Genomic DNA, 114,310 nt, shown 5'->3' on the forward strand with positions numbered 1-114,310 from the left:
AACTCGTAGTCGCGCAACAGGACCGAGAAGATGGCCTTGATCTGCATCTGCGCGAACGCCGCACCGACGCAGCGATGCTTGCCCGCGCCGAACGGGATCCAGGTCCACCGATTGATCAGATCCTCCTGGCGCGGCTTCTCGTACCGGTCCGGGTCGAAGGCGTCCGGGTCCGGGAAGTCCTCGGGGATCCGATTGGAGATCGCCGGGGAGGCGGCCACCATCTGGCCCTGGTGGATCGGGTAACCGGCCACCTCGAACTCGTCCTGGGCCACCCGCATCAGGATGATCAGCGGCGGATGCAGGCGCAGCGTTTCCTTGAGTGCGTTGTCCAGATTCGGGATCTGGCGCAGCGCATGGAAACTCACCTCCTGGCCGTCGGCATACAGCTCGTCGAGCTCCTGCTGCACCTTGGCGTAGAAGTCGGGGTGACGCAGCAACTCGATCATCGTCCAGGACGAGGTGCCCGAGCTGGTGTGGTGGCCGGCGAACATCAGCGAGATGAACATGCCGGTGACCTCGTTGGCGGTGAAGCGGGGGTTGCCGTCCTCATCCTTGATCGACACCAGCACGTCGAGCAGGTCGCGATCCTCCTTGCCCTTGGGCGGGTTGGCGATTCGCCCGTTCATGATCTCCTGCACCAACTCGACGAGTTTGACGCGCGACTCGTCGCGAATCCGGAAGCTCTCGATGTCCAGGTAGGGATCGACGTAGCAGAGCGGGTCGGTGCCGCGCTCCAGTTGGTGGTAGTAGTGGGCGAAGCGACTGTCGAGCTGTTCCCGGAACTTCAGCCCGATCAGGCAGGCCGTCGAGGTGTAGATCGTCAGCTCGGAGAAGAAGTCCAGCAACTCGATCTCGCCCTGGGGTCCCCAGTCGGCGATCATCTTCTTGACCTCGGCCTCGATGGTCGCGGCGTGGCCCTTCATCTGCTCGCCGCGCAGCGCGGTGTTGTGCAGCATCTCGGCGCGGCGTTCCGGGTCGGCATCGAACACCACGCCCTCGCCGAAGATCGGCGTCATGAACGGATAGGCCTCGGCCTGGTTGAGTTCGCTGTCGCTGGAACGGAAGAAGAACTCGTTGGCCTCGGCGCCGGACAGCAGCACCACCTGCTTACCGGCGAGCTGGAACCAGCCGGCGTCGCCGCATTCGTCGCGGACGCGCTGCATCAGCGCGATCGGGTCGGTGCGGAACTCCTCGAGGTGGCCGTGTTCCTCGTCGCCACCGGAAACCCGCTGGACCTCTTTGAGTGTCGTCACTTCTTCGATTCCCCTGTCGTTTCGTTCCCGCCCGGCATGCCGTCCTCGCCGAGTGCGAGCTTCTGACGGTCCTTGATCTCGGCCAGCGGCGCCTCGGGTTGGATCTCCAGGTTGGCGATGAATCCGCCGCGCGGGGTCTCGGCGACGAAGGTGATCGCCCGGGCCAGGTCTTGGGCACGCAGGAAGTAGTCGTGCCGGGCCTGCCCCCACTTGGCCCAATCCTCCAGCGCGGGACCGATTTTCTCGGCCGACAGGCTCCAGCCCATCGACGTGCGGGTGGGTCCCGGATGCACGATGGCGGCGCGCACCCCGGTGCCCTCCAGTTCCATCTGCAGGTTGGTCACCATCGCGACCAGGGCGGCCTTGGCGGCACCGTAGGCGCCCATGTGCGGACGCTGGCGCAGCGCGACGTCGGAGCCGACGAAGATCACGTCACCGCGGCGACGCTGCACCATGCCGGGCAGCACCTCGGTGACCAACCGGTTGGCGCCGATCAGATGGATCTGGATCTGCTCCTCGAACTCGGTGGTGCTCATCTCGTGCACCCGGCCGAAGTTGGTGTCCCCGGCACCGGCGACGAGCAGTTCGATGTCGCCGAGCGCCTCGGTCGCGCCGTGCACGAACGACTTGACCGAGTCGGCGTCGGTGACGTCCAGCGCGAGCGCGATGGCCTCGCCGCCATTGGCTTTGATCTCGGCGACGAGTTCCTGGCATTTCTCGACCCGGCGGGCACCGAGCGCGACGGGAAAGCCGCGGGCCGCGAGTTCGGTCGCGGTCGCGGCACCGATCCCGGAGGACGCGCCCGCGACAATGGCGGGCCGGCGGTCAGGATGAGGGTCAAAACGGGCCATTTAGCGTTTCTCCACTGTGATCGGAAGGTGGGCGAATCCGCGGACGTTGCTGGAGTGGACGCGGACGGCGTTGGCCTCGTCGACCTCGTAGCCGCGGATTCGTTTGAACAGCTCGGTCAGGGCCACCCGGGCCTCCATGCGGGCCAGGTGCGCGCCCAGGCAGAAATGCGCCCCGCTGCCGAAACTCAGTAATTTCGAACCGATCTCGCGGCCGATCACGAAATCGTCGGGGTTCTCGAAGACCCGCTCGTCGCGGTGCGCCGACCCGGGCAGCAGCAACACGATGTCGCCGTCGGGGATCGTGGTGTCGTAGATCGTGAACTCGCCGGCGACGGTGCGGGCCAGGATCTGGCTCGAGGTGTCGTAGCGCAGCGTCTCCTCGACCCACAGCGGGACCCGATCCAGATCGTCATACACCGCGGTCAGTTGATCGGGATTGCGATGCCCCCAAAAGGCGGCGTTGGCAAGTAGTTTGGTGGTCGTCTCGTTGCCGGCGATCACCATCAGGAACATGAAGCCCAGCACCTCGTCATCGGTGAGCTTGTCGCCGTCGATCTCGGCGGCCAGCAGGGCCGAGGTCAGGTCTTCGGTCGGGTTCTTGCGCCGCTGCGCGACCATCTCCTGGTAGTAGACGATCAGGTTGAGCGAGGCGTCGATGGCCGCCGGCGGGACATCGGTGACGCCGTCATCGCGGTGCATCACCGCGTCGGCCCAGGCGCGCACTTGATCGCGGTCCGGTTGCGGGACCCCCATCAACTCGGAGATGACGTCCATCGGCAGCTTGCCGGCGAATTCGGCGACGTAGTCGACCGAGCCCGACTCGGCCCGCTCCATCATGGTGTCCAGATGCCCGACGGCCAACTCGGTGACACGGGGCTCGAGCTCACGAATCCGCCTGGGTGTGAAGCCCTTCGACACCAGGGTGCGCAGCCGCAGATGGGCCGGGTCGTCCATCGCCAGGAACGACATGGTTTTGGACGCATGCGGTCCGCGGGAGGCGGGGTCCAGCGACACACCGAAGGCGTTGGACAACTCGACGCTGTTGCGGAAGCCCTGCACGACGTCCTGATGCCGCGACAACGCCCAGAATCCGAGTTCGGTGTTGCGGTACAGCGGGGCGTCGTCGCGCAACCGCTGGTAGTACGGGTACGGATCCTCGTGGAAGTCGTAGTCGTACGGGTCGAGAATTGGCTTGTCGATCTGGACGGTCATCGATCTCCTTGGACTGGGAGGATCAGTCGGACGACGTAGGTCAACTGGTCGGCGGTCTGTTGGTACGTGAACGCTCCGCTGCCGGCCTGGACGAGCGCCCCGAAGAACGTCATCTGCAGTGCGGAGACCGTGCGCGGGTCCGCGCCCGGCCCGATGGCCGAGGTGATGCGGCGATGGATCTCGGCGCCGATCCGGTCGCGCACGCTCAGCACGGCGGGGTCGCCGCCGGACATCAGCGCCGTCGTGCAGGCCGCGGCGACCACGGGGTCGTCGGCGACCACCAGGGCCAGGGCGCGCAGGGCGTTGTCGACCCGGGTGAACTGAGTGTCGTTGACGTTGGTGAAGTACGGCACCTGCTTGACCAGGTCGAGGTAGACCTCGGCAACCAGGTGGTTCTTCGACGAGAAGTAGGTGTAGGCGGTGGCCGGTGCCACCTTGGCGCGCTTGGCGACGCCGCGCACGGTCAGGTCGGCGTAGGACGTCTCCCGCAGCATCTCCCGGCCGGCCTCGAGCACCTTGCGGAAGGTCTCTTCTTGCCGCCGGTTGCGGGTGTTCTCCCCGGGCTGCGGGGAGGCGTCTAACACGGACTCGCTGGACACATGTCCAAGTTAGTCCACCGCCCCGTCCCAGGCAAGACTGGATTGTGTTTGACCGGATTAACTGCGCGGCAGCGTGCCTTCGGTGGCCCCGCGAACTGGGGTCTTGCTAGTTGTCGCGCGCTGGGGCTATCTTCGGACGAGCAATCATCGGACACTTGTCCAGATGCGGGTTCGCCCGCAACACCGACCGTGGAGGTGCAATGGCGCTACTCGCCGACCGCAACAGCCAGCTGCTCATCGACGGGAAGCTGGCCGCCGGGAGCGCCGGGACCTTCACCACCCTCAACCCCGCCACCGAGGAGGTGCTGGGGAGCGCGGCCGACGCCGACGCGGCCGACATGGGCAGCGCCATCGAGGCCGCCCGGCGGGCCTTCGACGACACCGACTGGTCGCGCGACACCGCCCTGCGGGTGCGGTGCCTGCGCCAACTGCGGCAAGCCATGCAGGGCCACATAGAAGAATTGCGGGAACTGACCATCGCCGAGGTCGGTGCGCCCAAGATGTTGACCTCCGGCGGGCAGCTGGAAGGGCCGGTCGACGACCTGAGCTTCTGCGCCGATACCGCCGAATCCTATCCGTGGCACACCGACCTGGGTTACGCGACACCGCAGGGCATCCCGACCAACCGCACCATCGCCCGCGAGGCGGTCGGCGTGGTCGGCGCGATCACCCCGTGGAACTTCCCGCATCAGATCAACCTGGCCAAGATCGGGCCGGCGCTGGCCGCGGGCAACACCTTGGTGCTCAAGCCCGCGCCCGACACGCCGTGGGCGGCGGCCGTGCTGGGCGAACTGATCGTCGAGCACACCGACTTTCCGGCCGGGGTGGTCAACATCGTGACCTCCAGCGATCACAGCGTCGGCGCGCTGCTGTCCAAAGACCCTCGGGTGGACATGGTTTCGTTCACCGGGTCGACGGCCACCGGTCGCGCGGTGATGACCGACGCCGCGGCCACCATCAAGAAGGTCTTTCTCGAACTCGGCGGCAAGTCGGCGTTCCTGGTGCTCGACGATGCCGATCTGGCCGGAGCCTGCTCGATGGCCGCCTTCACCGCGGCGATGCACGCCGGTCAGGGCTGCGCCATCACCACCCGGCTGGTGGTTCCGCGGGCGAGCTACGACGACGCCGTCGAGGCCGCGGCGGCGACCATGGCCGGTCTCAAGCCCGGCGATCCGACGAGCAAGCGCACGATCTGCGGGCCGGTGATCTCGGCGCGGCAGCGGGACCGGGTGCAGTCCTACCTCGACCTGGCGATCGAAGAGGGCGGCCGGTTCGCCTGCGGCGGCGGCCGTCCGGCCGATCAGCCCAGGGGATTCTTCATCGAGCCGACCGTCATCGCGGGCCTGGACAACACCGCGCGGGTGGCCCGCGAGGAGATCTTCGGCCCGGTGCTGACGGTGATCGCCCACGACGGCGACGACGACGCGGTGCGCATCGCCAACGACTCCCCGTACGGGCTGTCCGGCACGGTGTTCTCCGGGGACCCGGAGCGCGCCGCCGGGGTGGCCGCCCGGCTGCGGGTGGGCACGGTCAACATCAACGGCGGGGTCTGGTACGCCGCCGACGCACCGTTCGGCGGATACAAGCAGTCCGGTATCGGCCGCGAGATGGGCCGGGCGGGCTTCGAGGAGTACACCGAGATCAAGGTGATCGCCACCCTGGCCTGATCCGCCGGCCAGAAGCGTTACACGACATAGACATTCGAGGAGCAGCTGTGAGCAGATTTGAGAACAAGGTCGGGATTGTCACCGGTGCCGGCGGCGGCATCGGCGCCGCCTACGCGGAGGCGCTGGCGCGGGAGGGCGCCGCGGTGGTGGTCGCCGACATCAATGTCGAGGGCGCCGAAAAGGTGGCCGCGGGCATCCGGGGCGAGGGCGGCACCGCGCTGGCGCTGCCCGTCGACGTCTCCGACCCGGTATCGGCCAAGGAGATGGCCGACCGCACGCTGGCCGAGTTCGGCGGCATCGACTACCTGGTAAACAACGCGGCGATCTTCGGTGGCATGAAGCTGGACTTCCTGGTCACGGTCGACCCCGAGTACTACAAGAAGTTCATGAGCGTCAACCTCGACGGGGCGCTGTGGTGCACGCGCGCGGTCTACAAGAAGATGGCCAAGCGCGGTGGTGGGGCGATTGTCAACCAGTCCTCGACCGCGGCGTGGCTGTACTCCAACTTCTACGGCCTGGCCAAGACCGGCATCAACGGCCTGACCCAGCAACTGTCGCGGGAGTTGGGCGGGCAGAACATCCGGATCAACGCCATTGCTCCGGGGCCGATCGACACCGAGGCCAACCGGACCACCACGCCGCAGGAGATCGTCGCCGACATCGTCAAGGGACTTCCGCTGTCGCGCATGGGAACTCCCGACGACCTGGTCGGCATGTGCCTGTTCCTGCTGTCGGACGAGGCGTCGTGGATCACCGGCCAGATCTTCAACGTCGACGGTGGGCAGATCATCCGATGACCGAGCCGAAGCTGGGGTACATCGGACTGGGCAACATGGGTGCGCCGATCGCCCGGCGGTTGGTGGACTGGCCCGGCGGCCTCGTGGTGTTCGATCTGCGCGCCGAGGCCATGGCACCGTTCGCCGAGGCGGGCGCGACGCCGGCCGACAGCGTGGCCGCGGTGGCCGACGCCGACATCATCAGCGTGACCGTCCTCAACGACGAGCAGGTCCGGGATGTGGTGAACGAACTCGCGGCCCGGGCCAAACCCGGCACCGTGATCGCCATTCACTCGACGATCAGCGACACCACCGCCGTCGAACTCGCCGCCGCGCACGCCGACCACGGCATTCATGTCATCGATGCACCCGTCAGCGGGGGCGCCGGAGCCGCGGAAAAGGGCGAGATGGCGACCATGGTCGGGGCCGACCGCGCGGTGTACGACAAGGTGAAGCCGGCTTTCAAGAAGTGGGCCTCGATGGTGATCCATGCCGGTGCGCCCGGCGCCGGCACCCGAATGAAGCTGGCGCGCAACATGCTGACGTTCACCGGCTATGCCGCGGCGTGCGAGGCCATGCGCCTTGCCGAGCAGGCCGGCCTGGACATCAACGCGCTGGGCCGGGTCGTCCGCCACACCGACGCGCTGACCGGCGGGCCGGGCGCCATCATGGTGCGCGAGGACATGTCGGATCTCCCGCCCGACCACTGGCTGTATGAGGCGTTCACCCACACCCGCGGGCTGGGGGAGAAGGATCTGAGTCTGGCGCTGGGGCTGGGCGCGGGCCTGGACGTCGAGCTGCCGCTCGCCGAGGTGGCGCTGAAGAATCTGGCCGCCGGCCTCGGCGTGCCGCATGCTGGGGCCAGCACAGAAGGAGTGAGTGACACATGAGTGCCGACGAATTGCGCCGCAAGGGCCTGGCGAAGATGAACGAGGTCTACGGCTGGGAGATGCCCGACATCAAGGGCGACCCCTACTTCGACCTGACCGTCGACCATCTGTTCGGCTCGGTGTGGACCCGGCCCGGCCTGTCGATGCGCGACAAACGGATCATGACGTTGACCGCGGTTACCGCGGCCGGACGCCAGGATTTGGCCGAGATCCAGGTCAATGCCGCGCTGCTGAACGAAGAACTCGACGAGGTCGCGCTCAAGGAAGCGGCGGTGTTCCTCACCCAGTACCTGGGCTTCCCGCTGGGCTCGGCGCTCAACGGCACGGTCGACAAGGTCATCGCCAAGCGCAAGAAGGCGGCCGCCAAGGGCGAGGGCGAGGACAAGCGGGCCAACGTCAACGCCGCGCTGAAGATGCACTCCGGCACGTCGCTGGACGATGTCGCCGACCAGGGCTGACCGAGCGTCTGCGCCCGCCGCGCCCAGCGCCCGATAAGGTGATGCGCTGTGCGCGTCCTCGTGATCGGTTCCGGTGCCCGTGAACATGCGCTGCTGCTCGCGCTCAAGCGTGATCCGCAGGTCACCGGCCTGGCGGTGGCTCCCGGCAACGCCGGCACCGCGCTGATCGCCGATCAGCACAACGTCGATGTCGGCTCGGCGGACGCCGTCGTGGCCCTGGCCCGTTCCATCGCCGCCGACCTGGTGGTCATCGGCCCCGAGGTGCCCCTGGTGCTCGGTGTCGCCGACGCCGTCCGGGCCGCCGGCATCGCGTGCTTCGGCCCCGGCAAGGACGCCGCCCGGATCGAGGGCTCCAAGGCCTTCGCCAAGGACGTCATGACCGCGGCGGGCGTACCCACGGCGATCAGCGAGATGGTCGACAATCCGGCCCATCTGGACGCCGCGTTGAACCGGTTCGGCCCGGCCGCCGGCCAGCAGGCCTGGGTGGTCAAGGACGACGGCCTGGCCGCCGGTAAGGGCGTGGTGGTCACCGCGGATCGGGACGCCGCACGCGCGCATGCGGCGAGCCTGCTCGACGATGGCCATCCCGTGCTGCTCGAGTCGTTCCTCGACGGCCCGGAGGTCTCGCTGTTCTGCGTGGTCGACGGTGAAACCGTGGTGCCGCTGCTGCCGGCGCAGGACTTCAAGCGCGTCGGCGACGGCGACACCGGACCGAACACCGGCGGCATGGGCGCCTATGCGCCGCTGCCCTGGCTGCCCGACGCGATCACCGATCAGATCGTCAACGACATCGTTAAACCCGTTGCGGCCGAGATGGTCCGGCGCGGCAGTTCCTTCTCGGGCCTGCTGTATGCGGGCCTGGCCATCACGTCGGCCGGGCCGTCGGTGGTGGAGTTCAACTGCCGCTTCGGGGACCCGGAGACCCAGTCGGTGCTGAGCCTGCTGGAATCCCCGCTGGGCCAGCTGCTCCATGCGGCGGCAACCGGATCGCTCGACGAGGTCGAACCGTTGCGGTGGCAGCCCGGAGCGGCCGTCACCGTCGTCATCGCGGCCGAGCACTACCCGGGACGCCCCCGGGTGGGCGACGTCATCACCGGCTCGGAGGCCGCGGGGGTGCTGCACGCCGGCACCGCGCGCCGCGACGACGGCGCCGTCGTGTCCTCCGGTGGGCGGGTGCTCGCGGTCGTCGGCACCGGTCTGGACCTGGCCGCGGCCCGCGCCGCGGCCTACACCACCGCTGGCGCGGTTCGATTGCCCGGCAGTCACTTTCGCTCGGATATCGCGCTACGCGCCGAGCGGGGCGAGATTTCCGTCTGAGCGGACTCGCCCCACCCGGAACGGCGTTCCACCCGCCTCTCGATAGCGGATGCGGTATGACTTACAGTTGGGACATCGATTGATGTGATCGGCGCCACTCGGGTCTAGGAGTCAACGTGGCTGCAAAGACTGCGGCGCGGTTCGCCGGCAAGCACGCGATTGTCACGGGAGCCGGTTCGGGGATCGGCGCCGCGCTGTGTCGGGCCCTGGTCGCCCGCGGAGCGCAGGTGCTGTGCACCGACGTGGACGGCGGGGCCGCCGAACGCACCGCCGCCGCACTGGGTGGGCCGGCCCGCTCGCGTCAGGTGGACGTCACCGACGCCGAAGCGGTGCAGGCCGCGGTCGCCGACGTCGTCGCGCGGGCGGGCCGTCTGGATCTGATGTTCAACAACGCCGGGATCACCTGGGCCGCCGACACCGAACTGCTCACGCTCGACCACTGGAACTCGATCATCGACGTCAACATCCGGGGCGTGGTGCACGGGGTCGCGGCGGCCTATCCGCAGATGGTGCAGCAGGGCGGCGGCTTCATCGTCAACACCGCCTCGATGGCCGGTCTGGCCGCGGCCGGTCAGATCACCAGCTACGTGATGACCAAGCACGCGGTGGTCGGGCTGTCGCTGGCACTGCGTTCCGAGGCCGCCGCACATCGGGTCGGGGTGCTGGCGATCTGCCCGGCCGCGGTGGAGACGCCGATCCTGGACAAGGGGCTGATCACCGGGATCAACGGCCGAGAGTTCTACCGAATGGGCCAGCGCAGCAAGGATTTCTACGATCCGGACCGATTGGCCCGCGACACGCTTCGGGCGGTCGAACGCAACCGCGCGGTGCTGGTCGCACCCCGCACTGCGTACGCGGGGTGGCTGTTGGCCCGCTTCGCGCCCGGACTCATGCAACGCATGTCGATTCGATTCGTCGCCCGGCAGCGGGCGACCCAAGACGCACAACGTAGTTCCGCGAACACAGAAGGGTGATCTCGATGACCGTGCCCATGGCGATACCGCGCTACCCCGACGATGTGACGGCGCAATGGTTGGCGGGTGTGCTGGGCGCCGACGACGGGACCCAGGTCGGTGACGTCAAAGTCAGCGCCATCGGGACCGGACAGACCGGCGCCACCTATCGGGTCGAGGTGGACTATGCGGCCAACCCGACCACCTTGCCCGAGACCTTCGTGATCAAGCTGCCCGCCACCGACGACGCCGTCCGGGACCGGGTGGTACTCGGTTACCGCAGCGAGTGTGCGTTCTACGCGTCCGTGGCCGACCGCGTGACCGTCCCGATCCCGCAGTGCTTCCACTGCGACATCTCCGAGGACGCGGCCGATTACGCGCTGCTGCTGACCGATCAGGCCCCCGCCGTGCAGGGTGATCAGATCGCCGGGTGCTCCACCGAGCAGGCCGTGCTGGCGGCCACCGCCATCGCGGGCCTGCACGGGCCGACCTGGACGCAGCAGGAGTGGCTGACCTTTCCCGGGCTGGCCATGACCATGCTCGACGACGCGTCCAAGAAGGGTCTCGGCGACGTCGCGGTGATGAGCGCCGACATCACGGTCGAGAAGTTGGGCGCCAAGCTCAGCGACGCCGACCGGGCCACCTTCCTGGAAGCCATGGCCCTGGTGACCCCGTGGCTGCAGAACGACTTCGGCCGGTTCAGCCTGATCCACGGCGACTACCGCCTCGACAATCTGCTGTTCCATCCCGACGGCGGCCAGGTCTGGGTGGTGGACTGGCAGACCCTCGGGGTCGGATTGCCGGCCCGAGACCTGGCCTACTTCGCCGGCACCAGCCTGGAACCGGCGGCGCGCGCCGAGGCCGAGCGGGAACTGGTGGCCGCCTACCATGCGGCGCTGTTGCAGCAGGGGGTCTCGGACTATGACCTCGAAACCTGTTGGCAAGACTACCGGTACGGGATGCTGCAGGTGCTGCTGATCTCGGCGCTGGGATTCGCGTTCGCGGTCGGCACCGATCGCGGCGACGACATGGTGGCCACCATGCTGCGCCGCGGTTGTGCGGCGATCCGGGACCTGGACACCGTCGCGCTGATCCGGCAGGCCGCGGGAATCTGACAGCGGGAGTCGGCGTGCAGCACTCATCTCCTCGCACCGCGATCATCGGTGCCGGCATCAGCGGGCTGACCGCGGGCAAGATGCTCAAGGACTACGGCATTCCGTACACGACGTTCGAAACCTCCGACCGGATCGGCGGGAACTGGGCGTTCGGCAACCCCAACGGGCACAGCAGCGCCTACCGGTCGCTGCACATCGACACCTCCAGGCATCGGCTGTCCTTCAAGGACTTCCCGATGCCGGAGCATTATCCGTCGTTTCCGCACCACTCGGAGATCAAGCAGTATCTCGACGACTACGCGGACGCGTTCGGTCTGTTGGATCACATCGAGTTCGGCAACGGCGTGGTGCACGCCCGGTTGGCCGACAACTGCTGGCAGATCGAGGATCAGGCCGGCGCGGTCCGGGAGTTCGATCTGCTGGTGGTCGGCAACGGTCATCACTGGGACGCCCGGCTGCCGGACTTTCCCGGCGAGTTCACCGGCGAATGGATCCACTCCCACCATTACATCGACCCGAACACGCCGCTGCAGTTGACGGGCAAGCGGATCCTGGTGGTCGGTATCGGCAACAGCGCCGCGGACATCACTGTCGAACTGTCCTCGAAGTCACTGCAGAACGAGGTCACGCTGTCCACCCGGTCCAGCGCGTGGATCGTGCCGAAATACCTTGCCGGACAGCCCGGTGACAAGTTCTTCCGGACCACGCCGTACCTGCCGTTGTCCTGGCAACGCAAGGCCGCGCAGTGGTTCGCCCCGCTGGTCGGTGCCGACCCCACCAAATACGGTCTGCCGCCGGCTAACCACAAGCTGTTCGAGGCCCACCCCACCCAGTCGGTGGAACTGCCGCTGCGCCTGGGATCCGGTGACGTCACCCCGAAACCCAATGTGCTCCGGCTCGACGGGCAACGGGTGCACTTCGAGGACGGCACCAGCGCCGAGTTCGACGCGATCATCTATGCCACCGGCTACAACATCACCTTCCCGTTCTTCGATCCCGAGTTCATCGGCGCGCCCGACAACCAGATCCGGCTCTACAAGCGGATGTTCAAGCCCGGCATCGAGAACCTGGTGTTCATCGGATTCGCCCAGGCCATCCCGACGCTGTTTCCATTCGTGGAGTGTCAGTCGCGGCTGCTGGCGGCCTATGCGGTGGGTCGATACGCGCTGCCGTCCGTCGCCGAGATGGAGCGGGTGATCGACACCGATCAACAGTTGCACGCGGGGCATTGTGTGGACCGCCCGCGGCACACCCAGCAGGTGGATTACTTCTACTACGAGCACGACATCCGCGCCCGGGAGCTGCCGGCCGGAATGAAGCGAGCGCAGGTGCGCCACACGGTCCAGAAGGCGATGCTGTGAGGTCACCCACCGAGATGTCCTTCGGCTCGGGCGGAATCACCTGTCGGGCCTGGCATTTCGCCGCCGGTGCCGACGGTGCCGACGGGGCGGCGCGGCGGCCGGTGGTGGTGATGGGACACGGGATCGGCGGCACCATGGACTCCGGGCTGCAGCCGTTCGCCGAGCGGTTCGCCGCGGCGGGCCTGGACGTGCTGACCTTCGATTACCGCGGCTTCGGGCAGTCGGATGGCACACCGCGCCAGACGGTGTCCATCGAGAACCAGGTCCAGGACTACCGGTCCGCGGTGGCACTGGCCCAAACCCTGCCGGAAGTCGCCCCCCGGCAGGTGGTGCTCTGGGGTGCCTCGCTGTCCGGTGGCCACGTGATCCGGGTCGGCGCCGAGGGCGCCGGCATCGCCGCGGTGATCGCGATGACGCCGATGACCGACGCGCTGGCCACGGCCCGCGCCGTCGGGCGCCAGTACCGCCCGGCCGCCCTGGCGCGCTCGGCGGCCTCGGGCGCGCTCAGTCGCGCGGCCGGCGGGTTGGGCCGCGACGCGATCATGATGCCGTTGGTGGCCCCGCCCGGGCAGCCGGGGGCGCTCACGCTGGACGGCGCCTACGAGAGCTATCTGGCGCTGGCCGGCCCGTCCTGGCGCAACGAGCTGGATTCCGCGGTGGGCATGGAACTGTCCAAGATCCGAATCAAGCGCTACGCCAAGCAATTACGCAGCCCGCTGCTGGTCCAGGTCGCCGACTTCGACCGGTACGTGCCCGCGGACGCGGTGCTCAAGACCGCGGTTCGCGGCCGCGCGCAGGTGCATCACTACCCGTGCGACCATTTCGACGTCTGGCCCGGCAACGCCTGGTTCGAGCAGGCGGTCACCGACCAGATCCGGTTCCTGCGGCGGGTGCTGCCGGGCCCCACTTCGAGTGAGAACTGACGCAGGCCGCTACTCGCACATTGTCCGCGTAGGTTCTGACTCGACGATTGCAGTCAGAACACCGTCGAGCCCAGGTCGACCGCGATCTGCGCCGCGGTGACATAGCGGGACTCGTCGCTGGCCAGCCAGCACACCGCGTCCGAGATGTCTTCGGGCTGGGCGATGTAGTCCGGCAGGAACGGCGTCACCATCTGCATCAGGCCTGGGTTCGTATCGTTGGCCCGCATCAGCGCGTTGAGCATGTCGCCGGTGCCCATCGGGGTGTTGACCGCGCCCGGATGCAGGCTGTTCACCCGGATCGAGTGCTTACCGAGTTCGGCGGCGAACGCGCGGGCCATCCCGGTCACGGCGTGCTTACTGGCGGTGTAGTGCACCATGAAGGGCTGCATCTTGATGCCGGCGGCGGAGCTCACCAAGATCACCGATCCGCCGCGGCCGCCGTCGATGATCGTCTGCGCGCCCGCCATCACCGCGTTCCAGGTGCCGGTGACGTTGGTGTCCATCACATCGCGGAAGGCCTCCGGGGTGATCTCGTTCCACGGCTTCGGGGAGGTGATGCCGGCGTTCGCGACGATCACGTCGAGCCGGCCGAACTCCGCGACGCCCTTGCCGACCGCGTCGCGCAGCGCATCAAGGTCGCGGGTGTCGGCGACGGCCGACACGATGCCGCGGCCGGTTTCCTCCACCAGACGCACCGTCTCGGCGAGGTCCTCCGGCGTGGCCGAGTCGTACGGAACGCTGGGCGGCAACGGCCCCGCCAGGTCGACGGCGATGATGTTGGCGCCCTCGTTCGCCAACCGCACGGCATGGGCGCGGCCCTGCCCGCGCGCTGCGCCGGTGATGAAAACGACCTTGTCGGTGAGCCGTCCGCTCATAGTGCTCCTTAAGTGATCAGTTTTGCCGCTGCGCGGCCTTGACTAAGCCGCCGCCGATGATCAGGCGTTGGATCTCGCTGGTTCCCTCGTACAGTCGCAGCAGCCGCACATCGCGGTAGATGCGTTCGACCGTCACGCCCCGCATGTAGCCGGCCCCGCCGTGCACCTGGACGGCCAAATCCGCCACCGTCCCGGCCATCTCGGTGCAGAACAGCTTCGCCACCGACGGTGCGATCCGGCGGTCCTCGTCGTCGACCCATTTGCGTGCGGCATCGCGCACCAGGGCCCGACCGGCCATCACCTGGGTCTGCTGGTCGGCGATCATCGCCTGCACCAGCTGGAAGTTGCCGATCGGGGTGCCGCCCTGCGTCGCGGTCGCGGCGTAGGCCACCGACTCGTCGAGCGCCCGTTGCGCGGCCCCGACGGCCAGGGCGGCGATGTGGACCCGGCCGCGGGCCAGCGAGGTCATCGCGGCCCGGTAACCGATGTCCTCGGCGCCACCGACCAGGGCCGCGTCGGGCACGCGGACGTCGTTGAACGTCACGTCCGAGGTCCAGGCGCCCTCTTGGCCCATCTTCGCGTCCTTGGCGCCGACCTCGACCCCGGCGGCATCCGCCGGGACCAGGAAGACGGCGATGCCGGCGCCCTGGTCGTCGGCCGGGCGGGTGCGGGCGAAGACCACGAACAGGTCGGCGTTGGGCGCGTTGGTGATGAACTGCTTCTGCCCCGAGATCACCCAGGCGGCGCCGTCCCGCACGGCCTTGGTGCGCAGCCCGGACGGGTTGGAGCCGGCGCCGGGTTCGGTCAACGCGAACGAGGCGACGACGTCTCCGGAGGCGATTCCCTCCAACCACCGCGTCTTCTGCTCGTCGGTGCCGAAGCCGACCAGCACCTGCCCGGCGATGCCGTTGTTGGTGCCGAACATCGACCGCAGCGCCAGCGACGTGTAGCCGAATTCCATTGCCAGTTCGACATCTTGGGCCAGGTTCAGCCCGAGCCCGCCCCACTCCTGCGGGATGGCGTAGCCGAACAGGCCCATCCGCTTGGTCTGCTCACGAATGTCGTCGGGCACCTTGTCCTCGGTGAGAATCTCCTGCTCACGCGGAACGACGGCGCTGCGCACGAACTGCCGGGTCTGGGCCAGGATCTGCTGGAAATCGTCGTCGCTGACGGCGGCGCTCATGGCGGGGCTCCTTGGGCAGGGAACGGGCGATCACGGGGACTCGCACGACTTCGCAGAATCATATATGCAATACGATGTTCGAAATATTGGCCCTCCCGGAGCCGGGAGCGGGACTTGAAGGAGCACAGGTGACACTGCTGGCGAATCAAACTGCGGTCGTGACGGGCGGTGCCCAGGGGCTGGGCCTGGCGATCGCCGAACTGTTCGTCGCCGAGGGCGCCAAGGTGGTGCTCGCCGACATCAACCTCGAGGCCACCGAGGAGGCCGCCCGCGGCCTGGGCGGACCCGACATCGCCACGGCCGTGCGCTGCGATGTGACCAGTTCCGCCGATGTCGACGCGCTGATCGCGGCCGCCGTGGCCTGGGGTGGCAGCCTGGACGTCATGGTCAACAACGCCGGCATCACCCGTGACGCCACCATGCGCAAGATGACCGAGGAGCAGTTCGACCAGGTCATCTCGGTGCACCTGAAGGGCACCTGGAACGGGCTGCGGTCCGCGGCCGCCGTGATGCGCGAGAACAAGCGCGGTGCCATCGTCAACATGTCCTCCATCTCCGGCAAGGTCGGCATGGTCGGTCAGACCAACTACTCCGCGGCCAAGGCCGGCATCGTCGGCATGACCAAGGCCGCCTCCAAGGAACTCGCCTACCTCGGGGTGCGCGTCAACGCGATTCAGCCCGGCCTGATCCGCTCGGCCATGACCGAGGCCATGCCGCAACGGATTTGGGACTCCAAGGTTGCCGAGGTGCCACTGGGCCGCGCCGGCGAACCCGCGGAGGTGGCCAAGGTCGCGTTGTTCCTGGCCTCGGATATGTCGTCGTACATGACCGGCACGGTCCTGGAGGTCACGGGCGGTCGGCACCTGTGATGCGTGCGGTTGTCCGCCGAGATCGACGAGATGCCGGAAGTTACTCGCACTTTCCGGCCCAAAGGGACGTTTGGGCGAACGGGGGGAGGGTGCTGTGATGCGTGAGGTTGTCATCTGTGAGCCGGTGCGCACGCCGATCGGCCGGTACAACGGCATGTTCAAGTCGCTGACCGCGGTGGATCTCGGGGTCGCCGCGCTGCAAGGGCTCCTGCAGCGCACCGGCATCGACCCGGTTGCGGTGCAGGACGTCATCCTCGGGCACTGCTATCCGAGCATGGAGGCGCCCGCGATCGGACGGGTGGTGGCGCTCGACGCCGGGCTGCCGGTCACGGTGCCCGGCATGCAGATCGACCGGCGGTGCGGGTCCGGGTTGCAGGCCGTCATCCAGGCCGCCCTGCAGGTGGGCAGCGGCAACAACGATCTGGTGATTGCCGGCGGTGCCGAATCGATGAGCAACGTGGTGTTCCACTCCACCGACATGCGCTGGGGCGGCGCCCGCGGCGGCATCAAGGTGCACGACGCGCTGGCGCGGGGACGCACCACCGCCGGCGGCAAGAACTACCCGGTGCCCGGCGGCATGGTGGAAACCGCAGAGAACCTGCGGCGCCAGTACTCGATCCCGCGCGCCGAGCAGGACGAACTGGCCGTCGCCTCGCACCAACGTGCGGTCGCCGCGCAGACCGCCGGCATCCTGGCCGAGGAGATCATCGCAGTGACGGTGTCGACCCGCGACGGCGATCAGCTGATCGACACCGACGAGCATCCGCGGCCCGACACCTCGATGGAGACCCTGGCCAAGCTCAAACCCATGTTGGTCAACCAGGATCCGGACGCCACCGTCACCGCGGGCAACGCCAGCGGCCAGAACGACGCGGCGTCGATGTGCGTGGTGACCACGCCTGAGCGGGCCGCCGAGTCGGGGCTGACGCCGTTGGTGCGGCTGGTGTCGTGGGGAGTGGCCGGGGTGGCACCCAACGTCATGGGTATCGGTCCGGTGCCGGCCACCGAGGTGGCGCTGGCCAATGCCGGGCTCACCCTCGCCGACATCGATCTGATCGAACTCAACGAGGCCTTCGCCGCGCAGGCCCTGGCCGTCATGCGGGAGTGGAAGTTCGCTCCCGCCGATCTGGAACGCACCAACGTGCACGGCTCGGGCATCTCGCTGGGCCACCCGGTGGGCGCCACCGGCGGGCGGATGCTGGCGACGCTGGCACGTGAGCTGAACCGGCGCGGGGCGCGCTACGGGCTGGAGACCATGTGCATCGGCGGCGGCCAGGGCTTGGCCGCAGTGTTCGAAAGGGTGACCCCGTGACCAGACTTGCCCAGACCCTCGGGTTGACCGAGTTTCAAACCGAGATCGTCACGACGGTACGGCAGTTCGTCGACAAGGAGATCATCCCGGCCGCTCAGGAGCTGGAGCACGCCGACACCTATCCGCAGGCCATCGTCGATCAGATGAGGACCATGGGGCTGTTCGGCCTGATGATTCCCGAAGAGTACGGCGGCCTCGGCGAGTCGCTGCTGACCTATGCGCTGTGCGTGGAGGAACTGGCCCGCGGCTGGATGAGCATCTCCGGCGTGATCAACACGCACTTCATCGTCGCCTACATGATTCGTCAGCACGGCACCGACGCCCAGAAGCAATACCACCTGACCAAGATGGCCACCGGGGAGTCCCGCGGGGCGTTCAGCATGTCGGAGCCGGAACTCGGCTCCGATGTCGCCGCGATCCGGACCCGCGCCCGCCGCGAGGCCGACGGCAACTACGTCATCGACGGCCAGAAGATGTGGCTGACCAACGGCGGCAGCTCCACCCTGGTGGCGACCCTGGTGCGCACCGATGAAGGCGCGGCCAAGCCACACCGCAACCTCACCGCGTTCCTCATCGAAAAGCCGTCTGGCTTCGGCGAAGTCGCACCCGGACTCACCATCCCGGGCAAGCTCGACAAGCTGGGCTACAAGGGCATCGACACCACCGAGATGATCTTCGACGGCTACCGGGCCAGTGCCGACGACGTCCTCGGCGCCAAGCCCGGGCAGGGCTTCGTTCAGATGATGGACGGGGTGGAGGTCGGCCGGGTCAACGTGTCCGCCCGCGCCTGCGGGGTCGGTATCCGCGCGTTCGAGCTCGCGGTGCGTTACGCCCAGCAGCGCAGCACCTTCGGCAAGCCGATCGCCGAACACCAGGCGATCGCGTTCCAGCTCGCCGAGATGGCCACCAAGGTCGAGGCCGCGCACCTGATGATGGTCAACGCGGCCCGGCTCAAGGACTCCGGGGAACGCAACGATGTGGCCGCCGGCATGGCCAAGTACCTGGCCAGCGAGTACTGCGCGGAGGTCACCCAGCAGAGTTTCCGGATTCACGGCGGCTACGGCTATTCCAAGGAGTACGAGATCGAGCGGTTGATGCGCGATGCGCCGTTCCTGCTCATCGGCGAGGGCACCAGCGAGATCCAGAAGCAGATCATCAGCAAGCGGCTGCTGGCCGAGTACCAGATCTGATCGCCGTGACCGTAGGGGATTTCGCCGCCCGGCCGCAGTTGTCGGAGGACGTTGCCCGGCTGGTGCGCGGCCGAATCTTCGACGGCACATATGCCGCGGACAGCTACATCCGGCTGGAACTGCTGGCCGCGGAGTTGGGCATCAGCGTCACCCCGGTGCGGGAGGCGCTGGTGGAACTGCGCGCCGAGGGACTGCTGACGCAGCAGCCGCGGCGGGGCTTCGTGGTGCTGCCGGTGACCCGCCGCGACATCGCCGACGTCTCCGATGTGCAGTCCCATATCGGCGGGGAACTCGCGGCCCGGGCCGCCGCCAACATCACCGCGGCACAACTCGCGGAGGTCGAGTCCATTCAGGCCCGGTTGGAGGCCGCCTATGACGGCGACGACGACGTTCTGGTGGTGCGGCTCAATCACGACTTCCACCGCGCCATCAACGTGGCCGCGGACTCCCCGAAGCTCGCGCAGCTGATGTCCCAGATCACCAGGTACGCACCGGAAACGGTGTTCCCGATGGTGGCCGGCTGGCCGGCGAAGTCCATCCGGGACCATCGCCGGGTGCTGGCGGCGCTCGCCGACGGCGACGAGAAAAAGGCCCGCGCGGCGATGTCGGAGCATCTGTGCGCCGGCGCCGAACCACTGATCGAGCATCTGGTGGCGCGCGGAGTCATCGAGCAATGAGAACCCAGCCGCGAGCAGACACAAACTTCCCAGATTTCTGACGAAATCGGGGAAGTTTGTGTCTGCTCGCCGGAGATGGAGGAGACCATGGGCGTACTGGACGGCATTCGCGTGCTCGACTACGGCCGCTTCATCGCCGCCCCGTGGTGCAGTGCACTGCTGGCCGACATGGGCGCCGATGTGCTGCGGGTGGAAAAGCGCACCGGCGGTGAGGATCGCTGGGTGCAGTCCGTCACCGAAACCGGCGAGGGCGGAACGTTTTTGCAGTGCAACCGCAACAAGCGGTCCCTGACCCTGGATTCCACCACACCCGAAGGCGCGGAGATCACCCGCAGGCTGGTGGCGCAGTCCGACATCGTGATCGCCAACATGCCGGCGGCCGGGATGCGCGCGAATGGGCTGGACTACGCGACCCTGCGGGCGGTGAAGCCGGACATCATCTTGGCCAGCGCCACGGCCTACGGCGAGGGCGGGCCCTACAGCGACCGAATCGGCTTCGACGGCGCCGGGCAGGTCATGTCGGGCGCGGTTGCCCGCCAGGGGCTTCCGGAGCAACCCATCCGGACGGTGGTGCCCTACGCGGATTTCGGCACCGCGCTCACCCTCACCATCGGGGTGATGATGGCGCTGTACCACCGCGACCGCACCGGCGAGGGACAACACGTCGAGGGCGCGTTGCTGCCCACCGCGATGATGATGTCCAATGCGTTCCTCATCGAGCGGGATCTGCTCGGCCTCGACAAGCCGCGGATGGGTAATCAGGGTGGCTCGGTGGCACCGTGCGACCTGTACAGGACCAAGGACGACGACTGGGTGCTGCTGCAGATCGCGGGCCAGCCGATGTTCAAACGCTGGTGCCGGCTGGTGGGCCGGGAGGACCTGTTCGACGATCCCCGATACGGCGACGACGACCTGCGCTGGCAGCGCAGCGAGGAACTGAACGGGATCATGGCGCGGTGGTGTGCGGACAAGACCAAGGCCGAGATCATGACCGCGCTCGAGGCTGCCAAACTGCCTGCGGCGCCCATGCTCACCACGCAGGAGGTGCTCGACGATCCGCACGTGCAGGCCATGGGGTTTCTGCAGCGGGTGCCGTTCCCCGGCACGGCCAAGGATGTGCCGATCATCGAGACCCCGTTCCGGATGTCGGCTACCCCCGGCGAAATCCGCATGCGGGCCCCGCTGCTCGGCGAACACACCGATGAGGTGTTGGGCGAGATCGGCTTTGCCGCGGCCGAAATCGAGGAGCTGCGGACCCGGGAGATCGTGTAGGCGGCTATCCCTGCGGCGGCCCGAACAGCGTGCGCAACCGCGCGACGTCGACCTTCCCGGTGGCACCGCGGGGCACGGCATCGGCATCGTCGGTCAGCAGCCACCGCGCCGGAACCTTGAACGCGCTCAACCGCTCCCGCGCACCCGCCCGTAGCTCGGCTTCGGACACTGTCGCGGGGTCGCCGACCACCAACGCGGCGACCTGATCACCCTGAGCCCCAGATACATTCGTCACGAACGCGCCCTGCACGCCGGGCAGGGCGCGCAGCACCGACTCCACCTCGCTCGGGTACACCGTGGCGCCGCTGACCTTGAACATGTCGTCGCAGCGACCGTGATAGAACAGGAAGCCGTCGGCGTCGAGGTGCCCGAGGTCGCCGGTCGGGTAGTAGCCGTCGGCGGTGAACACCTCCCGGTCCGGGCGCCGGCAGATCCCGCGCATCAGATGGGGCCCGCGTAGTTCGATGACGCCTACGGTCCCGGTCGGCACAGGTGCGCCGGTCTCGGGGTCCGCGATGCGAACGGTCATCCCCGGGAACGGTTTTCCGCAGCTTCCCCAGGCCGCAGCCGGCATATCGGTATCGGCCGGATACCCGCAGTACGGGCCGAACGACTCGGTCATGCCGAACAGCTTCGCTCGCGCGCCGGGAGCACCCCGCAGCGGCGGCGGGAGCAGCGCCTCCAGGCTGCCCGGTTGCAGGCTGGAGAGGTCCGCGCCCACCGCGTCGACCTGGCGTGCAAGCGCTTCGGCTTGATCGGGCCAGCCCCGGAACAGCGTGACGCGTTCCCGGGACAGCAACGGCAGCGTCGTCTCGGGGGTGGGGATCGCCTCGGTGACCAGGGTGGCACCGGCGGCCAGCGCGGTCATCACACCACCGCTGAAACCGCCGACCCAGAAGAACGGCATCGGCAGATACAGCCGGGTGTCCGCGCGGACGCAACGCGCCGCCAAGCCGGAGCGCACGGCATCGAACGAGTTGCCGTGACTGTGTTGGATCCCTTTCGGGGCTCCGCTGCTGCCGGAGGTGAAGATGACGGTCAGCAGGTCGGCGGGGCGAACGGTTGCGCTCAGCGCCTCGACGAACCCGGGCGGTAACCGCGGCGCGTCCAGCTCGAACGCCTCTCGGTGGTCCCAGATCCGCTGCAGGGCAGGCAACTCGGAGCGGTCCGGGGTACCCAGTTCGTCCAGGTAGCGCCGCCCGCGGAACTCCACCGTGGTGATCAGGTGCTGCACCGCGGCGGTACGCAGTTGAGCAGCCAGTTCGCGCGGTCGCAGCAGGGTGCTCAGCGGGACCAGCACCGCCCCGATGCGGGTCAGGGCGCACGCGAGCTGAATCCAGGCGACGCCGTTGGGCAACAGCAGCCCCACTCGGGTGCCTTTGCTCACCCCGGCCGTGATGAGACCGGCCGCCAATCGGGCGCTGCTGAGGTCCAGGTCGCGATAGCTCAGCCGGGCCTCGGGGTCGACGACGGCTGCCTTTTCGGGGGCGGCGGCCGACCAGTGTCGCAGCACCGAGTCCATGGTCCGCGCCGGCTCAGGCATCGAAAAGACCTGCCAGCCCGGCGATGTCGATCTTGCCGCTGGACAGCACCGGAACCTCGGCGGGTCGGCAGGCGGCAAAGCGCTTGGGAATTTTGTAGGCCGACAGCGTCGCGCGCAGCGCCTCGGATGTGGCCGCCGGATCGAATGCCGACGGGTCCTCGAGTGCGATCACCGCCGCGACGATCTGACCGCGCACCGGATCCGGCAGGCCGAAAACATGCACTCCGGCAACGCCGCGGTCCGCGAGGACCCGGGTCAGCGCCGCCTCGACCTCCGGTGGGGCGACGTTGGCGCCGGCCGTCTTGATCATCGACCCGGCGCGGCCGAGGAAGTAGAAGAATCCGTCGGCATCGACGCGCACCAGGTCCCCGGTGTGGAACCAGCCGTGGGCGTCGAAGCAGTCCTCGCGGGCCAGCCCGTAGTAGCGCTGCATCAGATACGGCCCGCGCAGCCACAATTCGGAGTCGATCACCTGGGCCTCGAATCCGGGCGCGAGCCGGCCGAAGGAGCCACGGCGGGACTCGGGTTGGTCGGTGTCGTCGCGGTCGATCAGCGCGACGCTGCCGGTCTCGGTCATGCCCAGCATGTTGTGCCGGAGTTCGGGGTCGGCGGGGCGGACATCGACGGGCATCAGCGGGTAGAGGTTGCCGCGCCGCAACGACGACAGATCCCGCTCGGTGAAGCTCGGATGCCTGGAGAGGTGGGCGATGCCCGCCGCGAAACCGTTGCCGACGGTGGGTTTCTCGGCCTCCAGCAGGTCCAGCGTCACTGCGGCGTCGGTGGCGTTGGAACACACCAGGGTGGCGCCGGCGATGAACGTCGACAGCAGGCTGAACGCGAACCCGCCGATCCAGCAGAACGGCGAGTTGGAGAACAGGATGTCGGATGCGGTCAGGCCGCGGATCGCGTTGAGATTGGCCTGATGTTCCAGCAATGCGCCGTGGGTATGGACCGCGCCCTTGGGCCGGCCGGTGGACCCCGAGGTGTAGACGATCGCCAAGACGTCGGCGGCCGCCACGTCGGCTTCGGTGGCCGCCAGCAGCGCGGGATCCGTCGCCGCGCCGCGGCGCGCCAGCGCATCGGTGTCGAACAGGATGTGCCGCAACACTGGTGCGGCGGTGGTGAACAGCGCTGCGGTCCCGTCGAATTCGTTCACGTCGACACCGAGGGCCGCGCCGACCCGCTGCCGGTAGTCGTGGTTGCGGTAAGCAGTGGCGGCCAACAGGACCGTCACATCGCTGCGCACCAGTTGATCCCGCAGTTCGGTCGCGGTGAGGAAGGTGGAGAACGGCACCACCACCGCGCCGATCCGGGCGGCGGCCAGCGTCGCGACGACGAACTGGGCACCGTTGGGATACCACAGCCCGACGTGGGTGCCCTTGCCGACGCCCAGGGCCAGCAACCCGCGGGCGAGTTCGGCCGAACGGTGTTCGGCGGCGGCGTACGTGAGCCGTTCGTGATCGCACACCAGCAGCGGTTGATCGCCTCGACGGTGTTGGCGGTCGAGCACGCCCGCAACGGTCAGGCCGTCAGCCGCCATCGCGAACCCGGGCGAAATGTTCGCGCACCGCGCCCAGATCGGGTTTGCCCGACGGCGTGCGCGGGAGTGCCGGGACGATGTCGAGGACGTCGGGAATCTCGTAGCGGGCCAGCCGGGATCCCAGAAACTCGACGAGTTCGGCGGCGTCGGTGTGCGCGTTGTCGCGCAATTCGACCAGCCCCACCGGTATTTCACCGAGCCGGGCGTCGGGACGGCCGATCACGACCGCGCCGCGCACCGCCGGGTGGGTCTCCAGCGCGGCGCGGACGTCGTCGGGCAGAATCTTGAAGCCGCCGCGGATGATGGCCTGATCGGAGCGCCCCAGGATCCAGACGAAGCCGTCGGCGTCGATGCGGGCCAGGTCGGTGGTGCGGATCCAGTCCGCGTCCGGCCCCAGCTGTGCTGGTTTGACTTCCAGCAGGCCCGGTTGATCGGCGGGCAGGGCGGTGCCGTCGTCGGCGACGACCCGCAGTTGTGCTCCCGGATTCGCGCGGCCGACGCTGCCGCGCTTGTGCTGCCAGTACTTCCGATGATCGGCCAGCGTCCAGCTTGCCACGCCACCACCGAATTCGGTTGCCGCGTAGGACGTCAGCACTGGGACGCCGAACTTGTCGGTGAAGGCGTCGGCGTCCTCGGCGGACAGTGGGGCGGTGCCGGAGGTGACGGCGCGCAGGCTGGACAGGTCGTCGCGGGTCAGCTCCGAATGCAGCACCATCCGCAGGGCGGCCGGCACCAGCGAGGCGGCCCGCGGCCGGTGTTCGCGCACCGCCGCGGCCCACCGCTCCAGGTCGAACTTGGGCAGCAGCACGAACGGGCGGGCCTCGGCGATGCACAGCAACACCCGAAACACCCCGCCGACGTGCACCAGCGGCGAGTTGACGATCGCGACCCCACGCCGCAGTTCGGTCGGCGCGGGCGCGTGGGCCGGGTCCTTGCCGATCACGCTGTGCGTCAGCATGTCGTAGGTCAGGTCGACGCGTTTGGGCGGCCCGGTGGTCCCGCTGGTCAGCATCCACACCGCCACGCCGGGACGGCCGACGTCGGCGTTGACGATGCGTGCCGGTGCGACCTGCGGTGCGGTGTCCAGGTCCGAGACCGTCACCACCGTGGTGGCGGGGGAGTCGACGCCGAGGGTGGCGATGTCCTCGGCGGTGCCGATCAGCACCGGTAACTGCAGGGCGGCCAGATCGGCGCGGGTGCGTTGGTCGCCGCGGGCCGGGTTGACGACGACGACGGTGCCGCCGGCGCTGAGCACGCCCAGCAGCGCGGCGACGTGGACCGGCCGGTTGCGCAGCAGGATTCCCACCCGCGTGGGGCCGGCGGCGTCGTCGCGGGTGATGAGGTCCGCGATCCGCCGGGACAACGCGGACAGCTGTCCCCAGGACAGCCACTGGCCGTCGAACTCGATGGCCCGTGCGCCTGGGTCCAGCGCCAGGACGTGCTGGATGCGTCGGCTCAGCGGATGGGTCATCACCGGATCCGGGTCGGGGCCTGGGGCACGTCGGGGTCCTGCGCGGCGAGTTCGGCCTTGCCCAGCGGGTTCCCGAGGCGGGTGTAGATCAGACCCTGGTCCAGCGCCGCCCGGTAGGGCTTGTCCAGGGACTCCCAGATGGCCTTGACGGTGCCCTGGGTGGCGGACGGCGGTTTGGCCGCGATCTGTGCCGCGATGTCGTGCGCGCGGCTCCAGAGATCCTCTGCGGGAACGACTTCGGTCACCAGCCGAATCTGGAACGCGGTCTGTGCGCTGACTCGTTCGTCGTTGCCCATCAGGGCCATCCGCAGGGTGTCGGCGAGCCCGACCCGGCGCATCAAGCCGATGGGCTCGATCGCCGAGACCAGGCCGGCGGTCACATGGGAATCGAAGAAGGTGGCGTCCTCGGAGCAGATGACGACGTCTGCCTCGTTGACGAAGTACAGCGCCCCGGCGGTGCACATGCCCTGCACCGCACAGACGACCGGCTTCCACATCTTCTGCCATTTGGGGCTGAGCAACTCGCCCGGATCCTCGTGGCTCCAGACGTTGTCGGGCTGCCCGTAGTCGGACTTGATGTCCAGTCCGGCGCTGAACGCGCGGGTGCCGGCCGCGCGCAGCACCACCGCGTTGGTCGCTTCGTCGTTCTTGACGATGCGCCACACGGCCTGCATCTCCTCGCACATGGTGCGATTGAACGTGTTGAGCCGGTCGGGTCGGTTCAGGGTGATGGTGGCGACCCGGGCGGCCCGGTCGAATTCCAGCAGCAGGGTCTCAAACGGTTGCGTGCTCATCGGCAGGTCCAATTCGGGGTGCGCTTCTCGACGAAGGCCAGCGGGCCCTCCTGGGCATCCTCGGTGCGCACGACGCGTTCCCGGAAGGTTTCGGCGAGGATCTCGCCCTCGTGCAGCGGCAGGTCGAGGGTCTTGAGGATGGCCAGTCGCGTGCCGCGCACCGCCAGCGGCGCATTCGAGTTGACGACATCGGCGATCTCGTGGGCGCGTTCCAGCAGCCGATCGTGCTCGACGATCTCGGTGATCATGCCGAGTTCGTAGGCGCGCTGCGGGCTCATCCGCTCGTGTTTGCCCATCAACGCCATCCGCAGCGCGGCCGAGCGGGGCAGCGTCCGCGCCAGCCGCACCGTCTCCCGGGCGGCCACCAGACCGATGCTGACGTGCGGGTCGAAGAAGCTCGCCCGGTCCGAGGCGATCACGATGTCGCCGGTGGTGACCCAGTCCAGGCCGGCGCCGCAGCACAGCCCGTTGATGGCCGCGAGCACGGGCTTGGCCATCCGGCGGAACGGCGGCGTGCCCTCCTGCGGGGCCTCCCACTGGTCGTAGGTGGACAGGTAGGGGCGCTCGTAGATGACCCGGCCGTCCTCGGGGATCTCCTTGACGTCGGCGCCGGTGCAGAACGCCCGTCCGGTGCCCGTGACGATGGTCAGCCAGATGTTGTCGTCGTTCTCGGCCTCGTCGTAGGCCGACCGCAGTTCGTTGACCATGTGCGGGGAGAGCGCGTTGAGCGCCTCGGGGCGATTCAGGGTGATGGTGGCCTTGTGGCCGTCCACCTCATATTTGATGGTGTCGTATTCACCTGGTGTCGGCATGTGTCATCCCTTCGAGTGGTGACCGGGCCGGCTCAACGGCCCTGGAAGTCCGGTGTGCGTCGGTCCCGGAAAGCGGCCAGGCCCTCTTTGAAATCGGCGGTGCGGCAGGCGAGTTCGAGGCCGGCCAGCTCGGCGTTCATGGTATCCGGCAGCGTCGCATGGGCGGCGTAGGCCAGCGATTGTTTGGCCAGTCCGATGGCAACGGTGGGGCCGGCCGCGAGCCGGTTCAGCAGGTCGTCGGCGACGTGGTCCAGGTCCGGGCCGGCGACCGCGCTGTCGATCAGACCCCAGTCGGCGGCGGTCGCGCCGCTGACCTGCTCGCCCAGTAGCAGCATGCGTCTGGCGCGCGCCACCCCGGCCAGCCGGGGCAGCAGCCAACTGGCGCCCGAGTCCGGGGTGAAGCCGCGGGCCAGGAAGGGCTCCCACAGCGTCGCTTCGGAATCGGCGACGGTGAAGTCGGCGGCCAGCGCCAAATTGCAGCCGAGTCCCACCGCGTAGCCGCGAACGGTGCACACCACCGGCAGGTGCAGTCCGGTGATCAGTTCGATCACCCGGTGCGCGCCGTGCGGGATGCGCCGCACCAGATCTCCGGTGCGGGGACGCTGCCCCGAGGTGTTGGTGGCGACCCAGTCGGCGCCGGTGCAGAAGTCCGTGCCGGCTCCCCTGATTCCGATGGCCCGCAGCGCATCGTCGGTGGCGGCCTCGGTGAGGATCCGCACCAGATCCGCAATCATGGTGCGGCTCAACGAATTACGTCGGCTCGGGCGGTCGAGGGTGATCCGCAGGATCGCCCCGTCGCGCGTGGCGGTGACGCTGCCGTCGTCGACGCCGCCGTCCGCCGTGCCGGTCATCGGTACACCCGCCGCTTCCGGTCCATATGGATACCCCTACAGTAGGCGCTACGATTACTATGCGTACAAGCTAGCAAGGATAGGTCGCCGACGAAACATGCGGGTGGGGACGACGGGCGTGCCGGCCCGGCGTCGACCATGGCATTCCGCGGTGCGTCCGCCTGAGCAGGGCCGAACTGAAAGGACGTTCCGAACATGACGACCGCAGATGACCGGGTGCTTTTCGAGGTGGATTCCGACAACCGCATCGCCACCATCACGCTGAACAATCCCGCGCAGCGCAACTCCTATGACGCGAGCATGCGGGACAGCCTGGCGCGCTACCTCGACATCGTCGCCGAAGACGACGATCTGACGGTGGTGCTGCTGCGCGGCGCCGAGGGCGTCTTCAGCACCGGGGCCGACATGAACAACGCCTACGGCTGGTACGGCGAAAAGCGTGACGAGGGTGCCGCGCCCGCGAAGTCGCGGCCCAGCCAGCGGCGCCGACTTACCGTGGACCGCAAGTCGTTTGGCTTCTACCACAATCTGATGGGTTTCCCGAAGGTGACCGTCGGCGAGATCAACGGCTACGCCTTGGGCGGCGGCTTCGAGATGGCGTTGATGATGGACATCTCGGTGATCGCCCGCGACACCCGGATCGGGATGCCCGCCACCCGGTTTCTGGGTCCGGCGCTGGGCAGCCTGCACCTGTTCTTCCACCGGCTCGGCCCGGTGCTGGCCCGCCGCATGCTGCTCACCGGCGACATCGTCGAGGCCGGCGAGGTCGAGCACCTGGGGGTCTTCACCGAGACCTGCGCGCCGGAATCGGTTGCCGCGCGCGCCCGGTATTGGGCGCAGAAGACGGCGAAGATGCCCGCGGACGGTGTGGTCATCGCCAAGGAGGCCTTCCGGCTCGTCGAGCAGAGCCAGGCGTATCAGGGGGAAGAGGTGGCCAGCTACCTGTTCCACGCCTATGGAACGAATCTGCAGTTTGCGCCCGGCGAGTTCAACTTCGTGAAGACCCGCGCCCAGCACGGGACCAAGGAGGCCTTCCGGCTGCGCGACGAGCATTTTCACGTGCCCGAGCCGGAGTAGCCGGACTCAGGTCGCGGTTTTGCCGGTGCGGGGGGAGCCGGACTTCTCGGAGCGCTTCGGGGACTTGGCGGCACCGCCGGTGGTGATTTTGCGTTCGGCGTGATCGAGGATGCAGTTCAGCGTGTATTCGAAGTTGGTGTCGTCGGCGGCGATGATGTGGTGGCCGGCGTCGCTGACCTGGGCCAGCAGCGGCGTGTTCTCCGGGTCCACCACCATGCTGTCTTCCAAGGAGACCCCACCGTCGTCGGCGGCGGCCGTCTTCTCATGCAGCCGGCGCAGCACCACCGAGCCGCGCACGTGCACCGACATCGCGGAGTAGGTGTCGAAGGCATCCTCGGGGGACAAGCCGGCCTCCACCAGGCTGGCGATGGCCTTCTCGACTTCGAGCACGCCGAGTTGGGCGGCCCGCGGGCTCAGCGCCGAGCGGATCAGGATCAGATCACACAGGATCGGGTTGCCCAGAAACGTCTTCCGCATGGTCCAGGCGTGATTGCGCAGAGTCTCGCGCCAGTCCTTGGCCTCGACATAGGGCGTGGCGAAGACGTACTGGCGCAACGCCCGGTCGGTCATCGCGTTGAGCAGTTCGTCCTTCTTGCGGAAGTACCAGTAGATGCTCGTCACGCCGACGCCCAAATGCTTGCCCAGCAGCGGCATGCTCAGGTTGTCGATGCCGACCTGTTCGGCGAGTTCGAAGGCGCCCTTGATGATGTCGTCGGGGTTGATGGAGCCGCGCTCGCGCCGTGGCCGCTTGTCCGCGGTCGCCTGCTTTGCCACGACGGGCACCTCCATCGAGATCGATTCCGCCTTAGCGGATCCCCGGCCCGGGGTTGGTTTGTTCAAATTTACCGACGGCCGCGGCGTGAAATGCGACTTCGGTCGCGTGTCGGCGGGGCGGCCGTCCCGTCGACTGTACTGGGTGCCGTCCCGCGTGGGCGCTTGCCGAGACCCGCGTGAGACGTGCACCACAGGGTTTGCGGATCAGCGACGCGCATCTCCTGACCTGCCTACCGTAACAAATATAGTAACCTTTTCCAGATGGATCTCGGTCTCCAAGATGCCAAGTCTGTCGTGGTCGGAGGCAGTCGGGGGATGGGGCGCGCGGCTGCCCAGTGTCTGGCCGACGACGGCGCCCGGGTGGCCATCGTCGCGCGATCGCGATCGCAACTCGATGACGTGATCGACGACCTGGCCCGCCGGGGCAGCCCCGATCCGGTCGGGCTGGTTGCCGACGTCACCGACGCCGCGCAGATCGAGGCGGCCTTCGCCGAGGTGTCGCGGCGCTGGGACGGCGAGTTGAACATCCTCGTCAACGCGGTGGGCCCGAGTGTGCGCGGCGGCTTCGCGGACCTGGCCGACGATCAGTGGCAGCAGGCCATCGACGTCGGCGCCATGTCGATGGTGCGGTGCGTGCGCGCCGCACTGCCGCTGCTGCGCGCCGCCGACTGGGCCCGGATCGTGAGCTTCTCGGCGAGTTCGACCAAGCGGCAGGGCGAATCGCTGGTGGCCTACACGGCGGCGAAGTCGATGGTGACCAGTGTCTCCAAGAACCTGTCGCTGTCGCTGGCGCCCGATGAGATTCTGGTGAACGTGATCTCGCCCGGCAGCGTGGCCTCCGAAGGGTTGCGCGGCTGGGCCAAGACGGTCGGCGTCGACGGCGACGACCCGTATCAACTGATGGCGGCGATCACCGAGCATTTCGGCCATCCGGCCCACCTGCCGCGCACGGGTCTGCCCGAGGAGATCGGGCCGGTGGTGGCGTTCTTGGCCTCGCGGCGCAACTCCTACATGACCGGGGCCAACATCAACGTCGACGGCGGCACCGACTTCACCTGAGGTGCAGTCGGTTTGAGGTACTCACCGCCACGAGCGCGGCTTGAACGCGCGGCGATTGCCGCGCCTCCGGGAAGCCCCCGCAAACGACACAGCGCCGCGCCACCTGTGCGGTGACGCGGCGCTGGTGCTGTCGATCAGCTAGTCGTCGGAATCGGAGCCGCCGTTGTCCTTGGACTTGGGCTCGGCATCGGAGCCGCCGGCATCCTTGTCGGTAGCACTCTGCTTGGCCTTGTCGATCCCGAGGCCCTTGCGGATATTGGAGCGCACCCGGTCGACGGTCTCGCGAGCCTTCTCGGCCCGCTCCTTGCGCTGCTCGGCGGCCTGCTCCCGAACCTGCTCCCGCACCTGCTTGAGGCGATCCTTGGCCGTCAGGGCCTTGGCGTCGGCCGACGGCGTGGTGCCCTCGCCCGCGGTGTCTTCGCCCGCGGTGTCCTCGTCGAGGATCGGCTCGACGGCGGGAGTCTCGCCGGTCACCGGCTCGGCAACCGGGGTCTGCGCGTCCTTGACGGGCGTCGCGGTGTCGACCTCGACTACGACGGCCTTGCGGCCGAGCGGGTTGTTGCCGGGCCCGTCCGATGCCAACTGGCTCAACAGTGCGGCGTCGTCGTCGGCGTCCGGGTCAACAGGTACCGGCTTGACCTTCTTCAGAACGTTGGCGATGTCGCGGGGGATCTCGGAAAGGACGAAGTTGAAGGTGCTGCGATCCGAGAAGAGACCGGGGAAGTAGGCATCGGCGTCTTCCAGGTCGGAGGCGTAGCCATTGAAGAACGCGTTGGTGATTCTCGCCGGGGCGTTGATCAGATGGCTGGCCAGTGTCTCGAAGTCGTTGGCCTGCAATGCGGTTGCGGCGGCATCGAGAATCTCCACGGTCTGGAACATTGCGGTGACCGGCGGTGCCAGGACTGCGCGGGCGAGGTTGCCCACTCGTGCGCGGGACAGCAGGCCGAAGTCGCCCCAGCCGGTGCGGATCGAACCATCCGGGTTCACCGGGTCCATCCAGGACGTACCGAGGATGCGGGCCAGCGTCTCGGCGCCGATGTCCTCCAGGAAATCGCCGGGGACCCGCACGGCGTCAAGGAATCCAGCCCGCTGATCCGACAGGACGTCCATCAGGAGCCACAGGTTGACCTCGGAGAACGCATCGGTGAAGTTGCCGGCCGCCAGCAGGCGTGCCGTCTCCTGCAGCAGCGGCGGCGCCATGAGCGGGGTGTCCGTGACGGTGGTGGTGGGCTCCCCGTCTGCGCCGACGTAGAGCAGGACGCCCCGGTCGTTGCGCGCGTGGCGCTCGGTGAACAGGCCGGTGATGGCGTCGGCCGCGGCTTCGAACGAGCCCTGCGAGGCCGCGCTGAGGGTGGGGCCGTACTTCGCCGGGGCGGCCGCCAGGGCCGTCGGGATGGTCATCGGGTTCTGCAGGTTGGTGCGCAGGAAACTGGTGAACCTGGCCTGGACCTCCGGGTCGCCCAGCGCGTCCGCCAGCGCGGTCCAGCTCGCCGAACTCCGGTCGGCCAGCGTCTCCAACTGGAAGGCCAGCCCGGCGGGGCCGGTGAACACTCCCTGCCACACCTCGAGCGGGTTGTCGAAGGCGGAGAGGCCGACGGCGGTGGTCGAGGTGACGCGAACCTCGTCCGACAGGGTAGGCGTGACCATCACCGGGGTGAGCGCCAGCGCGCTGGCGCTCACCGCCGCGACGCCGGCGACCAGGGCCTTGGTGCGGCGAGACGTCGACGGTGTCGGCGACTCGTATTCGCATTCCATGTCGGCACGAACGGGTTGTTGCACGGGTTCTCCTGAAGGGTTCGCGGCTGAACAAGCCTGTGACTCGCGTGAACGTTAGCTGAGCGTTACCTGAGACACAAGAGGTATGCCTACCCTAAATAGATCGGTCGGGGGAGCCCCCACTTTCCGCCGGAACTAATTTATGATGCGCCGCCTCGCGCCGGCAGCGCGCGAAACCGGTGCCCGCGCCAAGGCGGTCGTTCGCGGCGTGCGAAAAGCGCCTTATCGAGGCGGAAACCGGTCCCTTGATTTGGCCGAAAAGCCTAGGCTGAACTGCAAATCCAGCAATGCCCCCGCGTGCCGCCGGAGCGGTTGCGGAACGCGCTACCGATAGGTATACAGTAAGAGCTACACAACCGCCGGTTCCTGCCCCGATGATCGAGGAGGCCCCTCTCGATGAGCGTCGCCGATGGCGTTTCTGCTAGCGAAGCGCTCGAGCAATCGACAGCCGAACCGGCATCCCCGCCCGCCGTCTTGTACGAGGTGCGCGACTCCGGCGTGGCCGTGCTGACTTTCAACCGGCCCGAGCGGATGAACGCCTGGGGCGGCGCGTTGGCCGCCGGCTTCTACTCCTATATCGAGCGGGCCGAGGCCGATCCCCGGGTGCGGGTCATCGTGATGACGGGGACGGGCCGCGCGTTCTGCGCCGGCGCGGACATGGGCGGGTTGGACACCATCTCCGCGACCACCGTCGACTCCGCCAGCAAGACCGACGTCAGCGCATTGGTGGCGGGCAAGCATCCGTACTTTCTGACGCAGGTGTCGAAGCCCGTCATCGCCGCGATCAACGGGGCGGTCGCCGGGATGGGACTGTCGCAGGCGCTGATGGCCGATGTGCGGTTCGCCGCCGCGGGCGCCAAGTTCACGACGTCGTTCGCGCGTCGTGGACTGATCGCCGAGTACGGCATCTCCTGGATCCTGCCGCGGTTGGTCGGTTGGGGAACGGCGGTCGATCTGTTGATCAGCGGCCGCACCTTCCTCGCCGAGGAGGCCGCCGACCTGGGTCTGGTCAAGGAAGTGGTCGCCGCCGAGCAGCTCATGGAGCGGGCGTTGGCCTACGCCGAGGACATCGCCGCCAACTGCGCACCCAGCTCGATTGCGGTCATGAAGCGGCAGCTGTATGCCGATGCGGGGCTGCCGATGGTCGAAACCAGCGACAAGGCCGAGAAGCTCATGCACGAATCGATGACGCGGCCCGACTTCCTGGAGGGCATCACCGCATTCTTCGAGAAGCGATCTCCCAATTTTCCGCCGCTGAGCGCGCAAAGCACCAAGGATTGAGAAGGACTGAGAGGACATCCCGAGATGACCACACTGGAGCAACCCAAGCCCGCCAAGCTCGATTACGCGGCGATCGACGTCGACAACCATTACTACGAAACCGTCGACGCCTTTACTCGCCACCTGCCCAAGGAGTTCCGCAGCCGCGGAGTGCAGATGGTGCAAGACGGCAAGCGCACGTTGGCGGTCTTCGGTGGCGTGGTCAATCACTTCATTCCGAACCCCACCTTCGATCCGATCATTGAACCGGGCTGCCTGGATCTGCTGTTCCGCGGTGAGATTCCCGAGGGCGTGGACCCCGCGTCGCTGATGAAGGTGGACCGCCTCGCCGATCACCCCGAATACCAGAACCGGGATGCGCGGGTGAAGATCCTGGATCAGCAGAACCTCGAAACCGTGTTCATGCTGCCAACTTTCGCGTGCGGCGTGGAAGAGGGGCTCAAGCACGACATTGACGCGACGATGGCCTCGGTGCATGCCTTCAACCTGTGGCTGGACGAGGACTGGGGTTTCGATCGTCCCGATCACCGGATCCTGTCGGCGCCGATCATCTCCCTGGCGGACCCGGCCAAGGCCGTCGAGGAGGTCGAGTTCGTACTGAGCCGCGGCGCCAAGATCGTCTGCGTGCGACCGGCTCCGGTGCCCGGCGTGGCCAGGCCACGGTCGCTCGGCGACCCGGCGCACGACCCGGTGTGGGCGCGGCTGGCCGAAGCCGGCGTCCCGGTCGTCTTCCACCTGTCGGACTCCGGATACATGGCGATCCCCGCGCTGTGGGGTGGCAGCGGCGTGTTCAAGGGGTTCGGCAAGCGTGATCCGCTCGACATGGTGATCATGGACGATCGCCCCATCCACGACACCATCGCGTCGATGATCGTGCACCAGGTGTTCACCCGGCATCCCAAGCTCAAGGTGGTGAGCATCGAGAACGGTTCGTACTTCGTCTACCGGTTGATCAAGCGACTCAAGAAATCTGCCAACAACGCGCCGTACCACTACAAGGAAGATCCGGTGGAGCAGTTGCGCAACCACGTCTGGATTGCGCCGTACTACGAGGACGATGTGAAGTTGTTGGCCGATACGATCGGCGTCGACAAGGTCCTGTTCGGCTCGGACTGGCCGCACGGCGAAGGGTTGGCGGATCCGACGTCGTTCACCGCCGACATCCCACAGTTCCCGGAGTTCAGCGCCGAGGACACCCGAATGGTGATGCGCGACAACGCTCTTGCCCTGCTGAGTACCAACAGGCCGCTGTCGGCCTGACCGCAGAAGCCACCACGCCAACATGACGCAATGGACACTGGGTGCCGTACTCGATGCGATCGCCGAGGCGGTGCCGGAGCGCACCATGACGGTCTGCGGACAGCGGCGCAGCACATTCGCCGAAACCGCCGAACGCACCCGCAGGCTGGCCAGCTTCCTGGCCGACCAGGGTTTCGGCACACACCGCGAGCGCGACGAGCTGTCCAACTGGGAGTGCGGGCAAGACCGGGTGGCCCTGCTCATGTACAACGACCTGTACCCGGACATGGTGCTGGCCTGCTTGAAGGCGCGGGTGGTACCGGTCAATGTCAATTACAATTACACCCCGCGCGAGGTCGCCGAACTCTTCGCGTACCTCACCCCACGCGGTGTCATCTACCACCGTTCGCTCGGCGCTAAGTTCGCCGAGATTCTTCCTGGCGCAGCCGAGTTGATGATCTCGGTGGACGACGGCAGTGCCGCCGCCGAGTTGCCCGGTGCGGTCACGCTCGACGAGGCGCTGGCCGCGGGCCGCGCCGCCGCCGTCATCACGGGATCCCCGGACGATCTGATCATGGTGTGCACGGGCGGCACGACGGGCCGGCCCAAGGGGGTGTTGTGGCGCCAGGGCGACATGTACGTCGCCTCCATGAACGGTGCCGATCATGACGCGGTCAGTGAAATCCAGGACAAGGTCCAGCATCTGGGTGCGCCGTGGTTCGCGGTCTCGCCACTGATGCACGCCGCCGGGCTGTGGACCGCGTTCTCGGCGGTACTCAGCGGGCAGACCGTGGTGCTGCACGACACCTCGAAGAAGTTCGACCCGCGCGCCGTACTCGAGACCGCCGAGCGGGAAAGGGTCGGGTTGATGACCATGGTCGGCGACGCGTACGCCGGACCGATCGTCGCCGAACTGGACCGGCGTAGCTACGATCTCGGATCGCTGTTCGCGATCGGCACCGGCGGGGCCGGCACCAATCTGAAGAACCAGCAGGGCCTGCTCGAACATCTGTCGAACGTCACGCTGATCAACGGCTACGGGTCCTCGGAGACCGGAAACATGGGCTTCGGCCACAATCAACGCGGCAACCACACCGAGACCTTCACCTTCCGCGACGGCGGACTGGTGCTTTCGGAGGATTACCAGAGGTTCCTCGAACCCGGCGACCCGCAGATCGGCTGGGTCGCGCGCACCGGTCGGATTCCGTTGGGCTACTTCGACGATGCGGATGCGACCGCGAAGACCTTCCCGGAGGTCGACGGCACCCGGGTGGTGATATCCGGAGACCGCGCGGCGATCGAACCCGACGGCACGCTGCGGCTCTACGGTCGCGACTCGTTGGTGGTCAACACCGGCGGCGAGAAGGTGTTCGTCGAGGAGGTCGAGGAGATCCTTCGCGCGCACGGCGACGTCGCCGACGCGCTGGTCATCGGGCGGCCCAGCGAACGCTGGGGTGAGGAGGTGGTCGCCCTGGTGGCATTGCGCGACGGTGCGGACACCGGAACGGACGCGCTACGCGACTGCTGTGCGGCGGCACTGGCCCGGTTCAAGGTGCCCAAGGAGTTCCGGTTCGTCGATCAGGTGCGGCGGCTGGGCAACGGCAAGGCCGACTATCGATGGGCCAAAGAACAGGCGCTGCAATCGGTACCGGCTCTACAAGGCGAGGGATGAGATGACGCAGAGTGAGCCCGTGGGCCGGGCCATCGACTGTCTGGTCAACGTGCACTTCGGGGAAACCGAGGTGCAACCGAAGTTCATGACCAAGGTTCGCGACGACTACTTCAAGGGCCCCAAGTCCATGTTCGACCCGGTCGACCTCGCCGAGCTGATCGACGAGATGGACGCCCACGGTGTGGTCAAGGCGATCCTGATGGACAACCTGACCAAGCCGTCGGTGACCGCCCGCAAGTTCGTCGAGGCCAGGCCGGACCGGTTCGCCCTGGCGATGGGCGGGGTGAATCTGCTGCGCCCGGTGGCCTCGCTGCGTGAACTGAGCGCGGTGGCCGCCGATCTGCCCGTCGCGTATGCGGTTGTCGGGCCCAGTTTCTGGGGCGACGGGATGTATCCGCCCAGCGACGCGGTGTACTACCCGCTGTATGCCAAGTGTGCCGAGATCGGGCTGCCGCTGTGCGTCAACACCGGACTGCCCGGACCGCCGATCCCCGGCGAGGTGCAGAACCCGATCCATCTGGATCGGGTGTGTGTGCGGTTCCCGGAGCTGAAGCTGTGCATGATCCACGGTGCGGATCCTTGGTGGGACATCGCGATTCGAATGCTGATCAAGTACGAGAACCTGCGGCTGATGACCTCGGCCTGGTCGCCCAAGCGGCTGCCCGAATCGCTGCTGCACTACATGCGGACCCGGGGCAGCGGCAAGGTCATCTTCGCCTCCGACTGGCCGGTGCTGCGCCAACACCGCGTCGTCCCCGAGGCCAGGGCGCTCGACCTGCCGCCCGAGGTGCTGGACAACTACCTCTTCAACAACGCCGAGCAGTTCTTCTTCGAGAGCCAGGAGCAGTAATCGCATGGATCGCTACGAGTTGCGCCGGCTGGATTACAGCCTGAGCGAGGACCACAAGGACCTGCAGGCGGCCTATCGGCAGTTCTTCGAAACCCACAGCACGATCGAAGTCGTCCGGGCCGCAGAGGAAACCGGATTCGACAAGAGCCTCTGGGAACGGATGTGCGCGATGGGCGCGACCACCATGGCGCTCGGTGAATCCGTCGGCGGCGACGGTGCCACGTTGGTGGACCTCAGCCTGGTGGCCGAGGAACTGGGCCGGTCGGTGGCGCCGGTGCCCTGGATCGATCACGTGTGCGCGGCCCGCCTGTGGGAACGCCTCGGCGGGGGTGCCGACGACATCGGCGACGCCGTCGCGGGCACCCAGTTGCTGGGCTTCGACGCGCAGGGTTCGGACGCCCCGGGGCGCCGCCTGATCGCCGCCGGCGCGGTGGCCGACCGGATCCTCGTGCGCGACGGCGACGAGGTCGTGTTGCTCGATTTCGACGCCCGGCCCGACCGGGTCGACAACCTCGGCCGGCTGCCGATGGCCTGGGTCGATCCGGCCGCGGCCGAGCGGCGTACGGTGCTCGGCTCGGGTTCCGTCGCGGTGGCCGAATACCAACGGGCGCTGGATGAATGGCGGGTGCTCACCGCCGCTGCACTGGCCGGCCTGGTGGAGCAGGCGATGGACATCGCGGTCGAGTTCGCGAAGAACCGCTACACCCTCGGCGTGCCGATCTCGACGTTGCAGGCGATCTCGCATCCGCTGGCCAACATGGCCATCACGGTGCAGGGCGGCCGCAACCTGGCGCGGCGCGCGGCCTGGTTCCTGGACAACGAGCCCGACGAACGCCGCGAGCTACCCGGCTGCGCCTTCGTCTTCATGGCCGAGGAGGCGCCGAAGGCCGCCACGATGGCGGTCCACATCCAGGGCGGTCTCGGGGTGTCGGTCGAGGCGGCCGCCACCGCGTATCTGGTGCGCGCGCGAGGATGGGCGCTCTCCGGTGGCGATCCCGGTGCGGCCGCCAAGCAGGTGGCGCAGATTGTCGCCGACCGAGAAGCCGCTTCGGCGTAACAGGAGACATCACAATGGATTTCAGTACCGTCGAACTCAGCGACGCAGATCGGGCATTTCGCGACGAGGTGCGGGAGTTCTTGGCCACCCACGTCACCGACGAAGTACGACGTCGCGACCGCGAAACCGGCGACAACTTCGACGAGGGGGTCCATCTCGCGATCGGTGCCGCGGGCTACCTGGAGCAGGAATGGCGACCCGAGGAGGAGGGCGGCTTCAGCCGGGTCCGCCGCCGCATCTGGCAGCTGGAGAAGCGTCGCGCGCATGTGCCGTGGGTGACCTGGGGGACCACGTCGCTGGTGGCCCGCGCGCTGCAGGCCTCCGGCAAGCCGGAGTTGGTCGAAGAGGTGCTGCCCCAGGTGTTCAGCGGTCACGTCCGGATGTGCCTGGGCTACACCGAACCCGAGGGCGGCTCGGACATCGCCACGTGCAAGACCCGGGCGGTTCGGGACGGCAACCAGTGGATCATCAATGGTGCCAAGATGTTCACCACCGGTGCGCACAACTGCCAGTACGTCTTCCTGATCACCAACACCGATCCGGAGGCGCCGAAGCACAAGAGCCTGAGCATGTTCCTGGTGCCGCTGGATCTACCGGGCATCGAGATCCAGGGCATCCGCACGGTCGACGGTGACCGCACCAACATCGTCTACTACAGCGACGTCCGGGTTGATGACAAGTATCTGCTCGGCGAGGCCAACGGGGGATGGGCGGTGCTGCGCGGTCCGCTGGACGCCGAGCACGGCGCGGTGCCGTCGACCCCGGATGGCTTGGACGATGTCGCGATCATGGCGCATCAGGCCGGCTTCATGTCCGCGGCCCTGGACGCCGTCGCGGCCGCCACCACCCGACCCGACGCCGGCGGCCGGCGTCGGATCGAGGACGGCGCGGTGGCGTATCGGTTGGGCCGCAGCGCGGCACGGCTGGAAGCGGCGTTGTCGACCCCGAGCATCTTCGGGCGGGTGGCGCAGGCACAGACCATGCGGGACATCGGCCCCGATCTGATGGATTTGGCCGGGCCGGCGTCGGTGTTGCCGATCGATACCGACGGCACCGTCGACGACGGCAAGTCGGAGTACCTGTACCGGTTTGCGCCGCTGGCCGGGATCTATGGTGGTTCGCTCGAGGTGTTCCGCAACATGATCGCCCAGCATGTGCTGGGCCTCGGCAAGCCGAACTACTCGTCGGTCAAGAAGGCGTCGTAGTCCACCGATACGGTCGGGCTGGTCGGATGTGCCTGACAGGTCAGCACATACCCGGCGTCTAGTTCGGCGGGGCCGAGCGCGAAGTTCTGGTCCATCTCCACCGTGCCGCGGGTGAGCTTGGCCCGGCAGGTGCCGCAGGCGCCGCCCATGCATGAGTAGGGTGCGTCGCCGCGCAGCTGCAGAGCGGCTTCCAGGATGGAGTCGCCGGCGGCGAGGTCGACCGTCGCCTGCTGTCCGGATAGCGTGAAAGTCACTGTCGCATCGGCATAATCGCGATTGGGGGCGGAGGCGGCGGGGTAGCCGGTGAACAGCTCCAGGTGGATGCGTTCTTCGCCGACACCGTGGGCGGTCAGCGTGGCACGCGCGGCGCTGCTCATGTCGAGGGGGCCGCAGATGAACCACTCGTCAACGGTGTCGGGGCGCAGGCTGGTGGTCAGCCACCCCTGCAACTTGTCCGCGTCGATCCGGCCGCGCAGTTCCGGGGTGTGCAGCGGCTCGTCGGACAGCACGTGTTTGATCTCCAGGCGATCGGCATAGCGCGACTCCAGCCGGGCCAGATCCTGCCGAAACATCGTCGACTCCTTGGTCCGGTTGCCGTAGATCAGCGTGAAGCGGCTCTCGGTCTCGATCTGCAGCGCTGTTTCCAGGATCGACAGCACCGGTGTGATGCCGCTGCCGGCCACCAGACCGACATAGTGCCGTTGTGCAAGCGGATCCAGCGCCGTGCCGAACCGCCCGGTGGGCGTCATCAGCTCCAACACGTCACCGGCTTTGAGCTGGGTGGCGACGAAGCCCGAGAACGCGCCACCGGGAATGTGTTTGACCGCAATCCGCAGCTGGGCACGCGTGGCCGGTGCGCAGATCGAGTAGTTGCGACGGACCCCTTCACCGCCGAGGTCGGTGCGAACGGTGATGTGCTGGCCCGGCTCGAATCGAAACTCAGCACGCAGCGCTTCAGGGACGGCGAAGGTCACCAGGGTGCTGTCCTCGGTGATCGGATCCACCGAGGCAACCGGAATGCGGTGCAGCACGGCGTGCGGGGCGCTCGAGCGTGGCGGCATATGGACCGGCACCACCCGCCCCAGCCTCCGGTTGAGCCGCTTCCATTCCCGGTACTCGCCTGCGTTGAGGTGCTGACCGAAGACCGTGCTGATCGCGGCATCGCGCTCCAGATAGGCCGCCTCATTGCGGTGCCACGTCTTGCGGTACCGGTAGAACGGCACCGACGGGTGGAGGTGATGCACCAGGTGGTAGTTCTGCGACAGCATCAGCGGGGTGTACAGCCACTCCATGCCCACCCGGGCGCGGGTTGCGCCGTAGCGGTTGCTGCGTTGGGTGTCTGCCAGCCCGTGGTGCGGCAGCCAGTCGAACCACCACACCAGGACGATCAGGCCGATGCGTTGGGGGACGAGGAACACGACTGCCAGCGTCCAGAAGTGGCCGGTAGCGATCACGGTCGCCAACCCGGCCAAGCCGACGATCAGCATCCCCAGCGTCTCGGCAGCTTCGGTTTTCGGTCTGCTGCGCAAGGCGCGCAGGATAAACCGGCCGTACGACAGTTCGGGGAAGGGCCAGCGCAACGGGATCTGCCACCATCGGGAATGGGAGGCCCAGGCATCCGGGTCGAGCTCATCGTCGTTGGCGTGCCGATGGTGCTCGATATGGATGAACGCGTACGTCGGGAAGGAGATGATCGGCACCACCAGCACGAAGGCCGCCCGCCCGACGAACCGGTTGATCCAGCGCGTGCTGCTGACCGCGTAGTGGATGGCGTCGTGGCTGACGGTGAACATCACGAACGTCACCGCTGCGTTGACCGGGATGGTGACCCCAGCCGGCACCCAGCCCCGAAGATAGCCAACGGTCGAGGCCATGAACGCCGCCCAGCCGACCACCAGGAGGGCCACCGTCGGCAGGGCCAGCTTGGGTACCGGCGCGCCTGGGTCCGGCAGCGCGTGCCGTCCAGCCGATACCGATTCCGTGTCGTCGAGTGCGGCGAGGGTCATGGGCTGCTCCAGAATTCTCGGTGTCGGCTGCGGCCGTTTCGGAACCGCCGAGCACAAACGCTACTGAGCTGCGGGAGCTGCGGCCATGTCCTCAGGGCACCACCCGTCGCACGGTGTTTGTCTTCTGGAGACAAATTCCTGCAGTAGGGTCCGGATCATGACGCAGCAGCACAGCGACGACGGGTCGGCCGCTGCGTCGATCATCGAGGTCATCGGCCGGCTACACGGCAAGGTCGACGAGGTCACGGCACACACGCAGCGCGTCCTGATCGACGAAATCGCTGATCTGCGCGGTGATGTGCAACTGGTGCAGTTGATGCGGGACAACGTCGCCGCCAACATCGACACCGTTTTCTCGGCGATCCGCCACGGCATACCGGTGGAGCACGTCGAGGCGCCGACGGCCGCGCTGGAGTATGCGCGGCGGCTCGCGCAGCGTGACGTGTCGGCCAACGCGTTGGTGCGCGCCTACCGGATCGGCCATCAGGTGGTGCTCAAGATCCTGCTCGAGGAACTCCGGGCCTCCGGATTGGATGCGCAACGTCGGCTCGATGTCTTCGACGGGATCCTCGAGGTGACATTCCGCTACATCGACTGGATCACGCAGCAGGTGCTCAGCGTCTACCAGAATGAATACGACCGCTGGCAGCAGAGCCGAAACCGTGTGCAGGCGGCGGGTGTTCGAAGTGTTCTGGAGAACGACGAGGAAATCGACATCGACGCGGCCTCGACCGCGCTGCGCTACCCGCTGCGTCGGACCCATCTGGCACTCGTGCTGTGGTGTGCGGAGTCCGGCGTTCAGGACGAACTCGCCACCATGGAACGCTACGTGCAGCAGTGCGCTACCACGGTGGGCGCCCACGACGACGCACTGGTTGTCTCGGCGGACCGCCTGACCGCCTGGGCCTGGATCCCGGGGTACCCCGAGAACACCGCGTTGGTGCCGGTACCCGAGGATTCCCCACTACGCGTCGCCGCGGGTCGACCCTTGCCGGGAGTGGCGGGGTTCCGTCGTTCGCACCGACAGGCACAGCTTGCACGCGCGGTGCTGATCGCGGCGGATTCCCATTCCGGCCGCCCGGTCAGCGCCGGCGAGCCGGGGCTGATGTTGGCCGGTCTCGCCGGTGGCGACCTGGGCGAGGCCCGTGCCTGGGTGGCCGAAGTGCTCGGACCGCTGGCCTCGGCGGGCGCGGGGGAGGAGCGGCTTCGTGAGACGCTGCGGGTGTTCCTCCGCGCGGGATCCAGTTTCAAGGCTGCGGCTGGAGAGCTTCACCTGCATTTCAACACCGTGAAATACCGAGTGCAGCGCGCCACGGAGCGCCGTGGGCGCCCGATCACCGAGGACCGTCTCGACGTGGAAGTGGCTCTCTTGCTGTGCCATTGGTTCGGGCCGGCGGTTCTCAGCTCCTGAGCACTACGCGATCGCGCCGGCCTCCTTGAGCTCGGCGATGCGGTCCCAGTCGACCCCGAGCTCCATCAACACCAGCTCGGTGTGCTCGGAGGCCTGCGGGGCGCGGGTGGTCTCCAGCGGTTCGTGATTGAACTGCACGGGACCGCGGACCACCTTGAACGGATCGCCACCGTCGCCGGCCTCGACCTCGACGACCATGTCGTTGGCGATGGCCTGTTCGTCGGTGCTCAGGTCCAGCAGGCTCTGGAACGGCGCCCATTGGCCGCGCATGGTCTTCAGGTGCTGGCGCCAGTACTCGAACGGCTTGCCGGCAATGGCCTCCGTGATCAACGCGGCAGCCGCATCGGCATTTTCGATCAGCGGCATGACCTCGCTGAACCGCGGGTCGTCGGCGGCCTCGGGCAGGCCGAGATGCTCGAAGGCGTCGCGGATGTAACCGGTCGGGCTCACGATGCACAGATTGATCGTGCCGCCGTCGGAGGTCAGGTAGTTGGCCATGAACGGGTTCACCGACCCGACCGCGCCGGGCATCAGCGACCGCATGGTCTGGCCGGTCTCCATACCCTGGGTGACGCTGGCGCCGGCCGCCCACCACGCGGTGCTCAACAGCGACACGTCGATCTCGGCGGTCTCACCGGTGCGTTCGCGATGGAACAGTGCGGCCGAAATGCCGCCCGCGATGTTCATCCCGCCGATCGAGTCCCCGAACGCCGGAATGCCCTGCGACAGTGCGCCGCCGATCTCCTCGGGCGTCAGGGCGTGCCCGACACCGCTGCGGGTCCAGAACGCGGTGCCGTCGAAGCCGCCGGTGTCACGCTCGGCGCCCTTGTCGCCGTACGCGCTGCCGCGCGCGTAGATGATGTTCGGGTTCGCCGCGCGGATGTGCTCGACGTCGAACTTGTTCTTCTGCCGCTGCGCGGGCATGTAGTTGGTGAGGAACACGTCGGCGGTCTTGGCGATCTCGTAGAGGATCTCCTGCCCACCGGGGGTGGACACGTCGATGCCGACGCTGCGCTTGCCGCGGTTGGGGTGCTCGATCAGCGGGTGGCGTTCCGGGTCGAGCTGAAAGCCGCCCATGTTGATGAACCCGCGTTGGGTGTCACCGCGGACCGGATGCTCCACCTTGATGACGTCGGCGCCCCAGTCGGCGAGGATCGCCCCGGCCGCCGGAACGAAGGTGAACTGGGCGACCTCGAGGACACGGACGCCCTCCATCGGCTTGAACACTGAGAACCTCTCCTTGATGCTGCTCTAGACCGGGTCGCCGTGCCGCTAGGCGGGATGCCCGATGGTCTTGATCTCCAGATACTCCTTGAAGCCTTCGCCCCCGTTGACCGTCACGTTACCGGTACGCGGCCACCCGGCGATACAAAAGGGTCGTTGAGTGTCAACCCGGTGGCCTCGCCGCCGCGCGCCAATGGCCATGAGATGGCGGAGTCGACGGCACCCTTTACTCGCGGTACCCGGCCGAGAACGACTCAGCGCTGTAAGAACGACGCCACAGCATCCGCGTTTGCGCCGGTGCCGAGAAGTTGCGACATGGCTGCGTCCTCTCGCGCCGCGGCCGCGGCGATCTGCTCGCGGTGCGGGGCGTTCAACAGTCCCTTGACCGTTTTGAGTATTTCCGCCGGCTTGTCGGCCATTTGCTGCGCGTGTTGTTGCGCAACAGTCAACAACTCCTCGGGCGCACAGACTTTCCAGACCAGTCCGATCTCGCGCGCTTCCTCGGCCGAGATCCACTCCGACGACAAAAGTGCCCAGGCTGCGTTCTGGCGCCCCAATAGCAGGGGAAGCAGATACGTCGAGGCGGCCTCCGGGGGAGCGCCGATAGCGGTGAACGGACAGCGCAATTGCGCCTCGCTCGACATGAAGGCCACGTCAGCGAAGCCGAGGATGGTCATGCCGAAACCGACGCCGACGCCGTTCACCGCGATGATGAGCGGCTTGGACAACTCGGCGAGGGTATCGACGAGTTCAGTGAACGCGTTGCTTGTACCGGCCCCAGCCCGGGACGGCGCAGACATGTGCTCTGCGATCTCCTTGAGGTCGGCGCCGGCACTGAAAGCGCGACCGGTGCCGGTGAGAACGATGACCGAGACGTCCGGCTCGGCGACGGCGTCTCGCAGCGCCGCGCCGAGATCGGAGACCAGTTGGATGTTGAACGCGTTGAGCCGCTCGGGGCGGTTCAACGCGATCGTCCGTACGCGACCCTGATCGACGAGCATGACGGTCATGATGTAACCCTCTGTGTTGCGATAGAATTCGCCCACCGATAGTCGGCCTTGCCGACCGGTGAACGACGGACTTCCGGAACCACGATCCATGCCTTCGGCACCTTGTACCGCGCTAGCTGCTGTCCGGCGTGCTGAGCCAGCACGGCTTCGTCGAACTCGGTACCGTCGACGACTTGCACCAGTGCCACCACTTCTTGTCCCCAGCGCTCATTGGGACGCCCAGTGACGATGACATCGGCGACGCTGGGGTGTGACTTGACCGCGGCTTCGACTTCTTCGGCGAAGATCTTCTCTCCACCGGAATTGATGGTGACCGAGTCGCGGCCGAGCAGTCGCACTGCGCCGTCCTCGAGAAGTCGCGCACGATCGCCGGGTACCGCATACCGCACTCCGTCGATCACGGGGAACGTCCGCTCCGTCTTCTCCCGATCACCGAGGTACCCGAGGGGTATGCAGCCCGTCTGCATCAGCCAACCGATGCTGTCCGCGCCCGGTTGCAGTAGTTCACTGAGGGTTTCGTCAGCGACGCGGGCGCCGGGACCTACCGTGAACGTTCCGGTCTGGACGGAATCCTTGGTCGACACGTAGGTGCCCTGAGGGCCGGTCTCACTTGATCCGACGCCGTCGGTGATGATTACGTTCGGCAGCAACTCATGCAACCGCTTCTTCAGTTCCGGCGACAGGGTGACGCTTCCGCTGCCGATGAGGAACAACGTCGACAGGTCGTAGGAGTTCACTTCCAGTTCGGCGATGAGCGGACGCGCCATCGCGTCGCCGATGATCATCATCGCCGAAGCGCCGGCGCCGGCGGCGACACGCAGGACATCCGCCGCGTCCAGACGAGTGTTGTCATCAGGCAGGACCAGGGTGCCGCCGAGGTTGATCTGGGTGAACGCCCCCCACTGCGCGGCACCATGCATCAAGGGCGGCAACAACATCAGCCGCATCGGGGGCGTAGTCAAGGCCCGTTGTACAAGGTCGTCGTAGGTGTTGACCGGCTCCCACGCGCCGGGCAGTTGACCGCCCATCGCGGCGGAGAAGATGTCATGCTGACGCCACAGCACTGCCTTCGGCATCCCCGTGGTTCCGCCGGTGTAGATGATGTGCAGATCGTCAGGCGTCACCGTGGCCGGCAACTCCGGCGCCCCCTGGGTCAATGCGTCCTCGTAGTCCACCGCCCCCGGCAGCAGTTCGTGGCCGGAGTCATCGGCCACCTGGATGAGTACGACATCATCAGGGAGCGCGTCGCGCACCTGCGCCAGCGTCGGTGCGAAGTCGGCGTGGTAGATCACCGCGGCTGGTTCAGCGTCCCCGAACAGGTAGCGCAGTTCGTCCGCGACGTAGCGGTAGTTGACGTTCACCGGCACGGTGCGCGATTTGAACGCGCCCAGCATGGATTCGATGAACTCGTTACCGTTGCGCATATACAGCGCGACGTGATCCTGTCCCGATTCGTGGCCGGCCAGTTGGTCACGTTCGACCCGCGCCCCGAGTCCGCGTTGATGTAGGTACGACGCGAGACGTCGGCTGCGCTCAGTGAGCTGACTGTAGGTGAAGCGCCGGTCCCGCCAAATCAGGTACTCCCGGTCGGGCACCGCAGCGCTGACCGCCTCCTGTGCCAGCGCGAGGTTGAACTGGACATCGGGCATTTACTTCTCCTCTACCAATGGATCGCGTCCTGACCCGAGCTATGGCTAAAGCTCAAGAACGGCAAGGGGTTACACATTTCGGTCCGATGCGCACTACCACAGTCAGATCGGCTCGAAGCCGGAGATGAGCCAACGGCCGTCCACCTTCTCCAGCGTGGCCCGGACGGTGGTTGCGGTGTCGGTCGGAGGTTCGGCACCGGCGGCGGCATGTTGATTGACATACGCCAATACGAGCACCTTGTCCGATTCGGCGTGAATCACTCCTAGCGCGGGTATGGAGGCCACAGTGCGCACTTGGCGCTGCCTTGCTTCCGGGATGACCTCGTCGTGCATGAGTTGGGTGTATTCGTCGTGGAAGGAACCGGTAAGTCTGAGCTGAGCCGCCGTGAGCGTCTGTTCCACGGTGTCCGGGGTGTAAGTCAGCATCGCCGCGATCGTTTCACCGGCTGCCGCAACGGCTTCGGTGCCGGCCGCTCTGCTCGCCGACGCGGTCTCGCTCTCGTACTTGAAGTAGGCCGCCCCGGCCGTCATCGCGATCGCAGTAGCGGGCAGAACGACGAGTGCGGCGACCTTGCGAGAGCGTGTCACGGTACGAACTCCACATTCGACATCTTGACGCTGCCTCCGGGGTCCTTTTGCACGGTGACTCTCATGCGCCAGTGGCGTGCGGCGCTGTCCTGTGGTTCGCCCTCAGCAGCTACCTGGACGGACAATGCAACCATCACTTGTGCCCAGTCGGATTCGGCCGATTCCAGGGCGACTTCACGGATCGTGGCCTCAGAAGAGGAATTCGCCTGCACTACGAAATCGATGAAGGATGCCGACCGCTGCTGAAAGTCGTTCAGGAACGGGTTGATTGAGGCATCGACAACACGTTTGACATCGTCCTCGACGGTCGCACTGCCAATGTTGGCGAGATTCAGCGCACCTTGGCTGGCGACTTCTACGAAGTCCGCTTCGTTGTGAGCAAGTTGGCTTCCCCGGTGCGCTTGGTAGCCGAGCCAGCTCGCCAAGCAGGTAAGGACGAGCGCGAGCACGACGCCGACGGCCAGCGTCGCGGTCCACTGTCCGGCCACGCCGGACGAAGCAGGTTCGGATGGGCAGGCGTCGGCACTTCGGCGTAAGCCCCACCACCGGGGACGCCGCCGGTCCCGCGATTCACCCATCTGGTCCTCCGTTCGGCCGACCCGCCGGCACCAATGGGCCGGCCCGGCGATTCTGAGCCGTGCGCGGTCTAGTCGAGTCGAGCAGGCACACCGCGGGTCGTACGGCAGCGAACGTATCCGACGTGTTGTACCAATGTCTAGATTCGCGTCCAGAATATCGTCGGGTCATGCAGGATGCTGCATGACGGAGATCACAACCATCCCTTGGATGTGACCACGGGGCGTGATACGTTCCATCCGCACCAGACGTAAATCTGGATTCATGTCTGATTTGAGTTCCCGCTACGAACTCAGATGCCAGTTCCAAGGAGGAATCGCTTGCTGCTCAACACGGTGGCCGGCACGTCCGCTAGCCGCGAACAGCGTGCGGCGTAGACGTGATCGAACGCGGTAGGCACCGGGGTTGGTGGGCCCTCGGACTCGTCGTTGTCGTCTGCGCCTTTTTCGCCACCACCGGAATGGCCTTCGGGGGCGCTTTCGTGCGGTCGGTGGACATCACTGTCACTTCCGATAGGGCGGGCCTGGTGATGGAGGTCGGCGGGAAGGTCAAGATGCGCGGGATCGAGGTCGGTCGCGTCGCAACCGTGAACTCGCGGCCCGGCGGGGTGACGCTGGACCTTGCACTGCAACCCGATGCGATCCGGTACATGCCCGCCAACCTCGAAGCGCAGATCCGGACAACCACACTGTTCGGCGCGAAGTACGTCGACCTCATCTACCCCGAAGTTCCCGACGAACCAAGGCTGCGCGCAGGCGCGGTGATCCCGTCGCGCAATGTCACCACCGAGGTCAACACGGTCTTTCAGAATCTGACGACAGTGCTGCAACAGGTGGAACCCGCCAAGGTGAACGCAGTGGTGACCGCATTCTCCGATGCCGTGCGGAGCAAAGGGCAACGGATGGGCGAAGCCACCACATCCGCGCTTGAACTCATCGCTGCTCTCAACGCCCGCACCGACACAATCCAGCGTGACCTGAATTCCCTCGCAGGAGCGGCGGATACGTATACGAGTGCGGCGAACGACGTCATCGACACGTTGTCCGCGCTGACGACCACCGGCCGAACCATCGCCGATCAGTCCGGCGAACTGCAGGCTGCGCTGCTCAGCACAATCGGACTGTCCCATAGTGGGATCGATCTGCTCGCGCCGAACGCGGAGAACTTCGTCAACGCGTTCTCAAAGCTGCCCTCGACCACCGGTCTGCTGCACACCTACAGCCCCACATTCACCTGCCTGTTCCAAGGTGCGCATTGGATCCTGACCGATTCCGGCGGATACGTCACCAACGGCCGAAGCAACGTGGTCGACACCGCGGTGCTTGCCTTGGCCCAGGATCCCTACCGCTACCCCGACCACCTCCCCGTCATCGGTGCCAAGGGTGGCCCCGACGGTAAGCCGGGCTGCGGAGCCCTGCCCCGGCCTGACCTGAACATGCCCGTGCGCTATCTGGTGACCAATACCGGCTACGGAACCGGATTGGACATCCGGCCCAATCCCGGAATCGCCCATCCCTGGTTGGTGAACTTCTTCCCCACCACCAAGGGTGTTCCGGAGCCGCCCAGGATTTACGGGGGTGGGCGTCCGGCGGCGATCGGTCCGGTGCCCTACCCGAATGCACCGCCCTACGGCGCGTCGCTGTTTGGCCCCGATGGGGCTCCGTTGTGGGCAGGTCCGCCGCCCGGTGCGCCGCCGCCGCCCGTCCCTGGAGTCCCAGTTCCGCCGCCACCGTACGGCCCGGGGCCGGCTCCGGAGGCGCCGTCCGGCGCGGCCGAGCAACCCACCGATGGGGGAGGCCACCCGTGAGGACCAGTACCGCAAGCGCCGCGCGGCGTTTCGCCATGGCGGCGGCGGTGTGCCTGTTGGTTGGATTCGCCATGGTCGCGGTGTTCGGACAGCTCCGATTCGGCCAAACACACACCTACAAAGCCGAATTCAAAACCGTGAGCGGCCTCGAGTCCGGAAACTTCGTCCGGATTGCCGGCGTGGAAATCGGCAAAGTACGCAGTATCGCGATCAAGGACAACACGACCGCTGTGGTGGAGTTCGACACCCGGGACAATGTGGTGTTGACCGACGGCGCCAAAGCCGTTGTGCGTTACCAGAACCTGACCGGTGAACGCTACCTGGCGTTGCAGGAAGGCGCCGGAAGCACGGAGGTCTTGCAGCCGGGAAGCTCAATACCGTTGGAGCGCACCGCCGGTGCGCTGGACCTCGACGCGCTAATCGGCGGCTTCAAACCGCTGTTTCGCGCCCTGGATCCCGATCAGATCAACACCCTGAGTGGACAGCTCATCCGGGCACTTCAAGGCGAAGGGCCCGCTCTTGACGCGTTCCTCGGCCAGGCAGCGGCTTTCACCAACACACTGGCCGATCGCGACGAGTTGGTCGGTCAAGTCATTACGAATCTCAACACCGTGATGGAATCGGTCAGCGACCAAAGCAAGCAGGTCGATACCGCCGTGACCGCGGTGGGCAAACTCGTGGATGCGTTGTCGCAACGCAAAGTCGACGTGGCGAATTCACTGGCTCACCTCGACGGCGCGACCGCCACTCTCGGCGACCTGCTTCTGCAGGCGCGTCCGTCCCTGCAAAAGGTGGTCGCAGAGACCGATCGGACAGCGGGGCTTGTCGTGGCCGACCACGACTATTTCACGCATTTTCTCGACGGGCTGCTACCGAGTTATCAGGCGTTGGCACGGCAGGGTCTTTACGGCGATTTCCTGAGCGCCTATATGTGCGAAGGCGTTCTGAAGGTCAACGGTAAGGGTGGCCAGCCTGTCTATGTCCGACTGTTCAACCAGACGACTGGGCGGTGCGCACCGAAGTGATGAAGGCCTTTTCGCAGTACAACCCGAAACGGGTGGGAGCGGTTGGGTGCCTCACCGTGGCGCTCGTTGTCGGCGCTGCGCTGCAGTACGACCGCCTGCCCTTCTTCAATCAGGGCGCGAAGTACACCGCCGACTTTGCCGAGGCGGGCGGTCTGTCTGCCGGCGATCCGGTCCACGTCGCCGGGTACCGCGTCGGCCAGGTGTCCGACATCGCCCTGGACGGCCCCCGAGTACGGGTTAACTTCAGCGTGGACAAGGGCATTCGGCTGGGCGATCGCACCGAAGCGGCGATCAAGACCGAAACGCTACTCGGTTCCCGACTGCTCGAGGTTTCGCCCCGGGGGGAGACGCCGCTGTCGGGGGCGATCCCCCTGGATCGAACCACTTCACCGTATGAGCTCCCCGAGGCGCTGGGCACCCTGAGCGACACCATCGAAGGGCTCGACACTGCACAGCTCAACGACTCATTGACGACCCTGGCGGAGACCTTCAAGGACACCCCGGCCAACCTCCAGCTCGCGGTGAACGGCATTGGGCGGTTCTCGGAGACGATGAATAAGCGCGATACTCAGCTGCGCAGTCTGCTCTCAGATGCCAACAACGTCACCGGGGTTCTTCGGGAGCGCAGCGACGAGATCGTCAAACTCATCGCCGACAGCAATGGGCTACTGGCGCAGTTGCGGACCGAAAGCGGCGCACTCAGCGGTATCGCGTCGAATGTTTCCCTGCTGGCACAACAGGTCACCGGGGTGGTCGCCGAGAACAAGGACCAATTGCGGCCGGCGCTCGAGAAGCTGAACGGGGTGCTCGCCATGGTCGACGACAGGCAAGAGGACCTCAGCAAGTCGATCGGCCTGGTCAGCAAGTTCTCGCTCTCACTCGGCGAATCCGTCTCCGGTGGACCGTTTTTCAAGGAGTACATCGCCAACCTCGTTCCCGGGCAATTCATGCAGCCCTTCGTCGAGGCGGCCTTCTCCGACCTGGGTCTGGATCCGAGCGTCTTGCTCCCCTCGGAGCTCACCGACCCGCAAGTAGGGCAGCCTGCAACCCCTGCGCTGCCCGTTCCGTTCCCGCGCACCGGTCAAGGCGGCGAGCCACGACAGACCCTGCCCGACGCCATCACCGGGAATCCGGACGATCCACGCTACCCACTCAGGCCGGAGCCGGCCCAGCCCGCTCCAGGGGGGCCGGCACCAGGTCCACCGGAAGGTTACGACCCGCACGCCGTGCCGACGGCAGTGCCCACGTTGGTGGAACCCACGCCGCGACAGCTCGTTCCGCCTATGCCAGGGGAAACGCAATGACCACACGTAAGGGCCGAACGCTGCTGGCCGCTGGTTTGGCGTGCTTGATGCTGCTCGGCGCCGTCGTGGCATTCGGCGTGGTGGAACGCATTGAGCGGGTCCGTGTGACTGCGTACTTCGCGAACACCAACGGCCTGTACGCGGGTGACCAGGTTCGGATTCTGGGAGTCCCGGTGGGCGAGGTCGAGACCATCACCCCGGGACGCGACAACGCCAAGGTAACGTTCTGGTTCAACGGCAAATACACCGTTCCGGCCGACGCGGAAGCGGCGATCCTGGCGCCGGGCCTGGTCAGCGCTCGGGTCATCCAGTTGACACCCGCCTATACGGGTGGTCCAGCGCTGGCCGATGCTGCCGTGATTCCGCAACAGCGGACCGCGGTTCCCGCTGAGTACGACGACTTGCGCGTGCAACTGGAGAAACTGAACGAAAGCCTGCAGCCGACGACTCCCGGCGGGGTGGCACCGGCCGGTGCGCTGATCAACACCGGCGCGGCCAACCTGCGCGGCCGCGGTGCCGATGTGCGGCGCTCCCTCATCGAACTGTCCCAGGCATTGTCGGCGCTCGGCGATCACAGCGGCGACATCAGCGGAACCGTCAAGAACTTGTCAGTCCTGGTGACAGCGTTGGGATCCAGCGCCGACCTGCTCGAAGAACTCAACACCAACATGGCCGCGGTAACCAGCCTGATGAATCGGAAACCGCAGGCATTGGCGACAATGGTGCGCGACCTGGACCTCGCGGTGCGCGACGTCAATGGCTTCGTCGCGGACAACCGAGAGACGTTGGGAACCACCTCCGAAAAACTGGGGTCGATCACCACGATGCTGCACGAGCGGCTACCCGAGCTCAAGCAGATCCTGCACGTATCGCCGAACTCGCTGGCCAACTTCGCCAACGTCTACCGCCCGGCAACGGCCTCCTTCGCCGGAACGTTCGCGGTCACCAACTTCGCCAATCCGCTACAGTTCATCTGCAGCAGCATCCAAGCGGCCTCGCGCCTGAATTACGAACGGGCGGCGAAACTCTGCGTGCAATACCTGGCGCCGATCTTCAAGAACCGCGAGTACAACTTCCCACCCATCGGCACGACCATGGGTCTGCTGAATGGTCTGCCGGTCGCCGGGGCAATGGCGCGACCCAACGAGATCACCTTCAGCGAAGACTGGATGCGGCCCGACCACATCCCCCCGGGCGCAGCTACCACGGACCCGGCCGCCGGACTGTCCGGATTGATGGTTCCCCAGGGAGGCGGATCATGAACCCACGACAGCGATTTCGGGCCGTCACCGCAGTTCTGATCTGCGCCGCGACGATGACGTCGGGTTGTGGATGGCAAGGACTCAATTCACTGGCTCTGCCCGGGACCGCGGGCAACGGACCCGGGGCGTACGAGGTCAAGGCCGAGATTCCGGACATCACCAACATCGAACGCAACTCGCGGGTGCGGGTCGGTGACGTCACCGTCGGCAACGTCACCGATATCGACCTGCGGGGGTGGCATGCCCTAGTGACGATGAAGGTCGACAGCGATGTGGTGTTGCCGGCCAATGCCACCGCAACGGTGGGGCAGACCAGCTTGCTGGGGTCGCTGCACATCGAACTGGCGGCACCGAAAGACGCCGAACCGCAGGGACGACTGACGAACGGCGCACTGATATCGTTGGCTTCGACGGGGAGCTATCCCACCACGGAGCAGACGCTGGCCGCGGTCTCGTTCCTGCTCAACGGCGGTGGTTTGGGTCAGATCGGCGACATCACCGAATCGCTGACCACCGCGCTCGGGGACAATCGAGACCAGGATCTGCGCCAACTGGTCGAACACCTCGCCACCTTCACGGCGCGCCTCAACGAGCAGACCCAGGACATCATCGGCGCCGCCGAAAGTCTGAACAACCTCAGTGGCCAGCTCGCCGCGCAGCGACCCGTCATCGACGAGGCGCTGCACACCATTCCGCGTGCGGCCGCGGTACTTGCCGACGAGCGAGACAACCTGGTGGAGACCCTTGCCAAGACCGGCCAGCTGGCCGCGCTGACCAACGCCACCGTCGGTCCGACCAAAGATGCTCTGGTCCAACAGCTCAACGACCTGGGGCCGGTACTGGAGTCGCTGGCCAACGCCGGACCGGCGCTCACTCGTGCGCTCAGCCTGCTGGGGACCTTCCCGTTCCCGATGGAGAAGATCCGCCACTCCATCCGGGGCGACTACAACAACCTCACCCTCGTCTTCGACCTGACGCTGAGCCGCATCGATGGCGCGCTGCTGACCGGCACGCGGTTCGAAGGCAGCCTTACCGAGCTGGAACTGCAATGGGGCCGCACCATCGGACAGACCCCCAGCCCGTATACCGCCGGCAATCCGCTGATCGTGCCCTACAACTCGAATCAGGGATCTTGACATGCATCTGCAACGACGAATCAAGATCCAGTTCGTTGTCTTCACGGTGATCGCCGTTGTGTCGATGACCGCCCTCGCCTTCGGGTACGGCGGCCTGGGTGCCGCGTGGTTCGGGAGCGGACACCACACGGTGACGGTCGGGTTGCCCGAATCCGCTGGCCTCTACAGTCGGGCAAACGTCACGTACCGGGGCACCACCGTGGGCCGAGTCACCGATGTGCGACTCAGCAGCGACGGAGTGCAGGCGGTGCTGGCCTTGGACGCGGATGTCGAGATTCCGGCCGACGTCATCGCCGAGGTCCACAGCCAATCGGCGGTCGGCGAACAATTCGTGGCTCTGACGCCAGGCGGTACTACCGACCAGCCGTTGCGAAACGGCGATGTGATTCCGGTCGACCGCACCACGGTACCCCCGGATATCAACGACCAACTGGACATGACTTCGACTGCACTGCAAGCGATTCCCCAGGGCAACCTCAAGACCGTGATCGACGAGAGTTACACGGCCTTCGGCGGCCTCGGCCCCGAACTGGGCCGGATGGTCGACGGGATCACCGCACTGGCGATCGAATCCAGAGACACTCTGCACGATCTGACCAATGTCATCGACAACTCGGCGCCCATCCTCGACTCTCAGGTCAACACCTCGGATCAGGTGACTGATTGGGCACGTCACCTCGCCGGTCTCACCGGGCAGGTGCAGAGCGAGAACGATTCCGTATCAAGTCTTCTCGACAATGCCGGTCCAGCGGCCGAGGAGGCCCGCGCAATGCTCGACCGGTTGCAGCCGTCGGTGCCGATCCTGCTCGCCAATCTCGTCAGTTTTGCTGACGTGGGTCTGGTCTACAACGCCAACCTCGAGCAGATGCTGGTCCTCATGCCACAGACGGTGGCGCAGATGGGTGCTGCGACGGTGACGAACCTGACTAACACCATTCAGGACTACCGCGGTTCCACCCAGCAATTCGCACTGAATCTGAACCTTCCGCCGCCGTGCTTGACCGGGTATCTGCCGCCCAGCCAGCGCCGCTCGCCCTCCTTCGAGGACTACCCGGAGCGCCCCGAAGGTGACTTCTACTGCCGAATCCCTCAAGATTCCCAGTTCAACGTGCGCGGCGCCCGGAACATCCCCTGTGCCGGCAAGCCCGAGAAACGCGCACCGCTGGTGTGGATGTGTGAGAGCGACACCGACTATGTGCCGCTCAACGAGGGGAACAACTGGAAGGGCGACCCTAACGCGACGCTATCGGGTCAGGACGTACCCCAACTTCCACCCGGGCAACGACGTTCGCCGAGGCAGGTGCCGGCATCACCCGATGGACTACCTCCGGCGTCCACGCCGCCCGCGCTACTGGGCGTCACCGACTACAACCCGGTGGATGGCACCTACCTTGGGTCAGACGGCGAGACATACACCCAGAGCAACCTGGTCGCCGACGGCGAGATTCCGACGCTGAAGTCGATGTTGCTGCCCCCGGTGCCCGGCCAGTGAGGAGCCCAGAAGTGAAAACCGAATCGACAAAAGGTCCGGCGACCATAGGTCCGGCGGCTTCCAAACCGCTGATCGGCGTGGGTGAATTCTTCGCGATGGCCGCCGACACCGCCATGGTGATGTTCCGGCCACCGTTCGCATGGCGAGAGCTCATCGAGCAAGCCTGGTTTCTGATGCGGGTGTCGCTGCTGCCGACCATCATGATGGCGATTCCGTTCACGGTGATGACCGTGTTCGTCATCAATCTGCTCCTGGTCGAAATCGGTGCCCAGGATGCCGCCGGCAGCGGGGCCGCGCTGGGGGCGGTCACCCAGATTGGTCCGATGGTCACCGTGCTCGTCGTCGCGGGCGCCGGCGCCACCGCCATGTGTGCCGACTTGGGCGCGCGCACGATCCGCGAGGAGATCGACGCGATGCGCGTGCTGGGGATAGATCCCTTGCAGCGATTGGTGGCCCCGAGGGTGCTGGCCGCGACTGTGGTCGCGATGCTGCTCTCACCCTTGGTGACGGTGGTGGGACTGCTGGGAGCTTTCGCATTTTCGGTCTTCTTCCAGAACGCCACTCCCGGGACCTTCGTGGGCGGTCTGACGTTGCTGGTAGGCCTGCCCGAGGTGGTGATCTCCTTGGTGAAGTCGGCTCTCTTCGGACTTACCGCCGGCATGATCGCCTGCTATAAGGGGCTCTCGGTTGGCGGAGGCCCGGCGGGTGTCGGCAATGCCGTCAACGAAACCGTGGTGTTCTCGTTCGTCGGGCTGTTCGTGATCAACGTGATCGTTACGGCCATCGGTGTGAAGGCAACACTGTGATCACCTCGACTCCCAGCACCCTGCGTCCTCGGATCGACCGGACGAGAAGCAAGGTCGTGGACGGCTGGACCAAACTGGGGGACCAGGCCGCGTTCTACGGCAAGTCGCTTGTTTCGATCGGCGACGTGCTGCGCAACTACCGCCTCGAATTGGTCCGCATCATCGCCCAAATGAGCATGGGTTCAGGCGCATTGGCGGTAGTCGGCGGCACCGTCGCGATCATCGGGTTTCTCACCCTCTCAGCCGGAGCGCTCATCGCCGTCCAGGGGTACCACTCGCTGTCCAACATCGGCATCGAGGCTCTGACTGGATTCGTCTCCGCCTACCTCAACGTGCGCCTCATTGCGCCCCTCATAGCTGGTGTGGGATTGGCGGCGACCATCGGCGCCGGCGCCACCGCGCAGTTGGGTGCAATGCGGATCAACGAAGAAATCGATGCCATGGAGGTCATCGGCATCCGAAGCGTCGCCTATCTCGCTTCCAGCCGGGTCATCGCCGGCGTCATCGTCGTGATCCCGCTCTACAGCATCGCAGTGCTGATGTCGTTCTTTGCTGCGCGGTTCGGCACCACTGCGATCTACGGACAGTCCCGCGGCGTCTATGACCACTACTTCAACACCTTCTTGAACCCGTCGGACATGCTGTGGTCGTGCTTGACCGCTGTCGTCATGGCCATTGTGATCATGCTCGTTCACACCTACTACGGGTTCACCGCAACCGGCGGTCCCGCGGGCGTGGGTGAGGCGGTGGGGCGGGCGGTCCGCACATCCCTGGTTACCTCGGTCTTCGTAGTGCTGGGTCTGACCCTGGCCATCTACGGCCAGTCCCCTGACGTCAATCTGTCGGGTTAGCGGTGGCCGTCAGCACCGGTCGTCCGGTCTTAGGGGAGCAGCCGGACCTTTCCCATCCCGGTTCCCAGGAACTTGGCAAACTTTGGTCCCCGGGGACCGCTCGCGTCCGGTCGGTGAGACACAGCGCCGAGGACGATCTTCGTTATCCGCTACGGTCTAAGCAATGGCGCAGGGCAGGGTCGTAGAGTCAGCGCGCCGGCGATATACAGGCCGGCGCGCCGATACCATGCTGCGGTTGACCGACGCCGCGATGGAAGTTCTGCGTGAGGTTGGCTTTCACGAGTTGACGCTGCAAATGGTCGGTGAGCGTGCCGGCATGACCCGGGCCACCGCGTACACCTACTTCGCGTCGAAGGACCACCTCGTTGCAGAGGTTTTTCGCCGGCGCATGGTGGCGACAACCGTGTCCATCCCCGACTCGTCGGATGTCGTCGAACGGGTCCTGGCGACGCTTCGGCATATCGCTTTGATCGTCGCGGACGAACCCGAACTGGCCGACGCGATCACGGGGGTCTTCAACAGCTCGGATCCCGAGATAGAAGCCATCCGCATCCAACTGTATGAGTACGTACACACAGTTACCGTCGCGGCGGTCGGTGACGACGGCGACGAGGAAACCGTGTCGATGCTGGAGATGGCCTACCTCGGCGCGATGATGCGAGCGGTGTTCGTACCGGGATTCAAGAAAACCGTGACCCAGGACGTCGAGAAGTTGGCGCGTCGCATCCTCGCAGCGGATTGACACTTGCGGGCGTTCCTCACCCGGGATGCCCGATGGTCTTGATCTCCAGATATTCCTTGAAGCCTTCGGCTCCGTTGCGCCGGCCGAGACCACTTTGCTTGGTACCGCCAAAGGGACTGGTGATACCGAAGTGGCTTCGGCCGTTGACCGTCACGTTACCGGTACGCAGCCGCCGGGCGATACAAAAGGCTCGTTCAGTGTCAACCCCGGTGACTTCGCCGGAGAGCCCGTAGATGGAGTTGTTGGCGATCGCGACGGCCTCGTCGTCGGTGTCATACGGGATCACCGAGAGCACCGGGCCGAAGATTTCCTCTTGGGCCACTTGAGAATTCGGATCCACGTCGACGAGCAGTGTGGGCTGCGTGTAGTACCCGACCGGCAGGTGCTCCGGAACGCCGCCGCCGGTGACCAGCCGGGCACCGGAGTCGATTCCGCTCTGGATCAGCCCGAGCACCTTCTGCCGCTGGGCCTCGCTGATCTGCGGACCCTGCAGCACGCCCGGGTCCCAGGGGTCGCCGACGGCGGTGGCGGCCATGGCGGCCCGCAGGATCTCGATGCCCTCGTCATAGCGGCTTCGGGGCAGCAGGATCCGGCTGGCCATGATGCAGGCCTGACCGGACATCACGCACGCGATCATGGCCGCCATCGGCAGGCACTTCTCGAACTTCGCGTCGTCGAGCACGATGTGGGCGGACTTGCCGCCGAGTTCCATCATGGTGCGCTTGACGGTTGGCGCGGCCGCGGCCAAGATGGCCCGGCCGGTGGCCGTCGACCCGGTGAAGGTGATCATGTCGACCCGCGGGTCGGCTGAGAGCGCCGCGCCCACCTCGTTGGCGTTCGAGCTGACGACGTTGAACACCCCGGCCGGGATGTCGGTCTCCTCGGCGACGATGCGCCCCAGCTCATTGCCCGACCACGGGGTCAGCTGCGCGGGTTTGAGTACGACGGTGTTGCCGGCCATCAGCGCCGGGACGGTCTCGGCGATGTTGAGGTAGAACGGCACGTTCCACGGGGTGATCGCGCCGACCACGCCGACCGGGTCGTAGGCGATGGAACGCCGGGCGGTGCCCATCGGGGCCTTGTGGATGCCGGTGTCGACCAGGTACTCGAAATCCCGGCCGTGTTCGGCCCAGTGCCGGACCTCGTCGATGGGATCCTCGATCTGGCTGCCGGTCACGCTGACCGGACATCCCACCTCGGTGACCACGATGCGACGCAACCGCTCCTTGTTGCGCTCCAGCGCCCGATGCAGCTGCATCAGGCAGTGGAAACGGAAGTCGACGTCGCGGGACCATTCGGTGGTGTCGAAGGCGCGCCGCGCCGCGGCGATGGCGTCGTCCATGTCGGCGACGGTGCCGTCGGCGGCCTGCCCGACCACCTGCTCGTTGGCCGGATGCACCACATCGAACAGCGCGCCGTCGGCAGTGTGCCGCAGTTCGCCGTCGACGAGCATGCGCGCTTCGCCGGCCAGAATGCCGGTCTCACCGGTGGTTTGGGTCATCTCAGCTTCCGGGGGCGACGAGTTGGGGCGGGTGTACCGCGTCGGGGTCGGGGTTGGCGATCGGCAGGCCCATGAAGCGGCGGGCGTTGTCGCCCATGAAGTCGTAGGTCCGGCGGATGTCCATGCCTTCGGCGTAGCGCCAGAAGGCTTTCGGTTCGGCCAGTCCCTCCGGGTGCGGATAGTCCGAGCCGAACAGCACCTTGTCCCAGCCGACGGTGTTGACGACGTCGGCGACGCAGCCCTCCCAGAACGGGCTGACCCAGATGTTGCGGCGGAAGACGTCGTGCGGATGCTCCGGGAAGTTCTGCGGCATCTTCTTGACCAGCTCGTCGAAGTCGTTGAACAGCGGGAAGATCCAGCTGCTGCCGTTCTCGACGCTGGCGATCCGCAACTTGGGGAAGCGGGTCAGGGTGCCGTGGCAGATCAGGCTCGTGAGCATGTCGGCGATCTCGCGGTGGCCGAGCACCATCCAGCGGAAGGCGCTCTGCGCCATGAAGTTCTGGGTGTGTGGCGGTTCCCAGCTGTTCACGTAGTCATCCAGTGGCGGGTAGCTGGCGTGCAGCACGATCGGCAGGCCCGCGGCTTCGACGTCGCGCCAGAACGGATCGAACTCCGGCAGTGCCGGTGAGCGCCAACCGTGCAAGCCGTTGACCGGACCCGGCTTGATCAGCGCGACCTGGGCGCCGTGATCGAGGATGTAGGCCAGTTCGCGCTGGGCGGCGTCGACCTCGGAGAGGTTGATGATCGGTGTGGAGAACACCCGGTCCTCATAGCTGAACGACCAGTGTTCGACCATCCACTGGTTCAGGGCGTGGATGATCGCCAGCGTCAGCTGTGGGTCCTCGGCGCTGGAGTGTTCGACCAGGCTGGCCAGCGTCGGATAGTTGAGCGCCTCGACGACACCTTGCCGGTCGAGCTCTTTGACCCGATCGTCGGGATTGCGGGTCGCCGCGGGCGCCTCGATGGCCTTGCCCTGCATCTCGCGCAGGGTCAGGCCCTCGGTGTTCTTGCCGGCGAAGAACTTCTCGTGCGCCCCGGGCGCGGCCACCCTCTCGAAGGTGGGGTTGGGGATGAAGTCGGTGACCTTGCCATTGATGATGATCCGGGTCTGCTTGCCGATCTGGGCGTACTGGACCGCGTGGCGGTAGCGCTCCGGCAGGAACTTCGTCAGCGCCTCGGGGGTCTCGTACATGTGTTGGTCGGCATCGAAGATCGGAGCCGACCGAAACTGTTCGCTGGGGGTGCTCATGAGCTCGCCTTCCCGCCGCGAGCAGACGCAAACTCACCCGAGATGCAGTGAAATTGGGCAAGTTTGTGTCTGCTCGGCATGGTTTTAGGTGGTGAGGATGGTGGCGGCGGCGGTGCCCGGCGCGCCGTAGAGCTGGGTGAAACCGACCTTCGGGGAGCCGGGGACCTGCCGGTCGCCGGCCTCCCCGCGCAGCTGCCGCACGATCTCGTGGATCTGGCGCAGACCCGAGGCGCCGATCGGCTCGCCGTTGGCGATCAAACCGCCGTCGGTGTTGATCGGCATGGCGCCGCCGATCTCGGTGGCCCCGTCGGCGAGCAGCCGCTCCTGGTCGCCGTCGGCGCAGAAGCCGCACTCGGCCATGTGGATGATCTCCGCGCCGGCGTCGGTGTCCTGCAACTGGATGACGTCGACTTCCTCGGGGCCGATTCCGGCCTTCTCGAACGCGGCGCGCGCGGCGTACACGGTGGGCGCGACGTCCTCGTCCACCGGGGCGAAGGTGGTGTTGACCTCGTAGGCCCCGTAGGTGCGGGTGCGGACCTCGACGGCCTTGAGGTAGACCGGCTTGTCGGTGTAGCGGTGCGCAATGTCGGCGCGGCACATCACGACCGCCGCCGCACCCTCGTCGGGCGCGCAGAACATGTACTGCGTCAGGGGATAGTTCAGCATCGTCGAGTTGAGGATGTCTTCCTCGGAGATGGCCTTGCGGCGGAAGGCGTTCGGATTGAGCACGCCGTTGCGGAAGTTCTTGGCCGCGACCTTGGCCAGCGTCGCCTGGGAAACGCCGTGGGTGTGCAGGTAGCGGTTGGCCTTCATGCCGAAGAACTGGGTGGTGAGGTATTGGCCGTTCTCGGCGTACCAGCGCGGCATCCCGACCAGGGCGGGGTCCTCGGTGAAGGCGCCCTTGGGGTGCTTGTCGAGACCGACCGCGATACCGATGTCGTAGTCGCCGAGCCGGATACCGTCGGCGCAGGTCTTGGCCGCGCTGGCCGCCGTCGCGCAGGCGTTGAACACATTGGTGAACGGGATGCCGGTCAGGCCGACCATGCCGACGATCGCGTCCGGGTTGGCCACCGTCCAGCTGCCGCCGGCAGCGGCCTGGATGTCCGACCATTGCACGCCGGCGTCGGCGACGGCCGCCAGGATGGCGTCGACTCCCATCTGCATGGCGGACTTGCCTTCGAATCGGCCGAAGGGGTGCAACCCCACGCCGATGATGGCCACCTCGTTCACATTCACCCCTTCTGAAGCGCCGCACCGCACCGTTGAGCCGCCCATTGGACCGCCCAACCGTAACACTTACAGTAACTTGGCGGGCGCGGTGGCGCGGGACGTCTGGCGAAGATACTGTAACCTTTACCGTTGATCGTCCCGAAGTTCGCTGTAGTCGTGATTGTGGAGCTGTACGCCGGGGGTTCGGCAGGAAGGCGTAGGCATCAGATGAGCAGTTCGGAGCGAGACGAGCTGTGCGCGCTGTTGCAACGGCAGCGCGACGACTTCCTCGCGCAGGGACCGCCGGATCCGGGGGTGCGGCGGAACCGGATCGACCGGCTGCAGGCCCTGGTGTTGGACAACACCGACGCCCTGGTGGAAGCGATGGGCGCCGACTTCGGCACGCGCTCGCGGTCGGCGTCGCTGTTCACCGAGGTGGTCGGGATGATCCCGGTGATAGAGCACACCCGAAAGCAGCTGGCGCGCTGGATGAAGTCCACCAAGCTGCTGCGGCTGGCCCGGCCGTTGGGTCTGCGTGCCGAGGTCGAGCCCACACCGCTGGGCGTGGTCGGCATCATCGGCCCGTGGAACTTCCCGCTCAACCTGGTGGTGTTGCCGGCCACCGCGGCCTTCGCCGCGGGCAACCGGGTGATGATCAAGATGTCCGAGGTCACCCCGCGCACCGCGGCCCTGTTGAAAGAGTTGGCGCCCAAGTACTTCGACCCCGCCGAGTTGACCGTCGTCACCGGCGGGCCCGACGTCGCGGCGACGTTCACCACGCTGCCCTTCGATCATCTGTTCTTCACCGGATCTCCCGAGATCGGGGTCAGGGTGCAACAGGCCGCGGCACAGCACCTGGTTCCGGTGACGCTGGAACTCGGCGGCAAGAACCCGGTGGTCGTCGCTCCCCGCGGCAGCCACGCCGACATCGCCAAGGCGGCCGCGCGCATCGCGTCGGCGCGGATGGTCAACGGCGGGCAGGTCTGCGTGTGTCCGGATTACGTGCTGGTGCCCGAGGCCGGCGTCGAGGTGTTCGTCGACACCGCGCGGCGCACCTGGCAGGGCATGTTCCCGACGATCATCGCCAACGGCGACTACTGCTCCAGCGTCAACGAAGCCAACTTCGATCGGGTGCTGGGCCTGCTCGACGACGCCCGCGGCAAGGGTGCGGCGGTGGAATCGGTGACCCCGGCCGGAGAGCAACTGCCGGACCGGACCAGCCGCAAGATCGGCCCGACGTTGGTGCGCGGTGTCGACGACGCGATGCGGATCGCGCATGAGGAGATCTTCGGACCGGTGCTGGTGGTGCTGCCGTACTCCGGACTGGTCGAGGCCGTCGACTACATCAACGCGCGGCCCGCCCCGCTGGTGGCCTACTGGTACGGGCCGGCGGACGACGACTTCCGGACCTTCGTCCGCGGCACCCGCAGCGGCGGTGTGGCACGCAATGACTTTGCCGCCCAGATGATCCCGTCGGCCGCTCCCTTCGGCGGGGTGGGGCGCAGCGGCATGGGCGCCTATCACGGCAAGGCGGGCTTCGACACGTTCAGTCATCACCGGACGGTGGTCGGTTCGGATCTGCCGTTCAGCATCACCGGCACCGCGGCGCCACCGTTCACCGCGCCGATGAAGCTGTATGCCGACGCCGCACTTCGGCGGGCCCGCAACAAGACTCGTCGCCGGCTGGCCCGTCCCGGTTCGCCCTCGAGTTCAGGAGAAAGCCGATGAGCACGGCCACCGTAGTGTTCGACCCGTTCTCGGAGGACTTCTTCACCAGTCCCTACGAGATCTACCGGCGGATGCGTGAAGAAGCACCGGTGTACTACAGCGAGCAGTACGACTTCTACGCGCTGACCCGGCACGCGGACGTCGCGGCCGCCTTCAAGGACCACGAGACGTACTCGTCGGCCTACGGCGTGGACCTCGCGCAGGTACGGAAGGGCCATGTGACCGAGCACGGTTCCATCATCGCCATGGACCCGCCGGCGCACCGTCGGATGCGCAGCCTGCTGAACCGGGTGTTCACGCCGCGCGCGATCCAGGACAAGCGCGACCTGGTCACCGAGAGCATCGACAAGCACCTCTCGGCGGTCGATCCGGCCGGCTTCGACTTCGTGCAGGACTTCTCCGCGCGGTTCCCCGTGGACGTGATGACGACCATGCAGGGCGTGCCGGAAGAGGACCGCCAGCAGATCCGGGTGTGGATCGATGACTTCCTGCATCGCGATCCCGGCCAGGTGGACATGAGTGAAGAGGGCCTGAAATCGGCGATCGACATGGCCGTCTACTACTTCCGGTTGGTCAAGAAGCGGCGCACCGAACTCGGTGACGACCTGCTGAGCAAGCTGATCGAGGCGGAAATCGAGCGGGACAACGGCGAGATGGAACCGCTCGACAATGTGGAGATCACCGAATTCGCCACGCTGCTCGGTGGTGCCGGCGCCGAGACGGTGACCAAGCTACTCGGCACCGCGGCCGTGGTGTTCGCGCAGAATCCCGACCAGTGGCAGCTGTTGCTGGACGACCGCAGCAAGGTTCCGCTCGCCGTCGAGGAGTTGCTGCGCTACGAGGCGCCGGCGCAGTACAACGTGCGCCGCTCGATGCGCGAGGTCACCCTGCACGGGGTCACCATTCCCGCGGGCAAACCGGTGTTCCTGGTGGGTGGTTCGGCCAACCGCGACCCCGAGGCCTGGACCGATCCGGACACCTTCGACGTCGACCGCGATCGCACCGAGGCGCAGAACCTGGGCCTGGGTTACGGCATCCACAGCTGCCTGGGTGCCGCGCTGGCCAGGCTGGAAAGCGCGATCGCGCTGGACCGGATGCTGGACTTCATGCCCCGCTACGAGGTGGACTGGAGCGGCTGCAAGCGGGTCAACATGCAAAACGTCGCCGGTTGGAGCAACGTCCCGGTGCGGGTGCTGCCGTGATCGTCAGGGATTGGCGGGGGAGAGTTCCGGTGCGCTCCAACGCAGCGGACCGGGCCCGTCACGTTCGACCACCTCGGAGAGGTTGAATTCGACGAAGCACTGGGCGGCATCGGTGAAAGTATCCGGCTCCCAGACCAGTTGGGCGACGCCGGTCAGTTGGAGGGTGGCGCCGGACGCCCAGTCCATTACGAGAAGCCCGCAGTGCGGGTTCACCTCGATGTTGCCGAGCGTCATGAACAGCGAGTTACCTCGGTAGTCCGGCCAGCGCAACCGGTTGGCCGAGAGTACCTGCACGAAGCCGGGATTGCCGCCGCGGTGGGAGGCGTCGGCGTTGCCGTCGGCGTCCGCGGTGGCGACGAAGAACGTGTCGGCCTCGGCGATCATCCGCCGCTGCCGCTCGTCCAACCCGGCGGCGCGCCGGGGCGCGGACCGCTCGACTTCCGGGGTGAATGATTCGAGGTGCCTGCGCGAGATGTACTTCGGGCAGTTGGAGTACACCTGATCAACGGTGACGAGCAGGCCGTCACCGCGGGCAGCGACGGCGCCGTTGGCCCGCATCCGCCGTCGCCGCTGCGGTTGTAAGGCGATCATCCCGATCCGGGTGGGCCGGGTCAGGGCGGCCGCCAGCGGATCGCCCGGGGCGGGGTGGGCGGCCACGGCGATCGTCCGCTGGTCGACGGCACGCACGAAGCCCGGCGGCCCGACGAGTTCGCTCGCCCACAGCCGGCCGCCCGCGTCGGCGGCGCCGACCACCACCATCGGCTGTTCGGCGAGGAAGTTCGCGGCAGCCTCGGGAATGTCGCGGTGGATGCCGTTGCCGACCTTCGCGGCGATATCCGATTGACCCATGCGTTGCTGTACGGCGAGCTCACCCGCGTGGAAATGATTCATCGGCCGGGGTTCAGAAGAAGCCACACGTCGGTGCCGCACCGTTCGGCGCGGGTGCCGACTCGGCGCCGGTGGGTGCATAGACCTCGAGCCGGATTCCGTCCGGATCGGTGAAGAAGATGCCGCCCGATGGCAGCCCCTCGCCGTGGGCGACCACCCCGTCGTGGGCGAAGTCGACGGCGAGCTCGCGCAGCGCCGATTCCACGGCCCGCACCTGCTCGACGCTGTCGACCTGGAACGACAGGTGGTGCAGGCCGGGCGTGTCGGTGGCGAACGCGCCGCTGCTCTGCTGCCAGAGCGTGAGCACCAGCGTGCCGTCGTGACCGAGGAAGGCCCACTGTTTCGACTCGTCGGAACTTGCGGCCAATTGCTCGAAGCCGAGGGCGCGGCGGTAGAAGTCGGCCGACTGTTGCAGGTCCGACACGTTGAGCCCGACGTGTCCGGTCGCGAGCTGGGGTGCGGTGGTGGTCATGGCAGTCCTCCTGAGATGTAACCGGTGTAGTCATTTCACTGGTTAGACGATAACCCGGCTGCGGCGGCGACGCAACCGGTAAAGTGAAGATTGATGGTTAGGGAGGGGAGGCGGTCACGGTGCCGGACCCTGCGCGCTCGTTAAGCTCAGTCGTGCGCGATCCACGGCCCCACGTCGGCGAACCGCTGGCGTTGGACCTGCTGAACACCCAATGGGTGGACGACGGCCCACGCGATCTGCTCACCGACGTGGCCGGGCTGCGGATCTGGCTGACGTCGGCGGGTCTGTCCGGCCGCGCGACCGCCGACACCCGGACGCTCGAGGCTCTGCTGACCGCACGCACCGCGATCCTGGACGCGGTCCGGCACGGCGGCCAGGACGCGCTCAACGAGGTCCTCGACCACGGCCGGATCCGCAGGCGCCTGACCGACGACGGTCCCGTCGACCTGCCGGACGTTGCCGACCCCGCCTGGCTGCCCGCCTGGGTCGCCGCGGACAACCTGCTGCACTTGCTCGCGACCGCGCCCGACCGGATCCGGCAGTGTGCCCACCCCGATTGCGTGCTGTATTTCCTCGACACGTCCAAGAACGCCACGCGCCGTTGGCATTCCATGGCCATCTGCGGTAACCGCGCAAAGGCTGCCCGGCACTACGCCAGGCGGTCGTAACCGGGGATTTCGGCGTGATCACGCACGGTGAGCGTGTGGGATCACGCCGAAATCACCCCTGGGCGGCCTGTTCCTTGGCCCAGCGGTAGTCGGCCTTGCCGGCCGGGCTGCGCTCGATGACGGGACGGAACACCACCGCCTTGGGCAGCTTGTAGCGGGCCAGCGTGGTCCCGGCGTGCGCGATGAGTTCGTCGGCCGCGACCGCCTCGCCCGGTGCCAGCGCGACCACGGCCACCACCTCCTGGCCCCACCGGTCACTGGGGCGGCCGGCGACCACCACATCGAGCACCGCGGGGTGCGACGCCAGCGCGGTCTCGACCTCCTCGGCGAAGATCTTCTCGCCGCCGGAGTTGATGGTCACCGAATCGCCGAGCAGATGGACGTTGCCGTCGGCGAGGTGACGCGCCCGGTCACCCGGAATGGCGTACCGCAGGCCGTCGACCACCGGGAACGTGCGGGCGGTCTTCTCCGGGTCCCCCTTGTACCCCAACGGGACCGGTCCGCGCTGGGCCAGCCAGCCGTTGCCGTCATGGCCGGGGGCCAGCACGCCGCTGAAATCCTCGGCGATGACGCAGGTATCGGGTCCCGGCTTGAAGGTGCCGGTGGACACCGCGCCCGGCGCCGACATGTGCGTCATCTGCGCGCCGGTCTCCGACGAGCCGACGCCGTCGATCACGATCAGCCCCGGCTTGAGGTCGATCAGCCGCTGCTTGGTGGTCGGGGTCAGCAACGCGCCGCCGTTGGCGACGACGTTGAGCGAGGAGACATCGACCCCGCCGCGTTCGATGGCATCGGCAAGCGGGCGGGCCATCGCATCGCCGACCACGGTGATCACCCCCGCCCGGTGGCGGGCGATCTCACCGAGCACGACGTCGGCATCCAGGCGGTTCGGCACTTGCGAGAACAGCACCGTCTGGCCGGTGGTCAACGCGGTCATCACCCCCCATTGTGCGGCCCCGTGCATCAGCGGCGGCAGGATCAGCAACGTCATGCCGGGGTTGGCGCGGGCCTTCTCGACGATCTCCTCGATCGATTCGCAGGTGTGCCCGCTGTAGAGGTCGCGCCCGCCGAACGAGGCCACGAAGATGTCATGTTGCCGCCACAGCACGCCCTTGGGCATCCCGGTCGTGCCGCCGGTATAGAGCACGTACAGATCGTCCGGGTCGGCGTGTACGGGTGGGGCCGCGGACGGCACCGAGGCCAGCGCCTCGTTGTAATCCACTGCGCCGTCCAGCAGTTCGTTGCCGGACTGGTCGGGGATCTGGATGAGCACGCGCAGCCGAGGCAGCTCGGACCGGATCTCGGCGACCCGCGGCGCGAACTCGGCGTGGTAGAGCAGCGCGGTGGCGCCGGCATCGGCGAGCAGGTATTGCAGTTCGTTCTTGACGTAGCGGAAGTTGACGTTGAACGGGGCGACCCGGGCCCGGAACGCGCCGAGCATGCCCTCGACGTACTCGGGCCCGTTGTGGGCGTAGATGCCGAGCAGGTCCTGGCCGGCCTGGTGTCCGGCGAGTTCAGGCCGCGGCGTATGGCAACCCAGGCCCTGCGCGTGCAGATAGGAGGCCAACCGATTGGAGCGCTGCGCCACCTCGGCGTGGGTGTAGCTGCGATCGCCCTGGATGAGCAGGGGCCGGTCCGGGATCGCCGCCGCGATCGCATCGGCCACTGCGGGAACTGTGAATTGCATCGGTGCTCCGTACAAGTCGGGCTGGTCAGTAACGCTGCCAGCTATCGATCAGGGCATCGGTGGTGGTCACCGTGGACAGCAGGGACAAGGTGTTGTCGATGATCGCCGCGCCGTACTCGGTCGGGATGCCGGCCACCGCGTCGCGGGGCAGCACCACCCGGTAGCCGGCGTTGACGGCGTCCATCACCAGGTTGGGGATGGCGACGTTGAGCGAGACGCCGACCGCGACAATGGTGCGCACCCCGAGGTTGCGCAGGATCGCGTCGAGATCGGTGCCGCCCATCGGACCCAGCCCGTGCCAGCGCTGCAACACCAGATCGGTTGGCTCCGGCCCGAACTCGTCGAGCAGGGCGGCGCCGGCGCTGCCCGGGGCGATGTCGACGTCGTTGCGGCCGAGCGCGAACAGCTTCGCGTTGTGGTTGGAACCCCGTCCGTCGGCGCGGCGTTGCACCAGGCAGTGCACCACCTCGGCGCCCGCGGCGCGCGCCACCGGCAACAGCCGGGCGATGTTGGGCAGCGCCTCGCGACGGGCCTCCTCGGCCAGCATGGCCAGACCGGCCGCCGGCCCGACCACCGCACCCTGCAATTCCTGGGTGATGACCGCGGTGTGACCGGGCGCGACGAGATCCGCGAGCGGTTCGCGGGTCATGCGGGGGCGTCGTAGAACTGTTTTGCCCACTTGCGCATGGCCATATAGGGTTTGGCGTCGATCTTGGCCAGCGGCGGATTCTCGACGTACTTCTGATGGCGCCAGATGTCGCAGTCCTCCCACACGGTCTTGAGGTACTGCCGCTCGACCTTGGCGCGGACGTGCTCGGGCGGGACGTCAGAGGTCTCGCCGGGTTCCTTGGGCCACCAGATGGAGTAGAACATGTCGGAAACCTCGTCGTCGACCGGCGTGCACGCGAAGATCAGCCGGTGATTGGACGAGCCCTCGAATGCGCTCATCGCGAAGCCGAGTCCGGAGAAGTGGCTGTGGATGCGCAGCGCCATCGCGTCCGGGTCGTCGCTGCGCGCATCGGGCCAGCCGGTGAGGAACCGCCATTCTTGATCCTCGTGCTCCCAATGGAGACAGACCGGAGTCACCGTGGCCTTGTGCACATAGCGGAAATGTGAACTGTCGGGACCGTTCTCGGCGACGATCTGCGGGTGCACCGGGATGGCGTCGGCGCGGCTGGAGAACTCCGGGTACGGGCGGTAGTAGGCCTCCGGGTCGGTCTCGAACTGCGGGAACTTGTGAAAGATGTCGGGCAGTTCCCACCGCGGCGGCTCACCTTGGGGCTGGTACCACATGAAGATGCAGCCGTACTGTTCCCGGACCGGGTACGAGCGCAGCTTCAGGCCGCGGTTGGGCCGGTCGGGCTGATACGGAATGTAGGTGTTGTCGCCCTGCGGGCCCCACCGCCAGCCATGGAACGGGCACTCGACGCAGTCGCCGACCACCTTGCCGCCGTGACCGATGTGCGCACCCAGATGTTTGCAGTGCGCCTCCAGCAGGTGCAACTCGCCGGATTCGTCGCGGTAGGCCGCCAGATCCTCCCCGAAGAACTTCAGTGCCTTGACGTCGCCGACTTCGAATTCGGCCGACCACCCGATCATGAACCACCCGGTGACTTTCCAGGTGAACGGCACTTTCATCGGGGCACCCCTTCTTACGCACGGAAGTTACGGAATAGATTACAGTAGCTGTTTCCGGAGGTCTATCAAGGAGGCAGCGCAGGATGACCGAACCGCAAGCCACGGACCCGCGTGACGAGATCGAGGCGATCCGCCGACTCAAGGCGCAATACTGCCGCTTCCTCGACACCCGCGATATCCCGGCCTGGCGTGGGCTTTTCGCCCCCGATGTCGTCGTCACCCTGGATCTGGCGGTGTCCACCGGGGGTGCCGATCCGCAGACGATGCCGCCGCTGGAAGGCCTCGAGGCGTTCGAACCGGTGGTGCTCGGTGGCATCGCCGACGCCGCGACCGTGCACCACTGCCACACCCCCGAGATCGACCTGACCTCCGCGACCACCGCCACCGGCATCTGGGCCATGGCGGACCTGCTGGTGTGGGAAGGACGGGAACTGCACGGGGCCGGGCACTACCACGAGACTTATGAAAAGCGCGACGGCCGATGGCTGATCAAAACCCTGCACCTGACCCGGACGATGCTCAAGTTCACGGAGTCGGCATGAGCGAGCAACGCTACGACGCGCTGGTCATCGGTGCCGGCTTCTCCGGGCTGTACATGCTGCACAGGCTGCGCGGCCTCGGACTCTCGGTGATCGCGGTGGAGGCCGGGGAAAACGTCGGCGGCACTTGGTTGTTCAACCGCTATCCTGGGGCGCGCTGCGACATCGAGAGCATCGAGTACTCCTACAGCTTCTCCGAGGAGATCCAGCAGGAGTGGGTGTGGACCGAAACCATGCCCGCCCAAAAGGAGATCGAGGCCTACCTGAACTTCGTCGCCGACAGACTCGACCTGCGCGGCGACATCCGGATGGACACCCGGGTGACCGCGATGGCCTTCGACGCCGAGGACGCCGCGTGGCGGATCGACACCGACACCGGCGCCCGTTTCGTCGCCTCCTACGTGGTGGCGGCCTCGGGCATCCTGTCGGTCCCGCTGGAACCGGACTACCCCGGCATGGACTCGTTCGACGGCGCGTCGCTGTACACCGCGAGTTGGCCCAAGGCCGGCTTCGACCTGACCGGTAAGCGCGTCGGGGTCATCGGCACCGGATCCACCGGCGTGCAACTGATCCCGACCGTTGCTCGAGAGGCCGCGCACCTCACGGTGTTTCAGCGCTCGGCGGCCTACACCCTGCCCTGGGCGGTGCGCCGACTCGACGCCGGTGAACTCGATGCGCTCAAGGCGTCCTATCCCGAGATCCGCGCCGCGCAGCGCGAACATCCCGTCGGTGCGGCCCGGTTGAGCGCCTTCTCGCTGCTGCTCGACATGCTGGCCCGCCCGCCGATCAAGTCCGCGACCCGCGCGGAACAACTGCGCGCCATCGACGAGCACGGCGTCATGGGGGCGCTCAACTGGGGCGACGTGTTCTTCGATATCGAGGCCAATCAGATGGCCGCCCGGCTCTACGGCGAAGCGATCGCGCGCATCGTGCAGGATCCGACGACCGCGGCCGCGCTGGTACCCACCCACCCGTTCGGCTGCAAGCGCCCGATCATCGACCAGGGCTACTACGAGACCTTCAACCGCGACAACGTCACGCTGGTGGACCTGCGCTCCGACCCGATCCGGGCGTTGACGCCGACCGGGATCGCGACTGCGCGCGTTGAGCACGAACTCGACGTGATCATCTATGCCACCGGTTTCGACGCCATGACCGGAGCCTTGAGCCGGATCGACATCACCGGCCGCGACGGCGCCTCGTTGCGGCAGGTCTGGCAGGACGACGGCCCCACGTCGTATCTCGGGTTGGCGGTCGCGGGATTTCCCAACCTGTTCATCATCCAGGCGCCCGGCAGCCCGTCGGCCGCGACGAATTTCGTTGCGGCGCTGGAGCAACACGTCGAATGGATCGGCGAGTGCATCGACTACCTACGGGTCAACGGCCACCGCACGATCGAGGCCCGGCCGGAGGCGCAACGGGACTGGATCGAGCACACCACCTCGCTGGTGGAGCCGACGGTGCTGGCCCACCCGAGCTGCAACTCGTGGTACAACGGTGCGAATGTGCCCGGCAAGAGGCGCCGTTACATGGCCTACACCGCAGGGATTCCCGAGTACCGGCGGCGCTGCGACGAGATCGCCGCCACCGGCTATCCCGGCTTCGAACTGGCCTGACCGCATGCGACCCCAGGAACGCCTCACGACCATCGTCCGGGAACTCGCGCGCGTGCTGCCCCGATCGGTGGCGGTGCTTTCGGACGCCGAGGGCCCCTCGACGCTCTCGCCGCGGGGGCTGCGCCAACTCGGCGAGGTCGCCTTGGATGAACTCGTGGTCACCGGGATGACGCTGACCGCGGCGCCGCCGGGCGTGCCGGCCGGGGTGTCCAGCTATGCGGCAACCGCCGCGGAACTGACCGCGCTCGGCCGGGCGGATTCCTACCTGAAGCCAAATCCGTTGCTGGTGAGCGCGATCAGGCGTCGGCTGGCCGGACGATTCGCGTTCGAGGAACTGAGCTATGACCACGACCCGCGGCTGCCGCAGTGCCTGAGCCACATTGGCGGGTCCGCGACCGCGGTGTGCCATCTGGTGCGCCACCGCGGTGGTCCGCGGCCCTGGCTGGTGTGGGTGCACGGTGCCGGGCAGGGCGGGCTGTCGGACTTCGCGGTCGCGCGGGTCGGCCGGATCCATCGCGAGCTCGGCTACAACGTCGCATTGCCCGTTCAACCCGGTCATGGCAGCCGTCGGCACCGGTGGCCGACCTACCCCGACACCGATCCGGTGGCCAATGTCGCGGGCATGATGCGCACGGTCTCCGAGGTTCGCGCGTTGATCCGGTGGCTCCAGCCGCAGGCCACCACGATCGCGCTGGCCGGGCTGTCGCTGGGCAGCGGGGTCGCCGCGCTGGTGGCGGGCCTGGAGGAGGTGGACGGCGTCGCGCTGTACACGCCGATCCTGGGCCTCAACGCGATGATCGCCAACCATCTGCACCGCTGGGGCGGCGCGGCCGACGAGGTCGGCACGGTACTGGGGTCGCCGGCGGTCACGGAGCTGACCGCGGTGATCGATCCGCTGACGGCCGACCCGCTGCCGCCGCCGCAGCGGCGCTTGATCGTCGGTGCCTGGCATGACCAGATGGCGATGCGAGCGCCCGCGTTGGCGATGCACGAACGCTGGGGCGGCGAATTATATTGGCACGACGGCGGTCACGTCGGGCACCTGTTCTCCGGGAAGGTGCAGCGAGTGACCGAACGGTTCCTGCGCGCAGTGGCCGCGGGTGAGTCACGGTGAGGGTGATCGCATGAGGACCGCGCGCGAGGTGGTGGAGCTCTACAACCTGGAACTGTGGAACAACGCCCGGTTCGAGTTGGCCGACGAGATCATCGCCGACACCATGGTGCGCCACGAGGTCGGCGCCTCCCGCATCCTGACCCGGGCCGAGGCGCGCCAACGCGTCGAGGACACCTGGGCCATGTTCGACAACCTCACCTTCGTGCTGAACACCGTGATCGCCAGCGACGACGGCGAGCATGTCTCGATCGTGTACGACTCCACGCTGACCAATAAGGACGGGTCGACGATCGAGATCGCCAGCATCGAGGTGTTCAAGGTGGTCGAGGGGCGGATCACCGATGTGTGGAACTGTGGCTACGGACAAGGAGTGTGGGCATGACCGAACGCGTGCTGGACGAACTGGGTTACTACCTGCTGGCCGGCGCCGGCGGCGAGGGGCCGGCCACCCTGATGGACGAGGCCCGCCAGGGTGAGGAGATGGGTTTCGGGACGGCATTCATCTCGGAGCGGTGGAACGTCAAGGAGGCGTCCTCGCTGACCGGTGCCGCGTGCGCGGTGACCACCCGGATGCAGATCGCCACCGCCGCCACCAACCACAACACCCGTCATCCGCTGATCACCGGGTCGTGGGCGACCACCATGCACCGGCTGTCGCGGGGTCGCTTCACGTTGGGCCTCGGGCGCGGCATCGCGGCGATGTACAACGCCTTCGGGGTGCCGGCGGTGACCACCGCGCAGCTGGAGGACTTCGCCCAGGTGATGCGCCGGCTCTGGCACGGCGAGCTGATCTTCAACCACGACGGACCGATCGGGAAGTATCCGGTGCTGTTCCTGGACCCCGACTTCGACGAGGACATCCGGCTGGCCTTGGTGGCGTTCGGCCCGCAGACGCTCGCGCTCGGCGGCCGGGAGTTCGACGACGTCATCCTGCACACCTATTTCACGCCGGAGACCCTGCAGCGCTGCGTCAAGACGGTCAAGGACGCCGCCGAACAGGCCGGCCGCGACCCGGACAGCGTCAAGGTGTGGTCCTGCTTCGCCACCGTCGGTGACCACCTGCCCGAGGAACTGCGGCTGAAGAAGACCGTCGCCCGGCTGGCGACCTACCTGCAGGGTTACGGGGATCTGCTGGTGCAGACCAACGGTTGGGATCCGGCTGTGCTGGCACGATTCCGCGCCGATTCGGTGGTGACCTCGATTCCCGGCGGCATCGACCACAAGGCCAGCGCCGAGCAGATTGAACACATCGCGACGTTGCTTCCCGACGAGTGGCTCGAGCCCGCGGCCACCGGCAGCGCCCGCCAATGCGTCGACCGGATCCGCCAGGAGTTCGACTACGGCGCCGACGCCCTGATCATGCACGGTGCCACACCGGAGGAACTCGCCCCGGTGGTGGCCGAGTACCGCGCCACCGGGTAACGCGTCCGCGGTAGCCGGGCAAACGTCACGTTCCGGACACAAACCGCCGAGATGCGCCGGGACGCAGGTGGATTACTGAGATTCTGTGGTGGTCGGGGGGCATTAGCGAAGGAGCTTTGATGTCCCCACCCACGATGTTCCACCGGCTCAGCGCCGAGTTCGTCGGCACGTTCTGGCTGGTGCTCGGTGGTTGCGGCAGCGCCGTGTTCGCCGCCAAGTTCATGTCCGACGACATCTCCGTCGGCATCGGATTCCTGGGGGTGGCACTGGCGTTCGGGCTCACGGTACTCACCGGGGTGTACGCCTTCGGCACGATCTCGGGTGGGCACTTCAATCCCGCGGTCACCCTCGGCGCCGCGCTCGCCGGCCGGGTCGAATGGAAAGCGGTTCCCGGCTATTGGATTGTGCAGGTGATCGGCGGTCTGGTCGGCGGTCTCGTCATCTACCTGATCGCGTCGGGCCGGGAGGGCTTCGATCCGGTGGGCAACATGGCTGCCAACGGTTACGGCGACAACTCGCCGGGTGGCTACTCGTTGGTCGCGGTGCTCATCGCCGAGGTCGTGCTCACCGCGATCTTCCTGCTGGTGATCCTCGGCTCCACCGACGATCGCGCCCCGAAAGGGTTCGCCGGCCTGTCGATCGGTTTGTCACTGACCCTGATTCACCTGATCTCCATTCCGATCTCCAACACCTCGGTCAACCCGGCCCGCAGTACGGGCGTGGCGTTCTTCAACGCCGACGGCGCACCCGGTCAGCTCTGGGTGTTCTGGCTCGCCCCGCTGGTGGGCGCCGCCGTCGCCGGAATCGCCTACCCGTACCTCTTCGGCCGCGCCGAGAAGCTCGCGGACCGGCCGGTGCGCGATGATGCGCTCGAAGCGGCTAAGCCCCAAACTGATACGACGCGGCGGTGACGAGCCGATTGCCGTTGCCCTCGTCATAGAGCAGCACCCGCGCCAGTAGCGCGGACTGCCCGGCGCTGGCCTCGGCCTCGGCGCGAAACGGTCCGACCTTGCCCCGAGCCATGAACATCACATGGGAGGACACGGCGGCAAGGCGGTCCGTGCCGGCCAGGGCGCCGGCGGCGGCGCGGGCCGCGGTCTCCAGAATCACGAACTGCGGGCCGATGTGCAGCGCGGCGTCCGGGGACGCGACCTCCACCGCCAGCTCGGGCAGACCCCAATGGCCGTCCGGGCGACGGGCACCGCCGAACACCTGCCACAGCGGCGGCAGGTCTGGGGAGTCGACGACCACGATCGGGTCCACCGGCATCCTCGCCAAACCCGGTGGCGGGGTGCCGATGCTGATGCCCTGCCCCTCGGTCACGGCCAACACCCGCTCGGGCCGGTCGGCGTCGACGAGCATCGATCTGCTGTAACCCAGCTGGCGACCCTGCTTCAGCGTCTCACCACGCACCTCGAAGCGGGTGACGTCGCATCCGGGATCGAGAACCTGGCAGGAATGCACGACGGGGTTGGGGACGGCCTTGAGGTCCGACATGCCGCCGCCCTCGGGCGAGGCGATGCCGAGCACGGCGAGCAACAGTCCGCCGGTGGCGTCGCGCATGTCGCGGCGGACCGCGACGGTGTTGTCGGTGGGCCCCAGATCCATGGTGTCGTAGGTACGACCGATGTAGCGGTAGCTGAGCAAACCGCCCCAACGCGAGCGTAATTCGGCCGCGTAGGCCGCCGGATCATCGGTCAGGTCGCGAATGTCTTTCGGCATGTCGGTCACCGCCTCCAGATCAGGGTGCTGTGGGTGGCGACGCCGTCATCGCCGGTCATGCCGGCCGACAGCGTCAGCACGTCGCCCTCGATCCGATAGTGCCGCAGCTGCGGCCGGGCCAGCAGTTCGGGCATCGTGGACATGACGACGTCGTGGCGGACCGTGGCTGCCGGTACGTCCAGCTGGAATCTGCCGCCGTAGGCGAGGTACTCGGCGATCTCCACGTCATGGCCGGCGGGATCCGGCGCCAACTGTGCCGACATCCAGCCGTCGGCGGTGTAGAGGATCAGCCCCCGCGGGTGCCGGCCCAGCGGGCGACGGAGCCCGCCGTCGTCATCGCGTGCGGTGAACGATTCCAGCTGCCAACCGCCGTGAATGGCGTGGTGCGATAGGGACATTGGATCGTCGGCCTCCGGTCGGTTTGTCAAGGCAGGATCGCGGTGCGCGTGACCGGTGCGGCCGCGATCTGTCGGCGGTGCAGCCCCCGCTGCAGCGCACCGAGCAATGCGGTGCGGGTTTCGCGGGGGTCGATGAGTTCGTCGAAGCCGAGGTTCTCGGCCGAGTTGAACGAGGCCTGCAATTCGGCGTCGTGCAGTTGGTCGGACAGCGCGGCGTCCGTCTTGGCGGCCCGGGTAAGAGCGCCGGCGCTCATTGCGCCCATCGTCGCCCCGGGATAGCCGAACGTCGCGACCTGACCGTCGAATACCAACAGCGACATCACCATCGAGCCGAACCCATACGCCTTGCGCAGGGTCAGGTGCAGCTTGACGGTGGTTGCCGTGGTCTGCGCGGTGAACATCCGTGCGCCGCTGAGTAATACGCCATCGCGCTCGGACCGGCTGCCGGGCAGCATGCCAGGATTGTCGGCCAGGAAGATGATCGGGAGGTGGAACGCGTCGGCGACCATGATGAAGTGAGTGGCCTTGTCGGCGGCTTCGGCATCGATCGAGCCCGCCATCACCTGCGGTTGATTCGCCACCACCGCAACGGGATGCCCGCCCAGATGTGCCAGCGCGCACACGATTCCGCGGCCGAAGCCCGGCTGCACCTCGAACCAGTCCGGGTCGTCGAAGACCGCGTCGAGCACCGAGCGCATGTCGTAGACGCGGCGGTTGTCGCGGGGAACGATCTCGAGCAACTCCGGGGTGGTCCGCGGGGCGGTGTCGTCGCCCGTCGGCCGGGACGGGGGATAGGACCAGGCGCTGGACGGGAAATAGGACAGGTACCGCCGAATGGCGTCCAGCGCCGAGGCGTCGTCGTCGACGAGGTTGTGGACCACGCCGCTGGGCAGCGCCACCTCAGGACCGCCGAGGTCCTCCTTGGAGATCGCTTCGCCGGTGGCCTCCTTGACCACCGGCGGGCCCGCGGTGAAGATCGCGCCGTGCCGGCTCATGATCCGGAAGTCGCAGACCGGGGCGACGAGGGCGCCGTGGCCGGCCGAGGGGCCCAGCACGGCTGCCGCGGTCGGGACCAGGCCCGAGCATTGGGCCTGGGCCAGCAGGTCCGTCGGTGATCTGCCGCCGTGCTTGCCGGGCCGGAAACCGGCGCCCTCCAGCAGCATCACCAACGGAATCCTGTTGCGCAGCGCCAACTCCGCGATCCGATGACGCTTGGAGTTGCTGCCCGCGCCGATGGTGCCGGCCACCGTGGTGAAGTCTTCGGCGCCGACCATGATCGGGGCGCCATTGACCTCCCCCGACCCGACGACGATGCCGTCGGCGGCGACCTCGCCGCCCGCCAGCGTCCCGAGTTCCTGAAAGCTGCCCGGGTCCAGCAGGTGCCGGATGCGCGTGCGGGCATCGAGCTTGCCCGCGCCGCGGTGCGCGGCGAGCCGGTCGGGTCCGCCCATCGCGCGGGAGCGCTCGCGGCGCCGCTCGAGGTCGGCCAGCGTTTCGTCCCAGGCCGCCGAGTTCGCGGGCGTCGCCGGGGCACGCCGTTTTTCGGTCATGCGTCTCCTCCGTGCCGACGGTGGCATTGACCCTACCGAATGACTTACTGTAGCGTCCCCGACCATGCCGGGGCGCCTGAAGATCGACCGCGGAATCCCCAGCCAACTCGACCGCGTAGCCGATGTCGCACGCGCACATGAGCAGGCTGGCTACGACGGCTGCTGGACCGGCGAGATCAACCACGACCCGTTCCTGCCGTTGACGCTGGCCGCCGAGCACACCACCTCGCTCGAGTTGGGCACCAGCATTGCCGTCGCGTTCGCGCGCAACCCGATGACCGTCGCCAACGTGGGCTGGGATCTGCAGACCTATTCCCGCGGCCGGTTCATCCTCGGGCTGGGCGCCCAGGTGCAGGCCCACATCGAGAAGCGGTTCGGCATGCCGTGGAGTCGACCGGTCGCGCGGATGGCGGAATTCGTTGCGGCGCTGCACGCCATCTGGTCGTGCTGGCACACCGGGGAGCGACTCAGCTTCGAGGGCGAGTTCTACACGCACAAGCTGATGACGCCGATGTTCACCCCCGAGCCGTCGCAGCATCCGATCCCCAAGGTGTTCATCGCCGCCGTCGGCGCCGCGATGACGGAATTGACCGGGGCTGTCGCCGACGGTCTGTTGGTGCATGCCTTCACCACCCGCCGGTACCTCGAGGAGATCACCGAACCGGCGCTGACCCGCGGCCTGCAGCGGAGCGGCAGGAGCCGCTCCGAGTTCGAGGTGTCCAGCCCCGTCTTCGTCGTCACCGGCCGCGACGACGCCGAAATGACGGCGGCCGCATCGGCATTCCGCAAGCAGATCGCGTTCTACGGGTCCACGCCGGCCTACTGGAAGGTGCTGGACCTGCACGGCTGGGGGGACCTGCAGCCCGAACTGCGGCGACTCTCGCTGGCCGGGCAGTGGGACGCGATGGCCGACGTCGTCGACGACGAGGTGCTCAGCGCGTTCGCCGTGGTCGCGCCGATCGACTCGGTCGGCGCGGTGTTGGCGCAGCGCTGCAGCGGTGTGATCGACCGGGTGCTGCCGGGATTTCCGGCCGGCACCCCGGAGCCGGTGATCGCGGCGGTTCTCGACGAGGTGCGCGCAACCTGTCAGCGCACACCCGTTGCCCAGCACGGTGATTGAGGAGCGCGCAGTGGATGCAGTTCGTGGTAGGGCCATCGTCGTCACCGGCGCGGCCCGCGGCATCGGGTTCGCCACCGCCCGGGCCCTGCTGGAGCGCGGCGCCCGGGTGATCATCGGCGACCGCGATGTCCCGGCGTTGGAAACGGCGGTGACCGCGTTGGCCGACGCGGGCCGGGTTTTCGGGCATCCGCTGGACGTCAGCGATGTTGAATCGTTCACCGGATTCCTGGACCGGGCCCGTGCCGATGCGGGTGGAGCGATCGACGTCCTGATCAACAACGCCGGGGTGATGCCGGTCGGGCCGTTCCTGGAGCAGTCGGAGCAGGCCATGCGCGCCGCGATCGAGGTGAACTTCTACGGCGTGCTCAACGGTTGCCGGTTGGTGTTGCCCGAGATGGCGGCCCGCGGCCACGGCCACATCATCAACATCGCCTCGCTGGCCGGCGTGGTCGCGGTGCCCGGGCAGGTGGTCTACGCGGGCACCAAGTTTGCGGTGGTGGGCCTCTCCACGGCACTGGCCGACGAGTTCGCGTCGCGGGGAGTCCAGGTCAGCGTGGTGATGCCGCCGTTCACCCGGACCGAGTTGATCGCCGGCACCAAGGCCACCGGCGCCAGCCGGCCCGTCGAGCCCGCGGTGATCGCGGCCGCGATCGTCCGAACCTTGAGCAAACCGAAAACCCATGTGGCCGTGCCCTATCCGATGCGTTTCGTCTCACCGATTCTGGCGATGCTCGGGCCCCGGAGTCGACGACGGCTGCACGCGGCGATGGGATCGGACCGGCTGTTCCTGGACTTCGACGAGAAGTCCCGGCGCTCCTACGCCCGGCGCGCGGAGTCGGCCACCGGGATGGTTTCCGGTGGCAGCGAATCCTAGTGCGGCTGCCGTCTCCCCTACTGAAAGTCTTACCGCAACTGCTACGGTGGATGCACCCATTAGGTGTTCCCCCGCGGTGGGGAGGTAGGCGGGAGCTGTGATGAGCGATTCGACCACGATCGATGGGGACGCGGCGCTGCTCGCCGACCCGCAGGCATACACGAACGAGGAACGACTGCACTCCGCGCTGACGCGCTTGCGCGCCACCGCCCCGGTCTCCTACGTCGAAGTGCCCGACTACGCGCCGTTCTGGGCCATCACCAAGCACGCCGACATCATGGAGATCGAGCGGGCCAACGACATCTTCACCAACTCGCCCCGACCGGTGCTCATCACCAGGGAGGGCGACGAGCAGCAGGCCGCGGTGGGGATCCGGACCCTGATCCATATGGATGACCCGGAGCACCGCGACTTCCGTGCCATCGGGGCCAATTGGTTTCGGCCCAAGGCGATGCGGGCGCTGCAGGATCGTGCCGACGAGTTGGCCAAGCGGTTCGTGGACCAGATGGTCGAGGCGGGCCCGGAGTGCGACTTCGTCCAGCAGGTCGCGGTGAACTATCCGCTGTACATGATCATGTCGCTGCTTGGGGTGCCCGAGCAGGACTTCGCCTCGATGCTGCGCTGGACCCAGGAGATGTTCGGCAACGACGACGACGAGTTCAAGCGTGGTGAGTCCAAGGAAGAACAGATGGTGGCGCTGCTGGAGATGTTCCAGTACTTCACCGAGTTGACCGCGTCCCGGCGGGCGAAGCCCACCGAAGATCTGGGCTCGGCGATCGCCAACGCGACCATCAACGGCGAACCGCTCTCCGACATCGAGACCGTGTCCTACTTCGCGATCGTGGCCGCCGCCGGCCACGACACCACCAGCGCCAGCATCTCCGGGGGCATGCACGCGCTGATCGAAAACCCGGACCAGATGGCGAAACTCAAGGCCGATCCGGGCCTGATGCCATTGGCCGTCGAGGAAATGATCCGCTGGACCACGCCGGTCAAGGAGTTCATGCGCACTGCGCAGCAGGACTATGAGATCCGCGGGGTGCGCATCCCCGCCGGGGATTCGGTGCTGTTGTCCTATGTCTCCGGCAACCGGGACGAGGAGATCTTCGACGAGCCCTTCGTTTTCGATGTGGCCCGAGACCCGAACAAGCACATCTCGTTTGGGTACGGCGTGCACTTCTGTCTCGGCGCTGCGCTGGCCCGGATGGAGGTCAACAGCTTCTTCACCGAACTGCTGCCGCGGCTGAAGTCCGTGCAACTGACCGGGCCGGCTGAACACGTCGCCACCACGTTCGTCGGCGGCCTCAAGCACCTGCCGCTGCGCTACGACCTGGCCTGACCCGTCGCCGAGATTGACGAATTGCCGGAAGCTACTCGCACAAAAGCGGCCCAAAGGTGAGTTTGGGCGGTTTCAGGCGGTGAGCAAGGGGGCCAGCCACGAAAGCTGCGCGGGCAGTTGGGCATTCCAGAACGACGCGTTGTGGCCGCCGGGGGAGAAGCCGCCGGCGGGCGGGTTCGGTAGCTGGGCGACGAAGTCCTGGGTGGCCGCGTAGAACGGGTCCGAGGTGCCGCAGTCGACGCGGATCGGGATCGAACCCAGGGCCGGCAACCCGAACACGCTGTTGGCGGCGAAGTCCTCGGGGCCGTCGAACGCACCGGGGGCGGCCGCGCCGGCCGATCGCCATAGTGCCGGGCTGACGGCCGCGATCGCCGCGGTCCGCGCCGGTCCCAGCCGGGCACCGAGCAACAGCGCACCGTAGCCGCCCATGGACCAGCCCAGGAAGGCCACCCGCGCGGTGTCCAGGCCCTGGGAGTCCAGCAGGGGGATCAACTCGTCGAGCACCATCGCACCGGCGTCCTCGCCCGAGGCGCGCCGGTGCCAGTAGCTGTCGCCGCCGTCGACCGCGACCACCGCGAACGGCGGCAGGCCGGCGTCGACCGCCTGGGCCAACCCCTGCTCGACCCCGCCGGCCATCACCGACGCCGCACTGCTGTCCTTGCCGTGCAGCGCGATGACGGGCCGCAGCGGGATGGTCTGACCCGGCGGCCGGGCGATCGCCCAAGTGGTGGTGACCCCGCGCGCGGCCGACGCAAACGACCCGGTCACCATGGTCGGAGCGGCAGCCGGGGCAACGGGCGGGGCCAGCGGTGCGGCTGGTGCCAGCGGGGCTGACGGTGCGCCGATCGTCGCGTGCGATGGGGCAGAAGTGGCGGCGTGCCCGACGGTGTAGGCGCCGGCAGCGCCCGCGGCAGCACCCATCGCGAGGCGCAGAACGGCCCGGCGGGTCAACTCTGCCATGGGGTCATCTTGCCACCGGCTGTGTGTTTGCCCGAAACGCCCAGCGTGGCCAGCACAAACTGGCAGCATGCTATTCGTGACGGCAGCAGTGACTCCCAAGGGGGAGCGTCGACGGTGTGCACTGGTGAGTGCCGCCGCCGAATTGCTCTGTGCGGGGGGATTCGAGGCGGTGCGGCATCGCGCCGTCGCGCGTCGGGCCGGTCTACCGCTGGCGTCGACCACCTACTACTTCTCCTCACTCGACGACCTGATCGCGGCCGCAGTCGAATACATCGTCATGCGAGAGGCCGCTGAACTGCGCACTCGGGTGGCCGCACTGTCGCGGCGCCGGCGCGGGGCCGAATCCACCTCCGATGTGCTCATCGAGTTGTTGATCGACGACGACGGCCCCGAAAGCCAGGCGCATGAGCAGTTGATCTCCCGCTACGAGCGGTACATCGCCTGTGCGCGACATCCGGCGCTCCGCGAGATTCAACGCCGCATGATGGAGCAACGTGCGGAGGCCGTCGCCGAAGCGGTGCAGCGGTCCGGCCGCGCGATGCGCACCGAGTTGATCTCCACGCTGCTGTTTGCCGTCGACGGGGCGGTGGTCTCCTCGCTCGTCGACGCCTCGGGCACGCCGCGGGCCAAGGCGCGCGCCACGCTCGTCGAAGTTATCGACGCGCTGGCGCCCTACGACCGCCGTCCCGCCAAGGTGTGACACGTCGGCGATTCGCAGGCGAATATCACCCTTCGGCACCCCCCGCGGGTTGAAGATGAGAACCGCATCCGCGGATCTAGGGAGACGAGATGGCCGAGAAGGTAGCAGTCGAAGAGGAACCCCAGCTCAAACGGGTACTGGGGCCTGGGCTGCTGCTGCTCTTCGTGGTCGGCGACATCCTGGGAACCGGAGTTTACGCCCTCACCGGTGATGTCGCCGGGGAGGTGGGCGGTGCGGCGTGGCTACCGTTCCTCATCGCGTTCCTGATCGCGACCGTCACGGCGTTCAGTTATCTCGAGCTGGTCACCAAGTACCCGCAGGCAGCGGGTGCAGCACTCTACGCGCACAAGGCATTTGGCGTCCAATTCGTGACCTTCATCGTGGCGTTCATCGTGATGAGTTCGGGGATCACCTCGGCGGCCACGGCATCGCGGTTCTTCGCGGCCAACTTCTTCGTGGCCTTCGACTTCGACTGGGGCAAGTTCGGTGTCGTGATCGTCGCGCTGCTGTTCATGGGACTGCTGGCGGTGGTGAACTTCCGCGGCGTGGGGGAGAGCGTCAAACTCAACGTGGTGCTGACGATCGTCGAGATCAGCGGCCTGCTGCTGGTGATCTTCGTCGGACTGTGGGCGTTCACCGGCGGCGGTGCGGATGTCGACTTCTCCCGCGTGGTCGCCTTCGAGACCCACGAGGACAAGAACGTCTTCCTCGCGATCACCACGGCGACGTCGCTGGCCTTCTTCGCGATGGTGGGATTCGAGGATTCGGTCAACATGGCCGAGGAGACCAAGGATCCGGTGCGGACCTTCCCGAAGGTGTTGCTCACCGGTCTGGGGATCGCCGGGGTGGTGTACGTGATCGTCGCGGTCGTCGCGGTCGCACTGGTTCCCGTCGGCACCCTGGAAGCCAGCGATACCCCGCTGGTGGAGGTGGTCAAGCTGGGCGCTCCGGACCTGCCCATCGAAACCCTCCTGCCGTTCATCTCGATGTTCGCCGTCGCGAACACCGCGCTGATCAACATGCTGATGGCCAGCCGGTTGATCTACGGCATGGCCCGCCAGCGGGTGCTGCCGCGGGCGCTCGGCGTCGTGCATCCGACTCGTCGTTCACCCTGGGCGGCAATCATTTTCACCACCATCATCGCGTTCGGCCTGATCTTCTACGTCACCGCGTTCGCCAACAGCAACGCGATCGCGATGTTGGGCGGCACCACGTCGCTGCTGCTGTTGGCGGTGTTCGCGATGGTCAACATCGCGGTATTGGTGCTGCGCCGGGACGTGCAGGCCGTCGGCGGGCACTTCACCACCCCGACCGCGCTGCCCATCATCGGCTTCATCACGTCGCTGTATCTGGTCACGCCGCTGTCGGGTCGGCCCGCGCAGCAGTATCTGCTCGCCGGCATCCTCGTCGCGATCGGGGTGGGGTTGTTCTTCCTCACCATGGCGATCAATCGGCAGTTGGGCATCCGCGAAGCCGGCATCATCGATCCGACGCGGCTGGGCGAGCCGCCGGAGTAGCGGCGCAATCTCAGGCCGCCTGCCGCGAGGTGGTTGCGAAACGACCGCGCGCGCAGGCACTGTCGGCGAGCGCCCGGCGCAGCTGGACCCGTGCCCGCGAGATCCGAGACATCACGGTACCGATCGGGATACCCATCAATACGGCGGTCTCGGCGTAGGTGTAGCCCTCCACATCGGCGTAGTACAGCACCGTCCGGAAGCCCTCGGAAAGCTGCTCCATCGCCGAGCGGACGTCATCGTCGGGAAAGGATTCGAGCACCTCGGACTCGGTGGAGCGCCCCCCGCTCGACAGGTGCGCACCGTGGCCGGCCAGCTCGCGGTCGGTGATCCCACCCGACAGCACTTCCGCGGGCCGGCATTGCTTCCACCGGTAGGCGCTGGCCCACTGGTTGTACTGGATCCGGAACAGCCACGCCTGCAGATTGGTGCCCGGCTGGAACTTGCGGAATCCGGTGAAGGCGCGGACCAGCGTCTCCTGCAGCAGATCGTCGGCGTCGGCGTCGTTGTGGGTGAGGCGACGCGCACCCCGGTGCAGGACAGGTACCAACGGCCAGACGTCAGCGGTGTAGCGGGCCTTCAGCTCGTCGTCGGATTCGATGTCGGGGACGATGACCTTCATGGGAGTACCTCCGGTTGATTCCTCCGAGCCCGGTCGGGCCGTGAAATCAGACTGGCGGCCCGAAGCCCGCAGGGGACCCTTGGTCATCCGTGGTCGATGATCCGTAGTGGCCCCTAGTGGGACCACGCCACGGTGCGCAACTGCCGGCGCGAGGTGATCCCCAGCTTCACGAACACCTTGCGCAAATGCCATTCGACGGTGTGCACACTGATGAACAGCTGGTCGCCGATCTCCTGGTTGGTCAGGCCGTCGGCCGCCAACCGCGCGATCTGCGCCTCCTGCGCGGTCAGCTCGTCACCGGAGCTCAACTGTTGTTTTCGGACCTTCGCGCCGACGGCGATGAGTTCCTTGCGCGCCCGCTCGGCGTAGGCCTGCGCGCCCATCCGGACGAACAACTCGTGGGCCTCATTCAGCTGACGGCGGGCATCGCCGCGCCGATTCGCGCGCCGGAGCCACTCGCCGTAGCTGAGGCGCGCGCGGGCCTGGTGCACCACCACGCGAGACCGGCCCAGGTGGTCGAGCGCCTCGGTGAACAACCGGTCGGCCTCGTCGTTGTCGGCCAACATGGCCCGCGCACTGGCCACCGCGCCGAGTCCCCAGGGGCTGCCAGTGGCACCGACGCGCTCTTCGATGTGGCCGACGGCGCGCTGCGCCGCATCCGTTTGGCCGAGGTGTGCGGCGGCCTCCACCAGTTCGTACAGACACCACCCGTGGAAGCCCAGATCCTCGTACGCGCAGGCGTGGCGGGCAGCGGTGAACGCTTCCTCGTAGCGGCCGAGACCGTTGTACAACACCGCGGTGGCGTACCCGGTCAGCCCGATCACGCGGCCCTCACCGCGGGCCGCGCCGTCGGCGGCGGCCGCGTCGATCTCCCGCATCGCCGCCACGGCATCTCCTCGCCAGGCGGCGATCAACAGGGAGTGGTACCGGACCGGACCGTGGTGGGTGGTCGCGGCCGTGATGGAGTTCGCCTCGGCGATCAACGTTGCCGCCGTGTTCAACTCGCCGAACATCACATGAAGGCCCGCTCGATACACCAGCGCCTGCGGGAGGCCCGCCAAGGCGCCGACATCGCGTGCCTGCCGGACGACAGCGGCCGACAATGCGTCGACGAGGTCTTCGTCCCACAGTTCGTGGGCGGCCGATTCCTGCAGGATCGGGAAGGCCGGGACAAGCCATCGCAGCAGCTGGCCGGGATCCTCGGACGCCAGCACGCGCATCGCGTCCAGCGCGGTGCGCAGGTGCTCGGCGCCGGCCCGGATTCCGCCGCAGATGCGCGCCGTCATCCCGCGGAAGAACAGGTCCACCGCACGCGGCAACTCCGAGGTCTGTTCCATCGCCGAAGCCGCCGCCTCGGCGGCAAGGAGGAGCGCACCCGGCCGCCCCAGCCGACCGGCGTAGATCAGGGCCGCGAACGCCTCGAGGTAGCTCTCGCGCGACGCGAAGTCGTCGAGACCCTCCAACTGTTTTGCGGCGTCCAACAAGGCGGCTGCGGTCTCCCCGACCGTCGGGGCGCCGATCTCCCCGGCTCGGCTGCTCGCGAACTCCATCTGGGCGCGCAGGCGGGCGGCCCGGGCCCGTTGAAGTTCTGACAGCGGAGCCATCTCGGCGATGGTCAGGAGTTCGTAGGCGGTCGCGGTCGCGGCGGAGTCCTGTTTGGCCTGCGCGGCGGCCAGAGCCCGGTCCCCGCGGAGTTCGGGGTCGGCGGTGAGCACCGCAGCGCGCTCCAGGAAGGCCGCCGCGGCCGCGATCCCGCCCCGGTTCTGCGCCCGGCTCGCCGAGGCCTCGAGTTCCGCGGCAACCGAATCGTCGGTGGAGGCCACCGCGTTGGCGGCGTGCCAGGCCCGCCGATCAGGGTCGGATTCGACGTCGGTGGCCGAAGCCAGTGCCGCATGGATCGCGCGACGATCGGTCAGGTCGGCGGCGCGGTAGGCGGCCGCGCGCATCAAGGGGTGATGGAAACGCATGCGGGGACCGAACTCGATGACGCCGGCGCTTTCGGCGGGCGCCAGCGCATCCACGGCGATGCCCAGCAGCGCGGCGGCACGCAGGAACAGCGCCGAGTCGCCGACGGGTTCGGCGGCGGCGAGCAGCAGCAGCCGGCGGGTTTGGTCCGGCAGCAGCTGGATACGCCGGAGGTAGCTTTCCTCGATCCGGCTCTGCGATGTCTGCGCGCCGACGATCCAGAACCCACCGGCGAGTTCGGCCGTGGAGTACGAACGCGGCACTTCGAGCAGCGCCAATGGATTGCCGCGGGTTTCGGCCACCACCCGGTCGCGGACTCTCGGATCCAAGCCACCGATCATTGCGTGGTCCAACAGTTTCCGCGCATCGGCGTCGGACAGGCCGTGGACCGGGAGTTCGGGCAGTCCCGTCAGCGCATCGGGGCCCTCGGTGCGCGCGGCGAGCACCAACGCGATCGGTTCGGCCACCAGCCGGCGGGCGACGAAGCCGAGCGTCTGCACCGACACCTGGTCCAGCCATTGGGCGTCGTCGACCACGCACAGCAGGGGTTGTTCGTGCACCGCGGCGGCGAGCAGGCCCAGCACTGCCAACCCGACGAGAAAGCGCTGGGGCGGCGGACCGACGCCGCGCCCGAACGCGACGGCGAGCGCGTCGCGCTGCGGGGCGGGCAGGTCGTCGAGGTGACCCAACAGCGGGCTACACAACTGGTGTAGGCCGGCATAGGCCAGTTCCATATCGGATTCCACGCCGGAGACGTGCACACAGCGCCAGCCCTCGGCCTCCTCGACCAGGAATTCGAGCAGGGCGGTCTTACCGACGCCGGCCTCGCCGCGCAGCACGAGCACCTGCGACCGACCCGTCCGCACCGTCGAGATCACCTCGCGCAGCGCCGCGGTCTCGGCGACGCGACCGTGCAGCGGCCGTCCTCGCCCTTGGCTCGCCATCTGGCTCCACACCGTCCGCCCTGCTGGGCCCACAGGTCTTACCTGGTCACGGCCCGATCCGGGTGGATGGTAGCGAGTTGACGTACCCGCGGTCTAGGTGTTGGCGAGGAATGTGACCGTTCGGACAACTGCGCGGCCGGTACTCGTCAACTCCTGGCCGCCGTCTCCAGGATCCAGTCTTCGAAGCGGAGGTCGAACAGCGCCGCCTCATCGCCGGGAACCAGCGTGTGCTCGGCGATGGCGACACCCCAGTAGCGGGCGTCGGGGTCGGCCAGCACCGTACGGCTGTCGCCACGAGCGGTCAGCGCGGTGCGGATCAGGTCCGGAAGTCGGAACCGTTGCGGCCCACCCACTTCGGTGATCCCATTGACCGGCACGTTCGCCGCGGCGATGACAACCGCTTCGGCGACATCCGCGGAGGCCATCGGCTGAATCAGCGCAGCCGGCAACCGCACGACGCCGTCCACGGAAGCGGAATCGGCGATCGTGGCCAGGAATTCGAAGAACTGGGTGGCGCGCACGATGGTGTACGGGATCGGCCCGCTGCCGATCAGCGTCTCCTGCGCCAGTTTCGCCTTGAAGTAGCCACTCTCGCGAGCCAACAACTCGGTCCCGACCACCGAGAGCGCCACATGATGGGAGACGCCGGCCGCTGCCTCGGCGGTCAGCAGGTTGGTGGTCGCCACGTTGAAGAAGTCCTGGGCTGCCGCCTCTTCGAACGACGGCGAGTTGGTGACGTCCACCACCACCTGCGCGCCGGCCAGCACGTCGGCCAGTCCCTCGCCGGTGAAGGCGTTGACGCCGGTCGACGGTGCGGCGGCCACGGCGTCGTGGCCGTGCTCGGTCAGTCGCTGCACGACCTTCGATCCGATCCGTCCTGTGCCGCCGATGACGACGATCCTCATGATGGCCCCTTTCCTCGGGTTCGCGGAGGCCGCGTGATCACTGCCTCTGGGCGCCAGAACCCGCGACCCGGCGACGATTCATCCCGTGGCCGTCGTCACTGTCGGATGACTGGGCGGGGTCACGGCAGTTCTGGGCGGTAGACCACCAGAAAGGACTGTCATGGAACTGCATACCTACCGCGCGGTCGTCACCGGCGGAACCGCCGGAATCGGCCTGGCGTGCGCTCGTCTGCTCGCCGCGGCCGGCGCCGAGGTGATCATCTCCGGCCGCGACCAGGGCCGCGGCGAGACCGCTGCCGCCACCCACGAACGCATCCGCTTCATCGGAGCCGATATGGCCGATCTGGCCGCCGTCGAATCGCTGGTGCAACAGGCCGGCGACATCGACGTGTTGATCAACAACGCGGCGAGTTTCCCGGGCGCGATGACCCTCGAGCAGGACGCGGCGTCGTTCGCGCAGACCTTCGCCACCAATGTCCGCGGATCGTACTTCCTGACCGCCGGGTTGGTGCCCGGGATGCTCGAGCGGAAGCGCGGCAGCATCGTCAACATCACGTCGATGGTGGCGGCCAAGGGCGTGCCCGCCGCGTCGGTCTACAGCGCGTCGAAAGCGGCGGTGGAGTCGCTGACCCGCACGTGGGCGGCCGAGTTCGGCAGCCGCGGCGTCCGCGTCAACGCCGTCGCGCCGGGGCCGACGAGAACCGAAGGCGTGCAAGCCGAATGGGGCGATGTCAACGACGATCTCGGCCGTGCGCTGCCGTTGGGTCGCGTCGCCGAAGCCGAGGAGATCGCCCACGCCGCGGTGTTCCTGGCCTCACCGCGCGCGAGTTTCATCACCGGTGCGGTCCTGCATGTCGACGGCGGCGGCACCGCGATCTGAGCATCCGATCGCCGGCTGACTGGATCAGGCGCCGGCGGCGCTGAGATGGGTCGCGCGCGCGGGAGCGGCGCCCACCACGAGGTGATACAGCGGTGCACCCCAGGCGTGCGCACCGTTGGCCGCCGGCGTGTACGCGGTGTGAATCGCGATCGAGGCGGGGGACACGGCCTCCTGCTCGGGGTCGTAGTCGCACACCGGGTCGCCCACATCGCAGACGCTGACCGTGCGCGCACCGATGGCCGGCGGCAGCGGCGACGTGTTCGTCGATGCCAGGAACGAATGTTCTTGGGCCACACCCTTGCCCACGCTCGGCCACACCGCCGTCGACCCCATGTTGATGGTGGTGTCGGCGGGCAGCCGGTCCCCGTCGGCGATCAGCAGCGCGGCCACCACGGGCGCGTCGTCGGCCAGATCGTGCAGGTTGCGGTGGATCACCATGGCGCCCTGGGAGTAGCCGGCAAGCACCACCTTGGTCTGCGGGCACTGCTCGGTGAACGCCTCGAGTTGCGCTGCGGTCGCCTCGGTCCCGTCCTCGACGCTGTCCATGAAGTCCATCCAGCCGCCCAGCCCGCCGTCGACCGGAACCGGCGCCGCGGGGTACTGGACGGCCTCGGCGGTGATGCTCTGCCCGTCGGCCGCCAAGTCGGAGCGCAGTTGCTGGTAGGACTGGTAGACCACGTCGCCCATGCCGCCGTTGGCCGTCAGCCTCGCGCCGTCGCGCTGCCCCGAACCCGCGGCACCGATCCAGTGCACGTCGGCGCACGCCGGTGCGGCCGCCGCGGTACCGGTGGTCAGCGCCGACAACGACGTGGCCACCACCACCGCCGCCAACCCCAGGCGACCCATCACGGTGAACTCCTTCCCGACCAGCCCACTCGGCGCTGCTCGCACTACCGAGTTGATCGGTTCTCGGGCTGCCGGGTGTTACGTCGCCAGTCCGGCCTCGCGCAGCCGCTCGAGCCGCGTCGCCAGCCGCGCGGTGCGGTGACCATTGCCGCTGAGCCCCACATAGCGGTCACCGAAGGCCGCCAGCAGCACGTCGTCGAGACGGCGCACCGCGCCCGCGGGATAGCGGTAGGCCAGCGCCGTGTTGACGGCAGCGCTGTCGACCCCTGCCAGCGCGAGGTCCAACGCATCCAGCGAATCGATGCCCAACTCGAGCAGCAGTCCGGAGATCCAGCCGTAGTGCTCGGTGCGCGACCAACCGGCGTCGGGGTAGCGGTTGCCCAGATAGGTCGCCAGCACCGCCGTCGCGATCCGCGGGTCGCTGTCGGACTCGGGCGCGCGGTCCACCGCAGGCGTCGACCGCAACCGTTCGCGGATGGCGGAGAACTCCCGGTCGGCGAGTTCGAGCAGCCCCGCGGCCAACGTGAAGCGGCGGTCGAGGTCGGGTGCGTCCTCGTCGGGAATCGAGCCCTTGTACCGGATGTCGTGCTCGAACTCGGCCCACGCGTGCTGCAGGATGGTGCGGACCTGCACCGAGGCGGGCTGCTGCTCACCTTCGGCCGCGATCAGCAGATGCCGACTCGAATAGCCCCAGCGCCCGGTGCTGGCGGTCTCCACGCCCATGTCCCGGTCGTCGAGCAACCGCATCTCGTCGCCGAGCAGATTGGCCACCGCACTCACGTCGTCACGCAGGTAGGTGATGACCCGCAGGCCCACCTGATCTGTGATCTCCGACAGCGGATCGGTGTAGAGCACCCGGCCGTCGATGCTGCGCTCGGCCTTCTCGGCGAACGACGCCACCGACTTGGTGCGCGCGGTGATGCTCAGATAGTTGATGCCCGCCTCGTCCAGCAGCGCGCGCACCTGGTCGAGGTAGTGGCTGGTGGCCTCCTTGAGCGCGGGCCGACGCTCGGCGTAGGTGGCGATGGCGTCGTGCACGGCCGGCGAGGTCGCCCGGCGCGGGGTGGGTTCGAGATCCTCGGGCAGTGTCGGGGTGACGATGTAGCCGGTGTCGCCATCGCCGTAGATCGTGACATCGCCGGGCCGCGCGGTTGCGTACATCGCCACGTAGGCGCACAGCACCGCGTCGACCGGATCCTCGGCGTGGCGCAGTTCGCTTTTGCGCTCGGCGGTTTCGACGCGCTCCCGCAGTTCGACCCAGTCGTCGTGGTCGGCCACCCGCAGCGCCGGGTCCCGGCGCGCCAGGTTCTCGATGTGATCCATCAACAGCTGCAACTCCGCGCGCAACTGCGGCAGCCCGCGGCCCGGTTTGGCCTTGTACTTCAGGGTGCGGCCGAGCCGGAACAACGCGATGGTCGCGGGATGCGGGTACACCTCGATGGCCCGCCGGCCGGCGGTGGAATGCGGATCCATGTCCAGCCCCAACGCCCGGACGATGCGCGCGCCGCGCGGGGTCTCGGCGAATTCGGGCTTGCCCGTGTTGGCGGGGTGCGCGCCGGCCTGGAAGCGGCCGAAGTCCGCGTTGAGCTGCCGCTCGCAGTCGCGCTGCCCGACCGGGTTGACCACGATCAGTGGCGCATCGACCGCCACCACGCAGTCGCCCTCGACATAGGGCGCCAGCGCCGCGCAGATGCTCGCATCGTCGGAGGCGACCCCGACATAGCTCAGCCGGCCGCTGTCACCGTCGACCACCGCGATCCCGGTGGGCTTACGTTCCCCCCACGCCAAGTCCAGACCGACGAAGTACACCGGTCCACTGTGCCCTATCGAGGCCCAACTCCGACCTCATGGGGCCCGATCCGGGGCCGTAAGCTGTGTCTTCGTGAGCATCCCCAATGTCTTGGCCGACCGTTACGCCAGCGCTGAAATGGTGGCGATCTGGTCGCCGGAAGCCAAGATCGTGGCCGAGCGGCGGCTGTGGCTCGCGGTGCTGCGGGCCCAGGCCGAACTCGGCATCGCGGTCCCCAACGGGGTGATCGACGATTACGAACGCGTGCTCGAGAACGTGGACCTGGCCTCCATCGCGGCGCGCGAGCGCATCACCCGCCACGACGTGAAGGCCCGCATCGAGGAATTCAACGCGCTGGCCGGCCACGAGCATGTCCACAAGGGGATGACCAGCCGCGACCTCACCGAGAACGTCGAGCAGCTGCAGACCCGGCGCGCCCTGGAACTGGTGTTCGCCCGCGGCGTCGCGGTGGTGGCGCGGCTGGCGGCGGCGGCCGTGACTTACCGGGATCTGGTGATGGCCGGCCGGTCCCACAACGTGGCCGCGCAGGCCACCACGTTGGGGAAGCGATTCGCCTCGGCGGCGCAGGAGACGTTGCTGGCGCTGAATCGGGTCGGCGACCTGCTGCAGCGCTACCCGCTGCGCGGCGTGAAGGGCCCGATGGGCACCGCGCAGGACATGCTCGACCTGTTCGACGGCGACGCCGCGCGGCTGGCCGACCTCGAGTCCCGGGTCGCGGAGTTCCTGGGGTTCTCCCGCGTGCTCGACAGCGTCGGGCAGGTGTACCCGCGGTCGCTGGACCACGACGTGCTGTCCGCGCTGGTGCAACTCGGTGCCGGTCCGTCGTCGTTTGCCCACACCGTGCGGCTGATGGCGGGCCACGAACTGGTCACCGAGGGCTTCGCGCCCGGCCAGGTGGGGTCGTCGGCGATGCCGCACAAGATGAACACCCGCTCCTGCGAGCGGGTCAACGGGCTGCAGGTGGTGCTGCGGGGCTACGCCGCGATGGCCTCGGAATTGGCCGGCGCGCAATGGAATGAGGGCGACGTGTTCTGCTCGGTGGTGCGCCGGGTGGCGCTGCCGGATGCGTTCTTCGCGATCGACGGGCAGATCGAGACGTTCCTGACGGTGCTCGACGAGTTCGGCGCCTATCCCGCCGTCGTCCAGCGCGAATTGGACCGGTACCTACCGTTTTTGGCGACCACCCGCATCCTGATGGCGGCGGTCCGCGCCGGGGTGGGCCGGGAGACCGCGCACGAGGTGATCAAGGAACACGCGGTGGCCGTCGCGCTGGCGATGCGCGAACAGGGTCGCGAACCGGACCTGCTGGACCGGCTGGCCGCCGATCCGCGGCTCCCGCTGGACCGTTCGGCGCTCGACGCCGCGCTGGCCGACAAGTCGGCGTTCACCGGGGCGGCCGGTGATCAGGTGGACGCGGTGGTGGCCGCGGTAGCGGAGTTGGTGCGGCTGCATCCGTCGGCCGCCGAGTACACCCCCGGCGCCATTCTTTGATGAGATGACGCTGGCGGGAATCGATTTCACGGATCTGGACAACTTCGCGTCCGGGTTCCCGCATGCGCTGTTCGAGCTCCACCGCCGGGTCGCGCCGGTGTACTGGCACGAACCCACGGAGCACACCCCGGACGGGGAGGGGTTCTGGTCGGTGGCCACCCACGCCGAGACGTTGGCGGTGCTGCGCGATCCGGTGACGTTCTCCTCGGTGACCGGCGGCGGGCGCGAGTTCGGCGGCACGCTGCTGCAGGATCTGCCGATCGCCGGGCAGGTGCTCAACATGATGGACGATCCGCGGCACGCGCAGATCCGCCGCCTGGTGAGTTCGGGACTGACACCACGGATGATCGGCCGGGTCACCGATGACCTGCGGTTGCGGACCCGCCGGCTGCTCGACGGGATCCAGGGCGGGGCCGAGTTCGATTTCGTGGTCGAGGTGGCCGCCGAGATCCCCATGCAGATGATCTGCCTGCTGTTGGGAGTGCCCGAATCCGAACGGCATTGGCTGTTCGAGGCCATCGAACCGAATTTCGACTTCGGCGGTTCGCGGGCCGCGTCCATCACCCGGATGTCGGTCGAGGAGGCGGGCTCTCGGATCTACGCCTACGGTCAGGAGCTCATCGCCGCCAAGCGCGCACAGCCCACCGACGACATGCTGTCGGCCGTGGTCAACGCCCGTCTCGAGGACCCGGAAGCGCCGACCCTGTCCGAGTTGGAGCTGTACCTGTTCTTCAATCTGCTGTTCTCCGCCGGCGCGGAAACCACCCGCAACGCAGCGGCCGGGGCGATGCTGGCGCTGGCCGAACACCCCGCGCAGTGGGAGCTGTTGCGGGCCGACCCTGCCAAGCTGGCGACGGCGGTCGAAGAGGTCATCCGCTGGACCTCGCCGTCGCCGTCCAAGCGCCGCACGGCCACCCGCGACGTCGAACTCGGCGGGCAGGCGATCGCCGCGGGGCACAAGGCCGTGGTCTGGGAAGGATCGGCGAATCGGGACCCGCTGGCATTTGCGGCCCCGGACCGCTTCGACATCACCCGAACACCGAACCCGCACTTGGGTTTCGGGCATGGCATTCATTACTGCCTGGGAGCGAATCTGGCGCGCCTCGAACTGCGGGTGTTGCTTGAGGAGATGCTGTCCAGGTTCGCCGCCCTCGAGGTGGTGCGGCCGGTCGAATGGACCCGCAGTAACCGCCACACCGGAATCAGACACCTCGTTGTCCGGGCCGACTGAATTGCGGCCGCCGCCGGATGTCTTCGCGGTGGTGATGGCCGCGGGCATCGTGTCGATCGCGGCGCTGGACCACACCCACCGGTGGGTCAGCGCCGGCCTGGCGCTGTTCGCGGCGGGCGCGCTGCCGGTCCTGATGGTCCTGGCGGCCCACGGGTGGCGCCACCGCGCGCTCGACCTCGCCGATGTGGACGTCGTGCTGCGACTCTTCACGTTCGTGGCCGCCGGCGCGGTGCTGGCGACCAGGTTCGGCGGATCGTGGGTCGTGTGGCCGCTGGCCGCGATGGCGCTGTCGGCGTGGATGTCGCTGCTGCCGGTGCTGCTGCGCCGGATGCGACGCGTGGGCTGGCCGGGCCTGCGGGACCGCGCCCGGGGCGCCTGGGAGTTGGCCAGCGTGGGGACCTCGGCCCTGGCGATCGTCTTCGCCGATCTGCGCATGATGTTCCCGGCACTGCTGTTCTGGGTGCTGGCGCTGCTGATCTACGGATTCATGACCGCGCTGATCCTGCTGCGCACCGGGCATGAACGGCTGGACCGGGAGGGCTTCCAACCCGACAGCTGGATCTTGATGGGCGCGTTGGCCATTGCCACCGTCGCCGGGGTGCACATCCACGCGCAGTGGCCGACCGAGGTGGTACAGCACGCGACGGTGGTGACCTGGCTGGTGGCCACGCTGTGGATACCGGCCCTGATGCTGTTCGCGGTGCGCGGCGTGCGCACCCAGGTCCCGGTCCCGTCGGCCTGGTGGGCGATGGTCTTTCCGCTCGGGATGTACTCCTCGGCGACGTTCGCGCTGTGGAAGGAGGTCGGCTGGGGGTGGCTGCATCCCGTCTCCCAGGCCTTCTTCTGGACCGCGCTGGCGGCGTGGCTCACCGTCGCGGCCCTCTGGGGATTTCGGCGTGTTCTCACACGGTGAGCGTGTGGGATCACGCCGAAATCGCTTGGCGGATGACGGCAATGACGCGTTCGGGATGCTCGGTGAGGTCCCACCAGGTGAATCGCAGCACCTGCCAACCGAGCAGCGCGAGCTTGTTCTGGCGCTTGCGATCGGCAACGAAGTCGTCGACGTCGCTGTGAAACGCCCAGCCGTCGATTTCGATCGCCACCTTGTGCTGCGGGAACGCCACATCGACGAGGTAGCCCCCAACGGGATAGTTCGCCACCCAACCGGTGATGTGGGCCGCGTTCAACAGCGCAATGTGCCGGCGTTCAGCCGTCGAGCGCGCACCGTCCTCGGCGGCTTGCAGCAGCATGCGAGCCCGCGGAGAACCGTAGCGGCCCTTGTTGCGTACCTGCGCGCGCCACAGTTCGGGTAGCTCGGTGGCGCGCTGCAACGCCCGATCCATGATCGGCGTGCCCCCACTGTGGACGGCCGCTTCGAGCACGGTCAGCGGCAACGACGTGACCCGCAGCCCACGTCGCTCGACGACGTCGGTCTGGGGAAGATCACGCCTGCGCAGGGTCGATCCGGGCCTGCCGCGGCCGTTGGCTACTCGGGGAACGGTGACCTCGACCAGATCGGGTGCGGTGCTGATGAGGCGATGCCACCAGGCCGCCGCGGTCCCGCTGGCCGTTGCGTTGGCGCCATAACCCCAAACCAGGGCGCGTATTCGCGCCGCATTGGTGAACGGGCGGTCGTCGGCGAAGAAGACGCCCGGTGACAACCGGCGCCAGCGGCCGGACACCACCCGTCGTCGGACTGCCTCACGGTGCATGCCTGCCGCGGCAGCCTGGGCAAGTGTGATCACGCCGTCGTGGCGGCGGAGGTAATCATCGACCATGCCTATTAGGAGGTAAAACGGTCCGCTTCGGTTCCCTCGGTCGCGAATTTGGCGTGATTTCGCACGGTGAGCGTGCGAAATCACGCCGAAATCCCTCAGCGCAGGCCCGCGGAGCGCAGTTCGAGGGCGGCCAGGCCGCGCAGCGCGATCGGATCCTCGCGCCGCCACGCGCCCACCGGGTCCACGCTGACCGCGGTGAGCTTGCGCAGCGGTCGGTTGGCCAGGGCGCGCAGCGCCAGCAGTTGCTCACCAGCCGGGGTGGCCGCCAACGCGATCGCGGTCCACTTGCGCCGGAAGAACCGGATGCGCAGATACAGCCACGGGCCGCCGACCGCCAGGATCGGGGTGGCTGCCACCGCCAGCGCCAGCACCCAGGCCAACCAGGTCGCGGTGCTGTTGAGATTGGCGCCGGCCCCGGCCAGGTCCAGGGCCGCCTCGCTGGCCGCGGTCAGGGGCTTGCTCAGCTGGTCCCCGATGAACGGCACCCCGTCGACGCTGTTGCCGGCGGAGTCGAGATTGCGGGAAATGCCGTTGGCCCCGCTTTCCACCTGCCGTCCCACGGCCGCGATCGAGGAGACCGCGTCGTGGACGAGCAACCCGACCAGCACCCAGATCACCGTCCAGGTGCTCACCACGACATCGCTGAGGACCTGCGCCAGGAACCGGTGCGGTCGGGTGGCGTAGGGCACAAAACGCGAACTCATGGCTTGATCCCAGCACGTCGCGCCCCGCTCGGGGGCCGATACCACCAGCCGGGCGGAGGCGGTGGGGCCCCGGGTCGCCCCGCTACGCTGGCCGGATGCGACCCTCCCTGTCCGACTATCCGCATCTGTCCAGCGGCAAGGTCCGCGAGCTCTACGGCATCGACGACGACACCCTGCTGTTCGTGGCCTCCGACCGGATCTCGGCCTATGACCACATCCTGGATTCCGAGATCCCGGACAAGGGCCGCATCCTCACCGCGATGAGCGTGTTCTTCTTCGATCTGATCGCCGCCCCCAACCATCTGGCCGGCGCGCCCGACGACCCCCGCATCCCCGCGGAGGTGCTGGGCCGGGCGTTGGTGGTGCAGAAGCTGGACATGCTCCCGGTGGAGTGCGTCGCCCGCGGCTACCTCAGCGGATCGGGACTGCTGGACTATCAGCAGACCGGCCAGGTGTGCGGCATCCCGCTGCCGTCGGGTCTGACCGAGGCCAGCAAGTTCGACGAGCCGATCTTCACGCCCGCGACCAAGGCGGACATCGGCGACCACGACGAGAACGTCGACTACGCCGCGGTGGTCGAACTGGTGGGCGCGCAGCGGGCCGAGCGGTTGCGGGCCCAGACGCTGCAGATCTACCGGCAGGCCGCCGAGCACGCGCTGGCCAAGGGCATCATCATCGCCGACACCAAGTTCGAATTCGGGGTGGACGCGGACGGCGGTCTGCGGCTGGCCGATGAGGTGTTCACCCCCGACTCGTCGCGCTACTGGCCGGCCGAGCGTTATCGGGCCGGTGTCGTGCAGCCCAGCTTCGACAAGCAGTTTGTCCGCAACTGGCTCACCTCCGAGGAGTCCGGGTGGGACCGGCACGGCATGCAACCGCCGCCGCCGCTGCCGCCGGACATCGTGGCCGCCACCCGTGCGCGTTATATCGAGGCCTACGAACGGATTTCGGGTCTTCGTTTCGCCGACTGGATTGGAGCGCAGGGATGAGCGCCAAGTTCGAACCGCCCGTCGCCAAGCGCGTTGAAACCCGTCGGGAGTTCCACGGCGACGTGTTCATCGACCCCTACGAGTGGCTGCGGGACAAGGCCGCCCCGGCGGTCATCGGCCACCTGGAGGCCGAGAACGCCTACACCGACGCGATGACCGAGCACCTCGAACCGCTCGAGCAACGCATCTTCGACGAGATCAAGGCGCGGACCAAGGAAACCGACCTGTCGGTACCGACGCGACGCGGCGACTATTGGTATTACGGACGCAGTTTCGAGGGCAAGCAGTACGGCGTGCACTGCCGCTGCCCGGTGCGCGATTCGCAGGACTGGAACCCGCCGGTGTTCGATGAGCACACCGAGGTGCCCGGTGAGCAGGTCCTGCTCGACGAGAACCTCGAAGCCGAGGGGCACGAGTTCTTTTCGCTCGGCGCGGCCACCATCAGCCGGGATGGCACGGTGCTGGCGTACTCGGTCGATGTGGTCGGCGACGAGCGATACACGCTGCGGTTCAAGGACCTGCAGACCGGCACGATGTTGCCCGACGAGATCCCCGGCATCGCGGCCGGCGCCACCTGGGCCGCCGACAACACCACGATCTACTACACCACCGTCGACGACGCCTGGCGCACCGACACCGTGTGGCGGCACCGACTCGGCAGCGGCGCGCCGGCCGAGCGGGTCTATCACGAACCCGATGAACGGTTCTGGCTCGGCGTCGGGCGCAGTCGCAGCGATGCCTACGTGATGATCGGCGCCGGATCGGGGATCACCTCCGAGGTCTTCGTCGCCGACGCCGCCGACCCGAATGCGCAGTTCCGCAGCGTGCTGTCGCGCCGCGAGGGCGTGGAGTACTCGGTTGAGCACGCGGTGGTGGGCGGTGCGGACCGGTTCCTGATCCTGCACAACGACGGCGCGGTCAACTTCACCCTGGTGGAGGCGCCCGTCGACGACCCGGGCGATCAGCGCACCCTGGTGCCGCACGACGACAACGTCCGTCTCGAGGCCGTCGACGCGTTCGCCGGGCATCTGGTGCTCAGCTATCGGCGGGCCGCGCTACCGCGAATCCAGCTGTGGCCCATCACTTCCGACGGTCAGTACGCGCCGCCGGAGGAGCTCGAGTTCGAATCCGAGCTGATGTCCTCGGGGCTGGGCGGGAACCCGAACTGGGACGCCCCGCGGCTGCGGATCGCCGCGACGTCGTTTGTGATCCCGCTGCGGGTCTACGATCTGGATCTGCGCACCGGGGAGCGCATTCTGCTGCGGGAGCAGCCGGTGCTGGGCGAATACCGCCCGGAGGACTACGTGGAGCGCCGGGACTGGGCGCAAGCCCCGGACGGCGCCCGTGTGCCGGTGTCGTTGATCTACCGCAAGGGCATCGAATTCCCGTCGCCGGCACTGCTTTACGGCTACGGCGCCTACGAATCCTGCGAGGATCCGCGGTTCTCGATTGCGCGGCTGTCGTTGCTGGATCGCGGCATGGTGTTCGCGGTGGCCCACGTCCGCGGTGGCGGTGAGCTCGGCCGGCTCTGGTACGAGAACGGCAAGCTGCTCAAGAAGAAGAACACCTTCACCGACTTCATCGCGGTGGCCCAGCACCTGGTCGACACCGGCGTCACCCGGCCGGAGCAACTCGTCGCGCTCGGCGGCAGCGCGGGCGGCCTGCTCGTGGGCGCGGTGGCCAACATGGCCCCGCAGCTGTTCGCCGGGATCCTGGCGCAGGTCCCGTTCGTCGACCCGCTGACCAGCATCCTGGACCCCTCGCTGCCGCTGACCATCACCGAATGGGACGAGTGGGGAAATCCGTTGCACGACAGTGACGTCTACGCCTACATGAAGTCCTACACGCCGTATGAGAACGTGGCGGCGGTCGACTACCCGGCCATCTTGGCGATGACGTCGCTGCATGACACCCGGGTGCTCTACGTCGAACCGGCGAAGTGGGTCGCGGCGCTGCGCCACACCAAAACCGACGATCACCCGGTGCTGCTGAAAACCCAAATGAGTGCCGGCCACGGCGGTATCAGCGGCCGGTACGAACGTTGGAAGGAAGTCGCCTTCCAGTACGCGTGGCTGCTGACGACCGCGGATGTTAGCGTCGGGCCATGAGCCTCAACGATATTGCGCTGACCACCCTCGACGGCCAGTCGACGTCCCTGGCCAACTACGCCGACCGTGCCGTCTTGGTGGTCAACGTCGCCTCCAAATGCGGACTGACACCCCAGTACAGCGGCCTCGAGCAGTTGGCGCGCGACTACGCCGAGCGTGGCCTGACGGTGATCGGCGTGCCGTGCAACCAGTTCATGGGGCAGGAACCCGGCACCGCCGAGGAGATCCAGACGTTCTGCTCGACCACCTACGGCGTCACGTTTCCGCTGCTGGCCAAGACCGACGTCAACGGCGCGCAGCGGCATCCGCTCTTCGCCGAGCTCACCAAAACCGCCGACGCCGACGGCGAGGCCGGCGATGTGCAGTGGAACTTCGAGAAGTTCCTGATCGCCCCCGGCGGTGCCGTCGTCAACCGGTTCCGGCCGCGCACCGCGCCGGATGCGCCCGAGGTGGTCAGCGCCATCGAGGCCGTCCTGCCCGGCTGACCCGGATGGCCACCTGACGTCCGGATGTCTGACACCGACTGGACACCTGAGGTTGCGACACTGGCCGCATGACGGGGCAGTTGATCGTGTCGGTGTCGGGTATCAGCGCGCGGACAGTGTCCGCGGTGGACGAGTTCTGCGGGCAGCTCGACGCCCGCGGCGTGCCGGTGTCGCTGCTGGTGGCACCGCGGCTCAAGGGCGGGTACCGCCTCGACGAGGACCCGGGCACCGTGGACTGGCTTGTGCAGCGGCGGGCCCGCGGCGCCGCGGTGGTCCTGCACGGCTACGACGACGCCGCGACCAAACGCCGTCGCGCCGAGTTCGCCGTCCTGCCCGCCCATGAGGCCAACCTGCGGCTGACGGCGGCCGACCGGATTCTGGACCACCTGGGATTGCGCACCCGCCTGTTTGCCGCGCCGGGCTGGTCGGTCTCCGAGGGCGCGACAAGGGTGCTGCCGCGCAACGGGTTTCGGCTATTGGTCGGGGCTGCCGGAACGACCGACTTGGTCCGCGGCGGGACCGAGCGGGCGCGCGTGCTGGGCATCGGCGCCGGGTATCTGGCCGAGGCGTGGTGGTGCCGGACGCTGGTGCTCTCCGCGCAACGCACCGCCCGTCGGGGCGGCATCGTGCGGCTGGCGGTGTCGGCGCCGCAGCTGCGTAAGCCCGGCCCGCAGCAGGCCGCGCTCGACGTCGTCGACCTGGCGTTGCTGCACGGGTGCGCCCCCGGCGTCTACCGGTGGCGGTCCCGGTCGGCACTGGCGGACGCGGCCTGACGCGCCGGGCGCCGGGTGCGCCCAGATCGGCGAAATGCCGGAAGCTTCTCGCACAAAGTGGCCCAAAGGTGAGGTTGGGCGTGGGTTAGCGTGTCGGGATGGACGCGGACGTCATCGTGGTCGGAGCGGGGCTGGCCGGTCTGGTCGCCGCCTGTGAGCTGGCCGATCGGGGCAAGCAGGTGCTGGTGGTCGACCAGGAGAACAGCGCCAACCTGGGCGGGCAGGCGTTCTGGTCCTTCGGCGGCCTGTTCTTCGTCAACAGTCCCGAGCAGCGCCGCCTCGGCATCCGCGACAGCCACGAACTCGCGCTGCAGGACTGGCTGGGCACGGCCGGCTTCGATCGTCCCGAGGACCACTGGCCGCGGCAGTGGGCGCACGCCTACGTCGACTTCGCCGCCGGGGAGAAGCGGTCCTGGTTGCGGCAGCGGGGATTGCGGATCTTCCCGCTGGTGAACTGGGCCGAGCGCGGTGGGTACGGCGCGCGCGGCCACGGTAACTCGGTGCCGCGCTTCCACCTCACCTGGGGGACCGGCCCGGCGCTCGTCGAGGTCTTCGCGCGCCGGATCCGCGACCACGCGCTGGTGCGGTTCGCGCACCGCCACCAGGTCGACGAGTTGCTGGTGGACGACGGCGCGGTCACCGGCGTCCGCGGCACGGTCCTGGCGCCGTCGAACACCGCCCGCGGCGTGGCGTCCTCGCGAGAAGCCTTCGGCGACTTTGAATTTCGCGCCACCTCGGTGATCGTTACCAGCGGTGGCATCGGCGGCAATCCGGAACTGGTCCGGCAGAACTGGCCGGCCCGGATGGGCCGGGTGCCCGAGCAATTGCTGACCGGGGTGCCCGCCCACGTCGACGGCCGGATGATCGCGGTCACCGAGGCGGCCGGCGGGCGCGTCATCAACCGCGACCGGATGTGGCACTACACCGAGGGCATCACCAACTACGACCCGATCTGGCCGAACCACGGCATCCGCATCCTGCCCGGGCCGTCGTCGCTGTGGCTGGACGCCACCGGTCAGCGGCTGCCGGGTCCGCTGTATCCGGGCTTCGACACGCTGGGCACGCTGGAGCACATCGCCAAATCCGGCCACGACTACACCTGGTTCATCCTCAACGCGCGGATCATCGAGAAGGAATTCGGGCTGTCGGGGCAGGAGCAGAATCCCGACCTGACCGGACGCAGTGTGCGGCAGGTGCTTTCGCGGGTACGGCCGGGCGCCCCGGGACCGGTGCAGGCGTTTGTGGACCGCGGCGTGGACTTCGTACAGGCCGCGGCTTTGCCCGAGTTGGTGGCGGCGATGAACGCCCTGCCCGATGTGACGCCGCTGGACTACGCCACCGTGGCGTCCGAGGTGATCGCACGCGACCGCGAGGTGGCGAACTCCTACAGCAAGGACGGTCAGATCACCGCGATCCGCGGCGCGCGCGCCTATCTGCCGGACCGGGTGTCGCGGGTGGTGGCCCCGCACCGGCTGACCGACCCGAAGGCCGGTCCGATGATCGCGGTGAAGCTGCACATTCTGACCCGAAAGACGTTGGGCGGCTTGGAGACCGACCTGGACTCCCGGGTGCTCGGGGCGGACGGGACCGCGGTGCCGGGGCTCTTCGCCGCCGGTGAGGTCGCCGGATTCGGCGGCGGCGGGGTGCACGGCTACCGCGCGCTGGAGGGCACCTTCCTGGGCGGCTGCATCTTCTCCGGCCGCGCGGCCGGCCGGGCCGCGGGCTGACCCACCGGCCGCCGAGATCGACGCGAGGCCGGAAACCACTCGCACAAAGTGGCCCAAAGGTGAGTTTGGGCGTACTGGGGGCGGGGTCAGAAGGTGATGCGGAGGTGTTCCCAGCCGCGGACGGTGGAGGTCGGGGCCAGGCGCGCGGTGTCGTAGTCGATGCCCCACTCGGGCCAGCGGTTCAGCAGCTCGTCGAGCGCCACCCGGCCCTCCAGCCGGGCCAGGTTGGCGCCCAGGCAGTAGTGCAAGCCCTTGCCGAAGGTCAGATGGCTGATGTTGTCCCGACGAATGTCGAACGTGTCCGGGTCGGGGAACCGGCGCGGGTCCCGGTTGGCCGCACCGAACAGCAACAGCATCGCGCTGCCGGCCGGCACCGTGGTGCCGTAGCAGTCGAAATCCCTTGCCAGGTACCGGGCTACGTGGGGCCCGGTGGGTTCGAAGCGAAGCGTCTCGTCAATGGTGCGGTTGAGTAGGCCGCGATCCTCGGCGACCTGCCGACGCTGCTCGGGATGCTCGGCGAGCACTTTGGCCAACCAGCCGATCAGCCGGCCGGTGGTCTCGTTGCCGGCGCCGGCCACCACCTGGGTGTAGTGCAGCACCTCCTTGCGGGTCAGCTTGCGGTGCGCACCGGTCTCGTCGGTGAACTCCACGTTCAGCAGCGCCGTCATCAGGTCGTCCGAGGGGTTCTGGGACCGCCACTGCACGTAGTCGGCGTAGATCCGGCCGTCGGCGATCCGGTCGGCGCGGGCGACCTTCATCGGGGCGCCCGGCTTGGTTCGCAGGTTGGCGTCGTTTGCGTCGCGCACCGAAACCTGTTCGGACTCCGGTATTCCCAACAGCATTCCGATGACCCGCATCGGCATCATGGCCGCCAGTTCGGCGATGATGTCGAAGCCGTCGGAGCCGACGTGCGGGTCCAGGCAGCTGATGCAGTACTGCCGGATCTGCTCCTCGATGGCGGCCATCCGCCGCGGCGTGAACACCCGCGACATCAACCCGCGCAGCATCGAGTGGATGGGCGGATCCTCGAACATCATGACGCCCTTGGGCATATCGAAATCCGACTGGATCAGTTCGAGGATGTCGCTGCGCGAATTGGAGAAGGTCTCCCAGTTCGACAGCGCCTTGTCGACGTCGGCGTGCCGTGACAACGCCCAGAAGTCGTAACGGTCGTTGCAATAGATCGGCGCCTCGGCACGCAGTCGCGCGTAGACGGGATACGGGTCGGCGACGATCCCGACGTCGTAAGGGTCGTAGTAGACCGCTGCGTCCGTGGTGGTTCCCGTGCTCATGGGCTGCCTGTCTCCGTTCCCGCGCCGTGCTGAGCGATCGCTCAAACAATAGTGCGGCCCGCCCTCCGATCAGAGCGAAACGGCGCGTTCCTCGGGCAGCACCCGAAAGTCGGTGTCGGTCATCTCCGACAGCCGGCCGTAGTAGATGCCGCGCGCCGCCGGGGCGATGATGCCCTGGTGGATCGGCACGGCGTGGGTGGGCGCGACGGCCCGCAGGTAGTCGACCGCCTCGGAGATCTTCAGCCACGGCGCGGCCGCCGGGGTGGCCAGCACCTCGACCGGCTCATCGGGCACGAACAGCGCGTCGCCGGGGTGCATCAACTTGGCCGGATGCTCGTCGTCGCCGATCAGATACGAGATGTTGTCGATCACCGGGATCTCCGGATGGATCACCGCGTGCCGGCCGCCGACGCCGCGAACCCGCAGGCCCCCGACGCTGAGTTCATCGCCCACGTGGACCGCGCGCCAGTCGCCACCGAGTTGGGCGGCGGTCTGCGGGTCCGCGTACAGCGCGGCGCCCGGATTGGCCGCCACCAGGGCGGGCAGCCGCGCCGGATCGGCGTGATCCGGGTGCTGATGGGTGATCAGGATCGCCGTCAGGCCGGTGATGCCCTCGAAACCGTGGGAGAAGGTGCCCGGATCGAAGAGGATTGTCGTATCGGCGCCGGTGTCGGGAAAGCTCGCGAGAAGGCACGAATGCCCGAAATGCGTCAGTTCCATGCCTACGATTGTGCAGCGCGGTGCCGGACCGGGGAGGTTGAGTGCTTCGAGTGATGCTGGCGGGACTGCTGTTGGGGGTCGGCACCGTCGCGGTGCCGGTCGCTGCCGCCGATCCGCAGACCTGCCCGCCGATCTGCGACCAGATCCCCGATTCGGCCTGGCCGGCGCCCTGGACGATCCCGCTCAACGGCCGCTACCGCTGGCCCGTCCTCGCCGCAGTGGCCCGACCCGTGCAGGACAGCGGCTTCAAATTCGAGGAGCTGTGCCACACCCCGCGGGACCCCGAGGACCCGCGGAATTACGCGGTGGCCGCCAAGGCCGTGGTCCGCCAACCCGAGGGCCAGTGGCAGCTGCAGGTCCAGGTGCTGCACTGGCGCGGTGCGACGTGGCACGGCGGTGAGCTGGCCAACCAGGTGTTCGCCGCGGCGGTGGCGGCGCTGCGGACCTGTCAGGCCGGCGCCCCGGAGTTCTCGCCGTCCATCACCACCGCGGCCGTCGACCGCGTCGCCGCGGTGATCAGCGGTCCGCAGGTGGTGCACCAGTATCTGGTGGTCAATCCCGCCAACAGTTCGATCAGCGAACTGGTGCTGTGGAGCGCCCCGGGGGCCACCGGGGTGCCGCAGGTGCGCTGGCCGATGGTCCCCGACGAGCGGGTGCTCGAGGCCATCGACGCCCCGCTGTGCGGGGCCTACCTGGGGTCGTGTGGGTAGAGTTGAGCCGTTCTCAGCCGCTGGCTGGGCTCGTACTTATCCCGAAGAATCTAGGAGTCGCGCGTGGCCCGGGTGGTTGTGCACGTGATGCCCAAGGCTGAGATCCTCGACCCGCAGGGCCAGGCGATCGTCGGCGCGCTCGGCCGCCTCGGCCACACCGGGGTCTCGGACGTCCGGCAAGGCAAGCGGTTCGAGTTGGAGGTCGACGACAGTGTCGACGACGAGACGCTGGCCCAGATCGCCGAGTCGTTGCTCGCCAACACCGTGATCGAGGACTGGACAGTCAGCCGGGAGTCCCAGTGAGCGCCCGGGTCGGGGTGATCACGTTCCCCGGCTCGCTCGACGACGTCGACGCGGCGCGTGCGGTGCGCGCGGTCGGTGCCGAACCGGTCAGCCTCTGGCATGCCGACGCCGACCTCAAGGGTGTCGACGCGGTGATCGTGCCCGGCGGCTTCTCCTACGGCGACTACCTGCGCGCCGGGGCCATCGCCCGGTTCGCGCCGGTGCTCGGCGAGGTCATTGCCGGCGCCGAGCGTGGACTGCCGGTGCTCGGTATCTGCAACGGCTTCCAGGTGCTGTGTGAGGCGGGCCTGCTGCCCGGCGCCCTGACCCGGAACATCGGCCTGCACTTCATCTGCCGCGACGTGTGGCTGCGGGTCGAGTCGACCGGCACCGCCTGGAGTTCACGCTACGAACCGGACGCGGAGATCCTGGTGCCGTTGAAATCCGGCGAGGGCCGCTACGTGGCCGACGACGCGGTGCTCGACGAACTCGAGGGCGAGGGCCGCGTGGTCTTCCGCTACGCGGCGGAAAACCCCAACGGGTCGCTGCGCGACATCGCCGGGATCGCCTCGGCCAACGGTCGGGTCGTCGGCCTGATGCCGCACCCCGAACACGCCACCGAGGCGCTGACCGGACCGTCCGACGACGGACTGGGCATCTTCTACTCCGCGCTCGACGCGGTGCTGACCGCCTGAGCCCTACGGGCTGAGCGCGACCGACGCCTCGGCGGTGTAGCACAGGAACGTCATGGTCTCCTGCAGGTACAGCTGCACCGTCTCGGCGTCGTGCGACAGGTAGCCGATCGCCACGTCGGTGCCCAGCTGCAGATCGAAATCGCCGCCGCGGGTTGACAATACAATGGCCCCGTCAATGGCGGGCGCCCAGATGATGTCGCCGTCGACCAGCCGACTCAGGTGCTCGCGGACCGGGTAACCGTTGACCGTGGTCTCACTGACCAGGGTGTAGTTGTCCGCCGAAAGCAGCACCGAATAGGGGCCGTCCACGCCGGCCAGCCGCAACTCGGTGAGCGCCTGCGAGATCGCGTCGGGCATTTCGCGCGGATCGGCGGGCAGCGCCAGCGACGGGTTGGAACTGCTATTGCGGATGCCGCTGATCGAGGCCGCCTCGTAGCCTTCGAAGATCGCGCGGTCCTCGACGAACGCCAACTTGGTGGCCGCGTCCTTGACCGGGTCCCAGTCCGAATCCTGCGATCCGCGTTCGACATCGTCGATGTCCACACGCCGCAAGGTGAACGGCACCCGCAGGCGCACCAGGGGTTGGGCCTGGCGCAGGTGTGCCTGCACGCCCTCGGTGGGCGCGGCCACGTCGAGCAGGTGGCCGGTGCTCACCGCCGCCGTCGTCGGCCCGCCCGGCCCGGTGACGTCCACGACGCGTCGGCCCGCGAGATTGCGCTTGAAGGTACGGCTGGCCTCCAATTCGATCTCCGCCCAGGCGACCTCGGTGACCGGGGCCAGTTCGCGGTACAGGTTGTTCATGAGGAGTGTCCTTTCAAGCTGCCGATCGCCAAGGTGCCGTTGTAGTGCGATGCAAGGTCTGGAATTTCTTCTGCCGCAGCCTCTTCGGCCGCGGAGTCGGTGTCGGGCAGCGGCGGGGGCTCGTCGAGGAAGTCGGCGCTGGGAACGAAGAACAGGGTGCCGGTGCGGGCGGTGGAGAACTCCAGGATCCGGTCGGTGTTGCCCGGCGGGTCGCCGATGAACATGTGGGTCAACATCTGCTCGGTGACGCCGGGGTCGGCGGCGTAGGCGATGAAATAGGTGCCCGATTCGCCGTTGCCGAGCGTGCCGAAGGGCATGTTGCCGCGCACGATCTGCAGCTCATTGCCCTCCTCGTCGTGCAGGGTGTTCAGTGCGACATGGGAATTGGCCGGCTTGACCGCATCGTCGAGTTCGATGTCGTCGAGCTTGGTGCGCCCGATGATCAACTCTTGTTCGGTGGTGCTCAACGCATTCCAGCCGACCATGTCGTGGATATAGCGCTGCACATGAACATAGCTGGATCCCAGGAACGCCGGATCCTCGCCGCTTTCGGGGCCGATCAGGGCGGCTGCCACCGCGTCGGCGCCGCCGGGGTTCTCGGTGCCGTCGACGAAGCCGAGCAGATCGCGCATCTCGAAGAACCGGAAGCCGTGCACCTCGTCGACCACCGTCACCGCGCCGGACATCGCCGCCAGGATGCGTCCGCCGACCTCGTAGCACACGTCCATCGACTCACCGCGGATGTGGAACAGCAGATCCCCCGGCGTGGCGGGGGCCTGATGCTGCCCGCCATCGAGCGCGATGAACGGATGCAGCTTGGCCGGCCGGGGCCCGTCGAACAGCCGGTCCCAGGCCGCCGAGCCAATCCCAATGACCAGGTTGAGATTCGACGACGGAACCCGAAAGCCGATGGCGGGGGCCAGTCCCAGGATCTCCCCGAGCGCGTCGTGAACCCGTGCTGCGGCCTCGGCGCCGTCGTGGATCGTGGCTACCAGGAAGATCGCGGCTGGGGTGAGGGGAGTGAGGACGGGCTGCGGTCTGGGGTGGGCCACGGATTGACCCTATCGTCAGCGGCCCTCTCGCGCGGGGCGAGTGGCGGAAAGCAGACCCACCTCGTCCCGTCGGCGCCCAGCGGCCAAGATGGAGCCATGTCCGCCAGTGCACAAGGTCTCGCCGATTTCATCGACGCCTCGCCCTCGCCGTTCCATGTCTGCAGGACCGCCGCGGCCCGGCTGACCGCGGCCGGCTACACCGAGTTGGCCGAGGCCGACCCCTGGCCGGCCGCGGGCCGGTTCTTCACGGTGCGCGCCGGCTCGCTGATCGCGTGGGACAGCACCGGTGCGCCCGACCGACCGTTCCGGGTGATCGGCGGCCACACCGACAGCCCGAATCTGCGGGTCAAGCAGAACCCCGATCGGGTGGTCGCCGGGTGGCGCGTGGTGGCGTTGCAGCCCTACGGCGGGGTCTGGCTCAACTCCTGGCTGGATCGTGACCTGGGGATCAGCGGCCGGCTGTCGGTCCGGTCCGGCGCGGGCATCGAGCATCGGCTGGTCCGCGTCGACGAGCCGATTCTGCGGGTGCCGCAGTTGGCCATCCACCTGGCCGAGGACCGCGCCGCGCTGAAGCTGGATCCCCAACGCCACGTCAACGCGGTGTGGGCGCTCGGCGATGCACCGCGCTCGTTTGTCGGCTTCGTCGCCGAGCGCGCCGACATCGACCCCGCCGACGTGCTGGGCTTCGATCTGATGACGCACGACCTGACGCCGTCCCTGGTGTGGGGTGCCGAGGGCGAGTTTCTCAGCGCCGCGCGGCTGGACAACCAGGCCACCTGCTACGCCGGGCTGGAGGCGCTGCTGGCCGCCCCGACCGGGGCGCAGGCCGGCCCCCAGGTGCCGGTACTGGCGTTGTTCGACCACGAGGAGGTGGGTTCGACCTCGGATCACGGCGCACAGTCCGACCTACTGATCACCGTGCTGGAACGCATCGTGCTGGCCGCCGGCGGCGGGCGGGAGGACTTCCTGCGGCGCACCGCGGCCTCGATGGTGGCCTCCGGCGACATGGCGCACGCCACCCACCCCAACTACGCCGACCGGCACGAGCCGAACCACCCGATCGTCGTCAACGCCGGACCGGTGCTCAAGGTGCAGCCGAACCTGCGGTACGCCACCGACGGCCGGACCGCCGCCGCATTCGAATTGGCCTGCCGCCAGGCCGGGGTGCGGTTGCAACGCTACGAGCATCGCGCCGACCTGCCGTGCGGTTCGACGATCGGGCCGATGACCTCGGCCCGCACCGGCATTCCCACGGTCGACGTGGGCGCGCCGCAGCTGGCCATGCACTCGGCGCGCGAGCTGATGGGCGCCGAGGACGTCGGTGCGTACGCGGCCGCGCTGCGGGCCTTCCTGGTGCCGGGCTGACCACCGGCGTTAAAGTCGGCTCATGGCGCTTGGCGTGGAGATGATCACCTTCGACACCCTCGATCCCGACCGCCTGGCCCGGTGGTGGGCCGCGGCCACCGACGGTGCGGTCGACGAGGTGGTGCCCGGCGAGTTCGTCATGGTCACCCTGGCCTCGGGATTGCGGCTGGGCTTTCAGCATGTCGACGATCCGACGCCGGGGAAAAACCGGGTGCACGTCGACCTCTCCACCGATGACGACCTGGAAGTTCAGGTCGAGCGGCTGGTGGGGCTGGGCGCCGTCGAGCAGGGCCGGCACGACTTCGGCGCGGAGTTTCGCTGGGTGGTGTTCGCCGATCCGGACGGGAATTCGTTCTGCCTGGCCGCCGGCTGACCGTGGGCGGAAAGTGCAGCTCGCCGATGCTTACTAGACTGTGTGCGTGAAGTCCGGTCTCAGCCCTGAAATTCCCGCTGTCGATACCGTCGAGCTGGCCGCCGCCACCCCCGATCAACCACAGCCCTTCCGTGAGCTGGGACTCAAGGACGACGAGTACGAGCGCATCCGGGAGATCCTGGGCCGGCGCCCCACCGACGCCGAGCTGGCCATGTACTCGGTGATGTGGAGCGAGCACTGCTCCTACAAGTCCTCCAAGGTGCACCTGCGCTATTTCGGCGAAACCACCACCGACGAGATGCGCGCCGACATGCTCGCCGGCATCGGTGAGAACGCCGGTGTCGTCGACATCGGCGACGGCTGGGCCGTCACCTTCAAGGTCGAATCGCACAACCATCCGTCCTACGTGGAGCCCTATCAGGGCGCGGCCACCGGGGTCGGCGGGATTGTCCGCGACATCATGGCCATGGGTGCGCGCCCGGTCGCGGTCATGGACCAGCTGCGGTTCGGTGCGGCCGACGCGCCCGACACCCGGCGCGTGGTCGACGGGGTGGTTCGCGGCATCGGCGGTTACGGCAACTCGCTGGGCCTGCCGAACATCGGCGGTGAGACCGTCTTCGACGCGTCCTACGCCGGCAATCCGCTGGTCAACGCGTTGTGCGTGGGGGTGCTGCGCAAGGAGGACCTGCACCTGGCGTTCGCCTCCGGCACCGGCAACAAGATCATCCTGTTCGGGGCGCGCACCGGCCTCGACGGGATCGGCGGGGTGTCGGTGCTGGCCTCGGAGACCTTCTCGGGTGATGAATCCGGTTCGGGGCGGAAGAAACTTCCCGCGGTGCAGGTGGGCGACCCGTTCATGGAGAAGGTGCTCATCGAGTGCTGCCTGGAGCTGTATGCCGCCGGCCTCGTGGTCGGCATCCAGGACCTCGGCGGGGCCGGATTGTCCTGTGCAACCTCGGAATTGGCCTCGGCCGGTGACGGCGGCATGGCCATCGAGCTGGAGAAGGTGCCGCTGCGCGCGGCGAATATGACCCCGGCCGAGGTGCTTTCCAGCGAATCGCAGGAACGCATGTGCGCGGTGGTCGCCCCCGAGAACGTCGAGGCCTTCATGGCGGTCTGCCGCAAGTGGGAGGTGCTGGCCACCGTCATCGGCGAGGTCACCGACGGGGACCGGCTGCACATCACCTGGAACGGTGCCACCGTGGTGGACGTGCCGCCGCGCACCGTCGCGCACGACGGGCCGGTCTACGAGCGGCCCGTGCAGCGCCCCGAGGGCCAGGACGCGCTGATCGCCGACAGCTCCAAGAGCCTGCCCCGCCCGCAGACCGGCGCCGAACTGCGCGGGACCCTGCTGGCGCTGCTGGGCAGTCCGCACCTGTGCAGTCGCGGCTTCATCACCGAGCAGTACGACCGCTACGTGCGCGGGAACACCGTGCTGGCCGAGTACGCCGACGGCGGAGTGCTGCGCATCGACGAGCAGACCGGCCGCGGCATCGCGATCTCGACCGACGCCTCGGGCCGTTACACCCAGCTGGATCCCTACACCGGGGCGCAACTCGCGCTGGCCGAGGCCTATCGCAACGTCGCCGTCACCGGGGCCACCCCGGTCGCGGTCACCAACTGCCTCAACTTCGGGTCGCCGGAGGACCCGGCCGTGATGTGGCAGTTCTCCCAGGCGGTCCGCGGCCTGGCCGACGGTTGTGCGGCCCTCGGTATCCCCGTCACCGGCGGCAACGTCAGCTTCTACAACCAGACCGGCTCGACGCCGATCCTGCCCACCCCCGTGGTGGGGGTACTCGGCGTGATCGACGATGTCGCGCGGCGCATCCCGACCGGGTTCGGAACCGAGCCCGGCGAAACGCTGTTCCTGCTCGGCGACACCGAGGACGAGTTCGACGGGTCGATCTGGGCGCAGGTCACCGCCGATCACCTCGGCGGTGTGCCGCCCCGGGTGGATCTGGCCCGGGAGCAACTGCTGGCCCAGGTGCTGGCGGCCGCCTCCCGCGACG

Annotated in this window: 104 protein-coding genes (2 of these 104 running past the window's edge); 61 read left to right on the forward strand and 43 right to left on the reverse strand. The window is 67.7% G+C overall.

From position 1 onward, the window contains the following. The 4 genes in view from RCP80_RS02540 to RCP80_RS02555 are tightly spaced (each overlapping or abutting the next) and all read right to left on the reverse strand, a layout consistent with a single transcriptional unit that may run on beyond the window. Positions 1–1,253, reverse strand: the 5' portion of a protein-coding gene (locus RCP80_RS02540; RefSeq protein ID WP_308480850.1) for a lanosterol 14-alpha demethylase. It extends 142 nt beyond the left edge of the window; only the first 1,253 of its 1,395 coding nucleotides appear in the window; the start codon lies at positions 1,251–1,253; its stop codon lies off the left edge, out of view. Continuing rightward, positions 1,250–2,104, reverse strand: a complete 855-nt coding sequence (locus RCP80_RS02545; RefSeq protein ID WP_308480851.1) for an SDR family oxidoreductase — start codon at positions 2,102–2,104, stop codon at positions 1,250–1,252. The genes RCP80_RS02540 and RCP80_RS02545 overlap by 4 nt, the downstream gene beginning before the upstream one ends. After that, positions 2,105–3,316 (reverse strand): cytochrome P450, encoded by a 1,212-nt coding sequence (locus RCP80_RS02550; RefSeq protein WP_308480852.1) that lies wholly within the window; start codon positions 3,314–3,316, stop codon positions 2,105–2,107. It lies immediately after the preceding gene. Beyond that, positions 3,313–3,915 (reverse strand): TetR/AcrR family transcriptional regulator, encoded by a 603-nt coding sequence (locus RCP80_RS02555; protein WP_308480854.1) that lies wholly within the window; start codon positions 3,913–3,915, stop codon positions 3,313–3,315. The genes RCP80_RS02550 and RCP80_RS02555 overlap by 4 nt, the downstream gene beginning before the upstream one ends. Before the next feature lie 200 nt (positions 3,916–4,115). On the opposite strand from RCP80_RS02555, the gene RCP80_RS02560 reads away from it, so the two are divergent. The 9 genes from RCP80_RS02560 (at position 4,116) to RCP80_RS02600 (ending at position 13,375) form a co-directional block, all read left to right on the forward strand. Continuing rightward, a complete protein-coding gene (locus tag RCP80_RS02560; protein WP_308480855.1) occupies positions 4,116–5,582 on the forward strand; it encodes an aldehyde dehydrogenase in 1,467 nt (488 codons plus the stop codon). A 47-nt stretch (positions 5,583–5,629) separates the two neighbouring features. After that, positions 5,630–6,379, forward strand: coding sequence for an SDR family oxidoreductase (locus tag RCP80_RS02565; protein WP_308480856.1), 750 nt, complete (start codon positions 5,630–5,632; stop codon positions 6,377–6,379). Beyond that, positions 6,376–7,248: an NAD(P)-dependent oxidoreductase gene (locus RCP80_RS02570; protein WP_308480857.1), complete on the forward strand. Its 873-nt coding sequence runs from the start codon at positions 6,376–6,378 to the stop codon at positions 7,246–7,248. Before RCP80_RS02565 ends, RCP80_RS02570 begins: the two co-directional genes overlap by 4 nt. Then, positions 7,245–7,706 carry a carboxymuconolactone decarboxylase family protein gene (locus tag RCP80_RS02575; RefSeq protein WP_308480858.1) on the forward strand — a complete coding sequence of 154 codons (462 nt, stop codon included), beginning with the start codon at positions 7,245–7,247 and terminating at the stop codon, positions 7,704–7,706. The genes RCP80_RS02570 and RCP80_RS02575 overlap by 4 nt, the downstream gene beginning before the upstream one ends. 48 nt (positions 7,707–7,754) lie before the next feature. After that, positions 7,755–9,023 carry a phosphoribosylamine--glycine ligase gene (gene purD / locus RCP80_RS02580; RefSeq protein ID WP_308480859.1) on the forward strand — a complete coding sequence of 423 codons (1,269 nt, stop codon included), beginning with the start codon at positions 7,755–7,757 and terminating at the stop codon, positions 9,021–9,023. Positions 9,024–9,139: 116 nt separating this feature from the next. After that, positions 9,140–9,997: an SDR family NAD(P)-dependent oxidoreductase gene (locus tag RCP80_RS02585; RefSeq protein WP_308480860.1), complete on the forward strand. Its 858-nt coding sequence runs from the start codon at positions 9,140–9,142 to the stop codon at positions 9,995–9,997. A gap of 5 nt (positions 9,998–10,002) precedes the next feature. Then, complete coding sequence (locus tag RCP80_RS02590) at positions 10,003–11,091, forward strand: phosphotransferase family protein (RefSeq protein WP_308480861.1); 1,089 nt, start codon at positions 10,003–10,005, stop codon at positions 11,089–11,091. A 14-nt stretch (positions 11,092–11,105) separates the two neighbouring features. Beyond that, the gene (locus RCP80_RS02595; RefSeq protein ID WP_308480862.1) at positions 11,106–12,452 is read left to right on the forward strand and encodes a flavin-containing monooxygenase; all 1,347 of its coding nucleotides are present in this window, start codon (positions 11,106–11,108) and stop codon (positions 12,450–12,452) included. A gap of 14 nt (positions 12,453–12,466) precedes the next feature. Further along, on the forward strand, positions 12,467–13,375 hold the full coding sequence (locus tag RCP80_RS02600; protein ID WP_308482672.1) for an alpha/beta hydrolase: 909 nt from the start codon (positions 12,467–12,469) through the stop codon (positions 13,373–13,375). A gap of 53 nt (positions 13,376–13,428) precedes the next feature. On the opposite strand, the gene RCP80_RS02605 is transcribed toward RCP80_RS02600, so the two are convergent. Next, positions 13,429–14,250, reverse strand: coding sequence for a mycofactocin-coupled SDR family oxidoreductase (locus RCP80_RS02605; RefSeq protein ID WP_308480863.1), 822 nt, complete (start codon positions 14,248–14,250; stop codon positions 13,429–13,431). A gap of 16 nt (positions 14,251–14,266) precedes the next feature. Further along, the gene (locus RCP80_RS02610; RefSeq protein ID WP_308480864.1) at positions 14,267–15,433 is read right to left on the reverse strand and encodes an acyl-CoA dehydrogenase family protein; all 1,167 of its coding nucleotides are present in this window, start codon (positions 15,431–15,433) and stop codon (positions 14,267–14,269) included. Positions 15,434–15,507: 74 nt separating this feature from the next. Between RCP80_RS02610 and fabG the strand changes: the two genes are divergently transcribed. From fabG to RCP80_RS02635, 5 genes are all read left to right on the forward strand, one after another. After that, positions 15,508–16,302 (forward strand): 3-oxoacyl-ACP reductase FabG, encoded by a 795-nt coding sequence (fabG, locus tag RCP80_RS02615; RefSeq protein WP_308480865.1) that lies wholly within the window; start codon positions 15,508–15,510, stop codon positions 16,300–16,302. A gap of 97 nt (positions 16,303–16,399) precedes the next feature. Continuing rightward, positions 16,400–17,614 (forward strand): acetyl-CoA C-acetyltransferase, encoded by a 1,215-nt coding sequence (locus RCP80_RS02620; protein WP_308480866.1) that lies wholly within the window; start codon positions 16,400–16,402, stop codon positions 17,612–17,614. Beyond that, on the forward strand, positions 17,611–18,804 hold the full coding sequence (locus tag RCP80_RS02625; RefSeq protein WP_308480867.1) for an acyl-CoA dehydrogenase family protein: 1,194 nt from the start codon (positions 17,611–17,613) through the stop codon (positions 18,802–18,804). The genes RCP80_RS02620 and RCP80_RS02625 overlap by 4 nt, the downstream gene beginning before the upstream one ends. Positions 18,805–18,809: 5 nt before the next feature. Next, complete coding sequence (locus RCP80_RS02630; RefSeq protein ID WP_308480868.1) at positions 18,810–19,481, forward strand: GntR family transcriptional regulator; 672 nt, start codon at positions 18,810–18,812, stop codon at positions 19,479–19,481. An 87-nt stretch (positions 19,482–19,568) separates the two neighbouring features. Next, positions 19,569–20,753 (forward strand): CaiB/BaiF CoA transferase family protein, encoded by a 1,185-nt coding sequence (locus RCP80_RS02635; protein WP_308480869.1) that lies wholly within the window; start codon positions 19,569–19,571, stop codon positions 20,751–20,753. Positions 20,754–20,757: 4 nt separating this feature from the next. On the opposite strand, the gene RCP80_RS02640 is transcribed toward RCP80_RS02635, so the two are convergent. From RCP80_RS02640 to RCP80_RS02665, 6 genes are read right to left on the reverse strand one after another with little or no spacing between them, the layout of a single operon-like run. Continuing rightward, entirely contained in the window at positions 20,758–22,296 is a 1,539-nt protein-coding gene (locus RCP80_RS02640) for a class I adenylate-forming enzyme family protein (protein WP_308480870.1), read from the reverse strand. Beyond that, positions 22,289–23,836 carry a class I adenylate-forming enzyme family protein gene (locus RCP80_RS02645; protein ID WP_308480871.1) on the reverse strand — a complete coding sequence of 516 codons (1,548 nt, stop codon included), beginning with the start codon at positions 23,834–23,836 and terminating at the stop codon, positions 22,289–22,291. Before RCP80_RS02645 ends, RCP80_RS02640 begins: the two co-directional genes overlap by 8 nt. After that, positions 23,826–25,307, reverse strand: coding sequence for a class I adenylate-forming enzyme family protein (locus tag RCP80_RS02650; protein ID WP_308480872.1), 1,482 nt, complete (start codon positions 25,305–25,307; stop codon positions 23,826–23,828). The genes RCP80_RS02645 and RCP80_RS02650 overlap by 11 nt, the downstream gene beginning before the upstream one ends. Further along, a complete protein-coding gene (locus RCP80_RS02655) occupies positions 25,307–26,101 on the reverse strand; it encodes an enoyl-CoA hydratase/isomerase family protein (protein WP_308480873.1) in 795 nt (264 codons plus the stop codon). The genes RCP80_RS02650 and RCP80_RS02655 overlap by 1 nt, the downstream gene beginning before the upstream one ends. Further along, entirely contained in the window at positions 26,098–26,913 is an 816-nt protein-coding gene (locus tag RCP80_RS02660; RefSeq protein WP_308480874.1) for an enoyl-CoA hydratase/isomerase family protein, read from the reverse strand. The genes RCP80_RS02655 and RCP80_RS02660 overlap by 4 nt, the downstream gene beginning before the upstream one ends. A 32-nt stretch (positions 26,914–26,945) precedes the next feature. After that, positions 26,946–27,764: an enoyl-CoA hydratase/isomerase family protein gene (locus RCP80_RS02665; RefSeq protein WP_308480875.1), complete on the reverse strand. Its 819-nt coding sequence runs from the start codon at positions 27,762–27,764 to the stop codon at positions 26,946–26,948. 195 nt (positions 27,765–27,959) lie between these two features. On the opposite strand from RCP80_RS02665, the gene RCP80_RS02670 reads away from it, so the two are divergent. Next, positions 27,960–28,841 carry an enoyl-CoA hydratase/isomerase family protein gene (locus tag RCP80_RS02670; protein ID WP_308480876.1) on the forward strand — a complete coding sequence of 294 codons (882 nt, stop codon included), beginning with the start codon at positions 27,960–27,962 and terminating at the stop codon, positions 28,839–28,841. A 6-nt stretch (positions 28,842–28,847) separates the two neighbouring features. Here RCP80_RS02670 and RCP80_RS02675 read toward each other — a convergent pair whose 3' ends face one another. Beyond that, positions 28,848–29,630, reverse strand: a complete 783-nt coding sequence (locus RCP80_RS02675; RefSeq protein WP_308480877.1) for a TetR/AcrR family transcriptional regulator — start codon at positions 29,628–29,630, stop codon at positions 28,848–28,850. A 246-nt stretch (positions 29,631–29,876) separates the two neighbouring features. Here RCP80_RS02675 and RCP80_RS02680 point away from each other — a divergent pair, with 246 nt between their 5' ends. Next, the gene (locus tag RCP80_RS02680) at positions 29,877–30,674 is read left to right on the forward strand and encodes an SDR family NAD(P)-dependent oxidoreductase (RefSeq protein ID WP_308480878.1); all 798 of its coding nucleotides are present in this window, start codon (positions 29,877–29,879) and stop codon (positions 30,672–30,674) included. A gap of 138 nt (positions 30,675–30,812) precedes the next feature. On the opposite strand, the gene RCP80_RS02685 is transcribed toward RCP80_RS02680, so the two are convergent. After that, entirely contained in the window at positions 30,813–32,453 is a 1,641-nt protein-coding gene (locus tag RCP80_RS02685; RefSeq protein WP_308480879.1) for a hypothetical protein, read from the reverse strand. Positions 32,454–32,846: 393 nt separating this feature from the next. On the opposite strand from RCP80_RS02685, the gene RCP80_RS02690 reads away from it, so the two are divergent. The 6 genes from RCP80_RS02690 to RCP80_RS02715 are packed head-to-tail and all read left to right on the forward strand — an operon-like array spanning position 32,847 to position 39,754. After that, positions 32,847–33,731, forward strand: coding sequence for an enoyl-CoA hydratase (locus RCP80_RS02690; RefSeq protein ID WP_308480880.1), 885 nt, complete (start codon positions 32,847–32,849; stop codon positions 33,729–33,731). 24 nt (positions 33,732–33,755) lie between these two features. Beyond that, entirely contained in the window at positions 33,756–34,991 is a 1,236-nt protein-coding gene (locus tag RCP80_RS02695; RefSeq protein WP_308480881.1) for an amidohydrolase family protein, read from the forward strand. 22 nt (positions 34,992–35,013) lie between these two features. After that, positions 35,014–36,642 carry an acyl-CoA synthetase gene (locus RCP80_RS02700; protein ID WP_308480882.1) on the forward strand — a complete coding sequence of 543 codons (1,629 nt, stop codon included), beginning with the start codon at positions 35,014–35,016 and terminating at the stop codon, positions 36,640–36,642. 1 nt (position 36,643) lies between these two features. After that, complete coding sequence (locus RCP80_RS02705) at positions 36,644–37,492, forward strand: amidohydrolase family protein (RefSeq protein ID WP_308480883.1); 849 nt, start codon at positions 36,644–36,646, stop codon at positions 37,490–37,492. A gap of 4 nt (positions 37,493–37,496) precedes the next feature. After that, positions 37,497–38,549 carry an acyl-CoA dehydrogenase family protein gene (locus RCP80_RS02710; protein WP_308480884.1) on the forward strand — a complete coding sequence of 351 codons (1,053 nt, stop codon included), beginning with the start codon at positions 37,497–37,499 and terminating at the stop codon, positions 38,547–38,549. 14 nt (positions 38,550–38,563) lie between these two features. Beyond that, positions 38,564–39,754, forward strand: coding sequence for an acyl-CoA dehydrogenase family protein (locus tag RCP80_RS02715; RefSeq protein ID WP_308480885.1), 1,191 nt, complete (start codon positions 38,564–38,566; stop codon positions 39,752–39,754). Here RCP80_RS02715 and RCP80_RS02720 read toward each other — a convergent pair. Continuing rightward, entirely contained in the window at positions 39,727–41,760 is a 2,034-nt protein-coding gene (locus RCP80_RS02720; protein WP_308480886.1) for a fatty acid desaturase, read from the reverse strand. The two genes, RCP80_RS02715 and RCP80_RS02720, sit on opposite strands and share 28 nt — an antisense overlap. Before the next feature lie 157 nt (positions 41,761–41,917). Between RCP80_RS02720 and RCP80_RS02725 the strand changes: the two genes are divergently transcribed. Further along, positions 41,918–43,171 (forward strand): PucR family transcriptional regulator, encoded by a 1,254-nt coding sequence (locus RCP80_RS02725; RefSeq protein WP_308480887.1) that lies wholly within the window; start codon positions 41,918–41,920, stop codon positions 43,169–43,171. Positions 43,172–43,174: 3 nt separating this feature from the next. On the opposite strand, the gene RCP80_RS02730 is transcribed toward RCP80_RS02725, so the two are convergent. The 5 genes from RCP80_RS02730 to RCP80_RS02750 all read right to left on the reverse strand — a co-directional run bounded on the left by RCP80_RS02730 (position 43,175) and on the right by RCP80_RS02750 (position 48,130). After that, positions 43,175–44,386, reverse strand: coding sequence for a CaiB/BaiF CoA transferase family protein (locus RCP80_RS02730; protein WP_308482673.1), 1,212 nt, complete (start codon positions 44,384–44,386; stop codon positions 43,175–43,177). 263 nt (positions 44,387–44,649) lie between these two features. Beyond that, on the reverse strand, positions 44,650–45,405 hold the full coding sequence (locus RCP80_RS02735) for an enoyl-CoA hydratase/isomerase family protein (protein ID WP_308480888.1): 756 nt from the start codon (positions 45,403–45,405) through the stop codon (positions 44,650–44,652). Next, entirely contained in the window at positions 45,402–47,054 is a 1,653-nt protein-coding gene (locus RCP80_RS02740) for an acyl-CoA synthetase (RefSeq protein ID WP_308480889.1), read from the reverse strand. The genes RCP80_RS02735 and RCP80_RS02740 overlap by 4 nt, the downstream gene beginning before the upstream one ends. A 102-nt stretch (positions 47,055–47,156) precedes the next feature. Continuing rightward, a complete protein-coding gene (locus tag RCP80_RS02745) occupies positions 47,157–47,642 on the reverse strand; it encodes a hypothetical protein (protein WP_308480890.1) in 486 nt (161 codons plus the stop codon). After that, the gene (locus RCP80_RS02750; RefSeq protein WP_308480891.1) at positions 47,639–48,130 is read right to left on the reverse strand and encodes an Rv1363c family protein; all 492 of its coding nucleotides are present in this window, start codon (positions 48,128–48,130) and stop codon (positions 47,639–47,641) included. The genes RCP80_RS02745 and RCP80_RS02750 overlap by 4 nt, the downstream gene beginning before the upstream one ends. Before the next feature lie 467 nt (positions 48,131–48,597). Between RCP80_RS02750 and RCP80_RS02755 the strand changes: the two genes are divergently transcribed. The 9 genes from RCP80_RS02755 to RCP80_RS02795 all read left to right on the forward strand — a co-directional run bounded on the left by RCP80_RS02755 (position 48,598) and on the right by RCP80_RS02795 (position 58,643). Continuing rightward, the gene (locus RCP80_RS02755; protein ID WP_308480892.1) at positions 48,598–50,025 is read left to right on the forward strand and encodes an MCE family protein; all 1,428 of its coding nucleotides are present in this window, start codon (positions 48,598–48,600) and stop codon (positions 50,023–50,025) included. After that, positions 50,022–51,050 carry an MCE family protein gene (locus RCP80_RS02760; protein ID WP_373693436.1) on the forward strand — a complete coding sequence of 343 codons (1,029 nt, stop codon included), beginning with the start codon at positions 50,022–50,024 and terminating at the stop codon, positions 51,048–51,050. Before RCP80_RS02755 ends, RCP80_RS02760 begins: the two co-directional genes overlap by 4 nt. Further along, positions 51,050–52,354 carry an MCE family protein gene (locus tag RCP80_RS02765; protein WP_308482675.1) on the forward strand — a complete coding sequence of 435 codons (1,305 nt, stop codon included), beginning with the start codon at positions 51,050–51,052 and terminating at the stop codon, positions 52,352–52,354. Before RCP80_RS02760 ends, RCP80_RS02765 begins: the two co-directional genes overlap by 1 nt. Beyond that, on the forward strand, positions 52,351–53,616 hold the full coding sequence (locus RCP80_RS02770; RefSeq protein ID WP_308480893.1) for an MCE family protein: 1,266 nt from the start codon (positions 52,351–52,353) through the stop codon (positions 53,614–53,616). The genes RCP80_RS02765 and RCP80_RS02770 overlap by 4 nt, the downstream gene beginning before the upstream one ends. Further along, a complete protein-coding gene (locus RCP80_RS02775; protein WP_308480894.1) occupies positions 53,613–54,752 on the forward strand; it encodes an MCE family protein in 1,140 nt (379 codons plus the stop codon). The genes RCP80_RS02770 and RCP80_RS02775 overlap by 4 nt, the downstream gene beginning before the upstream one ends. A 1-nt stretch (position 54,753) precedes the next feature. Next, on the forward strand, positions 54,754–56,244 hold the full coding sequence (locus RCP80_RS02780; protein ID WP_308480895.1) for an MCE family protein: 1,491 nt from the start codon (positions 54,754–54,756) through the stop codon (positions 56,242–56,244). 95 nt (positions 56,245–56,339) lie between these two features. Then, positions 56,340–57,050 carry an MlaE family ABC transporter permease gene (locus RCP80_RS02785; RefSeq protein ID WP_308482676.1) on the forward strand — a complete coding sequence of 237 codons (711 nt, stop codon included), beginning with the start codon at positions 56,340–56,342 and terminating at the stop codon, positions 57,048–57,050. Next, positions 57,047–57,901: an ABC transporter permease gene (locus RCP80_RS02790; RefSeq protein WP_308480896.1), complete on the forward strand. Its 855-nt coding sequence runs from the start codon at positions 57,047–57,049 to the stop codon at positions 57,899–57,901. Before RCP80_RS02785 ends, RCP80_RS02790 begins: the two co-directional genes overlap by 4 nt. A 235-nt stretch (positions 57,902–58,136) precedes the next feature. Beyond that, positions 58,137–58,643 carry a TetR/AcrR family transcriptional regulator gene (locus RCP80_RS02795; protein WP_308480897.1) on the forward strand — a complete coding sequence of 169 codons (507 nt, stop codon included), beginning with the start codon at positions 58,137–58,139 and terminating at the stop codon, positions 58,641–58,643. 16 nt (positions 58,644–58,659) lie between these two features. On the opposite strand, the gene RCP80_RS02800 is transcribed toward RCP80_RS02795, so the two are convergent. The 3 genes from RCP80_RS02800 to RCP80_RS02810 all read right to left on the reverse strand — a co-directional run bounded on the left by RCP80_RS02800 (position 58,660) and on the right by RCP80_RS02810 (position 62,623). Further along, positions 58,660–60,144, reverse strand: a complete 1,485-nt coding sequence (locus RCP80_RS02800; RefSeq protein ID WP_308480898.1) for an aldehyde dehydrogenase family protein — start codon at positions 60,142–60,144, stop codon at positions 58,660–58,662. 1 nt (position 60,145) lies between these two features. Further along, entirely contained in the window at positions 60,146–61,393 is a 1,248-nt protein-coding gene (locus tag RCP80_RS02805; RefSeq protein ID WP_308480899.1) for an amidohydrolase family protein, read from the reverse strand. Between the two features lie 84 nt (positions 61,394–61,477). Beyond that, entirely contained in the window at positions 61,478–62,623 is a 1,146-nt protein-coding gene (locus tag RCP80_RS02810; RefSeq protein ID WP_308480901.1) for a thiolase family protein, read from the reverse strand. A gap of 207 nt (positions 62,624–62,830) precedes the next feature. On the opposite strand from RCP80_RS02810, the gene RCP80_RS02815 reads away from it, so the two are divergent. Together RCP80_RS02815 and RCP80_RS02820 are read left to right on the forward strand one after the other, a co-directional pair. Next, a complete protein-coding gene (locus RCP80_RS02815; protein ID WP_308480902.1) occupies positions 62,831–64,330 on the forward strand; it encodes an aldehyde dehydrogenase family protein in 1,500 nt (499 codons plus the stop codon). Then, entirely contained in the window at positions 64,327–65,532 is a 1,206-nt protein-coding gene (locus tag RCP80_RS02820; protein ID WP_308480903.1) for a cytochrome P450, read from the forward strand. The genes RCP80_RS02815 and RCP80_RS02820 overlap by 4 nt, the downstream gene beginning before the upstream one ends. 3 nt (positions 65,533–65,535) lie before the next feature. Here RCP80_RS02820 and RCP80_RS02825 read toward each other — a convergent pair whose 3' ends face one another. After that, positions 65,536–66,423, reverse strand: a complete 888-nt coding sequence (locus tag RCP80_RS02825) for a pyridoxamine 5'-phosphate oxidase family protein (RefSeq protein WP_308480904.1) — start codon at positions 66,421–66,423, stop codon at positions 65,536–65,538. Positions 66,424–66,433: 10 nt separating this feature from the next. Then, a complete protein-coding gene (locus RCP80_RS02830; RefSeq protein ID WP_308480905.1) occupies positions 66,434–66,892 on the reverse strand; it encodes a VOC family protein in 459 nt (152 codons plus the stop codon). Between the two features lie 152 nt (positions 66,893–67,044). Between RCP80_RS02830 and RCP80_RS02835 the strand changes: the two genes are divergently transcribed. Continuing rightward, a complete protein-coding gene (locus RCP80_RS02835) occupies positions 67,045–67,560 on the forward strand; it encodes a CGNR zinc finger domain-containing protein (protein WP_308480906.1) in 516 nt (171 codons plus the stop codon). A 52-nt stretch (positions 67,561–67,612) separates the two neighbouring features. On the opposite strand, the gene RCP80_RS02840 is transcribed toward RCP80_RS02835, so the two are convergent. Genes RCP80_RS02840 through RCP80_RS02850 form a run of 3 tightly spaced genes read right to left on the reverse strand, consistent with a single transcriptional unit; the run spans position 67,613 to position 70,885 of the window. Beyond that, a complete protein-coding gene (locus tag RCP80_RS02840) occupies positions 67,613–69,247 on the reverse strand; it encodes a medium-chain acyl-CoA ligase Mig (RefSeq protein WP_308480907.1) in 1,635 nt (544 codons plus the stop codon). 25 nt (positions 69,248–69,272) lie between these two features. Continuing rightward, positions 69,273–69,896, reverse strand: a complete 624-nt coding sequence (locus RCP80_RS02845) for a cysteine hydrolase family protein (protein ID WP_308480908.1) — start codon at positions 69,894–69,896, stop codon at positions 69,273–69,275. After that, positions 69,893–70,885, reverse strand: coding sequence for a Rieske 2Fe-2S domain-containing protein (locus RCP80_RS02850; protein WP_308480909.1), 993 nt, complete (start codon positions 70,883–70,885; stop codon positions 69,893–69,895). Before RCP80_RS02850 ends, RCP80_RS02845 begins: the two co-directional genes overlap by 4 nt. Positions 70,886–70,968: 83 nt before the next feature. Here RCP80_RS02850 and RCP80_RS02855 point away from each other — a divergent pair, with 83 nt between their 5' ends. The 6 genes from RCP80_RS02855 to aqpZ all read left to right on the forward strand — a co-directional run bounded on the left by RCP80_RS02855 (position 70,969) and on the right by aqpZ (position 76,487). After that, on the forward strand, positions 70,969–71,427 hold the full coding sequence (locus RCP80_RS02855; protein WP_308480910.1) for a nuclear transport factor 2 family protein: 459 nt from the start codon (positions 70,969–70,971) through the stop codon (positions 71,425–71,427). Further along, positions 71,424–73,040, forward strand: a complete 1,617-nt coding sequence (locus RCP80_RS02860) for a flavin-containing monooxygenase (protein WP_308480911.1) — start codon at positions 71,424–71,426, stop codon at positions 73,038–73,040. Before RCP80_RS02855 ends, RCP80_RS02860 begins: the two co-directional genes overlap by 4 nt. A 4-nt stretch (positions 73,041–73,044) precedes the next feature. Next, positions 73,045–74,154, forward strand: a complete 1,110-nt coding sequence (locus RCP80_RS02865) for an alpha/beta fold hydrolase (RefSeq protein WP_308480912.1) — start codon at positions 73,045–73,047, stop codon at positions 74,152–74,154. 10 nt (positions 74,155–74,164) lie between these two features. Then, complete coding sequence (locus tag RCP80_RS02870) at positions 74,165–74,536, forward strand: ester cyclase (RefSeq protein ID WP_308480913.1); 372 nt, start codon at positions 74,165–74,167, stop codon at positions 74,534–74,536. Next, complete coding sequence (locus RCP80_RS02875; RefSeq protein WP_308480914.1) at positions 74,533–75,576, forward strand: TIGR03857 family LLM class F420-dependent oxidoreductase; 1,044 nt, start codon at positions 74,533–74,535, stop codon at positions 75,574–75,576. Before RCP80_RS02870 ends, RCP80_RS02875 begins: the two co-directional genes overlap by 4 nt. A gap of 119 nt (positions 75,577–75,695) precedes the next feature. After that, on the forward strand, positions 75,696–76,487 hold the full coding sequence (gene aqpZ / locus RCP80_RS02880) for an aquaporin Z (protein ID WP_308480915.1): 792 nt from the start codon (positions 75,696–75,698) through the stop codon (positions 76,485–76,487). Here the strand turns inward: aqpZ and RCP80_RS02885 are convergent. Genes RCP80_RS02885 through RCP80_RS02895 form a run of 3 tightly spaced genes read right to left on the reverse strand, consistent with a single transcriptional unit; the run spans position 76,456 to position 79,246 of the window. Further along, complete coding sequence (locus RCP80_RS02885; RefSeq protein ID WP_308480916.1) at positions 76,456–77,298, reverse strand: hypothetical protein; 843 nt, start codon at positions 77,296–77,298, stop codon at positions 76,456–76,458. The genes aqpZ and RCP80_RS02885 overlap by 32 nt on opposite strands. A gap of 5 nt (positions 77,299–77,303) precedes the next feature. Continuing rightward, positions 77,304–77,696, reverse strand: coding sequence for a lipocalin-like domain-containing protein (locus RCP80_RS02890; RefSeq protein ID WP_308480917.1), 393 nt, complete (start codon positions 77,694–77,696; stop codon positions 77,304–77,306). 26 nt (positions 77,697–77,722) lie between these two features. Beyond that, complete coding sequence (locus tag RCP80_RS02895; protein ID WP_308480918.1) at positions 77,723–79,246, reverse strand: acyl-CoA carboxylase subunit beta; 1,524 nt, start codon at positions 79,244–79,246, stop codon at positions 77,723–77,725. A gap of 64 nt (positions 79,247–79,310) precedes the next feature. Here RCP80_RS02895 and RCP80_RS02900 point away from each other — a divergent pair, with 64 nt between their 5' ends. From RCP80_RS02900 to RCP80_RS02910, 3 genes are all read left to right on the forward strand, one after another. Beyond that, positions 79,311–80,366, forward strand: a complete 1,056-nt coding sequence (locus RCP80_RS02900; RefSeq protein WP_308480919.1) for an LLM class F420-dependent oxidoreductase — start codon at positions 79,311–79,313, stop codon at positions 80,364–80,366. Between the two features lie 10 nt (positions 80,367–80,376). Further along, positions 80,377–81,240 carry an SDR family oxidoreductase gene (locus RCP80_RS02905; protein ID WP_308480920.1) on the forward strand — a complete coding sequence of 288 codons (864 nt, stop codon included), beginning with the start codon at positions 80,377–80,379 and terminating at the stop codon, positions 81,238–81,240. A 100-nt stretch (positions 81,241–81,340) separates the two neighbouring features. Beyond that, a complete protein-coding gene (locus RCP80_RS02910; protein WP_308480921.1) occupies positions 81,341–82,579 on the forward strand; it encodes a cytochrome P450 in 1,239 nt (412 codons plus the stop codon). A gap of 72 nt (positions 82,580–82,651) precedes the next feature. Here RCP80_RS02910 and RCP80_RS02915 read toward each other — a convergent pair whose 3' ends face one another. Next, positions 82,652–83,539: an alpha/beta hydrolase gene (locus tag RCP80_RS02915; RefSeq protein ID WP_308480922.1), complete on the reverse strand. Its 888-nt coding sequence runs from the start codon at positions 83,537–83,539 to the stop codon at positions 82,652–82,654. 67 nt (positions 83,540–83,606) lie between these two features. Between RCP80_RS02915 and RCP80_RS02920 the strand changes: the two genes are divergently transcribed. Continuing rightward, positions 83,607–84,239 carry a TetR/AcrR family transcriptional regulator gene (locus RCP80_RS02920; protein WP_308480923.1) on the forward strand — a complete coding sequence of 211 codons (633 nt, stop codon included), beginning with the start codon at positions 83,607–83,609 and terminating at the stop codon, positions 84,237–84,239. Between the two features lie 89 nt (positions 84,240–84,328). Further along, the gene (locus tag RCP80_RS02925; RefSeq protein WP_308480924.1) at positions 84,329–85,756 is read left to right on the forward strand and encodes an APC family permease; all 1,428 of its coding nucleotides are present in this window, start codon (positions 84,329–84,331) and stop codon (positions 85,754–85,756) included. 10 nt (positions 85,757–85,766) lie between these two features. Here the strand turns inward: RCP80_RS02925 and RCP80_RS02930 are convergent, their stop codons facing one another. From RCP80_RS02930 to RCP80_RS02940, 3 genes are all read right to left on the reverse strand, one after another. Beyond that, positions 85,767–86,375, reverse strand: coding sequence for a sigma-70 family RNA polymerase sigma factor (locus RCP80_RS02930; RefSeq protein WP_308480925.1), 609 nt, complete (start codon positions 86,373–86,375; stop codon positions 85,767–85,769). Positions 86,376–86,488: 113 nt separating this feature from the next. Continuing rightward, a complete protein-coding gene (locus RCP80_RS02935) occupies positions 86,489–89,284 on the reverse strand; it encodes a helix-turn-helix transcriptional regulator (RefSeq protein WP_308480926.1) in 2,796 nt (931 codons plus the stop codon). Between the two features lie 146 nt (positions 89,285–89,430). Further along, complete coding sequence (locus tag RCP80_RS02940; protein ID WP_308480927.1) at positions 89,431–90,189, reverse strand: SDR family oxidoreductase; 759 nt, start codon at positions 90,187–90,189, stop codon at positions 89,431–89,433. A 160-nt stretch (positions 90,190–90,349) separates the two neighbouring features. Here RCP80_RS02940 and RCP80_RS02945 point away from each other — a divergent pair, with 160 nt between their 5' ends. Beyond that, a complete protein-coding gene (locus RCP80_RS02945; protein WP_308480928.1) occupies positions 90,350–91,069 on the forward strand; it encodes an SDR family NAD(P)-dependent oxidoreductase in 720 nt (239 codons plus the stop codon). 24 nt (positions 91,070–91,093) lie between these two features. Here RCP80_RS02945 and RCP80_RS02950 read toward each other — a convergent pair whose 3' ends face one another. Both RCP80_RS02950 and relZ read right to left on the reverse strand, forming a co-directional pair. Then, positions 91,094–91,915 (reverse strand): cutinase family protein, encoded by an 822-nt coding sequence (locus RCP80_RS02950; protein ID WP_308482677.1) that lies wholly within the window; start codon positions 91,913–91,915, stop codon positions 91,094–91,096. Between the two features lie 78 nt (positions 91,916–91,993). Further along, entirely contained in the window at positions 91,994–93,724 is a 1,731-nt protein-coding gene (gene relZ / locus RCP80_RS02955) for a bifunctional ribonuclease/(p)ppGpp synthase (protein ID WP_308480929.1), read from the reverse strand. Between the two features lie 73 nt (positions 93,725–93,797). On the opposite strand from relZ, the gene purB reads away from it, so the two are divergent. The 3 genes from purB to RCP80_RS02970 are packed head-to-tail and all read left to right on the forward strand — an operon-like array spanning position 93,798 to position 97,360. Next, on the forward strand, positions 93,798–95,216 hold the full coding sequence (gene purB / locus RCP80_RS02960; protein WP_308480930.1) for an adenylosuccinate lyase: 1,419 nt from the start codon (positions 93,798–93,800) through the stop codon (positions 95,214–95,216). A 4-nt stretch (positions 95,217–95,220) separates the two neighbouring features. Continuing rightward, complete coding sequence (locus RCP80_RS02965; protein WP_308480931.1) at positions 95,221–96,447, forward strand: cytochrome P450; 1,227 nt, start codon at positions 95,221–95,223, stop codon at positions 96,445–96,447. Further along, positions 96,431–97,360 carry a tellurite resistance/C4-dicarboxylate transporter family protein gene (locus RCP80_RS02970; RefSeq protein ID WP_308480932.1) on the forward strand — a complete coding sequence of 310 codons (930 nt, stop codon included), beginning with the start codon at positions 96,431–96,433 and terminating at the stop codon, positions 97,358–97,360. The genes RCP80_RS02965 and RCP80_RS02970 overlap by 17 nt, the downstream gene beginning before the upstream one ends. A 10-nt stretch (positions 97,361–97,370) precedes the next feature. On the opposite strand, the gene RCP80_RS02975 is transcribed toward RCP80_RS02970, so the two are convergent. Both RCP80_RS02975 and RCP80_RS02980 read right to left on the reverse strand, forming a co-directional pair. Further along, entirely contained in the window at positions 97,371–98,225 is an 855-nt protein-coding gene (locus RCP80_RS02975) for a type IV toxin-antitoxin system AbiEi family antitoxin domain-containing protein (RefSeq protein ID WP_308480933.1), read from the reverse strand. Between the two features lie 95 nt (positions 98,226–98,320). Beyond that, entirely contained in the window at positions 98,321–98,929 is a 609-nt protein-coding gene (locus RCP80_RS02980) for a hypothetical protein (RefSeq protein WP_308480934.1), read from the reverse strand. A 95-nt stretch (positions 98,930–99,024) separates the two neighbouring features. On the opposite strand from RCP80_RS02980, the gene RCP80_RS02985 reads away from it, so the two are divergent. The 5 genes from RCP80_RS02985 (at position 99,025) to RCP80_RS03005 (ending at position 105,011) form a co-directional block, all read left to right on the forward strand. Continuing rightward, entirely contained in the window at positions 99,025–99,918 is an 894-nt protein-coding gene (locus RCP80_RS02985) for a phosphoribosylaminoimidazolesuccinocarboxamide synthase (protein ID WP_308480935.1), read from the forward strand. Continuing rightward, positions 99,915–102,026: a S9 family peptidase gene (locus RCP80_RS02990; protein ID WP_308480936.1), complete on the forward strand. Its 2,112-nt coding sequence runs from the start codon at positions 99,915–99,917 to the stop codon at positions 102,024–102,026. Before RCP80_RS02985 ends, RCP80_RS02990 begins: the two co-directional genes overlap by 4 nt. Beyond that, positions 102,023–102,511, forward strand: coding sequence for a glutathione peroxidase (locus RCP80_RS02995; RefSeq protein WP_308480938.1), 489 nt, complete (start codon positions 102,023–102,025; stop codon positions 102,509–102,511). The genes RCP80_RS02990 and RCP80_RS02995 overlap by 4 nt, the downstream gene beginning before the upstream one ends. 68 nt (positions 102,512–102,579) lie before the next feature. Further along, positions 102,580–103,284 carry a DUF2334 domain-containing protein gene (locus RCP80_RS03000; RefSeq protein WP_308480939.1) on the forward strand — a complete coding sequence of 235 codons (705 nt, stop codon included), beginning with the start codon at positions 102,580–102,582 and terminating at the stop codon, positions 103,282–103,284. Between the two features lie 98 nt (positions 103,285–103,382). Beyond that, positions 103,383–105,011, forward strand: a complete 1,629-nt coding sequence (locus RCP80_RS03005; RefSeq protein WP_308480941.1) for an FAD-binding dehydrogenase — start codon at positions 103,383–103,385, stop codon at positions 105,009–105,011. Positions 105,012–105,097: 86 nt separating this feature from the next. On the opposite strand, the gene RCP80_RS03010 is transcribed toward RCP80_RS03005, so the two are convergent. Both RCP80_RS03010 and RCP80_RS03015 read right to left on the reverse strand, forming a co-directional pair. After that, complete coding sequence (locus RCP80_RS03010) at positions 105,098–106,303, reverse strand: cytochrome P450 (protein ID WP_308480942.1); 1,206 nt, start codon at positions 106,301–106,303, stop codon at positions 105,098–105,100. Between the two features lie 69 nt (positions 106,304–106,372). Continuing rightward, positions 106,373–107,023: an MBL fold metallo-hydrolase gene (locus RCP80_RS03015; protein WP_308480943.1), complete on the reverse strand. Its 651-nt coding sequence runs from the start codon at positions 107,021–107,023 to the stop codon at positions 106,373–106,375. A 53-nt stretch (positions 107,024–107,076) separates the two neighbouring features. Here RCP80_RS03015 and RCP80_RS03020 point away from each other — a divergent pair, with 53 nt between their 5' ends. From RCP80_RS03020 to purQ, 3 genes are all read left to right on the forward strand, one after another. After that, entirely contained in the window at positions 107,077–107,733 is a 657-nt protein-coding gene (locus RCP80_RS03020; protein ID WP_308482678.1) for an ATPase, read from the forward strand. 63 nt (positions 107,734–107,796) lie between these two features. Then, positions 107,797–108,036, forward strand: coding sequence for a phosphoribosylformylglycinamidine synthase subunit PurS (gene purS, locus RCP80_RS03025; protein WP_308480944.1), 240 nt, complete (start codon positions 107,797–107,799; stop codon positions 108,034–108,036). Further along, positions 108,033–108,710, forward strand: coding sequence for a phosphoribosylformylglycinamidine synthase subunit PurQ (gene purQ, locus RCP80_RS03030; protein ID WP_308480945.1), 678 nt, complete (start codon positions 108,033–108,035; stop codon positions 108,708–108,710). The genes purS and purQ overlap by 4 nt, the downstream gene beginning before the upstream one ends. A gap of 3 nt (positions 108,711–108,713) precedes the next feature. Here the strand turns inward: purQ and RCP80_RS03035 are convergent, their stop codons facing one another. Both RCP80_RS03035 and RCP80_RS03040 read right to left on the reverse strand, forming a co-directional pair. After that, positions 108,714–109,511 (reverse strand): family 1 encapsulin nanocompartment shell protein, encoded by a 798-nt coding sequence (locus RCP80_RS03035; RefSeq protein ID WP_308480946.1) that lies wholly within the window; start codon positions 109,509–109,511, stop codon positions 108,714–108,716. Beyond that, on the reverse strand, positions 109,508–110,563 hold the full coding sequence (locus RCP80_RS03040; protein WP_308480947.1) for a Dyp-type peroxidase: 1,056 nt from the start codon (positions 110,561–110,563) through the stop codon (positions 109,508–109,510). Before RCP80_RS03040 ends, RCP80_RS03035 begins: the two co-directional genes overlap by 4 nt. A gap of 96 nt (positions 110,564–110,659) precedes the next feature. Between RCP80_RS03040 and RCP80_RS03045 the strand changes: the two genes are divergently transcribed. The 3 genes in view from RCP80_RS03045 to purL are tightly spaced (at most 46 nt apart) and all read left to right on the forward strand, a layout consistent with a single transcriptional unit that may run on beyond the window. Continuing rightward, complete coding sequence (locus RCP80_RS03045) at positions 110,660–111,928, forward strand: M18 family aminopeptidase (protein ID WP_308480948.1); 1,269 nt, start codon at positions 110,660–110,662, stop codon at positions 111,926–111,928. Between the two features lie 22 nt (positions 111,929–111,950). After that, entirely contained in the window at positions 111,951–112,301 is a 351-nt protein-coding gene (locus RCP80_RS03050; RefSeq protein WP_308480949.1) for a VOC family protein, read from the forward strand. Between the two features lie 46 nt (positions 112,302–112,347). Then, on the forward strand, positions 112,348–114,310 hold the 5' portion of the coding sequence (gene purL, locus RCP80_RS03055) for a phosphoribosylformylglycinamidine synthase subunit PurL (protein WP_308480950.1). The gene runs 353 nt beyond the window's last position; the window shows 1,963 of its 2,316 coding nt (coding positions 1–1,963); its start codon is at positions 112,348–112,350; its stop codon lies off the right edge, out of view.

Source organism: Mycolicibacterium sp. MU0053, from assembly GCF_963378095.1.
In the GTDB taxonomy this organism is placed as follows: Bacteria; Actinomycetota; Actinomycetes; order Mycobacteriales; family Mycobacteriaceae; genus Mycobacterium; species Mycobacterium burgundiense.

What these genes read in the sequence shown, in the direction of transcription:
- RCP80_RS02545 (WP_308480851.1), bottom strand. Translation starts at nt 2,104, where the DNA reads ATGGCCCGTTTTGACCCTCATCCTGACCGCCGGCCCGCCATTGTCGCG.
- RCP80_RS02550 (WP_308480852.1), bottom strand. Translation starts at nt 3,316, where the DNA reads ATGACCGTCCAGATCGACAAGCCAATTCTCGACCCGTACGACTACGAC.
- RCP80_RS02560 (WP_308480855.1), top strand. Translation starts at nt 4,116, where the DNA reads ATGGCGCTACTCGCCGACCGCAACAGCCAGCTGCTCATCGACGGGAAG.
- RCP80_RS02570 (WP_308480857.1), top strand. Translation starts at nt 6,376, where the DNA reads ATGACCGAGCCGAAGCTGGGGTACATCGGACTGGGCAACATGGGTGCG.
- RCP80_RS02575 (WP_308480858.1), top strand. Translation starts at nt 7,245, where the DNA reads ATGAGTGCCGACGAATTGCGCCGCAAGGGCCTGGCGAAGATGAACGAG.
- RCP80_RS02590 (WP_308480861.1), top strand. Translation starts at nt 10,003, where the DNA reads ATGACCGTGCCCATGGCGATACCGCGCTACCCCGACGATGTGACGGCG.
- RCP80_RS02600 (WP_308482672.1), top strand. Translation starts at nt 12,467, where the DNA reads ATGTCCTTCGGCTCGGGCGGAATCACCTGTCGGGCCTGGCATTTCGCC.
- RCP80_RS02605 (WP_308480863.1), bottom strand. Translation starts at nt 14,250, where the DNA reads ATGAGCGGACGGCTCACCGACAAGGTCGTTTTCATCACCGGCGCAGCG.
- RCP80_RS02610 (WP_308480864.1), bottom strand. Translation starts at nt 15,433, where the DNA reads ATGAGCGCCGCCGTCAGCGACGACGATTTCCAGCAGATCCTGGCCCAG.
- fabG (WP_308480865.1), top strand. Translation starts at nt 15,508, where the DNA reads ATGTTCGAAATATTGGCCCTCCCGGAGCCGGGAGCGGGACTTGAAGGA.
- RCP80_RS02620 (WP_308480866.1), top strand. Translation starts at nt 16,400, where the DNA reads ATGCGTGAGGTTGTCATCTGTGAGCCGGTGCGCACGCCGATCGGCCGG.
- RCP80_RS02635 (WP_308480869.1), top strand. Translation starts at nt 19,569, where the DNA reads ATGGGCGTACTGGACGGCATTCGCGTGCTCGACTACGGCCGCTTCATC.
- RCP80_RS02640 (WP_308480870.1), bottom strand. Translation starts at nt 22,296, where the DNA reads ATGCCTGAGCCGGCGCGGACCATGGACTCGGTGCTGCGACACTGGTCG.
- RCP80_RS02645 (WP_308480871.1), bottom strand. Translation starts at nt 23,836, where the DNA reads ATGGCGGCTGACGGCCTGACCGTTGCGGGCGTGCTCGACCGCCAACAC.
- RCP80_RS02650 (WP_308480872.1), bottom strand. Translation starts at nt 25,307, where the DNA reads ATGACCCATCCGCTGAGCCGACGCATCCAGCACGTCCTGGCGCTGGAC.
- RCP80_RS02655 (WP_308480873.1), bottom strand. Translation starts at nt 26,101, where the DNA reads ATGAGCACGCAACCGTTTGAGACCCTGCTGCTGGAATTCGACCGGGCC.
- RCP80_RS02660 (WP_308480874.1), bottom strand. Translation starts at nt 26,913, where the DNA reads ATGCCGACACCAGGTGAATACGACACCATCAAATATGAGGTGGACGGC.
- RCP80_RS02665 (WP_308480875.1), bottom strand. Translation starts at nt 27,764, where the DNA reads ATGACCGGCACGGCGGACGGCGGCGTCGACGACGGCAGCGTCACCGCC.
- RCP80_RS02670 (WP_308480876.1), top strand. Translation starts at nt 27,960, where the DNA reads ATGACGACCGCAGATGACCGGGTGCTTTTCGAGGTGGATTCCGACAAC.
- RCP80_RS02675 (WP_308480877.1), bottom strand. Translation starts at nt 29,630, where the DNA reads ATGGAGGTGCCCGTCGTGGCAAAGCAGGCGACCGCGGACAAGCGGCCA.
- RCP80_RS02680 (WP_308480878.1), top strand. Translation starts at nt 29,877, where the DNA reads ATGGATCTCGGTCTCCAAGATGCCAAGTCTGTCGTGGTCGGAGGCAGT.
- RCP80_RS02690 (WP_308480880.1), top strand. Translation starts at nt 32,847, where the DNA reads ATGAGCGTCGCCGATGGCGTTTCTGCTAGCGAAGCGCTCGAGCAATCG.
- RCP80_RS02695 (WP_308480881.1), top strand. Translation starts at nt 33,756, where the DNA reads ATGACCACACTGGAGCAACCCAAGCCCGCCAAGCTCGATTACGCGGCG.
- RCP80_RS02700 (WP_308480882.1), top strand. Translation starts at nt 35,014, where the DNA reads ATGACGCAATGGACACTGGGTGCCGTACTCGATGCGATCGCCGAGGCG.
- RCP80_RS02705 (WP_308480883.1), top strand. Translation starts at nt 36,644, where the DNA reads ATGACGCAGAGTGAGCCCGTGGGCCGGGCCATCGACTGTCTGGTCAAC.
- RCP80_RS02710 (WP_308480884.1), top strand. Translation starts at nt 37,497, where the DNA reads ATGGATCGCTACGAGTTGCGCCGGCTGGATTACAGCCTGAGCGAGGAC.
- RCP80_RS02715 (WP_308480885.1), top strand. Translation starts at nt 38,564, where the DNA reads ATGGATTTCAGTACCGTCGAACTCAGCGACGCAGATCGGGCATTTCGC.
- RCP80_RS02720 (WP_308480886.1), bottom strand. Translation starts at nt 41,760, where the DNA reads ATGACCCTCGCCGCACTCGACGACACGGAATCGGTATCGGCTGGACGG.
- RCP80_RS02725 (WP_308480887.1), top strand. Translation starts at nt 41,918, where the DNA reads ATGACGCAGCAGCACAGCGACGACGGGTCGGCCGCTGCGTCGATCATC.
- RCP80_RS02730 (WP_308482673.1), bottom strand. Translation starts at nt 44,386, where the DNA reads ATGGAGGGCGTCCGTGTCCTCGAGGTCGCCCAGTTCACCTTCGTTCCG.
- RCP80_RS02735 (WP_308480888.1), bottom strand. Translation starts at nt 45,405, where the DNA reads ATGACCGTCATGCTCGTCGATCAGGGTCGCGTACGGACGATCGCGTTG.
- RCP80_RS02740 (WP_308480889.1), bottom strand. Translation starts at nt 47,054, where the DNA reads ATGCCCGATGTCCAGTTCAACCTCGCGCTGGCACAGGAGGCGGTCAGC.
- RCP80_RS02765 (WP_308482675.1), top strand. Translation starts at nt 51,050, where the DNA reads ATGAAGGCCTTTTCGCAGTACAACCCGAAACGGGTGGGAGCGGTTGGG.
- RCP80_RS02770 (WP_308480893.1), top strand. Translation starts at nt 52,351, where the DNA reads ATGACCACACGTAAGGGCCGAACGCTGCTGGCCGCTGGTTTGGCGTGC.
- RCP80_RS02775 (WP_308480894.1), top strand. Translation starts at nt 53,613, where the DNA reads ATGAACCCACGACAGCGATTTCGGGCCGTCACCGCAGTTCTGATCTGC.
- RCP80_RS02780 (WP_308480895.1), top strand. Translation starts at nt 54,754, where the DNA reads ATGCATCTGCAACGACGAATCAAGATCCAGTTCGTTGTCTTCACGGTG.
- RCP80_RS02785 (WP_308482676.1), top strand. Translation starts at nt 56,340, where the DNA reads ATGGCCGCCGACACCGCCATGGTGATGTTCCGGCCACCGTTCGCATGG.
- RCP80_RS02800 (WP_308480898.1), bottom strand. Translation starts at nt 60,144, where the DNA reads ATGACCCAAACCACCGGTGAGACCGGCATTCTGGCCGGCGAAGCGCGC.
- RCP80_RS02805 (WP_308480899.1), bottom strand. Translation starts at nt 61,393, where the DNA reads ATGAGCACCCCCAGCGAACAGTTTCGGTCGGCTCCGATCTTCGATGCC.
- RCP80_RS02815 (WP_308480902.1), top strand. Translation starts at nt 62,831, where the DNA reads ATGAGCAGTTCGGAGCGAGACGAGCTGTGCGCGCTGTTGCAACGGCAG.
- RCP80_RS02820 (WP_308480903.1), top strand. Translation starts at nt 64,327, where the DNA reads ATGAGCACGGCCACCGTAGTGTTCGACCCGTTCTCGGAGGACTTCTTC.
- RCP80_RS02825 (WP_308480904.1), bottom strand. Translation starts at nt 66,423, where the DNA reads ATGAATCATTTCCACGCGGGTGAGCTCGCCGTACAGCAACGCATGGGT.
- RCP80_RS02830 (WP_308480905.1), bottom strand. Translation starts at nt 66,892, where the DNA reads ATGACCACCACCGCACCCCAGCTCGCGACCGGACACGTCGGGCTCAAC.
- RCP80_RS02840 (WP_308480907.1), bottom strand. Translation starts at nt 69,247, where the DNA reads ATGCAATTCACAGTTCCCGCAGTGGCCGATGCGATCGCGGCGGCGATC.
- RCP80_RS02845 (WP_308480908.1), bottom strand. Translation starts at nt 69,896, where the DNA reads ATGACCCGCGAACCGCTCGCGGATCTCGTCGCGCCCGGTCACACCGCG.
- RCP80_RS02850 (WP_308480909.1), bottom strand. Translation starts at nt 70,885, where the DNA reads ATGAAAGTGCCGTTCACCTGGAAAGTCACCGGGTGGTTCATGATCGGG.
- RCP80_RS02855 (WP_308480910.1), top strand. Translation starts at nt 70,969, where the DNA reads ATGACCGAACCGCAAGCCACGGACCCGCGTGACGAGATCGAGGCGATC.
- RCP80_RS02860 (WP_308480911.1), top strand. Translation starts at nt 71,424, where the DNA reads ATGAGCGAGCAACGCTACGACGCGCTGGTCATCGGTGCCGGCTTCTCC.
- RCP80_RS02865 (WP_308480912.1), top strand. Translation starts at nt 73,045, where the DNA reads ATGCGACCCCAGGAACGCCTCACGACCATCGTCCGGGAACTCGCGCGC.
- RCP80_RS02870 (WP_308480913.1), top strand. Translation starts at nt 74,165, where the DNA reads ATGAGGACCGCGCGCGAGGTGGTGGAGCTCTACAACCTGGAACTGTGG.
- RCP80_RS02875 (WP_308480914.1), top strand. Translation starts at nt 74,533, where the DNA reads ATGACCGAACGCGTGCTGGACGAACTGGGTTACTACCTGCTGGCCGGC.
- aqpZ (WP_308480915.1), top strand. Translation starts at nt 75,696, where the DNA reads ATGTCCCCACCCACGATGTTCCACCGGCTCAGCGCCGAGTTCGTCGGC.
- RCP80_RS02885 (WP_308480916.1), bottom strand. Translation starts at nt 77,298, where the DNA reads ATGCCGAAAGACATTCGCGACCTGACCGATGATCCGGCGGCCTACGCG.
- RCP80_RS02890 (WP_308480917.1), bottom strand. Translation starts at nt 77,696, where the DNA reads ATGTCCCTATCGCACCACGCCATTCACGGCGGTTGGCAGCTGGAATCG.
- RCP80_RS02895 (WP_308480918.1), bottom strand. Translation starts at nt 79,246, where the DNA reads ATGACCGAAAAACGGCGTGCCCCGGCGACGCCCGCGAACTCGGCGGCC.
- RCP80_RS02900 (WP_308480919.1), top strand. Translation starts at nt 79,311, where the DNA reads ATGCCGGGGCGCCTGAAGATCGACCGCGGAATCCCCAGCCAACTCGAC.
- RCP80_RS02910 (WP_308480921.1), top strand. Translation starts at nt 81,341, where the DNA reads ATGAGCGATTCGACCACGATCGATGGGGACGCGGCGCTGCTCGCCGAC.
- RCP80_RS02915 (WP_308480922.1), bottom strand. Translation starts at nt 83,539, where the DNA reads ATGGCAGAGTTGACCCGCCGGGCCGTTCTGCGCCTCGCGATGGGTGCT.
- RCP80_RS02920 (WP_308480923.1), top strand. Translation starts at nt 83,607, where the DNA reads ATGCTATTCGTGACGGCAGCAGTGACTCCCAAGGGGGAGCGTCGACGG.
- RCP80_RS02925 (WP_308480924.1), top strand. Translation starts at nt 84,329, where the DNA reads ATGGCCGAGAAGGTAGCAGTCGAAGAGGAACCCCAGCTCAAACGGGTA.
- RCP80_RS02930 (WP_308480925.1), bottom strand. Translation starts at nt 86,375, where the DNA reads ATGAAGGTCATCGTCCCCGACATCGAATCCGACGACGAGCTGAAGGCC.
- RCP80_RS02935 (WP_308480926.1), bottom strand. Translation starts at nt 89,284, where the DNA reads ATGGCGAGCCAAGGGCGAGGACGGCCGCTGCACGGTCGCGTCGCCGAG.
- RCP80_RS02940 (WP_308480927.1), bottom strand. Translation starts at nt 90,189, where the DNA reads ATGAGGATCGTCGTCATCGGCGGCACAGGACGGATCGGATCGAAGGTC.
- RCP80_RS02945 (WP_308480928.1), top strand. Translation starts at nt 90,350, where the DNA reads ATGGAACTGCATACCTACCGCGCGGTCGTCACCGGCGGAACCGCCGGA.
- RCP80_RS02950 (WP_308482677.1), bottom strand. Translation starts at nt 91,915, where the DNA reads ATGGGTCGCCTGGGGTTGGCGGCGGTGGTGGTGGCCACGTCGTTGTCG.
- RCP80_RS02965 (WP_308480931.1), top strand. Translation starts at nt 95,221, where the DNA reads ATGACGCTGGCGGGAATCGATTTCACGGATCTGGACAACTTCGCGTCC.
- RCP80_RS02975 (WP_308480933.1), bottom strand. Translation starts at nt 98,225, where the DNA reads ATGGTCGATGATTACCTCCGCCGCCACGACGGCGTGATCACACTTGCC.
- RCP80_RS02980 (WP_308480934.1), bottom strand. Translation starts at nt 98,929, where the DNA reads ATGAGTTCGCGTTTTGTGCCCTACGCCACCCGACCGCACCGGTTCCTG.
- RCP80_RS02985 (WP_308480935.1), top strand. Translation starts at nt 99,025, where the DNA reads ATGCGACCCTCCCTGTCCGACTATCCGCATCTGTCCAGCGGCAAGGTC.
- RCP80_RS02990 (WP_308480936.1), top strand. Translation starts at nt 99,915, where the DNA reads ATGAGCGCCAAGTTCGAACCGCCCGTCGCCAAGCGCGTTGAAACCCGT.
- RCP80_RS02995 (WP_308480938.1), top strand. Translation starts at nt 102,023, where the DNA reads ATGAGCCTCAACGATATTGCGCTGACCACCCTCGACGGCCAGTCGACG.
- RCP80_RS03000 (WP_308480939.1), top strand. Translation starts at nt 102,580, where the DNA reads ATGACGGGGCAGTTGATCGTGTCGGTGTCGGGTATCAGCGCGCGGACA.
- RCP80_RS03005 (WP_308480941.1), top strand. Translation starts at nt 103,383, where the DNA reads ATGGACGCGGACGTCATCGTGGTCGGAGCGGGGCTGGCCGGTCTGGTC.
- RCP80_RS03010 (WP_308480942.1), bottom strand. Translation starts at nt 106,303, where the DNA reads ATGAGCACGGGAACCACCACGGACGCAGCGGTCTACTACGACCCTTAC.
- RCP80_RS03015 (WP_308480943.1), bottom strand. Translation starts at nt 107,023, where the DNA reads ATGGAACTGACGCATTTCGGGCATTCGTGCCTTCTCGCGAGCTTTCCC.
- RCP80_RS03020 (WP_308482678.1), top strand. Translation starts at nt 107,077, where the DNA reads ATGCTGGCGGGACTGCTGTTGGGGGTCGGCACCGTCGCGGTGCCGGTC.
- RCP80_RS03035 (WP_308480946.1), bottom strand. Translation starts at nt 109,511, where the DNA reads ATGAACAACCTGTACCGCGAACTGGCCCCGGTCACCGAGGTCGCCTGG.
- RCP80_RS03045 (WP_308480948.1), top strand. Translation starts at nt 110,660, where the DNA reads ATGTCCGCCAGTGCACAAGGTCTCGCCGATTTCATCGACGCCTCGCCC.
- RCP80_RS03050 (WP_308480949.1), top strand. Translation starts at nt 111,951, where the DNA reads ATGGCGCTTGGCGTGGAGATGATCACCTTCGACACCCTCGATCCCGAC.